Source organism: Mesorhizobium neociceri (assembly GCF_013520985.1).
Lineage (GTDB): Bacteria > Pseudomonadota > Alphaproteobacteria > Rhizobiales > Rhizobiaceae > Mesorhizobium > Mesorhizobium neociceri.
Map to the genome: position 1 here is coordinate 1 of NZ_JACDTY010000009.1, position 115343 is coordinate 115343.

Consider the following 115343-nt stretch of genomic DNA (forward strand, 5'->3'; position numbering starts at 1 on the left):
GAGCAGGCCTTCGCAAAGATCAAACACTGGATGCGCCAAGCCCAGAAGCGAACCGTCGAGGACACTTGGCGCCACATCGGCCACCTCGTCGAAACAATCGAACCCGGCGAATGCAAGAACTACTTCGCAAACGCCGGGTACGCTTCCATCAAAACGTGAAAGACTCTAAGCGCGCGTACGAGGGCCACCTCGGCGCGACGGCATCGGTCCCAGCGCGCCGGTCGGAACTGACTCACTGCCACTTGGTTTGAGCGGCGGCTGTCTGCCGACTGCAGGCGCATTGCCGCTGGCAGCAGGTCCGCCTGCTGATCCGGCCGAACATGCGCCGCTCAGCACGGACCATTACTGCGGCATTGCTGCGCCCCGTCGATGAGCGTGGCAACAAGCCCGGCATCTCGGGCGAGTCGGTGCCCGCCTGCATAGTCTTGTTTCAGCTCGCGCAGCCCCACAGTGCTGGCCATCCGCGTCTGCATCGACCGTCGCAAAGGTGCCGATGTTGTGGTCGAGGAGCTACTTTTCCTGCCTGGTCGGCGGTGGCATTTTCCGGCATCGAAATCGCCAAAGCGTTTAATCGCTGCGCAGGATTCTTGCTTCGAGCGCGGCCGCCACAAAGGCTCTTCGAGCAGCTGGTGGATGAGCGTGACCCCGCAATACCTGCAGGCACGCGTCCATCGCTACCTTCCGTTTCTCGGTTTGACGATGAAGATCACGCAGCAGAATAGCGGCCGCCTCGTTGACGTCGAACACAACACGCTCTGAGCTGTGGCGGCCAACCTGAATAACAACCGGCCTCTCAAATCTGCTCAAGCCGGTCATCTCAGCGCCTCCAAGGCGATCATGCGTCACAACGCCCGTTCTTCCTCTTTGCGGAGCCGAGCCGTTCCGTTGCCAATTGCGAAATGTCGACACAATGCACTCTTGACGTGCCCTGCGCCAGCCTCACACGCGTGGCCGACGCCCAGTCCTCGCATTTTTTCCACTGCCCGCTGCCAGACACTGTTTCAGCGCCGGCCAGGAGATGCCATTCGCCAGCAGACGAGTCGGGAGACAGGGACACGTAAGGCGAGACGGAGAGCGAGCGAAACACCGGTCGCACCTCGATTTGCTGGCAAGCTGCATCGTTGCGTCGCCGCGATTGTTTGCAGAGCGTCATGATCTCGATCAGATGGCGAGAAGAGGCCTGGTCTTTCGGAAAAGCTGCTGGCCGAAATCTTGGGGTCTGACCCTCGATCCTTCAGCCATCAGGCCCCCGTTGCCACATCTCCTCAAATGCGGCGCCAGCGGCTGCTCGTTCGATCCTCTGGCAAGACCCCGGTTTCGGCAAACTCGCTTGCCTCGGCGGGCCGTTTGCCCCAATCCAATCAAAGTCTCGTCAGCCGGTTTTGCAGCGCCTGCCGATCGGCCACGAGGTTGTCGAGGTGCAGCGGCTCGTGGTCTGGCCGCTCCCCGTCGAGCAGTCGTTGAACCAGCGCCCACGTGCCGTCGACCACAAACACACCGCAATCATGATCGTTCGACTGTCGCGGCATGCGGGCCGGCGCCAGGGTGGCGGTCAGCCCTTCTGCCAGCTGCCGTGCAGGCTCGTCGTTGTATCCTGCTTGCTGGAGGGAGTCGTAGTGATAGGCGACCCGGCTTTGCGGGTTGCGGCCATCGACGAACAGCAGCGACCAATGGGTGCCGGGGCGCGTGGCAGTGCCGTTGTTCACCGGCAGGAACAGGAAGTCGGCCGGGGCGTCGCTTTGATGATAGATGGACTGCAGCGTGCCTTCCGCCCCCTGCGGCCCCAAGTGGCGCAGTAGATGCGAGACCGACGGGCTCACCAGCCGGATCCGGGCAGCGAGCGCTGGATCGATCCCCTGCAACTGCTGTTCCAGGAAATCATAATCGCTCTGGATATGGGCGTCGCTCAGCCACTCGGTGGCGCCGAGCACCGAGCCCGCGGCGACACGGGACGAGGCTGTCCGGTCCAACCCTCCGACCCGAGCGTCGGAGGAGGGGCTCGCAGTCAAAGTGTCCTCCTCCGAGGTGCTTGGCCCCGGTGAAGGCATCATGGACTGCGGCCGCGTGCCGGTCACCATCTCGCGCCGCTCCAACTCCTTGGCCAACCATGTCAAAGTGTCCTCCTCCGAGGTGCTTGGCCCCGGAGAAGGCGCTGGTTCCGACGTCGGCCACATGCTCCAGTCAAAGTTGAGCGGCATCTGCGGCGACCAGGGTGAGGTGGACCTGTGTCCGGCTTGCATCATGTCCTGCGCCTCCCCTGGCGATGCACCCGGTTGATGGGTGGGGGCCGGCGTCAGCCGGCGATCGCCTGAATTCGCGATCTCGCTCGGCTGCCGCCCGGCGGCAACGTCTTGCGGATTGTCCAGGGTCCTCTGCCTCTTCGCTGGCCTCACTTCAGCCGTGTCGCGCTCATCGCTGATAAGGAGCTCCTGGCTTGGCAGGAGGTTGCTCCTGGCAAGTGCACCCTGGTGCCAGGACTGCTGGCGCTCGGACGCTCCAGGATCCGGTGCCGGACGCTGGCGCGGGGCTGACTCGACAGACCACGACGGGCCCGGCTCGTCCGTCAGCCCCAAGCGGACGTCCTGATCGCCAGCGTTCGCACGAAGCTCCTTTGGCCAACCACCAGTGTCATGCGAGGCCCAGTTCTCCCCGGCGGCGTCGCCGACGTGCTTCGGCTCCATCGGCGGCGCGTCTTCAGGAATGTGGCGAATATGCTCGCGCTCCATCGCTCTAGCGCCGGCCTGGGACTTTCTAAGATGAGCCAGTGCAGAACCGGTCTTTCGACAACCGTCGGCGTCCTCTCTATAACTCTTGACATCTCGGTCCAATGCCTTGCCGGAAAGCCGACCAGCAATGCCCCGCTTGTTGTTTTGACGGAGGTAGTCACTGAAACCGCTAAGACTGGTCGCATAGGTACTCGCGGTACGTGTTGCCGCTTCGTTTTTGTATTCTTTGATGAGAGCCGCGTCCTCGGGGTACGGATTCGCCTCAGCGCGGCCTGGAATCGGCACGACTCCGCCCGTAGACCGCGAGGTCCGTAGATGGTCTATTGCCGTGAGGAGAAGCTTGGACTTGCCAGTTTTCATGAACTCACGCGCATCATTGGTCAACGACTCGTTGTGGAGCCGCGGACCAATAGGTTTTTTGTTATTTTCGAAGAGCCAGCGGCCAAAGCGGAGAAGAGTGTTTACGTAGTCCTTGGCGGTACGTTCGGCGGCACCGCCGTTAAGGAGGACCTCCTTAAGTCCCAAAATAAGGGGAGCATCTTGGGAAAAAAGAGGTTGCCGGCTGCTGTTCGCTTTCAAACCGCCAATTGAACCCGGCTGCGGCGCCGAGCCGGTCGGCATTGCTCCAACCTCTACATCTGAATTGGCGATCTCGCTCACTTGCCGCTCACTGGCGACCCCTTGCGGATCGTCTAAGGTCCTCTGCCTCTTCGCGCCGGGAAGTCCTCGCTCGTGCGAGGGCTGGGGGGCGGACTCTACCAGATCCGGTGTCTGATGGTGACGCAGAGCTGATTCAACAGATGACCAATAGCCCGGTTCGTCCGTCGGCCCCAAACGCACATCCCGATCGTGGGCGTTCGCAGGAAGCTCGTTCGGCCAACTGCGAGCGTCCGGGGACGCGCTATGCTGCGCAGCGGCATCCCCGACGCTCATCGACTCCTGCGTCAGCTCAGCGCGGCCAATGTTCGGCGCGACGGCGCCCGTCGACCGCCAAGTTCGGAGACGGTCTATTGCCTTAAGGAGTCTCTTGGGATCACCCTTTCCGACGAACTCGAGCACCTCACCGCCATCCGTCAGCGACTTGTTGTCGAGCCGGGCAACAATGCTCGCTTTGTCATTCTTGTAGAGCCAATGGCCAAAGCTACGAACAGTACGTACATAGTCCTTGGCGTATCCTTCTTTGCGCTTACCTTTGATGAGGGCCCTCTCTAGCCCCGAAATGAGTTCAGCGTCCTCGGAAAAAAGGGGCTGCTCGCTCTGCCCTATCACGATTCCCATCAACTGAGCTGACTGCAGCACCGGGGACGACGGGTCGGGTTCGTCCATCAGCCACGAGCTCAAATCCTGGTCGCGACGCTCTGCAGCGGCGTGGCCGACCCGCATCGGCTCCGTCGGCGACGCCTCTTCGGGATCCGGAACGGGGGGAATTCGGCGCTCGCTCTCAATCGCCTTGGCGCCGGCCTGCGAGTTTCGAAGATGGGCCAGTGCAGCACCTATCCTGGCATCGCTACCGGCGTGCTGCTTATAGCTCTTGAGATCTCCTTGTAACGCGTCGCCGAAAAGCCGACCAGCAATACCCTTCTTGTTGCTTAGACGAAGGTGATCACTGAAGCTCCTAAGAGCACTTGCATTCCTTGTGCCATTGCGTGTCGCTGCTTCGTCTCGGTAGTCGTCGATGAGAGCCGCATCCTGGGGATAAGGGTTCAGCTGAGCGCGGCTTGCAATCGGCGCGACTCCGCCCGTCGACAGCCAGGTCCGGAGATGACCAATCGCCGTGAGGAGTCTCCTTGGACTTTCGCTGAATTCGCGCGCATCGTCGGTAAGCGACTTGTTGTCCAGCCGGTCCTTAATGGGATCTTTGTTGTTCGCGAACAGCCAGTGGCCAAAGCTATGAAGGCGGCTTACATTGTTCCTGGCGGTACCCTTGGCGACGTCGGCCTCGATCAGGGCCTCCTTAAGCCCAGCAAGCAGCGGAGCATCCTGGGAATAAAGAGGCAGCTTGCCGCGCTTTATCAAACTCCGAGTTGACTCGGCCGGCGCCCGGGCGGCCGGCATTGATCCACCGCTTCCCCCTGCATTGGCGCTCTCGCTCGGTTGCCACTCGCTAGCCAGGCGGTGCAGATTGTGCTGCTGCTGATCATCGCCTTGCGCGTGTAGCTCGTCTGGCAAACTGCCAGCTTCATGTAACGGGCTGTCCTGCGCAGCGGGCTCGCCAACCCGCCTTGACTCCACCGGTGCGGCTTCTTCGGTATCAGCAATGGAGGGAATATGGCGCTCGCGCTCCATCGCCTTAGCGCCGGCCCGCGATTTTCGAAGCTGAGCCAGAGCGGAACTGATCGTCGCGTTGCCAGCGGCGGCATCCACCCGGTAGCTCTTCACGTCCTGAGCCAACGCCTTGCCGGAAAGCCGAGTAGCAATGCCAATCTTGTTGTTCGCCCGCAAGTAATCGCTGAAACTGCGGAGGGCGGTTGCATACATTCTGCCAGTTTCTGTCGCTGTTTCGTCTTTATAGTCTTTGATGAGACTCGCGTCGCGGGGATATGGATTCAACTCGGTGCGACCTGCGATCGGCACGACTCCGCCCGTCGACTGCCACGTCCGGAGATGACCTAGTGCCGTAAGGAGTCGCGTTGGCTTGCCGCTGAACTCGTGCGCATCCTCTAACAGCGTGTCGCTGTCGAGCCCAGCAAGAGGCTTTCTTTTCTTGGCGAAGAGCCAGTGGCCAAAGCTGAGGAGGCAACTTACATTGTTCTTGGTGGTGCGTTTGGCGGCATTCTCCGCAAGTGCCAGCCTAAGCCCCGAAATCAGCGGGGCATCCTCAGGATAAAGAGACTGCTTGCTGCGCCCTATCAAGACCCCTGTTGACTGAGCTGGCTGCGGCGCCGCGGCGGCAGGCATTGCTCCACCACCTCCATATGAATTGGCGACCTCGCTCATTTGCCGGGCAAAGGCTGCTGCACCTGCGGACCGAGCCGCAGGTGAGCTCTCTAGCGGGCCCGCCCTGTCCGATTGTCCGCGTACCCGCTTGGTCGAGGGCAATTCCATCGGTTCTCACTTTCAGCAACATAGCCCGTTTGGAGTTGGGCCTTGATCTGACATGGGGAAGCTGTCGAGAACCTTACGACGACAACGTGCCGCGCCAAGACACCTATGGTGTATGCGCCGCCCATCGCTCCGCGGCCGCGCCGAACAACAGTAGAAGACCGGGCCACTCGCCGCGTGGGCAACGCGGGTGAACCCTCCGCCGACGCTTCGCGCGCCAGGCAATAGTCAGATTGCGGGTAGAACACAAAGTCCGGCTGCGGCTAATCGATCTAGGATATCCGACCGCCGAAACAGGCGTTCGTGGGAAAAGCACCGCGCGCCTGACTTTTACGCGCAGCCTGATCTCGTCGAGTCCGGCCTGGAATAGTTGCCGCAGACCAGGCTTGAAAGTCGTCAACCGAGAGCGCTCGATGCGAGTTCCTGCAGCGCCTTCGCCAAACTGATTCGTGGTATCAGGTTCCTTGGACGAGATTGAGTTGATCGAAACCAAGCCGCATAGCGCCGCTTGATCAGCTTCGGCACATGAATTGCTGCCAGGTCCGCGACACGTATGCAAGGTCGCGCACTGTCATGCCAATGATCATGGTTATGGCGAAAATCGCCGCTCCAAGCACATTTGCGGTCGCCTTCAATGTTAGCAATTCCAAACGGCGAACGGCTGCGAGCGTAGCGTGCCGCTCCGGCGCTCTGCGACAGCCCGAAATCTATCTCGATCCAAATCCGAATCGGTCGTTGAGTCTTTCCCCTCCGAGCGCGGCAAACCGCGCCTCGATCTCAGGATTCCAGCAAGCCTCCCACGAGGTGCGACCGTCGGACAGGGTGAAGGTCTGCTCTCCGATTAGCTGGTTTACGATTAGCTCCGGTTGCTGCGGCCGCTCAATCCCACAAAACTCTACAATTCTGCGAATGGTCTCCAGCTGAACTTCGCGTCCTTGGTCGCCGATGATCTGCTCATAGTTCAATCCGAGGACGTCCTCCTCGTCTGCCCACGGTGCCATGGGATGACAGCGATCGTTGAAGATGAAAGGCGCGATCTCATCGAAGTACTTCAGCATCTTGTCAGGTCCGTTTGGCTCATTTCGCCACTTAATCTCAGCCCCGTCAGGCAGGCACCAGTCGCTGTCACCCACATATCGCATCTGCGACACAATTGCCGCACGCATTTCACGCGAAAGAAAGATGATCTTGAAATCTTCTAAACAATGGCGAACGCCGACGTCGCACGGGAGATGCCCATACCCAAACTGACCGGGCTGAATAAAGCGCGACGAAATCTCGATCGGTATCCATAAGATATTTTCCGAATGAGTGAAGCGCGCTCGGGCGACATCAACGAAGCGGAAGTCTCCAATATAGTCCTTATTGAAAAATACATCGGACTGTACAAGCCCGAGCAGTCCAAGTAGGCGGGCATATAGGTGGGTGCCCGCCTTCGGAATCGAGCAAATCATAACCCGCGAGCTTGAGGCGCCGGCCATTGGCTTGATTGACCAAGATTCATTCGAGCAGGGATAAAGTGGAAAGGATTGACCCGCGATACCGCGCAGCTCATCTGGAAGCGGGTGAGACATTGTGGTTCCTTGCGCTGCAGCGGCTTCTTCGAACAGCTGGAGCCGATGTAGAGAAACGACAAGTTCCTGACCAGCTTGACCCAGCAGTCGCGCCCTTTGGTTGCCTATCCCCAGAAGTCGACCCCGTCCCATCCGCTAGCCGCGAGAAGAACCGCCACTACGACGGCATCGACCACTTGCTGCCGGTGCTATTTGTTCACGGCATGTGGTAACTTGTCTTACATGCCTTCATTTTTGATTGTACTATGGCCCTTTTTCTAGAAGAAAGCAAGCGCACGTGATTGTGGCCGGAAATATACTGGAAAATATATTTTTCACGCGCGCCGCTTGTGCGTTGGCGCGCAGTCACCCGTGCCCAGACGACGAACGCCAGGTTTGCGAGGCACATGCGCAGCACAAAGGAAGCTTCATCGACAGCACCTGGCCGGAAGACCTCGTCCGGCGAATTCCCGGTTGGAAGATCGAATTCGTCGAGAAGCAGAAAAAGCAGAGCGGCCGACAGCGTACGTCCGTGCAGCCTTTGATCGTTGCCGGGGATCTCGCCGCAAGTCTAATCGTAGAAAGCTCAATGAAGTCTCGCAAGGCGGCCGCGCGATCGGCCGAGTTCATGCCCTCTGCCCCTGCCCCGGCTGCCGAGACATGGGCGCCAACGAAGCGGCAGACGGAACCGGGTATCGACCTTGGTTTATGATCTGCGTCAGTGAGCCGTCGATAAAACTCGAATATGAAGGGCTCTTCCGTTCGCCTTCGCAGGTCGGCTGCTAGTTTGGAACGAACACATAAGACATATGCGAGAGCCCCGACAAACACAGAAATTGCTGCTAGACGTCATCTATAATGCAATTAATACGGCTCCGAATGCGCTCGCACGTATAGCTCTGTACATTGCACAAGACCCGGAGGCTGTTCTAGCGCAGTCTATCGCCGACCTTGCGCACAACACCGCTACCGGTTCTGCTTCAATTGTAAGATTTTGCCGAACCTTGGGACTCTCGGGATTTCGCGAGTTTAAGATTGCGCTCAGCGGCGAAATTGAGCGGCTGAAGTTGAGCGGCGAACTGGCTGAACGCGCGTCATCAGAAGCTATGGACACAGCTCCTCGGGTCGCCAGGCTTAGTACTGCTTTACAAAACTCAATTTCCGCGTCGGCTCGTGGCTTCGACGACCTTCAAATTAATGCGTTTGCCAACCGCATTCGAGCTGCCCGACGCGTCGAACTGTTCGGCACGGGGCCGTCATCTGTTTGCGCCGATATTCTGGCCATGCAACTCATCCGGCTAGGGATTCCCGCGCATTGCTCGGGTTCCGCCACCGTCTCTCACGCTCTCTCGCGAGGTCTTGGCTCGTCGAGCCTTGCCATCGGCATTTCCTTGCGTGGCTACACTGTGGAAACGACGGATTTTCTGGCCGTTGCGCGCGAGAGCGGAGCGTACACGATCGCCATTACGACCCGCGTGGACTGCCCGATCGCCCAGGCTGCGGACGAGGTGGTCTTGTTTACCTCGGCCGGGGCTTGGCCACAGGCCGGGTCGGCGATGCACGTGCCGGCTCTAGTTTTGCTGAGCGAATATCTCTGCCAATGTTTGCAGGTGGCGGAAGTCTGAATCCCAGAAGGCCAATTCGGACAGTTCCGGCGCAACGTTCGATGCGCGCTCGCCCACGGCAGCATCGGCAGGCTATCGGTGGAGCTGGAGCGGCGCGGGACGCAGGAAGGCAATATCCCGGCTTTTTCTTCACCGACAGCAGGTCAGTGGGGCTGCTTTTGCGGTCAGGGCGTCGACCAGGTATTTGGGATACCGGGGAGTTAGGCTCTGACATCTATGGCGTGCCGCCACGAACGCCGGAATGGTCATAATCTGCGAGGTCTAGGACCGATGTGCAGGCAGCCAATTGGTCTGGACTCATTTCGGCCGCGATTGAGGCGGAATGCTTTAGGAGTGCGAGGAGATCATCTCTATGCTTCGAACCATGGTCCTCGAAGTGCATCTTGATCTTTCGCGCTATGACGTCCGCGAAACTCGCCCTTGTGCCAAAAAGCGGATCGCCAATTAAAGCGGTCGGTTGTTCCTGTTCGAGAACCCAATTCATCGCCAAGGTCCCATTCGATCTCAAGAATACGATCTCCAGCTCCGTGTCGGCAAATCGTTGTCTTGCCATAGAGAACCCCGCGTCCGCCAGAGCCCTGGTGTCGCTATCCACAGCCTCCGCGAATGCGGCCAAATTGACATGATGAATGTCTATGTCGTTCGGTGCACGCTGGATGAACTGCGAAAGGACGCTGCTGCCCGCTACCCAGCTATCTTTGCTCCGATTGGGCGAAATCGCGACTAAAGCAGTGCGCATCAGCTCAGGAAGCATATCCTGTGCCCTTCTTGGATATTGAGAACAGCCTATAAGTTACGTTGGCGCCTGGATAGGTCCCAGATCGCAGAAGCACTGATGTAAGATCATTTGAGCCTGTAATCTGTTCAAGAATGTCGTCACGCGCATTGGTGCCGAACCCTAGAACGATATGGCCTGTTTCTGTAAGGAACCTTGGGCCATCTGAGAGAAATCTCTCGAGCAAGTTGTACCCTGGATCGATAGCTCCGGCTTCGAGATCGTCAACATACTCGTAACCCTCTGGAGCGAAGTTCGACGGGTAATTCCAGAGTATAATGTCGAACCTTCTGCTAGGTGGAATATTTGAAAAAATATCGCTTTCAATGACCTCAACGTTGTTAATGCGGTTTCTTGCAGCATTCTCCAGCGTGTTAGCGACGGCCCTCGGATTGATGTCGCAAGCCAGCAACGAGCGCGCACCAGCCTTTGCCAACAGAAGGCCTGGAAGACCGAAACCGCAGCCGATTTCTAATATGGTTTTCGCGGCGAAAGGGGGAAAATTCTCGCTGATCCAACGCCAACTCTGGAAGTGCTCAGGAGGAAAAACCCCTTTCCGTACGACCAGATCCAGCCCGAATTCCTGTATTTGACGCGGGAAAATGGCTTGTTGACTTGCACGAAGTGTTTTCCTGATATTATCGAGTCTGGTCATTGTCCTCCCGCCGATCGGCGCGGTCGCCGTGCTTGGTTGTTTCTCCCTGCTCGAGGGCAACAACGGTTCGCTTCAGTAAGCAATTCCAAAGAGGCATCGAAAATAGACCGGCCTCAAGAATGAGGCGGTCCCAAGAAGACTGGACAGGTGCATACCGGACTAGGCCTTCAAGACCGGCTCGATCCCCCCGAAAATACCGTCGGACGGCTGCTGTTAGGCCCGGCTTTGATGCGATTAGGAGTGCTCTGTCGTAGCAGAATTTTGCGTGGGCAAAGGCGCTACCATCATTCCGGTTATCAAGCGTCCGCGCAGTTTCTCCGTCGCCGAGAGCATTTAGCAGCATCTGGAACGATGAATGGGCGATGAAGCCGGAATCGAGAGAATTCCAAGCAGCCGCTTGGTCGCCCAACGACTGACGCCTAAGAATTCTAAGCTCGGCATCCATTACTTCATGGCTGTCGCTCACATGCAGGAGGTTCGTCACGGGATTGTCGCAAAAAAAGAGGCTGCGTACGGTGCCGCGTAACGCCTGGGCCGGCTGTGTGCTGCCCTTCAGTTTTTGGGACAGGTGCAACGCGTCAGGTCCGCTCCAGATCGTAGCGCAAACTGGACGCATATCGAACAAGTCCAGTACCAATGGCCAGTGCCTTCCCCCCTTTGAAGAAGTAAGCGCATAAAATGCATCGATGGATTTGCGACTGTGAACTGAAAAGAACCGTTCCGAGAGTTCCAGATCGGTTCGTCGCCGGATGTATTCGTCGAGCAGGCAAGTGAGGCCGGAGCGCGCGACTTCTGGGCCATAAACTATCAATGCCAAGGAGGACATCATTCCGCCCCTTCCAAAGCATGGTTTCTGATATGCGCATTCCTGCTCCCGACGGTGATACTAGTCGCTCTAACGCGCCTCCCTTCCAGCCAACCGGCGAGACGAGCGGGATGACGGGCGTTAATTACAACGCCAGGAAGGCCTTTCATCGCCATGAATTGGGCCGCGCAGGCGTCAATCGAGGTGTGGCCGAGAAGGGCAAGATCTCGAGCAGCGATCTGCTCTATAAGTGCAGCGGGATCGTCGGTTGCGCCGCCGCGATGGACGCCATCGACATCTGTCAAAATCACCAGCTGTGATGCCCCAGTTAGCCAAGCGACCCACGCGGCAACGGCGTCGGATGTGACATCCCAACTCCATTCCACCGGGTCAGCTGCAAACAGCAAACGGGAAGGCAGCAGCACTGGTATCTTCCCATGTCTCGCGAGGGTTCGGCATTCGCCTAGGCTGGCCGATGGGGCCAATTTGGAAGAGAAGGCGGCGTCCGCCAGCAGATATCCCGTTTGGTCCTGTGCGAGAGCACACGCGTGATGCGCGGTATATGGAAGTAGTCGCTCGGCTGCATCAATCGCCTCGATTGCCTTGTCCGGAATGCCGCCGCCTGGAACAACTAGGATTCGATGGCCCTTATCGGCGAGACGCTCAAGTTCCGCCAGTGCGAGCTTACACACTGCAAGATCACGCATGATGCTCCCGCCGAATTTGAGGACAATCGAAAAGCCATATGGTGGAAAACCTTTCATCGAGCAGTCCATCGGCTTGCCATCCCGCCTTCAGGCAAAAGATACGATCTCTGGAATCTTCGAAATTATGTTTGGAAGCGCTGCCCAGACTTTTTGAAACGCGGCCGCGTACAATCTCATCACTTCAACGTCGTTTGGCGGAGCGATCTCCGATACGTGAAACATATTGTTCAATATCGTCGTGGCGTTTGGGAAATCTGTCCTTGACCATTGGCTGCAGACATCCGGGAGATATTCAAAAACGGGTTTTGTCAGCCAGACCGCAACGGGAACTCCCTCTGCTTGAAGCAGCTTAAGGATGAAATCCCTGGCTGTAGGGCCAGGTAAAAAGCCGAGCTTTTCCGGCTCCAGACGCAGCGGGAGATTAAGCAACGATTGCTGATTGTCTGATGGATCGAAAAGAGGCAGAAGCCCTGGGAGATGGCAAATCTCCTGCCAAAGTAACCTAGCATTCTTTCGCCTTGTTCTAAGCTGGCGGTTTAGCTGCTTTATCCTGTGGTTAGCAATTGCAGCCGAAAATACATTCGGCCGGTAATTGTATCCTTTTGAACTCGGGGAGAATATCCTATCTCCATATCGCGACGAACTTGTCAGAGAAACGTTATCTACATGGTGGATCAGAGCAGGATCCCTCGTAAGGACAAATCCAAGCTCACCTGCCCCGAGGTGCTTAGCTCCGTTCCCGGAGAGAGCGAGTGCATCGCTCTCCAAGTATGCTCCATTGACAATATCTTTCGCAGCGCCGATTGATTGGCAAACATCATCTACGATCGCGACGCCTCGCGCCCGCGCTGCCATTCTCAAGCCGGGAACCAAGAGGTTATTTCCAAACAGATGGGTTATGAGCGTCGCCGCGTCCCCTGGTTTGATGAGGGAGGCCGCTTTCTTCTCATCAACGCCCGTAAGGCCCGGCTCTACATCCACAAAGACCGGCTCAAGTCCACTGATTGTAATTGGGCCGACGGCTCCCGGCCAGTTCAAAGCCGACGTAACGACCCTGCCACCTCGGTTCCGGTAGTAGTCCAGGGCTACGTGAATAGCCGCTGTGCCGCTTCCAACAGCGCGCACAGACCAGTTGCCCGACCAATCCGCTAGCCGCTTTTCGAGCTCAATCACCATAGGGTGATTGACGCGATGATACTTGCCGCTTTCGACAACATTTGCGAGCGCCTTCAAATGTTTTCGCTTCGCAGCTGGCCAAAGAACAACTCGCCCGGCCGGCACCGTTGGATCTCCTCCAAAGAGCGCAAGAGAAGTGTTGCTTTGGTGGACGCAAACTGTGCTTGCTGCCGAGGCTAAGCCTACATACTTGTTCATATGGTCCCTCCAGACGCTAGCCTGGTTTGTGACATCGGCCGTCGGTCACTCGCGAACTAAAGCCGAACCGACCCGTCTCTCGCATACTTCTGCGTCTTGCAACGAGGCTCGGCGAGCCGCCGAAGCAGAGTCGCCTCTGATAACAGACTAGGTTCCGCAGCAGCCTCGCTGCATTGAGTTTAGGAAAAATCTTCCGAGCTCGAACCGGCACATAAAGTTTCCATCACTTCCGAAATGAACTCGCGAGACGATGCAGTTCCTCCTTCGCAAACCGAGACTTAATGGTCGTCGACTAGAAGGGGAAGTGGTCAGCCGAGATATATTTGCAAATATATTATTTGTCGGCTTGGCTAACTACCTACTATCCGAGGTAATCGGAAGTGAGAGCGCGTGGTTTCTTCCCACCAGTCTTCCTGCGGGCATGGTTCAAGGATAGAATGCGCCGTACGGATGCGCGGGTATTATCCATCCGCCAAAGCCAATTCCGGCGAGATAATCAGCCAAGCTTGGCGAGCTGTGAGCCACCACGAGCTTGCATAATTTGGTTGACGCAGTCGCCGGACCGTAAGCGCCTTCCGCGGGCACTCCCGCTCGTAGTGGGCTGTGCCCGAAGGAACGCCCCGGATAGCATTCTGAGCCGTCAGTAAGAATAGATCGAGTTCTGATTATCCATCCGGCGATCTGACGGAGCACCATGGGTGATCGTGCAAAGGAGGGACGCGAGCGGAATAACGCTTGAATGCTTTGCGTCTTCCGACTTGCCGCTGCAGTGAGCCCTTCACCGCGCGTGAAGCAAATAACGCGGTCAGCGAAGAGGCGAAGGCGAGTTTTCCTTGCCTGGTGCAGAGGTGCCATTTCCGAGCGGTTTTCGATCGGATGGGGCACCACCCTTCAATCCGAAGCTTGACCAGCTCCAGCATTGTATCGCACAGGACCGGCTGCCGTTCCAGCCTGCATACCGAGGGAGTTGCGCAACGCGACTCGCGCCACTTGTGAGCAAAAAACCGAGCCCCGATGGCCGCCCTGATCTCTCTTACGATGAATGCGGATCTTCGTCAGCCCTCATAGGCATAAGCCGAACTGTGGGGGGTAAGCCGTATGGATCGCGTCGGCGAATTCGCTCATAAATACTGCCTTGCAAACGGGGAGTTTGCCAGCAGTTTTCTGCTCATAGTTTGCATGGCGTGTGACACGGCGCGCTCTTCTACATCAAGGTGGTTCGTCAACGCGGATTCCACCGCGCTCGTGTTATTGCAGAGCTGAGGCATTGCCTCCGTTAGCCTTGCTAGACTGGTTCGAAAAGCCGGGGAAAGCTCAGACGCGGCTATTTCCATGCGAAGCGGATGTGAGCAGAAGCAGAACTTGTCGATGATTTGGCAGACTTCGCAATTACATGCGCCCAGAGCTATGTCAGCGAATATCTCTTCCGCGCGGATAGCGAGTTCCATTGGAGAAGACCCACCAGAGGGTGCGGTTAGGTCGAGAGGGTGAGTTCGTGTACGCGTTAGGGCCAAGGTGAGTGTTGCGCGCGCCACCACATACGAGTCTAATAGAACCCACTCGACCAGGGGTCTCGTAAAATAGCCCCTTTGAGGAAGGGATACGATCTTCGCTTCCGCTGCAAGTCGGATAAGTGCTTCGCGCACAGGAGTCCGGCCGATGTTGAGCTTGGACGCTAGCTCTTTGTCACTGAGGTGCTGCCCTGGCATGTGGGCTTTGCTGTAGAGCAATTGACGTACCGCGGCGTAGGCTGCAGCGGCTTTTGCATGCTTCTTGGCGTCGATAGCCAGATTGGCAATTTCGGTTCGACGACATTGGTCCGCGTTTGTACAGAACCACATCTCCACGCTTCCCTCTTTCGATGTCCCTTGAGCGTCCGACCGGACATAACGCGTGCGCCGCGCACCGCCTCAGCTGCATAAACCATGCCAGCGAGGTGTGACCATGCCCGGCGTTCGGGATGGCTGTGCGCTCAAACTGACGCCGCGCGGCGCTCGGATGCCGCATTGTCAGAGGTGGAAAGCTTAGAGTGGCATTGGCCGCTCGACGCACCTGACCTTCGCGCGATCCACTTCCTGCGATCGTCGCTTCGGCCACTGCCGGTCTGCGCAACCCTGACCAGTTCCGCCCGACGAGCGCCTACCGCCGAGGAATTGCCTGGTTTGCTGTCACTTTGAGAAAGGTGACAGTCTCCACGCTCATACCTTCTTAGGGAGACGCCGATAGCAAGACCGAAGCGTCTAGGCCCTGAGCCAGACCGCGAGCGATGTTCACAATCCGGGTTGAATGCATCGGGATGCCAGCCAAATCAGCCGCTCTGGCAGTAGCTCAGCGCAGATTGCGAGACGCCTTACCGCCGGCTTCGACATGCGTAGCACTCTGTAGCCGGTCCGTGAGGCGCTCGATCCGGGTCGAGAAGGGGGCCGAGGCCGCGCCATCATTGTAGGACCGCGCTCAGGTCTCAATTCCCGCCCCCATGCGTGTCTTCAGCAGCGAGGTACTGTGTCAGCCGCTGAGCTTTACCGCACTCAATGTCGCGGGTGAACCCCATCTCGACTCGCAAGCCCGGAGAACCCAGCGGTACGGCAAAAACGCGCATTCGACGCTTCTCCGTTGTTTGTCATCCCAAAAAGCTCGCGATCCTGGAGTGAGCCGGGTCCGCTGGCGATCAGATCATATGCCGCATCCCGCACCAAACTTGATACAGGCCGGCCATTGCAATACCCGTCCGGATAGGAGTTCCGGAAGTAGTCCGATGCGTCACTGGCTATTGTATGGACAGCTCGGTTGTCACCCTGCAGGCGGGCCGAAAATGTGTTCGATGCGACACAAGAGGGAATGGTGAGCCACCAGAGCAGTTCAATCGCGCCAGATGTCGCCGACAGGGTCCCGGAGGCGCTCAGCTAGATCTCGATCCCGGCGGTTCTATAAAATTCCTTGGCATGCTTACACCGAAAGTCTTTCGAGATCCCGTTTTTCATACCGCTCAACACTGGAGGCGTTGCCGACGCTCAGTGGATGGGAAGCTAGCGCAGTTCACCTACGGCACACGCTAACACCCGGGTCACCCTCCTGCCATTTTGTAACTGGGCTGGACTTCGCTCCTCATAAGCAGGCCGCTAAGTTCTTCAGCTGAGCGCGCGACGACCGTAGCGCCGGCTGACAGCAATCGTTGGCCGTGGTCGTCGAGGCAGTGGCCGCCCGCGGTGAAACCGATCACCGTCATTCCCGCTGCCACACCAGCTCGAACTCCTGCGATGCTGTCTTCCACAACGACACAGCATTCGGGCTCGACGTTCATCCGGGCCGCGGCAAACAGGAATAGGTCCGGGGCCGGTTTGCCGGCCTTTACCAGCGCGGAACTGAACACGTGTGGATCGAAGTGCTGCCAGAGCCCTGTGAGCTCAAGGCCAAGCCGCAGCTTGTCGGGGGCGCTGCTCGAGGCGACGCAGCGTTGTAGTGATAGCTGACGCAAGAGCTGGTCAATACCGATTATTGGTTGCAGTTCTGATCGATAGCTTTCCTTGATACGCGATTGCACGACGGTGTCGAAGTCGCTCGGCAGAGGGCGCCCCCAATCTTCTTCAACCATTTTCCGCATCGTCGCCGACGAAAGGCCGGTGAAGCGCAGAACCACGTCAGAATAGGAGGTGGGATACCCGATACGGGTCAGTTCCTCGGCGTCGATGCGGCTTGCCAGCGTTTCGCTATCGATCAAGACACCGTCACAATCGAAGATGACCAGTTCATGAGATTTTCGCTGCTTCATTGGTTACCCCGGGGGAAACGACCTGCCGGCGAGACTTCAACCACATTCCTGTCGCTGACCTCGAAACGGTGCACAAGCACGGCATCGTCGTCGATCAGAGCAACGTCAAAAGCCGGGGCATCCTCGACAAAGTCTGCGTCCCTGCGCGCAAAGTGCGGAATGATTTGATGCGCAACGCCGCGGCTTCCGCTGAAGGGAATGCCGCTCCAGGTACCGCCAACATCTACGTGCACATGCCCGTGAAAAATGTGCCGGATATTGCCGGCGCCTGAGATCGCCGGCATGAGCTCTTGCCAGTTCTGCATGTTCCAAGGCTCGAAATGCGGCAGGCCGATCGGCTGCAGCGGATGATGGGCGAAGAGATAGGCAGGCGTATTCTGTTTTTCTGCCAAGCGCGCCAGCAGCCATTGGAGCCGGCCGCGATCCAAAGCGCCATGACCGAAGCCTTCCACCAATGTGTCGAGAAAAATGAGGCGCCCGGCAGTCCCGTCTTGGGCCGACTGAATGAAGCCATTCGCATCGCGCGGCTCTTCAGGAAACGCGCGCATAAAATTCTCGCGGCTGTCGTGATTGCCCAGCAGAAGGCGAGCGGGCACGCGCAGGTCCCGCAGCACCTCCCGTAGCAGGACGTAGGAAGCGAGATCTCCGTCGTCGGTGAGATCGCCAGTGACGACGCAAAGCTCGGCGTCGGCATGATCGCGATTAATGCGCTTGATGGTCTCCCGAAGCCGTTGGGCAGGATCGAAGCCGCAGAGCGTGGCGCCTGGCGGCACAAGATGAGGGTCGGTCAGGTGAATGAGTTTCATGGATAAGCCCAAAAAAGGGGGGACGCCGCACAGGGCGTGCAGCGTCCCGGATGAAACGATCAGTCGGTTTTCGGCAGAAGTGCGCGAACCTCGGACGCCATGTCTGCGAGAGCAGCTTCCGGTTCCTTGGATCCAAGCGCGATGGCAGTCATCTCGTCGCGGAGGACCTCACCGATTTGCACGCCATTATCACCAGGCCAGGAGAACCACGGGCGGGCGCGCGGCGTCTGTAGGACGCTCGTGTACCAGTTCGGGTGCTTGTCGTAGAAGCCGGCGAGATGATCCTTATCGAGAGCAAGCGTATTGGTCGGCATGTAGCCAGTGTTCGGCACGACAATGCTCTGGCCATCGGGGCTTGTGGCAAACTTGATGTACTCCCAGGCGGCGGCGCGCTTGGCGGGATCGTCGGTGAGGATTACCGCAACCATGCCGCCGGTCGGCATCGTCGCATCTTCAGCGGCGAGCGGCTGCTTGGCCGTCCGGAGCTTGAACCGGTCTCCAATTTCAGCTTCGAAACCGCTCACACTGCCGGCAGAGGCGAAGAAGAAGCCGAGCTTGCCGGAGGTGAAGAGCTGCAGGGCGGCATGGGAGTCGATGGCCGGCTGAGCGCCGTCGGTATGAAACCGCTTGAACAGCTTGACGGCAGCCTGGCCGACAGGACCGTCAAAAGCGATGTCGCTCTCCTTGTCGTTCATCATCTGGCCGCCGAAATTGCGGACCAGGTTCTGCGTGGCCCAGTCGTCCGAGCCAAGCTGGTAATACATGCCCGACGTTCCCTTGCCGAGCGCTCCGATCTTGCCGGCCAGTGCGACAAAGCTGTCCCAGTCGGCCGGGATCTTGTCGGGGTCACCGCCCGCTTGCTTCACCAGGTCGGCATTGTAGTAAACGACCGGTGTCGACATGGCGAAGGGAAGACCGTAACGATGACCGTCGATCGTTGCGAGCGACAGGACCTGTTCCGTGTAGCCCTTGTCGGTCAGGTGATCCGCGGCAACGAGGTCGTCGATGGGCTTTACGAGTCCGCGTGTGACGAGCGGACGCAGCACATTGAAACCAACGTAATGAACGTCCGGCAACTCGCCTGCCATGCTCTGACGGATCAACGTCTGGACGGCTTCATCGTAGCTCGGCGCAGCAGCGCGAAAGCTGATTTTGATGTCCGGATGGTCCGCCATGAAGCGCTCGGCGATCGGCTTGTGGATCACTTCGTGTTCGGGCCAGGCGTAGTAGACGTCGAGTCTCGTCTCGGCTTGTGCTGGCATGACTGCCGCTGCGATACCGGCAGCAAGGATTATTGCAAGTGTCTTCACATTGCTCTCCTAAGGTTCGAGATGTGGTTTTCAGAAACGGAGCTAGTGTCGGCCGAGCACGAGACCCCGGATGAAGTGTTTCTGCATGAGAAGGAAAAGAGCGACCAAGGGCGCAGTCACGAGAACGCCCCCTGCCATCAGCGCACCGACGTTTCCGGTGCCTTCGCCCGCCTGACGGAAATAGGCGATGCCGAGCGAAGGCGTCATCATGTCGGGATTGGTTATCACCACCATTGGCCAGTACAGATCGTTCCAATGAGCGACGATAGAGAAGATAGAGAAGGAGGCGACTGCTGGCCAAGCGGCCGGCAGCATGATCCGCCAGGCAATTGATAACTCGCTGAAACCGTCGAGCCGCGCTGCGTCAAGCACCTCATCGGGAAAGGTCACGAAGAATTGCCGGAACAGGAAGATGGCAAACACCGAAACGATCCAAGGCAGAACCAGCGCGGCATAGCTGTCGAGCAGCCCAGATTTTGCGAGGGCTATGTAGATCGGGATGGTTGGTATCTGCACCGGCACCAAAAGGCCTAGCAGCACGGCGACAAGCAGAATTGGGCGACCGGGGAAGGACAGCTTAGCCAGCGCATAGCCACACGGGATGGCGATCGCGATCTGCAACACAAGAATTGCCACGCATACCACAATCCCATTTGCCATGAACCGAAGCAGTGGAATTGCCGAGAGCGCAGTGCCGTAATTGTCGATTGCGCCATGAAGGGTCGGGGTTGGAAGCAGGTCGCCGTTAAAGATCTCACTCTGTGGTGTCAGCGAGGCAAGGATCATCCACACAAACGGGAAGACCATGATGATCGCGCCGGTCATCAGCACGGCATGCGAGGCGATGCGGGAAGAGGACGATTGCGCCAAGATCATGGCTGGCCTCCACTTGCTTTCCAGCGCGCCCGGCGCTCGGAGACACGCATCTGGACGAGCGACAGGAAAGTCACGAAGACGAAGAAAGAAACGGAGATCGCTGACGCATAGCCGACGCGGAAGAAGCGGAACCCTTCTTGATAAAAGGTGTAAAGAACGACGGAGGTAGATTTCATCGGCCCTCCCTGTGTGAGGACCGCAACCGTTTCGAAAACCGAAAAGGCGCGGATGATTGTCATCACGGTGACGAATACGGTAACCGGCGCCAGCATCGGCCAGGTGACCAGAAGGAAGCGCTTCAGTCCCCTATCGGCCCCATCAATCGCGGCGGCTTCGTAGAGCTCCTCTGGAATGGTCGAAAGGCCGGCCAGGAAAAGGATCATGTTGAAGCCCACCAACTGCCACACGCCGATTGCCGCCAGCGCATATATGGCGGTCGCCGGATCGGATAGAAACCTGACGGGCGATGCGCCAAGAAGCTGCAGCAGTGTGTTGGCAAAACCCAGGCTTGGATGAAGGATCGCTTCCCACGCGGTCGCCAGAGCAACCAAGGTCGCAGCCACGGGCAGAAAATAAGCGGTTCGATAGAGAACTGCGAACCGTGATCTGGCGATCAAAAGGGCAACAAGCAGCCCCCACCCGATGGACGTCGGCACGACCACCGCGACATAGAGCGCGGTATTGCGCAGACTCTGAGCAAAGCCAGGGTCGGTCAGCATGCGCGTATAATTAGCGAGCCCGATGAATCGGATGCCGGCCAAGCCGAGTGACGCATTCGTGAAGGACAAAAACAAGACAAGAATGGCGGGTCCTATGACAAGGGCAACAAGCAGCAGCATCGCCGGCACGGATAAAATCATTCCAGCTTGCGCCTGGGCTCGAGCCGGCCGGTAGCGCGCTGGAGTGCTCAGAGCCAAGCGACTGAGCGGAATGTCGTTGAGCACGGCCATGTCAGGCTGCCCCGCTGTGATCGCCAGGCCGGCGCGAGCCGCTTGAAGGAAAGAACCATGCGTTTTCAGGGTCGATGTTCAGTCCCAGGTTATCGCCATCACGCAGAGGTCTAGCCCGCTCAGCGGAAATGCGGGCGACAAACTCGGCGCCGACCTCGGCATTGACAAAGACATGGGCGTCCATCCCAGCGTGCTCGATGCGCGTGACGCAAACCGCCAGGGCTCCCGGCTGATCCTTGTCAACCAGGGTCGCGTGCTCTGGGCGGAAGGCCAGCGTTCCTGCCTGTCCGGATCCGAGCGCGTCGCGAATGATGATCCTGCTGCCACCGATCATGAGCGCGCCGCCCATTGGTGCTGCCACTGCTACCTCGTTCAGGAAAGGCTGCGCCAGGAACCGGGCTACGTCTAGATCGACGGGTTCCCGATAGAGATCGGCAGGGGCTGCGACCTGACGGAGTTCGCCCCCAAAGATGACTGCGACACGGTCTGAAAGCGCGGCCGCCTCGGCCTGGTCATGGGTAACGAAGATAGTTGTCGTTTGCATTTCCTTGTGAAGCCGCGCGATCTCGCCACGGGTATGGATGCGCAGCGCCGCGTCGAGGTTTGCCAAGGGTTCATCCATCAGGAAGATCTTCGGTTTGCGCACCATGGCACGTCCCAAAGCCACGCGCTGGCGCTGCCCACCCGACAGCGCCGACGGTCGACGCTCTAGCAGCGCGTCAAGCTTGAGCAGCGCTGAGGTCTGCCCGACCCGCTCTCGGATCGAGCGTTTGCGTAGGACAGCCCCGGGCAGCAGCCCGCCAATCACGGGAAGCCGTTCCAAGCTGCTTAGCTCGCGCATGACTAGCGGGGCTGCAATGTTGTCGTACACGCTCAGATGCGGATAAAGGGCGTAGCTCTGGAACACGAAGGCCAGATCGCGGTCCTTTGGCGCAACCGCGTCCAGCTCCCTGCCGCCTGCACGCACATGACCCTGGTCGGCGCGCTCCAGCCCTGCGATGATCCGAAGAAGCGTTGACTTGCCGCAGCCAGACGGGCCCAGCAGCGTCACAAACTCCCCCGCAGCAACGTTGAGACAGATGCCGCGCAGAACATCAATCGCGCCATACCGCTTGCCGATGTCGTCGATGTGGAGGTCCAACGCTGCCATTCCGAGTTCCCTTCGGTTGGCCGACTTCTAGCGGTGTTTTATTTCACTTTCATGACATTATGGAGTTTTATTTCATTTGGCAACTGATTTCTCGGTTGCTTTTCCGATCGCCAGCATGAGGCTTTCGATCACAAAGATCTTGCCAATCGCTGGCGTCAGAGTGCCTCCGATTGGGTGGTCTTGAAGGCCGGAGGCTTGCAAAGTGAGGTCAGCCGCCTTCTCGAGTGGGCTGCGGGCGCGGTTTGTGATGGCGACGGTCAGTGCCCCCGCCGAACGGGCGCCCTTGAGGAACTGGACCGTGTCAACTGTCAGGCCGGAGATCGAGAGACCAATCGCAACGCAGCCGGGACCAAGCCCGCTGGCGACTTCGTGAGCCATGGTGGAGTTTCTGAACGCGAAAGCCGTTAGCCCGACACGTAAAAGCCGGTAGGCAAGCAGTTCTGCCGTCATACCAGACATTCCCGCCCCGTAAAGATCGATCCGTCGGCTTGCCGCAAGCGCAGCGGCTACCTTCGCCAGGGTTTCGGGGTCGGCATTGTTATGTGCGATGCCGAGGTTTTGCGCCATCGTGTCGTGCAACGATTGCAGAGCGCTATCCGCAGTTCCAGCACCCGTGGAGGGGAGTCCCGGGCGGCCAATCTCGGCCGCCAATGCGAGCTTGAAGTCGCGGAAGCCGGAAAAGCCTATCTGCCGGCAAAGCCGCAATATGCTGGCTTCACCACTTGCCGCAAATTCACCTAACTCCGCAACGGATTGGTGCAGCACCTTTTCCGGGTTTTCCAGAATGTATTTGGCAATGCGAGCGAGCGCATTGGGCAAGCGGTCGATGTCGTCCTGCAGGCGAGCCAAGATGCTCTCGTGCGATGCCGCTATCGTTGCAGGTGAGTTGATGTTCATTGCCTTCATGCCTGTTCCTTGGCGCTCAGCGGAAACGGATGTCTCCTAGCAAGCGGGGAAATTCATTGGCACTGAATACAATCGAGATGCAGAAATTTGCAAATACCGGAGAAATTCCACCTTGCACCGCCGTGGTGCTCATCGACCAATGCTGCCCCCCCCTCACAAGCACATGCCTTGCGGTGATCCGCTGAAGACTTCGTTTCGAGCCGCTGCGTGGAGCGAGGGCCAAGGTACCCATCGGCGTCGCAGTAGCTGAGCCTGATCGTCGCTAGCTACATCTACACCTGACCGGGCCTTCAAACCAGACGAATTTCTATGGCAGATCAGCATGGAAAACGCGATGTCGACTGCGCCGAATTTTACCCCTTCAGAGCGCCCGAGCTCATTCCCGAGATCAAGGCCCGCTGAGCAACTACTGTAACGATCGTTATAGGAATTATCGCAAGAGACGAGGCGGCGGCCATCGGTCCCCAGTCAAGGTTCCGAGCGGAGATAAAGCCGGATATGAAGACAGGTAGGGTCTTGGCCGAATTCCCCGCCAACATGACTGGAATCAAGAACTCGTTCCAAGTGAAAAGCGCAACAAAGATCGTGCTTGCTGCGATGCCAGGCAAGAGCAGCGGCAGCACGACATACCAAAAGGTCGCGACTTGCCCCGCCCCATCTATCGCGGCGCTTTGCTCCAGGGCGACTGGCACTTGGCCAACAAACGAACTCATCAACCACGTTGCGAAAGGCATGTTGATAGTGGCGTACATAACAATCAGCGCAACACGGCTATCATAGACCCCCAGCTGCGACGTTATGTGAAAAAGAGGAACCATGAGTACGATTGCTGGAATGGCGCGTACTAAGACCAGCGAAATTTCCAGTGGCGCTCGGCTCACGAAGCGAGGCGTCCGAGAGAGCGCGTAGGCCGCAAGTGTGCTGAGCATCACACACAAAGCGGTCGACCCAAGCGTCACAAGGATGGTGTTGAGGTAAATTTGACCAAAGCCGCGGGTATGGAAAATGGCCGAATAATTCTTGAGGGTCGGATCGAACCAGATAAACTTCGGCGGCAACACGAAGGTGTCTGCACGCTGCTTTATCGATGTTGTGATCGTCCAAAATACCGGGAAAAGCGAGAGGAACGCTGCCAATAGCAGAACAGCATACGACAAGGCCGCCGATATTCGCTTTCTTCTCGCAAAGCTCATCTTGATACCCGATCCGCTTTGCGCCAGAGAACATAAACAGGGGCAATCAGTACGACCATTACGATACCGAGGGCGGCCGCCCGCGACGTTTGGAAGAAGCCGAACCCGGTATTGTAGACCAACATGCCAAGCGTTTGAGTCGCCGTCCCAGGCCCACCCTTTGACGTTACTATGAAGATGAGGTCAAACATCTTCATACCATCGATTATCCTTATTGTTATGATGACCAACAGGACATTGCTGATGGACGGCAGGGTCACGTAAAAGAGAGTTTGCAATTGAGTTGCGCCGTCTATCGCTGCCGCCTCGAGCGGCCCTTTTGATTGATTAGCCAGGGCGGCCAGGACTGTTAGCATAATGAAGGGTACCGATTGCCAGCTGTCGACAATTGAGATAGCGGCAATTGCAGGCCAACGTGCACCAAGCCAATTCGGGCCATCCATGCCAACCAGGCTGAGTGCCCAATTTATAACGCCGAGATCGGCGTCAAACATAAAGCGCCAGATGAGTCCCACGGCGACCGGCGTAAGCAACATCGGCACGACAAGCACCGTTCGAAACAAACGGGTGCCGCGCAGATTTTTTTCCAGGATGATCGCGAGGGCGACGCCTACAGGTAACTGGATCAGCAATCCAATCGCTATCAGCGTGAGCGTTGTCCTCAACGAGTCCCAGAAGCGCGGATCCCAAAGGGCCGCGATGTAGTTCCCGAAGCCGACAAATTGCGGGGCAGAAAAAGCTCCCAGCGTTTCGTTTCGGAACGACAGATACAATGCTGCAAGAATTGGAGCAGCAAAAACTGCGAGCAGCAGCACCCAACTCGGCGCGACCAGAAATTCCGCCGAACGGCGTCTTGTAGACTCACTCACTGGCCGCGCCTCCCATCTGCTTCCACACTAACGGCTGGCGACAGCGGTCGCGGGTCAAAGAGGCCATTACGGCGCCTTTTCCTGGGCAAGTATGGGCTTTAGTTTCTCGTTGAGCGCATCCAGGCCACCTTGGATATCCGTGCTGCCATCCAGCATCGGCGGCAAGGCGTCGAGGATCGCCTTTTCCATTTCCGGCCACACTCGAAGTTGCGGGAAACGCTCGATTCTGGAGCTGGCGGGTATGTTCAGAAGCGGCAAGTATGGGTGAATCGCCAAAAGCTCGGCATCGTTGGTCACTGATTTACGGCCGATCGCAGCAGCACCGGCCAACAGATAAGCCCTGGCATTCGGCTTCCCAAGGACAAACTCAAGGAACTTCCACGCTGCGTCCGGATCCCTGGCGTCGCTGGGAATGCCAATATTCCAGCCGGCAAGGTGGGTCACGTCGACGGAGCCCATGGGCATCTTGGCAGTGCCAATTTTCCCTACGTGTTGGCTGTTCGCTGGATCCAGCGCCATGCCCCAATAGCCCGAATATTGTATCATCGCTCCGACGTTGGTTGACAGGAACTTGTTGGCAACGTCATCGCCGGTGGCGGAGATGCCTCCAGCCGGACCGTAGGCCAACATTTCCTTGAAATAGCGCGTCGCAGTGACAGCTTCAGCAGTGTTGACCGTGGGGCGCAACTGTTCGTCGTACAGGTGACCTCCAAAACTCCACACAAGGGTCATCCACCACCAACTTGCGTTGGGTCCCCAGCCGAACATCGCGCCGTCGCCTTTGCCGGCCTCTTTGACAGCTTTGGCATTAGACTCGAACTCTGCCCAAGTGGTGGCTGGCTTCAGGCCGAGTTCGGCGTAGATGTCTGTGCGGTACCATTGGATCATCGGCTCGGTAGAAAGCGTCAGCCCGAGCGTCTTTCCGTCATATTTTCCGTAATCTTGCTGCCCTACCGCGAAGTCACCGATGTCGTACACGGAGGAAGTCGCCAAGTGGTCGTCCAGCGGAGCCATGACTCCAGCGGCTCCGAATGCAGCAAGAAACGAGTTGTCGAATTGTGCAATGTCGTATTGCCCCTGGTGCAATTGGACGGACAGCAGCAGCTTCTGATGTGCCTCCCCGTATGGTACCTCCGTGACGTTCACCGTTATGCCTGTTTTGCGTTCAAATTCCGGAATAAACGACTGGATTGCGGTAGAGGACGGGCTCGGGATAAGAAACAGGTTTATTTCTTCGGCAGCAACGGAGGTGCTAATTAGGCATGCAAGCACCGATGCGCTCACCAGCGATTTGAAAAGCGTCATGACTTTCCCTTCATATATTGTGTAAATTTCATTTCTTTCAGAATGGCCGGAGATAATCGATCGCTAGTGCCAGCTGCGGCAAGCGAGACATCAAGGGCTTACGAGAAGACGACTGTTCTCACCTGTCTTGTGTTAAACTGTAGCGCCTATGTTTTCGGCACCGAATGACAAGAGCCTCGCTGACCGGGCTCGGAAGAAACTCACATGCGCCGCCCTGTTTCAGGATCGAACAGGTGCAAGCGCTCCGCATTGGCATGCAGCAAGACTGTCGAACCGGGCATATGCCTCACCGTCGGGGCGCAACGTGCTGTGACTCGAGCACCGCCCAACTGGCCTATTATGAATGTGTCTGAACCGAGCGTCTCCGAAATGAGATAATCGACCCTCAGCCCTTTGGATTTGTTGATGGTGCCTATGCGACTTTCGTCGGTAATGTCCTCGGGCCTAATGCCGACTAAAACCCTTCTTTTCGACGATTTAGCGATAGGTTTCTGGGCCAAGCTTAATGTTTGTCCATCGCTCAGGGTCAGAATATCGCCATCCAATTCAGCTTCGATGATATTAATCTGAGGGGATCCGATGAACGATGCAACGAAGAGATTTTTCGGCTCATTGTAAAGCTCTTCTGGCGTTCCGGTTTGCGCGATCTTACCCCCGTGAAGACAGACAATCTTGTCGGCCAAGGTCATCGCTTCAGTCTGGTCATGGGTCACAAAAATCGACGTCATACCAAGTTTTTGGTGCAGGATTTTGATCTGCGTGCGGACCTCGGTTCGAAGTTGGGCGTCCAGGTTTGAAAGTGGTTCGTCAAACAGAAATAGTTGCGCACTGCGGGCCAACGCCCTGCCCATCGCCACTCGCTGACGCTGCCCGCCCGAGAGCGCGCGCGGTTTGCGCTCAAGATAGTCGGACAACTGAAGGAGCTGAGCGATCTCGCGTATGCGCCTCTCCCGAGCTTCAGCCGGGACCTTGTTCATCTTCAGACCGAAGCCAATGTTGGAGGCAACGGTCATGTTCGGATAAAGTGCGTAATCCTGGAAGACCATTGCCAGATTGCGGTCCTTTGGGCTGAGGTCGTTTGCCATGATGCCGCCCAGGATCAGCTCACCAGCTGTAATATCTTCCAGACCTGCGACCATTCTCAGGATCGTACTCTTCCCGCAACCGGACGGACCGACCAAGACGACAAACTCTCCATCTTGAATATCCAAATCGACGCCATGAACAACAGGGTGCGAGCCAAATGACTTACTTAGTCCTCTAAGCGACACATCGACCATGCATGCTCCTCATCAATTGCGGTACGGCCGCAAGGACATTTCAAGTCAGGGTAAATCCATCATTGCTCTCGCGAAGCATTTTTTCCACGTCGTGCTGGACCTGCGCGGCGTTGCGGTATCGTTTTCCGAACCGGTCCATCCGCCATTGCTCCAAGCCCACCCATGGCTGTCCGGCGTGTCCTGTAATGTGCTCTGCCATTGCTCTGCCGAGCCCCGGGCCATGGGTCATGCCAAATTCATTGTCGCCCGAAGCCACATAGAGGCCATCGATACCAGGAACCGCCCCCGCCAGAAGCCGACGGTCCGGCGTATAAAGGGGCGCGCCCTGCTTCACCTTTAGCCCAGACCTGCGCGAGAACGCAGGCAGCATAGGAACGGCGAGGTCGGCTCGACGTTGCACTTCCAGAGCGCCGTCAATGGGAACATCGTCAAAGCGAGTTGGCACTGTGGTTTCAACAAACATGTCGCGTGGGTAGGCCGTGTACATGCCACCAAAAACCAACCCACCTTCGTGCTGGCGCACCCACAACACGTTGCCGCTTTGGCCGTCGGGTGCAATTCCCGTCAGAAAGAGCGCCGGCATAGACACAGGAATTTCCAAGGGCCTCGTCATCAATCGGGTCGCCACATGCGGCACCATAGGCAAATAGATCCCGTGCGGCTCAAGCAGCGCATTGCTCCAAGCCCCGGCTGCGATGACCACCCGTTCTGTCGCGATGTATCCGACCGAAGTCTCTACGCCGACTACCCTTCCCTGCCGCACCACCAGACTGAGCACTGAACAATGGGCATCGACCCGCAGACCTCCGCGGCTCAACTCTTCAGCCATTGCCGGGCCTACTTTCGACGCCGACAGCTGTCCAGCTGTCGGCTGCAGGACGCCCCCAAGTATGCGACCCGCGGGCACCACGCCGCCCGTAATCTCTTGAACCTGAACCGGGTCGAGGCGATGAGTTGATGGCTCCTCAGGATGTGCGACCATCGACTGCATATGAGACCAGGAGACCTCATTCCCGGCCACCCACAAGAGGCCGTTCTGCCGGAAGTCGATCTCGTTCCTGGCGTGTAGTGCCGCGTAGAACTCCAGGCCATATCGCTCGAGGCGCGCTTCCTCGGCGCCTTGAGTTGCGGCAGAAACAGCCCAGATCGAAATGAACCCGGCCGCGGCGGAACTCGTCCCACTGAAGAGGCCGTCTCGTTCGATTAAGCTTATGTCTGTGACACCCCGCTCTTGTAGATGCCACGCGATCGCGCATCCGAAAATGCCGCCGCCGACGATTACAACGTCCCTGGTATCCATCGCGTCACCTGCATTCTCTATCGACGCTAAAACGGCGCATTCGTGCGCATATTGAGTTCCACGCCGGTCTCGGCCAGCGAGCCCATTTCTCGAGCATTTTTTCTCGGGATCAGCATGTTGAGCTTCCCGTCTTAGTCAAAAGGCGAGCCGGCCGTGACCCGGCCGGCTCTGACGCTGGGGAGGATGCGCCATGGAACATGTGGTGGTGGCAAAGCCATTTCGTCTTCTTGGGAACACCTCTGGTAAGGCAACTCATGAAAACGGCTCACCTAAATATTGAAGCCTTTTTTCATCACCTTTGCAATAGGTGATGCTTATTTTTTTCTCTCCCCGAGTCTTGCCGGCATCAGAGCCCGATCCGCCCTACGATGCGGCGGGATCGCAGTGCTGGTTCGCCCCTAACAAACGCCTCTGCGATTGCGCAACGATAGCGGGCAATATCGGCGAACTCGCGCTCGCGGACCAAGTTGCCGTCGCGCCAGATGCCATAGCCTGGTCGGTTGTCTTTGATGCTAAAGGGGCGGCGCCGGCGCCACGTGTCCTCGCGATCCCGGCGGGTCATGCACATCAAGCAAGTGTCCGGGCGAGAAAGCGCGAAGCGGGCACCTTCCGTCCGAGCAGCATGCGCCATCACTATCGCACACGTTGAGGCGACGATGCAGTGTGGGCGCCATCCGATGGCGAAGTGCGAACTAACCGCCCACGTGCCCCTCCCCCGCAACCGGCGGGCGCGGCTTCGACAACACGCGATCAATCTTAACCGAGACGAAACAGGCCAAGGCAACCCTGTCGCTCACAGCTACCGGCCAGGCGTCGAACGTCGTTCCGGTGTTGAGGCGAGGTGCGACGTCGACAGTGCAGCAATTGCGGAGCGGCGGAAAAAATCTTAGCTTGGGGTTGGCGTTCCTGCTGAAAATTTTCAATATGTCAGCCACCTTTGGTGAATTGCCGCTTGATTCGATCTAAGATTAGGGTGGGGTGGTCATTATGCAGGAAAACGTCATTGCCCGGCTTCGCTCATCTCAACCAAGCCTTAGCCCCGCGCTCCTTCGCATCGGAGAGTATGTTCTCAAGGATCCGTCCGTCGTCGTAAACCAGACGATTACGGAGGTCGCGGATGGTGCGGGCGCCAGCGAAGCAAGCGTTTTGCGTTTCTGTCGGGATATCGGCTTCACAAGCTTCCAGCGCTTTAAGTTGGCTCTCGGCATCGAACTGTCGAGCGGGCGGGCAAAGGAGGTTCGCACTCCCTCGGGAGATATTGTCGAAGATGCACTTTCGGAGGTGATAACCGCTCTAACACGCACCGGCGACTTGCTCGACCGGTCGCAGCTTTCCTCCGCAGCAAAACACATAGTCAAGGCAACAAGCATTGATCTATACGGCGTTGCGGGATCGGCAAGCGTTGCGCGCTATGCACATTACTCCTTCACACGCTTGGGTCTCATATCACGCGTTCTTGACGACCCTCACCTGGCAATCATGAGTGCGGTCGGGCTTGGGCCCAAGCAGGTCGCAATTGCCATTTCCGAGTCCGGATCAACTAAAGAGACGATTAACGCGATCGTTGCCGCAAAGGCGACTGGCGCTTTCACGATTGCCATCACCAGCCACATCCGGAGCCCGATAGTAGCGCACGCCAACGCTGTGCTGGCATCAGCTTCATCCGACACGCCAATAATGAGAGGCTTCTTCCTGCGCACGGCTGGGCAATATCTCATTCTTGACTTGCTTACGTCCATGATTGCCAAGACCTCGAAGCAGGCTGGCATCTCCATGCAAGCTACCGCAGAAGCGACAATCGACAAAAGCTATTGACGCATCTTGGTCCCGGTCCGCAGCGCTCCGTCAGGAACGTCCCGAGTGCTGCTTTTGACTTCAGGTCCGTTCGATACCTATGCTCAAAATCCAGCAACACCATTGCTTACCTCGCGCGAGAAAACGAGCGACAGTGCGGAGCCGTCGCAAGTGCCAATCATTCAGCCTCTATCGCGGGGCCAATGTTTGAGACTCGATCGCGGCTCTGCCCCAGTGCGAACGCGCACTTGCATGCTGCCATATCGGGCGCAGCCCTGACGGCATGTCTTCACTGGCGTTTCATCGGACAGCCAGTCCTTGGCGACGAAAATTCATCGACGCGAGCCAGCCTGCCAGCAACGAGTGGAAGGAGCTCCACAAGCGTTCAACGACGGTTCCGCTAGAAAGCCTCAAGTACCTTTGTATCAGACTGCGAATACCGAAATGGCGTGTCTGTCAGGCCCGCCGCATCGGACAGTTCGGCGGCCAGCAATTGCGCCGGCAAAATGTCGACGATTGAGCGCGCCGCCCGATTCTTGAGATCTGGAACTTTGACCACAACAAGGTTGCGCCGATCGTCCACCGCATTATCGGCGGTCACCAACAGTACTGAGCAGCCGATCTCCGCCAGGTCGTGAGCTAATTTGATTTCTCTGGCGTCACCGAAGATGACCACACCGGTTTTTTCGTCCATCGATTCCATAGGGCCGTGCAAATAGTGTAAGGTGTCCTCTCTGCCGGTGGGGATTCTTGCTGCCTCACGCAGCAGCAGGCAGGCTTCTCCCGCAGTGCCAAAACCGGATAAAGCTCCAACACTATCGATTGCGCGGCGGTTCCGAAATATCTCCAGAGCGGCTTGCATTTTTTTGGAAGAGCTATCCAATACGTCTGCGGCGATCGACGGCATGTCTTTCCAATCGAACTCCCCGCCGTCGCATAGCGCGTCGACGAGCAATCCGCCCGCCATGACTGAGCCTGTGTAGCCAGTAGCCGAGGGAAGAGCATCTGGTCCGCATTCAAATCGTAGGCTCGCGGACGCGGTGCGCGAAAGAGGATCATTTCCTTCGCTGGTTATTGCCACGGATGGCAAGTTCGCATGGGATCGGATAGCCGAGATCGGCTCGATGCTTCTACCGCCGGCTGAAAAAGCAATGATGGCGTCGCCCGGGTTGCCGGGCTCCATTAGGTCGACGGCGCGCCACGGAGCGGCCCTCTTGCCACGACGTTGAAGTTCACCAGCTACGACAACCGCCGCCTCGTAGCTGGCACCAATTCCTGTGAGAACCAAGGAGCCTTCCCTGAAGGGAGCGCAGTCAAAATTGCGCAATTGGGCGCTTACCACTTCGCTAATATGCGAGAACTGCTTAGGCTGACGTGAGATGGTTGACCTATAAGACATGCATCATTTCCCTGTGCAAGTGAAAGAGAGTTTTTCGGCGATATGGCAAGCGCCCTCGACCGGGGCACGGTCCAAAAAACGGACGGAAATATTCTCGTCAAATCGAGCCCTCATCTCTCGCAGGAATGCTGTCGCCAGCAGTCTCTGGCCCAAGATGACTGCACCGCCAGCCACAACGTTCTCGACACCGACGCCCGATAAGTTGAGATGCCGGACAAGTTGCGCCAACGCAGCCGCACCCTCGTCAATCACTCGCCTCGCCAATGTTGAGCCGGCCTCCGCGGCTTCAAAGACCCGCGGAGCGTGCCGGCCCAGATCTGCAGCACTACCTTCTTCAGCAAGCGCCGTGCCCAAGTGGGTAGGTCGGTCGAGTTGGAATGCGCTGCACAGAATCGCCACTAGCGGTTCCGCACAGGAGCCGCCCCGATCGATGTGCAATCGAGCAGCTTTCGCCGCTTCTCGCACCAATCCTGGCGCACTTCCCTCATCGCCAATTATCCAGCCCCATCCGCCAGCGACCTGCATGCGGCCAAGGCCGTCGCGAGAAACTGCAATCGACCCTGTCCCGGCTACAACGCCTATGCAATTGTGAAATCCCATGGCTGGTCCGAACAATTCGGCATCGTTGACGACCATTATCGGGCAATCAAAAAACGCCTCGAATTGCGCACGAAATTGACTGCACTCCAAATCATCGTCACAACCATGAGCGCCGATTACGATTGCAGACGGCAGGTCTCCGTCCAGAAAATGGATGAGGAGGTCGGCCAGGCCCTTCACGGAATGAGATGAGCCCGCGGGCCGCCAATCGGCACTGGGCAAGATCAAGTCCCTGGCCTGAGATGACCTAGGGCTGACTCGCATATGCGTCTTGGTACCGCCGACATCGATGCCAATTGGGACCAACATTCACACACCGCACCGTGCACTGGTTCGCATATGATGATTTTTACCATCTTGTGATGAGAATGAGAAGGGAATTTTTATCGCCGGTCGAATTCAACTAAGCCATGATTGAAATTCAGGCATGAGGAGTGCGCAAGCTAGCGGCGCCACTGGGCATCAAGCCAATGCCCCGACCGCACGTGAGTGGCTCTCCGACGCCGGCGCCTGGCTTGGGGCGCTCACTACCTCGAGAAGCTTATTGCCGCTTCGGCTGGACGGCCGCTAAGCCATCCCTCGTCGAGGGCGTCGGGCCGAACTTCTTCGGAACCAGCGTTGCATGATGAGAGCTGAAGGCGAGACGGCCGATGCTGAACGGCGCCCGTGCCAACTGTAATACACCACCTGATCAGGATGCGGCTCGTTTGCAGCTCATGCAGCGTTGCAAGAGGTCAAAATGCTCAAAAGCTCAGCGCCATTGCAGGCCGTACCAAACACCGGCACGCCAGAGAGTTTGGCGATATATTGAGGGGTGCAATGACGTCCGCCGAGAAACTTTACCGCTTGCATCCCTGCGGCACTGGCAGCTTTCAGCCCTGAAAAGCTGTCCTCGACAACCAGACAGCGCTCCGGCCTGGTTCCCATCAGCTCCGCGGCAAACAAAAACAGATGCGGTGCAGGCTTAGGGTAGACGACGTCCTGGGCGGAAACGAACCGTGTGCCGATGAAGGGCAGAAGATTTGCGGCACGCAATTTTACAATCAACCGGTCGCGGGGGCTGTTGGAGGCCACGCAAAATGGCAGCTCCAAATTACCCAGCAGTTCAATGACCCCGGGCACCGGCTTCAATTTTTCGCGCAGTGCTGCTTCCAGACGACCAAGGAACCGAGACCAGAACTCTGATTCAAGGCGGATGCCGAGTTCCCGTGCAATGTTGGATGAAATATCGGCCAGCTGGCGTCCCGCAAACCGGCAAACCGCCTCATCGACAGTGATTTCAATGCCCTCCCCCCTGAGGCTTTCCGTCAACAACTCGCCTTCCAGCCATTCGCTTTCCACGAGCACACCATCGCAATCGAAGATCACAAGATCAAAAGATCGGGTGGGGTGCGTGCCATTGGCCGCTCGTGTCAGTTGCGTCATTTGGGCATATGCGGCCTGACGATGGTGCTCTCATTCAGAAAACTCCATTCGTGCACGCAAACGCTGTCGCCGCCGACAAGAATTACGTTGTACGTGGGCTCGGCATCGACGAACTCGGGGCGACGGAAATTTGCCAGATCGAGAACAATTTGATGCGAAGTACCGCGTGAGACCACTACCGGGTGCCCATTCACCACCGCGTTCACCGGTAGATGATAATGACCGGCGAAGATTTGGAGGACGTGTCCCGCGGCAACAGCATTCCAGAAGCTTTCCGGATCCACAAACGCGATGTCTGAAAATCCGGGAACTCCAAAACCGGTTCCTTCTGGCGCATGGTGCATAAAAATCAGGAGACGCTTATCACCAGCAGCTGACACACAGCTGCGCAACCACTCGAGTCGTGCGCTGCACAGCAATCCATATCCTTCGTCAGGCACGTGGGTATCGAGGAAAATGCAACGAACGCCATCCTTGTCAAAGCTACTTTGCACAAAGCCGTTTTCGTCAACCTCACATCCAGGAAACACGCCGCGAAAATTTTCGCGGTGGTCATGATTGCCAAGAAGCAATCGAATTGGCAGCGAAAAGTGCGCGACGATCTCTTTCAGTGCAAGATAAGCCAAAGGGTCTCCATCGTGCACCAGGTCGCCGGTGAAAACGACTAGCTCGGCATCGCCATGATGTGCCACGATATGCTTGAGACACTTCAACAGCCGACGTGCGGGATGAAGCCCAAATAGCTCTCCGTCGCCTGCGACCAAGTGTGTATCCGACAGCTGAATGATCTTCACGATAAGCTCTAAGATTGAGCGCCGCATCAAAGATGCAACGTTTGTTTGGCAGCGATGAGCTATTTGAGGGTCTTGGCGACGCTGGTCGCCTCTGAATCGGGAAACGGCCCGCCCAGTGACTACCAAGCAGAGCATATCCGGGAGGCGCGAGCGTTAGTAGTCTTGAATTCTCTCTGGCCCCGCGCCGCTTCTAACCATCATCGCGGAAAAGCTGTTTAGCAAGATCTCCGCTTTCAACTCAATATGATCGCTGCTGTCCCAAAGATCATAATGCTCATTGGTATCGGTATTATGATCGAACAACTCTCCTATCCCGGCGTCATGATATACATTCAACTTGTACCGGCCGTCGAAGTACATCGATGCACGTGAGCCTTGGCTTCCCCGAAAACGGAGGGAGTTGTAGTATTCGCTGACGACGAAGGGTTTGTGCTTTTCAAGCGAGCGCTTTCCGAGCAGCATCTGATCGAGAGACAGCCCCTGCATGCTCTTTGGCACTTCAAGGCCAGTTAGCGTAAGCAGCGTAGGCGCTAGATCAACAAGCTCGACCAGTGCATTCGATTTTGCTCCGGCTGGGTTGCCAGGGACATAGATAACAAGTGGCACATGAACGACTCCCTCATAGAAGCGGCAGCCCTTGTAGAGGAGACCATGGTCCCCCATCATGTCACCGTGGTCGCTCGTGAAGACGATTATGGTGCGATCCAGTTGCCTGGTTTCCGTCAGAGCGTCCAATATGCGGCCCACCAGATCATCCACTTGCGCCACCTCGGCGTGGTAAGCTGCTCTCATCTTCCAAATGTTGAAACTGGTGGGCGGCGCCTCATGGGTTGGACCGGCCGATTCATTGTGCCCCCTCTCACCATCCTCTGTCGCCGCCCGCCACGGGTCTACAGCGCATTTCGCTTGCTGATCGACCCTTGCGAATTTCTTGTTGTGTTCAAGATCGACCGGCTTGAACGCGGGATCCGGCATATCGGCAGGGTTGAACCGCTGCAGGTACTCGATTGGGGGATTGAAGGGCGGATGAGGGGCGTCGATGTTTATGGCCAAATACCAGCTACGGGCAGCATGCATCTGGATAAAACGCTCAGCTCGATCGCCGGCCCAGCGGGTCTGCCGATACTCTGCGGCGGGACCTGGCCCGTAGTGCTGGTCCAAATACGGTTTGTAATAGGCCTCGGGATCGACGCCCTTTGACCACATCCAGGCGTGATAATCATGGTTTCCCGACCATTCGGGCAGTGGCTCGGGGCTCCAATAGAACTCGGCATACCCGTCGTCGGGACGCTTCTCTATCATACCGCGCGTGGCAGACAGATGCAGCTTTCCGATATGGCCTGTGTAGTATCCGGCGTCCGCCATAAGCTTCGGCAGCAAAACGAGATGTGGAGGAAATGCACCAGCACCATTTTGATGAACCTGGTGTGCAATCGGATATGAGCCGGTCAGGAAACTGGTTCGGCTTGGCGTGCAGATGGGACTTTGGCAATACGCACGACGAAATACAGTTCCCATCGCAGCCAAGCGGTCAATGCTGGGGGTACTGGTGCCTTTGAACCCCAGGCACTGCAGTGTGTCCCACCGCTGCTGATCACTACATACCCACAAAATATTAAAAGCGCTCAACTCATTCCCCTGACGCAACGGTCGGCTATCCTGGAACGGCGGTGACGCGCGCCGGGCGCGCCACCGATGCGTGGATTGCTATTTAAGGTACCCTGCCCGCTTCATGATGCCCTCCACGTCAGCCTGCGCATCATCCAAGGCAGCTTTCGGACTCTTGCTGCCGACAACCGCCTCTTGCAACGCACGACCGAGCCGATCGCCAATCTCCTTGAATTCAGGAATTCGAGGATAATACCACTCGGGCGCCCCCTTGAGCGTCTCAGCATATGTCGCGGCGAAAGAGCCATGGCCGTAATTGTAGTCGTGTTTGCCAAGCACTTCCTTGTCTTTCCACAACGACTGCCTCGTAATCGCGACGAATGTGCTATCAAGCGAGATGCGCTTCATGACATCTGCGCTCGTCGCCCATTGAATGAAGGCCGCCGCGGCCGCCTTGTTTTCCGAGGCAGCTGGGATCACATAGGCCTGACCTGCAAACGGCGGAAACCTTCCGCTCGGTCCGGCAGGCGGCAAGGCGAAACCAAGCTTACCCACGACCTTTGAAAGCTCCGGGTCGAGGATACGGCCGGCAGTGGGAGCGCCTTCCACCGTCATTGCAATACGGCCCTGCTGCATGGCAATCACGACGTCGTCAAATGTCGCTGAGGCGCTGCCAGGCAGGGTGAAGTTCGTCATCGTGTCGGTGTACCATTTGAGGGCATCAAGCGCGGCCGGCGAATTCACCGTTGGTGTCAGATCCGTCGGCTCCTTGGCGAAATAGCTGCCGCCGAAGCCATACAGAACCTGGCCCCAGAACCAGATATTCTCCCCCGTGTCCGGCTGTCCTCGCAGCGTTGTGCATGCAATGCCAGCCTTGGTCAGCAGAGCACAATCGTTCCGAAATTCCTCCCAGGTCTGCGGCGGACCTTTTATGCCGGCCTTATCCAACAGATCAGGGCGATAATACATTATCTGGGTGGCCGCAAAATGCGGCAAGGCATACTGCTTACCGTCCATGCTATAAAGTCGCAAAACCGGAGCTATGAAGTCCTGAACATCGGCACTCTTCACATCGATGTAACCGTCCAGAGGCTCAAGGATGTTTCCCGAAGCGTACCGCCCGAATTCTTCGCTACCGAGGTACACGACGTCATAGCTGTTTGAGCGGGTCAACAGCTCAACCGAAACCTTTTGGACGGTTGGCGCGTAACCGAAGAGATTAAACTGGACTTCCGCGCCGGTCTTTTCCGTAAACTCGTGAGCAAATTTCTGCAGCTCGAGGTCATAGGCTGAGTTTGTGGAAAGAACCTTTATTTTGACGCCATCAAAGCGTTGCTGAGCAGATGCTCCGCCAGCAAACGCAACACTTATTGCGAGAATAGCTAACCCCAGGCACTTCATGGATATCTCCTGTTCTTTAGAGGCATTACCCTTTGACCGCTCCTATTGTCGTCGGACCGGCCATGTATTTCTTTATGAATGGCACGAAGATCACGATCGGAGCCAACATAAGGACGCATGCGGCGGCGGCCCGGCCCCAATCCGTCCCCTCAAATGGCATAAAGTTCAGAATGGCTACGGCTGCTGTCTTTGCCTCGTCACGCGTCAGCGTGAGCGCGAACAGAAATTCATTCCATGAGCCGATGAAGATGAGTATCCCTGTTGCCGCAATCCCGGACCTGGCTACTGGTATTGAGATAAGCACCATCGTTTGCACCATGGACGCGCCGTCCATGATCGCAGCTTCCTCAACTTCGCGCGGCACCTGATCGAAAAATGACGACAAATACCATATAGCCAACGGCGTGGCGAACATGGTGTTGATGATTATCAGGCCTAGCCTTGTATCGATAAGGTGAATCTCACGAAACAGAAGGAAGTACGGGATTATATAAATCATTCCAGGCGCAGCCCGTAACAACAACACCAGAGTTAATAGCCTGCGCATGGCCTTCTTTTGCAGGTGCGAAATTCCAAAAGCGGCTGGGATCGATAGGGCCATCGTGAGTACGACAGTGCTCATCGAGACGATTATGGAATTGATCAACGCTGAGGAGAATTCCTTGTCCGCAATGATTGCCGCATAGTGCTGGCCGGACGGCTCACCTACGATTACAGGCGGCCATTGGAACATCTCGATCGGGCGCTTCATCGAGGTCGATAGCGTCCACAATATCGGGCTGAACAAAAATACCGCAAAAGCGAAACACACGGCGTAGCCATATACGTAGCGCGCTAGATTGTGACGCATGGGTCTAGCTCCCCACCCGGCCGGCCGATATTCGGCGAATTGACCAGAAGCACGCACATACGAGCGTACACGTGAAGACTACCAGGAGAGCAGCTGAATAGTCGAAGTCCAGATACGTGAACCCAGTCAGGAAAGCGTAATAGTTTAGGGGCTCTGTTGCTCCCGCGGGTCCGCCGCCAGTTAATACGAAAATGACCGGGAATATTCCTAAGACCTCTAGGGCCTGAAAGACCGCGACCGTTCCCATAGCGGGCAGGACGAGGGGTATGGAAATGCACCACTGCGCCTGGAGCCAACTGGCCCCGTCGATGCTTGCCGCTTCATAAACGTCGTCGGGAATCGATTCCAAAGACGACAGGAGCAGCAGAGCGACAATTGGCACTCCGAACCAGACCGATACCAAGATGACGGCGGCTAGGGCCGATGCCCTGCTGCCCAGGAGATCCGCTTGGAGATGTACACCCGACAGACTCGCCAGATAGGACAAGCCCCCCACACCAGGAATCAAGAACAGCTTCCAAAGAATTCCGCCAACAGCCGGCGGCACAACCGACGGAAGCAGAAAGGCTGCCCGCATCCATCGTGTTGCGATGAGCTTTTCTTTAAGAGCTATCGCCAAGCCGAGCCCGCACAGTAATTGCAGTCCGACGGGGATGACGACTAACATCAGCGTCACCCCAACGGAGTTCAAAAAGCGGCTGTCCGAAATCAGCCTTTTAAAATTATCGAGCCCGACAAAGCTTATTTTGTCCGGAAACGCGATATCGTAGTGCAAGGTCGAAAGCACGAGTACAGCTGCGATCGGAATGAAAGTCGCAGCGCATAGCATTGCTATCGCGGGCGCAATGAGGGCCCAACGTTCGTTCAGCCAGCGGGATGCCATTGCCCCGGACTCCTCCTACCTTGTTTCCCGCGCGGGGAGCGAGCGTTTCTAGCCAGCAGCCGATGACGCTAGGCGGGAACGAGAGCCAACGCTAGAATGATGACAAGTTTCATATTACATGTCAATGTTGATGGAAATTTTTTTAGGCGTATCGGCGCTGGTTCTTTCGGACGATCTATTCGAACGCTGCCTTGAGGCCCTCTGCCTTCTCGGGAAAGCGCAATTGTGAGCCATGCCGCGCGGGTCAGTGGCTTGGTACTGGGGACGATGGGACGCAGGCCTCGGGAGAGGACAAACCCACGAACCCTGCACTGTTACTCATCCGGAGCGGCGGGTCGCCCCAGAGACGAGTGAGCATGACGCAGAAGGCTCAGGCGCATAGTTCGGATGAAAATCTTCATCTTCCGCAGCGAATGGAATGATGATATCGGTCATAGATGGAACGCCTTTTAAACCCCGTGGAGGAGATCAGCGTCTTGGCTTCTGAGCAGTTCATACCCGGCGGAGCCGACTTGGGACCAAGCCTCATTTGGCGAAATTGGGTAAGCAACCAGGTGCGGCGGGCAAAGCATTTTGTGATGCCAAGCACCGATTCAGACGTTTGCCAGACAATCAAAGCTGCGGCAGCCGCGAAGCTGACGGTCCGCGTCGTGGGCACCGGGCACTCCTACACGCCGATCGTGCCAACAGACGGCGTGCTTATCTCGGCAGAACGATTGAGCGGAATTGAATCGATAGACCCCTCTACCGGCCTTGTGACAATGCGCGGAGGCACGCGAATTTGTGACATTGGTCCGGAACTGCGAGCAGCAGGATGGGCTCTGCCAAACCAGGGCGACATAGATCTTCAGACCATTAGCGGCGCGGTCTCTACCGGAACGCACGGTAGCGGCAACACCCTGCAGTGCCTTGCGGGACCCATTGTAGGAATGCGGCTAGCGATCGGAGACGGATCGATTGTCGAATTGAATAATGTTTCAAATGCCACGGCGTTGCAGGCTGCTGCTGTTTCAATGGGAATGGCGGGGGTCATCCTTGCAATCACCATGAGGCTCCAGACAGCGTTTGATTTACACGACAAAATTTGGAGAGAAGACTTCGAGGATTGCATGTCCCATCTGGAGGATTTGTGCAGCGCCAATCGTAGCGCCCGAATTTTCTGGTGTCCGACGGAACATTCAGCCTCCCTGTACAGCCTGCCCGATACCTCCACGTTTGGCGTGACGAGCAAAAATTCGGACGTCTGTGAAATCCGAACTCTCAACGTGACAACGGCGCAGCCAGAGTCGGTCGCAGAGAACCCCGGCGAACGAATCGGCCCCAGCTACCGGATTTTTCCAGGCTCCATCCCCATGCCTAATCACAATGAATGCGAGTATGCCGTACCCCACGAGGAAGGACCGAACGTCCTGCGCGAAATTCGTAGACTGATTCAGACGAAATACCCTGACCAGATATTTCCCGTCGAGTACAGAACGGTTGCGGCCGATGAAATTTTGCTGAGCCCTTACCACCTTATGAAGACGGCTATGATCTCTGTATCAGGTGCGGCGGGCGAAGATTATTGGCCCTTCATCCGCGATTGCGAGGCGATATTTTCTGCGGTGAAGGGCCGCCCGCATTGGGGAAAACTCAATTCACTCGACCGCGCTCACATCGAAGCGCTCTATCCAAGATATGGCGACTTTGTAAAACAAAGAGAAGCCTTTGATCCTAAGGGGATATTCCTCAACGAGTACTTGAGAGAACGGTTCGCCTAAATGGCGGCATTCCCCTCGCACAGTCTGCAATGCTCAAGCACCTAATCAGTGCGTGTTGTGCGAACACGGAAACGCGGCGCGGCCGCGCCTATTAAGCGTCCCCGGCCCAGGCGAATGCGCTGTCAGGTTGCTGCCTTGACCAATTGAATGATCGAGCCGCTAGACGTTGATGGACGGGTGGCATAGGAGCCTCCCGTCTTCGGATAGGAGGCCTCCAGCTAAAAGTCAGCCACTCGGGCTAGACTCTTCGAAGCGTCGCAGCCGCAGACGCAGGGTACCGCATCGGATCAGCGGTGATGAGCTCACCATAGTCTGGGTTCAACAGGGGGGTAAGCGATCCTCCCATTTGAGCCGAGGAGGGATTTGGCCGCCCGTTAAGAAGCAGCGCTGGCCGAGCTAGAGACGGCCGAAGTGACCTGAGCTACGGAGCTTCGCCAGCAGCTTGCTGGCCGTTCCGCAGTGGTCAACCGTTGCTTGCTCACTCAGCGGAGACGCATTCCAGGCTGCCAGTTTTGCCACCAAAAGAGCGGTGTCTCCGTTTATTGATTCGGCTCTGAGGTGTCCGTTCTTCTCCATCACGATGATGGCTGTGCCGGTTACGCCATATCCAATCGCGGCCATCCGCTGAACGCAGGGATCGCCGTCGACGCGAACATCGAACAGAAGCGACCCTGCGGTTTTTTCCGCAGCGTCAGCTACGCGATCGTAGAACGGTCGATTGAGCCCCTCAATATTGCCGAGCGACTGCTCAAACAACGCCAATTCAACATGCTCCGCCACCATGGCTGCCAGAGTGCGCGCCGGCCGGCGCAATCGGCAAGCCGCCAGCGCTGATTATCCACACACCAGCCGTTCATGCAGCCAAAAACGCCGCGGTTTTGCTCAGGGCGCACATTTTCCGCGCCGGAGCGAGGCGGCGTGTCGCCGTCGGGCGTCGACACAGATCGCCGGAAGTCCTTCGGCGCTCGAGGAATGATAAAACCACACCGAAGCGTCCGGTCTCGAATTCCATCCGCTTGGCCGCCGGCGACCGCTCATTGTTGTTCTCCGTTAGATCCGGGTCCGGCCTCCAGCCTGCGCCCGTACTTCCACCCTGTCGGGGAACAATCAGCCGCTTTTCAATATGTGACCGCTTCCGGCTTCAGAGCGACTCGTTCCGCAATCACCCATGTTCGAGATTCCGCTCCGATCACAATAGGCGCTTTCGCCCATTTCCGTCTGGAAATAGGCGGAAGCGCAAACCATCTTGAAAGCCTACAAAAGCGCGCCCGAGTGACGCCAATCAACTGGCGCAGTTAATTCGTCGATCTAGTAAAGGATGATACCGCTGCCCCGGCCGATGGTGCCCGTCATGCGTCTGTCCAGCCGCCACGCCGGATCGACGACATGGACCTTGGCCGTGAGCCGCCGCCTGATCGGCCGTGACAATGATCTGCACCCGCCTGTTCGCCGTCGCGGTCTGCTGAGGGGCGCGGACGGAGGTGCTGTGGACCATCTGAATGTCACCCTGCGCGCGGCGGTATGGCGTTTAGCCGAGGCCCTGCCTTTCGCCATCGCACCAAGGGGATAAAAGGTGGTGCGCGCGCCATAACGTTCCGACAGAGCGCGCCACGGCGCACCTGACTCTAGCACCCAGAAAAGACCGTTCAGCACGCGGCGGTCGTCAATGCGAGGCACGCCGCACGGCTTCTCGGGCGGGGGGACGGACACCTCGCAAGAGGCACCAGAGGCAATGCTGACCGTGCCCAGAGTCGTGCGCACCGTCTGCGTAACAATCAGGCGCAGAGCATAGCCGCCGCACAAACTCGCTTCCCTGTTTATCGGTTGACGACCTAGTAGAGGATCGAGAGCTGGCGCCGATCAGAAGCGGAACAGGCCCGTTCTAGAGACTCGTGTTCCTAAGCAATACATCTCCCTCCACTCCGCGAGGATAGCAGGTCACCACTTCGAACGAAGGCAAAAGATCAAGGATGGCCTGCAGGGACAGCTGCCCTTCATAGAGCTCTTGGTCGCTATATTCCGTATAAAGGAACCGTGTGTTGCTCAAGGTCCGTGTGGCCCCAGCGATGACATCTGACTCGGCCCCCTGCACATCCATCCAGATGAAATCGATCTTGTTCAGATTGGCTTCGCTGCACCAGTCGTCAAGCCTTCGCGTTTCAACCGGTATGGGATGATCGAACCTGACCCAATCATGTTCGACAAGGTGATTCTTGGGTCGGCGTATCGAGCCAGATCGGTCCCATTCCTTGGCGCTTCCGTCTCCGTTGCTTGGATGGAAATCGATACTGCCGTTCCGGCTACTGATCGCGATCTCGAACAGCCTCACCTTGTCCAGGTAGAGCTCCATGTACTTCTTAAAGCGGGCAGCCGCTCGAGGGTCGGGCTCAAAGCAGTAGAGCTGAGCTCTTGGGCAAAGCCTGAGAAAACGTCGCGTATCAGTCCCGTCATTGCAGCCGATGTCGAGGATCACCGGATTGGGCTTTTGAAGGAGGGAAACAATCTGCCGATGTAACTTCAACGACGACACCGGTTCGCGCACACGCTCCAGAAGCTCTTGCCAGAGCCGCTGCATGGACATTGGAAAGGTCTCCTTGGAAGGCCGGAATATTTCCATTGAACTCGTCCTCAGCGCCTTGAATGTCGTCAGCCCTAGAGGGTGTAGACCGCGCGGAACCTAGGGCTGGCACCGGGCGACATGGATTGCTTTCGAGTCCTGCGGTGTCGGCCGGGTTCATAAGTCTTCCTAAGGAACGGGGGCAGTCAGGGGAGGCATCTCGCACTCCTTAGGAGACCTGTTTCCCCGGTCGACGTATTCACATCCCCCATTATCCAGAATTGGTAAAATCGATTGTCTTGATGGAACGCATGCGCGCGGTGGATACACATCTGCCAGTCGCCTGTGACTGAGTGAGCGAAGGATGCTTCGGCCGTCAGCGTCCCTTCGAGACTTTTGCAGCATCACGTCGGAGGCTTTCCGCGGTTCACCAGGAATCGCAGGTCCGCAGCGCCCATCGGATTTCGGCGGCGTGCCACAAGGCGCTGGTCTACCTACGCGGCGACTGCTTCGAGGCCCGCCGGACCCAAAGCGTCAACTTGGAGAGCTACATCTCGCGACACGCCGATCTGCTGGGGACCAGCTATAGCTAGGGTATCGGCACTCAGCATGCCGCCGGACGACTATTTTGACGATTCGCTGGCGACCGCGTTCGCGCGGCTGGACAGCGCCGCTCCCTGTTCAACAACGAGCCAGGCCCATATGCCCGGTAAACATGGCATCTGAAGCGCTCCTCGCTCACAGCGCGTGATCGTCTGCGCCGGCAGCCGGATCGACCTCGTCCCGCAGTAATGCGTAGCCAAGCTTGCCCGCATAGCCGGGAGACGAGCCTAGGGTTGCGCTGCCGGATTGGCGACCACAAAGACGGCATAGAGCGACTGTCGCGCCGTGATGAACAGGCGATTGCGCTTGGGGCCGCCGAAGGTGAGGTTGGCCACCGTCTCGGGGATCCGGATCTTGCCGATCAGCGTGCCGTCGGGATCGAAGCAATGGATGCCGTCGCCTGCCGCTGCCCAGACACGGCCAGCCGTGTCCACCCTGAACCCGTCGAACAGGCCGGCCGTGCATGTCGCGAAAACGCCGAGCTCGCGCAGACTGCTGCCCTCGACAGCGAACTTGCGGATGTGCCTTGGCCCGTCCTTCTCATGCGTGGCGCCGGTGTCGCTCACATAGAGCATGGTCTCGTCCGGCGAGAAGGCAAGTCCGTTGGGCTTCGCCATCGTCGCGACGACGCACACCACCTCACCGGTTGCGGGATCAGTGCGGTAGACATGGCAGCCCTCGATCTCCTGCTCGGCGCGGTCGCCCTCATAATCCGTGGCGATGCCGTAGGACGGATCGGAAAACCAGATGGTGCCGTCCGAGCGAACCACAACGTCGTTGGGTGAGTTCAGCCGCTTGCCTTCGAAACGATCGGCGATCACCGTGATCGAGCCGTCGTGCTCGGTGCGCGTGACGCGCCGTGTCCGATGCTCGCAGGTTACCAGCCGCCCCTGCGGGTCGACTGTGTTCCCATTGGCGTTGTCGGACGGCGCGCGGAAGATCGAGACTACGCCATTGGTGTCGTCGTAGCGCATGATTCGATCGTTCGGGATGTCCGAGAACAACAAGTAGCGGCCAGCGGCAAACCAGGCGGGGCCCTCAAGCCAGCGGCCGCCCGTCCACAGCCGCTCGACCGTCGCATGGCCGACGAAACTGCGCTCGAAACGCTCGTCCAGAACTTCGAATCCGGCGCCTTCAATGTCTCCGAACATGGCTGCTTCTCCACGACATCAGCTTATCGACAGCCGTCGCGGTCCCCCGTTTTCGAGACTTGGCCTTGAGGAGGACTCGCGCTGCTAGGCCTTCATCCGCAATTTGCATGCCGGTTTGTGAGCAGAACCTTGCAGCGGTACGATTGTCGCTCGGCGTTGGCGACTGCCCTCCCGGGATGTCGTTCTAATTCGGCGGGCCACGGCCGCCAAGACCGGATTGTAGTTGCCATGCGTCCACCATCGATTGTCCGGGCGTCGCGATCTGCCGGGTCAATGGCAAGCTCCGCCCCGCTTGGCGGGCAATTGCATTTGTGGGTCGCTTAGCTCTTCAGGACTTCCGTCACCACCAAAGTGGTCCGCTGGCCAGACACCTCTCGACAGAGCATCGATCGGTCACGTCCCGACGAAGATCCCGGCACTCATGTCACGAGACGCTCGGTCCACTCCTCTGTCGGCCGATAGTCCATGAAATCCCCTCTCCGCGCATGATGCCGGACACCTCCTTGCCGATGTGCCGATCAAGCACTGGCCGCCATGGCACGAGCGTGAACTCGCGCGACTTCTCGATGACAGCGTATCGGCCGCTGGCAAGCTCGACGGAGCGGCGGAGCGTACCCTCTACTCGTTCTCCAGACCGGGCCTCGGAATACGATAGCCCAAGTTCGTCTGACAGCTGACCGGCAACACGGTTCAGTTCGCGCTGGCGCAGGATGGAAAGCATGTTCGCGCGGAAAACCATCCTGCCCTGCTCTTCATGCGCCAGGCCTTGCACGATCAGCCATTGCCCCCGGCGGATCTGCACCTCACGCACCTCACGGCCGAAGCCCGAGTTGCGCAGGGGCTCCGGCTTGTCGGAAACCAGCTCTTGGTCTGTCCAGGTCACGCCGTCGAAGCCAGCTTGGCGCTGCACCGACAATGAAGAGAGCTTCTCGACGACCACAGGTTCAGCCCTGGCCCGCAGCCGCTCGTATTCGGATGCGCGATCGAGATGATCCGACCCGATGAGCCAGGTGCCGTCCGGCTGGCGCTCGACGGCCCGGGTGGCGCGCCGGATCGCCTCCAGCCGGCGCACATGTGTTGCGGCAAAGCTTTCGGTCGCTGACGGATCATGCCGCAGGTGGATATCGACGTTGTAACGGCCGCCATGCGCGGCGGCGATCTCGGCCGTCGTCAGATCAACCTGCCTGGGCTCGGTGTTCCTCGGTGTGACCCGGACGATGCAGCCGTCGGGCGTCGGTTCGGTGCCCTCACCTTTGCCGATGTCGATGTAATGGGTTTTTCCATCCACCCCGTCGACGATGAGGTAATGACGGTCGTCGATCTCGTCGGCAAGCCCGCGCCCGACAACGCGGCCGACGACACGCTGGGCCGGCTCACCGGATCGATGATGGATCACCCAGCCGGCGGCACTGCGGGCGAGCCCCTTGCCTGTCAGCTCGCGATGCATGGTCTTGATGATGTCACCGCGCTCGCCGATGCCGCGCAACGTGGCTTCGAGCTCGCCATCGAGGCGCCAGCGACCCGACCCGACCTCTTGTGCCAAGCCCATCCGCTCGAGCTTGCGCAGCCGGCCCTGGTGCAGCGTGTGGCGAAAAGCCTCGCGGGTGGCTGGCGAGACAACGCCGTCATCGTCGCGCATGCGCAGCAGCTGCCGGTCGATGCTGGTGAAGCGTTCCTGCTCCACTTCCTGACGCAGGCGCTGTTCGATCTGCCGGTCGGTGCGGGGACCGAGATCGAGACTTACCAATTCGGCCGCGCGCTCGCGCAAACCAGAGGCGATGTAGTCGCGCGCGATCACAAGATTCGCACCCCGATCGTCCTTGCCACGGACGATGATATGCGTGTGCGGATGGCCGGTGTTGAAATGGTCCACGGCAACCCAATCAAGCCTCGTGCCGAGGTCCTCTTCCATCTGCGCCATGAGGCGACGGGTCAGCGGCTTGAGGTCGTCATACTCGATGCCGTCTTCTGGCGCGACGATGAAGCGGAACTGATGTCGGTCGCCATCCGCGCGATCGACAAACGCCTTACCATCAATGCGGTCGCTGTCGGCGCCGTAAAGCTCGCCAGGCGCGCCTTCCCTGGTGACGCCGTCACGCTGGATGTAGCGCAGATGCGCACGCGCTCCGACCGCGCCCCTGCCGGCCAGCTTCACGATGCGGGCCTTGACGACGACGCGACGCTGACGGAAGGCAGCATAGCGATCGCGCGATTTCAGCAGCGCAGCCGCTGCCCCGCCGCGCCCTGTCCGGCTTCCGGTGAACCGCGCACCGCGCCGCGGCCGGCCGCCGGCTCTGTTGATGGCCGCACGGAGCTGGCCAGCGTAGCGTTTGCCGGCCTCGGAGCCGCGGGAGCCTATTTTCCCAAGCTTCGGCCTGAACTCGTCATCCTGCATTCCCAGCCTCCGGGTGTAACGGAGTCGAATCATCCACTTGCGCTCGCCTGCTCTCCTGATGCTGGAGGCAGCCTCCGGCAAAAACGATGTGCAGACAGACACTTGCACGCCTCGTGGAGGCGGTGCCTTTATCTTGCCTTCCGCGCCCTGCCCATTCGGACGCGTCCGGCCCGCACCATCGCTACCCCTCCGGCTCCTGCGCTCGCGCGCCGACCTTGCCAAGCGGCACGAAGAGATCGCCGTCTCGCGCGCTGGCGCGAACACCATCTTGAAGGAAAAACAGCGAGCGCCCGGAGGGGGCACTTTGCGTTTTTGGAGTGACAGGTTTGCCCTTCAATTCCTTCATGTCGGTGGCAGAAACACCCGCCGCCCTGAGCTGCTGGAGATAGTCGACCGTCTCTTTCGGCAGCGGCTTGCCGCGTTTGAGATGCGCTTCGTAGCGCTCGGGGCCGGCATTGTAGGCGGCAAACAGGCCGGGGAATCCGAAGCGGTCATACATGGCGCTGAGATAGGCGGTGCCGGCCAGGATGTTGTCGCGCGGGTCGTGCGGATTTGGCCCCAGGCCATGCGCCGCGCGCATCTGTGCATAAGTGCCGGGCATCACCTGCATGAGGCCCATGGCGCCGGCGCGCGAGGTGATCGGCCGGCCGTCAAGCATCGTCTTGCCGCTGCTTTCGGCATCGATGACGGCGCCAATCCAGGCTTGCGGAACATGGAAGCGCCGGCTTGCTTCGGCTATGAATCCCTGCCATCTTTGCAGATGCGGACTTAGGGAGATGACGACCGGTTGGGCACCGGTCGCGGCGGAGCAGGCGCATGGCGCGACAGCGATCATGCCAAAGAGCAGGAGGGTCACTCGGTCCATAGCGGCACGAGCCTCCCGATGATATTCGCGGCCGGCACCGGCCCGAAATAGCGGCTGTCGAAGGAGCGAGTGGTGTCGCTGCCGAGCAGGAACACCTCGTTCCGGTCAAGTGCTCGGCAGCCGTTCCACCATGGCAAAGGCCGGCCCTGGTCATCGGTCTTGAGGCGGCGCGCGACGATGTTGCCGCCGATGATGATGGCATCATGGAAGGCGCAGACATGCTCGGTCGGGAGCGCTGCGAGCCGCTTGACCAGCGGGATATTGCGCGGCAGGTAGCCGCGTTGGGCGGCCAGATAGGCCACGTAATCAGGCGTGCGGACGAGCACGAGATCGCCTCGCGCCGGCGCGCCGGCTGCGACGCGATAAAGGCCGATCGGCGCGCTGGCCGAGGCATTCCAGACCAGCCATGGCGCTGGTTGAGCGAGGCCGGCGAAGCCGATCAGCGCAAGGCCGATCGCGGCAGCGGCGATCATCTTGCGCGCGCGAAGGCGGCGCAGGCCGGAGCCGATCAGACGGAGGGAAGGAAGCCTCTTCATGAGCGGCCTCCCGCGTCGTCCGGCGCGGAGCCGGCGTTGGCGAAAGGGTCCTGCGGTTGGCCTTTCGACCACTCGTCGAGTTCGTCGATGTGGTAGCGGACATAGCGGCCGTGCTTGCGGAATTTCGGGCCGCCGCCCTTGAGCCGCATCTTTTCCAGGGTGCGCAGGGACAGCCCGACATAGAAGGCGGCCTGCGCGGTGTTGAGAAACGGGCTGCCCTTCTTGGCGCGGGCCGCGCGTTCGTTTTCGTCGTCCATGGTGATCCTCGTCGCTTATGGAGAAGCGATGGAGAGGATCGGCGAACGAGGTCGCCTGCGGGACGGGCGAAGAGTCCGGGGGCGGGTTTTCGCCGCTCTTCGAAGAAGCCCCGCGCCGGTCGCGGCGCGGGGCTCGGTGTGGCCGATCAGTCGACCGGGTTCCAGATGATGGCGTAGGTGTCGTCGTCATCCTGGCCGGCGGCGCGGCCGAGATTGGCGTAGAGCTTGCGCGGTCCGAACTCGGGGGCGGCGATCGACAGGCTCACATAGTCCTTGCCGGAGGCCTCGCCGATGCGGATCCAGCCGGCGCCCACCTCGACGCCTTGCGTCAGCACCCGGAAGTCGGGATGGTTGTCGGCGCTCTTGGCCTGGTTGGGCACGATGTCGATGTCGGCGCGCACGCTGAGCGTCTTGAGCTGGCCCTTGTAGCCGCCGTTGTCCTGCTTGGTGACGTATCCGATCGCGGTCATGTCAGTCTCCTTTTTGCTGTCGCCGGGGACCATTCCCCTGCGATGGCGGACCGTGATGGGCGGTCCGGACCGCCTGAACCCGACAGGGCCGCAGCGGCAGCGGAGGACCCGAGCAGGCAGGTTTTTTGCAGCGAAGCGGGCGCGAGGAGCCGCCGCAGGCGGCGGGGAAAAAACCTGCTGGCGAGGGTTTCGGGCGGGCCGGAACCGCCCATAGGTCGACAAGCCAGCCGCAGGGGAATGGTCCTCGAAGACGGCTGGCAGACTAGCTGCGCGATCGGCTGACACCAAGCAAAGGCGGCGGCGGGGTGCCAGTCTTGCGTCGCTCGCAGGCAAAATCCCATCGGCGTATGTGCCCATGGACCGGTCGCCGCGACAAAGCACGCGGGCGAGTTTGGGGCTGGCGAAGGCGTCGAATTGGCGCCGGGTGTGGTCTGCGGCGCGCGGCTCAAAGGCCGCGAAAGTGCAGCCGGCGCCGTCCCGGGAGATGGTCCCCCAAGCGGCGGCTTTTGAAAGAGCCGCCGCCTGGGCTTGGCTGGATCATTGCGCCGCAAACAGCGGCTGAACGCGGGCCCACTGGTCGGCGGTGCGGAAGCCGCCGCGCGCCGTGTAGCTTTCGACCGGGAATTTCATCCAGCGCGGCAGCCACGTCTCGACCTGCTCGCGGCCGTTCTCGCCGGCAAGGAAGTCGCGGATGATCTTCTTTTGCGTCTTGACCTTCTCGGAGACATTGCCGTCGGCGACATGCTTGCCGCCGATCTCGGCAAGCATGGCATTGGCGATTTCCTTGTCGCGCAGAAGCTCGAAAAACCCATCATCCGCCTGCCAGCAAGCAGCCATGTCGACCTTCGAATGATGCCCAAGCGCCTCGATCACGGCGCTGCCGGCTTCGAGCGTTTCGGCCATGACGATGGTGAGAACGCGCATGACATCGCCGTCGGACAGCGTCAGCAAACGGGCAAAGACATGCGCCGTGTCATAGCCGTCGCCATAGCGACCGACGACGGCGGCGTCCTCGTCCGGTTGCCCGAGCAGGGCGAGAGCCGCGCGACGCTTTTCGGCGAATGCGGCCTCGGCCTTGCAGGCTGCGAGGCTCGCCGCGACCGTCTCATTGGCGGCGCGCTGCGGCTCGCAGCGCACCTGCCACAGGCTTGAGCCGGCAATCGCATGCGCCACCATCAGCCGAAGCGCTGTGCCTGGATGATCAAGCATGGCGGCGCGCACGGCGGCATGACGGTGCAGATCGACATAGTTCTGCATCGGGCCGCTGAGTTCGGGACGCGACGGCTTGGCGGTCGCTTCTTCCTGATCGCTACCCTCGCTTTGGTCGCGGGCGCGGCGGGCTTCCTTGCGCGACAGCCAGCCTTCGTGGCACTCGACTTCGCCACGATGCGACACGGTGATGACGACCTTGCCGCCTTTCTTCTTCGGCGTCTTCTCGTGGTCCCATGAGTGGAAATGCTGGCCGGGTTCGAGCAGTCTCACGTCGCTCCACCCGGCCTCGAGATAGGCGTCGCGCCTGGCGGCAATGGCCTCGTTCTGCTTGAGCCAGAACAGGTCGGCATCGGCGAAATAGCTCTCCTCGCCGAACAGATCGGAGACGATGAGGCCGGGATAGTCCTCGATGGCGAACAGGGCGACCTTGGTGGAGATCGACTGGCCGCCGAACAGCCATTGCTTCAGCTGGTAGCCGCGCGGCGCGTATTGCTCGGGATCGGCATAAAGGGCCAGCCAGTCCTTCTGCTGCGCTTTCGAAGCCATGGTGAGATAGCGCGCCGTCTCGGCGTCGATCTCCTCGCGCCGATAGGCTTCACGGATCTTGGGCAACAAGTCGCCAAGCGCCAGCGAGCGCTTCACCATCAGCTCGGTGATGCCGAAGGTGGCGGCGATGTCGGCAATCGTGCGGCCTTCCCTGATCAGCCGCGAGAACGTCTCCCATTGCGAGACTTCGTCGGGATCGAGGCGGGCGATGTTTTCGATGAGCGAGGCTTCGAGCGCATCGGCGTCATCGCCGTCTTCCATGATGGCGCAGGGCAAGGGCTCGCCCTCGCCGCGCTCCTCGGCGAGCGATTTGGCGGCGAAATAGCGTCGCCGACCGGCGACGATCTCGAAGCTTTCGGGCGTGCCGTTGGGCCGCACCAGAAGCGGCACCAGAACGCCGCGCGCACGCACGGACGGCAGAATGTCGGACAGGTCGGGCGCGCGTTTTGCGTGCCGCATGTTGGCGGCGGAAATGTTGAGCTTATCAATCGGAATGTGGGCAAGCTGCATGGTTAGTCTCCTTCGTTTGGGGTTGAGTTGCCCGCCGCGAGGCCGCAGGCCGAGCGGCGGGCGGGTTTTCCACGCCTACCGGCGCGGTTGTTCCGCCCTGTCCGGCGGAAGCTCGCAATCGGATTTGGCAAGTGCTTGCGCTGCCTGTCGCAAAAGCCGCTCGTCCTCGGTGATGTGGCAGGACAGCCGAGCGGCTTCGGCATAGACGCAGAGCCCAAACGCGGCCTTGAAATAGCGGTCGCGCTCGATGCCGAGGCCAAGCCGTCCCTTGACGCTTTCAAGCTCGGCAAGACTGACGCTGCCCAGTTCCGGGAAGCCGAGGCCGAGGTCGCACAGGCCGAACAGCGTGTCGCCGTCGGCGTCGAGTTCGCTCAAGAGCCAGGTCGCGGGCCCGGTCGGATCGAACAGTTTGACGACCGGGTGATGGTCGGTTTCTGTTTCGGCCGCGCCATTGGCGAGCAGCCGGGCGCGAAGCTCGTCGGGGATGAGGATCATGGCAAAACTCCTTGTCAAAACGGGTCGAGCTGGTTGCGGGCGTTCGGCGGGAGAAAGATTCACTGGATCTTTCTCTGATCCGCCTCACCATCGAAAAGACCGATACCGAGCGGCTTTTGCGCCTTGCGTGGCCGCAAGGGCGCGTCCGTGAGAAAGGCAAAGCCGGTCGCGCGCGGTGACAGGCCGGACACCGGAAATGAGGGTCTGCTCGCCTTCCGGCGTCTTCTCGGTCGGCAGCGCGTGGGGATCGCGCGCCTTCACGCCGCGATCTCCTCACGCTCCGAGGCTTCGGCGGTGCGGTGAGGGCCAAGCAGGAAATCGGCGGCTTTGGAGGCTTGGCTGGCGGCGCGGAAAATGGCGCGGTTGTCCTCGCGCAGCACGGTGAGCGATGAGCCGATATAGTCGGCATGGCGCACGGTCGGCTCGATGGCGAGAGAGCTGCAGACGAAGGCGGCGCAGATTTCGGCGACCAGTTCCTCGCGCGCATAGGTCTTGGTGCCGAATGAGCCGGAGAGGTCGCGCGCAAGCCGCGCCGGGTGGCCGGTCCAGTGGCCAAGCTCGTGAAAGCAGGTGCGGTAATAGTCGATCTGGTGGAAGAATGCCGGCTGCGGCGGCACCTGAATGAAGTCGCTGCCGGGCATGTAGAAAGCGCGATCGCCGCCGATGCGGAAATCAGCGCCGCTTGCGTCGATAAGCGCCTCGGCCTGCGGGACGATCTGACGCTCGGGCAGCGGCTCGGCGGCGGCATGGAGGTGGTCGGGCAGTCCGTCGCACTGCACGACATTGAAGACGGTGAAGCGCTTCAGGAAGGGGACGGCGTGCGGTTCGCCGCCCTCGGTCTTGGCGCGCTCCTTCTCGTCCTTGGGAACAAAGCGGTCGGCATGCACGATGGTGGTGCCGTGTTCGCCCTTGCGGACATTGCCGCCAAGCGCAAGCGCCTGCCGGAAGGTGAGCCAGTTCTGACTGGCATAGCTGCGCTCGAAGACGGCGCCCCACAGGATCAGGATGTTGATGCCGGAATAGAGCCGGCCGGTGGCCGCATTCTTGGGCAGGCCGAGCCCGGCCTTTGCCCGGCCCCATGGCTTGACCCATGGCACGGTGCCGCGCTCGAGCTCGGCGATGATGCGGTCGGTGATCTCCTGATAAAGGCCGGCGCCGGGGCGCCCGCCCTTAGCCGCGCCGGCCTGCCGGCTGGCGGAACGCTTGTTGTTTGCACGCATCGTTTGGTCCTCCGCTCTTCAATCGCGCCCTCCCCCGGAAGCGGGGTGGGCGGCGAGAACGACCGGAAAGGCCCGCTGCCGAAGGCAGACCGCATCCGAAGGACCGGAACGAAGAGGAGGACCCTGAGCGGCAGCGAAGGGTTGCGGGATGCCGCGGCGGGCCTAGAAGGGAGAGCCGCCCACCGCGCGCCACCGGGGGATGGCCAACAGACAGACCACGCCGGCCAGCGGCCGGCGGCCATCAGCAGCCGAAAGGCTGCACGCGCCAGGGGGCGAAGCCGAATGGCCGAGACCGCCTGAGGCTTGCCGAAGAAAAGCGGGCTCGGTTCACGAGCACCCGGCGCGCGCCTTCAGGCGCGCGGGCGCTCCTCAGGTCCGCGACGACCGTAGCTTTGATCTTGGCGGTGATGCGCGTGTAAATGTCGGCACGCGCTCCGGACTGCATCCTGGAAGACATCGTGATAGCTCCTTGGGAGCGACGCGAGCGCACGGGATCGCCACCGGTTGCGGGCGGCGCCAGGCTCAACGTCGGTGGAAAGGGTCAGTGAAAAGCCGGCGAGACAGCTGACTGTTTAGATAATCACATAGTCCGGACCGGTCACCGCCCGCAGCTCGACGCGGCCGTTCTGGATTTCAAGCGTCTTTACCTGCTCGGCGCGTTGCGAGGTCAGCGCGTATTGGAGATTGATGGCGGCAAGCGGGGCCGGGAGTTGGCGCAGACAAGCAGCCGGTGCGCCGACCAGACTGGCCAAGCTGGCCAAAACGCCAATGGGTGGGGCAAGCGGTGCCTCGGCATATCTATGAGTGCTGCCTGTGATGCACGCGTCTAAGGGGCACTGCCGCACCGCAGTCCGCCAACTCGAGCTGTAATTACGGATTGAACCGCCGTTGCGGTATATAGGGAAGCATCCAACGACAGATTCCCAAATGCCGGTTGACAAAGGAGGTAGCTTGCACCTGCCTGTTCCAGTTGATCAAGAAGAGCTTGTCCCGCAGAAGCTGCCGTTCCTACTACGCACAATTCCTTCTCGATTGCTGCATCGAAGGTCAGCGGCAGGTTTGGTGGAGTCGGCATGGCATTGAGATCGTAAAGGAATTTAAAGCTCTTGAGCCACCGTTCGTAAGCAGGTGCGGCGAGTGAACGTGCATCTGTTTCAGAACGCCCGATCACGATCATTCTGAGCAATCCGAGAAATGGCGCTTGGTCATCCGCGTCACCGATGTGCTCTCGACCGGCGCGGAAGGCATCAGTAATTCTGCGAACAGAAGAGGAAGGTCCCACGCACGCGATGTTCACGCCATTCGCAGCGGCCCAGGCTGCCGATTCGGGTCGATTCGTGGCGATCCAAGTCGGCGGATGTGGACGCTGATGAGTTCTTAGCGTCAGCGGAACGCTGTTCAATTCAAAATGGCGTCCTTGATAAGATAGCGTACCGCCTTTCAGCGCATTGATAAGAATCTCGCTGGCTTCCGCATAGTGGTCTGGCGCCGCGTCCGAGCCAATCCCAAAGTAACCCAATTCGATCGGGAGCGAGCCGCTCCCTATTCCAAGTTCGAGCCTGCCACCGCTCAATTGATCCAGCATACAGATCTCTTCGAACGCACGTAGCGGATGGTAGAGGGCAAGCAGCATTACCATTGGGCCTACACGAAGGCGCCGGGTTCGCTGGGCTACGCTCGACAAAAACAGATTCGGTGATGGACCTCTCCCATGTGGGGTGCAATGGTGCTCTGCGAGATGATATGCATAGAACCCAAGGTGATCACAGGCCTCGGCTAACATCAGGCGATCTTCGTATTGTCGGGCGATATCGACGCCGCCATCATCCAGGTGATCGAAGATGCCGACAGCTAGGCCTGAAGGAAAGACTGTATTCATCATATTGTCTCCAATTTTGGCGCAACAAATCCCGTTGCTTCTATGTCAAAGCAATTCAAAGATCTCGCCCTTGTATAGTCGTGATGATTATTGCCGTCGACGCTAACGCAGAGTCTGCTACCTAACGTCTGAATATAGACCTATTAAATATTCGCATTAATATCCTTAGTTGCACTAAGAAATGCATCCATTTGCTCTTTTGTACCGATGCTGACGCGGATGCAATTTTCCAGACCTTTATCGGCAAAAACTGCGACAAGTATTTTTTGCCTTGCCAAGGCTGATTGCCACCATGAGCCATCCTGTCCCGTTGGCACACGGGCTAGCAAAAAGTTTGCGTGGGAAGGCATTACGGAAAATCCGAGTTGCGACAGCGCGAGCCTCACTCGCTGTCGTTGATGCCTGATATGTCTGTGGTTGTCGGCATAGGCGGCGCGATGCGCAAGGACGCTCATACCGACCGCATGCCCGATCACATTCATGTTGAAGACGTTCTGGATGTTGCGTAGCCGGCCGATAATTTCAGGGTGACCGAAACCGAAACCGACGCGAATGCCGGCGACAGCATAGCTTTTCGAAAATGTTCTTAAGACCAGAAGGTTCGGATAGCGATTGATGAGGTGCAGACCATTCTCGGGGGCAAAGTCGACGTAGGCCTCATCCAGCACGATCAAGCGGTCCGATTTCGCTACCAGGCGTTCGATATCCGCCACCGGAACGAACGCTCCGGTCGGATTGTTCGGATTGGCTAACAGAATGAACTTAGCGTCCTTTGCAGGACCCAAGAGCAATTGCTCGATCGGCAAGGAATGATCTTCGCCAAATTCGATTTCGAGAAATTGCGCACCCTGCAACATGGCAAGTTTGCGGTTAAACGAAAACCCCGGCGACATCATCGCTACCCTATCCCCCGCAGCAAGAAAAGCTCTGTAGACAAGTCCGAGCAGTTCAGACGATCCGTTACCGGCGATTACCTGATCAATGGAGACGCCGTAGGCATTGGCGGCGGCTTCCCGCAGGCTGATGTTATCCTCTTCTGGATATAGATACTGCCGTTCGAGGGCCGCAATCGCACTTTTCATTATCATTGTTGGAAGAGGGAAAGGGTTCTCATTCGTGTTTAGTTTCACCCAACTTGCATCCGGCGCTGGTCTATCGGATGGCAGGGCATCTGACTGCCTCGCCATTTGCGAAAGAGACGAAAGCACACTCTGCAATTTTGCATCCGACATGTTTTTCTCCGTTTCAGTCGCAGAGGGAATCCGGTCGACCATGGTCGAGAGCACATGGTCGACCGACGGTGCGTGCCTCGCTACAGTGTCGCTCCCGCTGCTGCCTGATGACTGACATCGGGTCCCGCTCGGGATGACGTGCTCAGGCGATGTGACGGGCGAGATCTGCCACTAAGTGTCGCGGGGCTCGTGATCGGCGTTGGCGACCAGTTCCCTCCCGGCCCCGGCTTCGCCGGAACGGTGCTGTTGGACCTGGCTACTAACGCGACCCTCTCAATCAGCCCGCGGAGCGCCTCTCTGTCGCCAATGCTCTCCCTCACATGAGCCCTTTTTCGCTCCTGCCCACACTGTTCGTCGAATTGCCTTTGCATCTGGATTCCTCGGCCATCAGTCGCTCGCGGTCGGACGCGAACCGGCGAGCAGCTTCACATCTGCCCCCCAGATCGGCGCTTGTGCCAAGAGGCGGAGTTCGGAATCGAGGGAAGCTGATTTATTTCGAGGTCGGTCGCGTGGTCACGGGCAAGCGTGAAAACGCCCTGGCCGTAAGTCGGGGCGCCGCGACGTGGTCGAGTGCACAGCGGGGCGATGGCTGGCGCATGGCTTTCCTTTCATGAATCGCGACCGCCGACTGGCTTCTGCACGCCGCAACCGCACGTTGATGCAGGAGGCCGGAATGGGGCGGGAGAGTCAATCGAGCTTTCTTTCATTTGAGAAAGGAAACTCGGCGATCATGATAGAATTCCATCAGTTTGATGTATCTCCGGCAGATGAGATCGCACGGCTTCATAATCTCGGGTTGCAGCTCCTGACCTACGTCCGTTTGAACCGCGGTGCGATCGTAAACTATGGCAAGCGCTACCGAGCCGGCCTTGGAGGACTCTGGCGTCAGCCGGTGCCGAAGCTGGTCACAGCATTTTGTCGGTGTCCGATTGACGACAATCTGTGTTCAAGTCCAGACATCCTAGGGGTTAGGATCAAGCTGGCCAGGGGCGACTCCGCCGATTTGCGGTCGCTGCTCGCAACCCGTTTGGTGGCATGCAAATTGCATATTATAGCCATGACACGTGTTCCGACGTGGCCCGTCGCGCGGTCTTTAGCCCAGGAGTTCACATGACATTGGCCCGAACGCAATACAGGCTGCGCATCCCGTGGGACGCCCCAGCTCCGTTGGATCTCGCTGCGATCGGCAGACAGGATCGCCATCCCGCAGACCGCCTGCAGCTTTCAGGTCAGCTAGGGCCGCCATAAGGGTTCTCGTAAAACAAACATTCAGGAGAACTTATGACTCGACCACATGAATATCGGCCGATTCGCCGGCTCTCCCAATGGCACATAACACCAGATCCTCTTCAAACCCGTGATGATCCAAAGGAAGCGAAAAATGCCTACCCCAGAGAAGGACGCTGCGGGGCGCTCGAGGCTCCTTATAAAATTGCGGTCTCACTGGCCACGGACGATACTTGCCGCCACGGTGTTGGCCATTGTAATGACCGCTCCAGCTCCAGCCGTCGCCCAAGACGCTGATAAGCACTACTCCGACCAATGCTTGGTTGAGCAAGGCTGGGGGGGTACGTAGGTGGTTGTGCATTGGCGATCCAGAGGTCAAACGAAGACCTGCCGGTCACCTGGTTGGAACGCTTGGTGCGGGTCCTGATTGGACCTGTGCAACCCGATCGGGCCTGAGCAAAACACAGCCCCATGCGCCAACGATTCGACACGCCGCATTGCGACGGCCTCTAATGTCTGGACCGCCGATACTCCCGCCAAGGAGCAGCGCGCGGCCTGGATCGCCAATCTCGACAAGATTGCCGGCCGCAATCCGTCGGTGGTCATTCCGGGCCACATGGACCCCGCAGCTCCAACCGGTCTTGCCGCGATCGAGCACACCAAGGCGTACCTGCTGAATTTTGAGGGGCGGCGATTCCGTCGCGCTCAAGGCCGCGCTGGAAGCGCGCTTTCCGAACCTGGGCATGGGTGTCGCTCTCGACGTCGGCTCCAAGGTCGCCACCGGCGAAATGAAGTGTGGTTGAGATGAGCACGAATCTTGAGCTGATCCGGGGGACCTATGAAGGATCCTCCGAGGAGAACGGCCGCAATCTGCGGGCTTTCCTGTCGCCGGACGTGGAATGGAGCGAAGCGGAAGGCTTCCCCTACGCCGGTACCTGTGTTGGCCAGAGGCACTGACCGACGGCGTATTCCGCCGCCTTGGCACGGAATGGACGGGCTATCGCGCCGAGGTCCACACCTACCTTGCCGACGGCGATCGCGTTGGCGCCTTCGGCGTCTATTCAGGCACGTAGAACGCGACGGGCAAGTCTATGACTGCGCCCTTTGCCCACCTTTACCAGATCAAGGACGGCAAGGTCATTCGCATGACCCAGTATGTCGACACCGTTCTGGTTCCCGCGCGCTCAATTAGGCGCAAACACCAGGAGACGATCCAATGCTCAAGAAGACAATCTTCGCATCTATCTTCCTCGTGACCGCCTCGGTCGCGGGATTAGCGGTACCTGTTTATGCCCAGGACGCCACCCAGACCCAGATCGTGCAGGACTACGAACTGGCTCAAGCCAACAAGGCGCTGGTCACAAAGGCGTTTCAGGAGCTGTTCGGCGACCACGATCTCACCGCTCTCGACCGCTATTGGGCCACCGACTACATCCAGCACAATCCCAGCATAAGCGACGGACGGGAGGCCGTGAAAACGTTCTTCGAAAGCCTCGGCATTTTGACGTGGCCAAAGCAGCAGGTAAAGTTTGAGCGCGTCATTGCCGAAGGCGATCTTGTGATGCTTCAGACCGTGCAGCCAGCATTGGAAAATTCACCTGCAACAGTCATCGTCGACATCTTCCGCGTCGAGAAAGGTAAGATCGTCGAGCATTGGGACGTGATCCAGCCGGTTCCCGCTGAAGCCACCAATCAGCGGCCCATGTACTGACCTCGTATCAGCGGCCATTTTGCCCTGACGGAATATTGTCGAGAGCACCTCCCAGACTGAGACAAGGCAAATCGCGGACAGTTTCCCTGCAAGAGAGGAAACTGGGGCATGGCCGGACGGCAAAGAGTTATTGATGAGGACCAAAAGCTGGAGCTTCTCCAGCGCATGGAGGCAGGCGAAACCGTCAGCAAGTTAGCCGACGAGGTTGGCATCAGTCGCCAACCACTTCACGAGTGGCGTGATCACCTCAGGCTTCGTGGTAATCTGAAGTCACGTCGGCGCGGCCGGCCGGCCAGATCGATAACAGGAGTTGACGCGCGATCGGGCGCGCGCCGTCATCGATGGTATGACGGCACCGAGGGCAAGGAGCTCGAGTCTTTCCGAGTGGGCCTCGGCCCGAGCGGCTTCCAACAGTAGATGGCAGCAGGCGACCCGCTTGCGCCCTAGGCCGCGCTGTTGTTGATCACGCGCAGTTCGTGGTTGCCCAGCCGCCGGGAAGCGGCTGCCCGACCATTGCCGATCGTGTGCTGAGCGAAGTCGGAAATCGGGCAAGGTCGGCCGAGAAGATAACCCTGGATCGCATCACAGGCTTCTCCCCGAAGAAAGGTCAGTTCCGCGTCCGTTTCAACGCCCTCAGCCAGGACCGGGAGCTTGAGACCCCGAGCCAGCCCAAAGACCGCACGCATGACGGCAGCCGCCTCATCGCTGGTATCCACCGTCCGGATAAGAGACTGGTCGACTTTGATCTTGTCGAACGGGAAAGCGCGCAAATTCGACAGCGACGAGTAGCCGGTGCCAAAATCGTCCATGGCGATTTGGACCCCAAGGCTTTTGAGCTGGCGCAGCGCGGTGAGCGCGCGCCCCATGTCCTTGATCATGCAAGATTCGGTGATTTCCAGCTCCAGGCGGCACGGATCGAGACCGGTCTGTTTCAACACTGCCCCGACCAGTTCCGGCAAATTCCCGCCGTGGAGTTGCATGGCCGAAACGTTGACGCTGATTGCCAGCGGTTGTTGCCAGCTTGCCGCTTCGGCGCAGGCGGTGCGCAGCACCCATTCACCGATCTTCAGAATGGCGCCACACTCCTCCGCGATCGGGATGAACACCGCCGGCGGAACGGCTCCGCGGTCCGGATGATCCCACCGCAGCAGCGCTTCGAAACCGAAGATCTCGTTGGACAGGAGTTCCGCCTGCGGTTGATAGACGAGGCGCAGTTGCTTGCGCGAGATGGCGTGGCGGATGTCGTGCTCGAACTTGCGACGATCGCGCAGATGCTCGCCCATGGACGGCTCGAAAACGCGATAAAGGCCGCGCCCCTGCATTTTGGCCTCATAAAGAGCTGCGTCGGCATGGCTCAGGAGCGTCTCCCGATCGGGCGCATCCTTTGGAAACACGGCGATGCCGAGGCTGGTCCCGATGGTGACGCCGGCCGGCAGGTTAGCGCCTGCGTCATTGAATGCGTCCAAGATGGCGTCAGCGGTGCGCGTCGCATAGGCGGCGCTCGGCAGACCGGGAACGATCACAGCGAACTCGTCGCCGCCCAAGCGCGCAACCATCTGCCCTGGCTTGAGGACGCTTCTGATCTTGTCGGCCACACACTGCAGCACGGCGTCTCCGACAAGATGGCCGAAGAGGTCGTTGATCTCCTTGAAACGGTCGAGATCGAGGAAGAGGACGGCAAGACACCGCTCAGTGTCGAGATGTGCCGTAAGCTCGGCGTCCAGCTTTTCGTTGAAGCTCGTGCGGTTCGGAAGCTTGGTCAGGGGATCGTGGTGGGCAAGGAAGTGAATTTCCTCCTCCGCCCGCTTGCGCCCGCGGATATCGCGCACGGCAAACACCTGATGCGGCTTGCCGGCATAAAGGATGGTGTGCCGGATCAGCTCCACCGGCACCAGGGTGCCGTCCGTCGCGCATAGCTCCACCTCCAGCGGCCTTTGCGCGGTGCCCGTGAGTTCGCCTAGGGAAGCCGTGGGAAAGAAGGACGTGAGCGGGCGTCCGACCGGTTGCAAGCCGTCGACGCAGGCAAGCGCGCAGAAACTGCGATTGGCAGCCACGATCTCGGTTTCGTTGCACACGATCAGCCCCTCGACGGCCGCGTCGACCAGCTCCTGCATACGCGCTATCTCGCCGGCGCGACGGAGATCACGCACATCGAGGGCGAGGCCGATGATGGCCAAAAGGACAATGACGATCGAGACGAGGGCTACGCCAGCCGCCATCCAGTCGGCGGGCAACGCCGTTGCGGAAACGACAATGCGCGGGTCTGGCATGATTGCGGCCGCGCCCATCGCGGTGAAATGGTGGCTGCAGATCGCGACCGTCAGCACGAGGGCGCCGAGCGCCTTCCACTTGAGCGTGTTGGCGTGAAGGGCAACCGGCAATGCGGCCGCACCGAACAGGCCACCAAGAATGATTGAGGCGGCGACGAGCGGTACATCCCAGACGACGCGGCCCGCGATCTCGAATGCGGCCATGCCAGTGTAGTGCATCACCGCGATGCCGCCCCCCACGATTGCACCGCCGATCCAGCGTCCGCGGGGAATGCGTGGCGAGATGCCGATGGTGAGACCCGTGCCGGTCAAAGCGATCGCGGCCAGTAATGAGATGATCGTCAAAGCGACGTTGTAGCCGCTCGGTACGGCGGGCTGGAAGGCCAACATGGCTATGAAATGCGTCGCCCAGATGCCGAAGCCAGTGGCGACCGCGGCGACCGCTAGCCAGATCCGTCGCATCTCGCTTTGACTGCGTTCGACATGGTGGAGGAGATTCACCGCCGTGAAGGAGGCCAGGGTGCAGATAAAAGCCGCCAGCGCAACCAGACGCAAATCATGCTGCGTCGCAATGCAGGTGTAGACTTTCAACATGCTCTTCCCCCAAGCAGGATGATCACCCGCTGGGGAGAAGTCTACGGTCAAAACTTGAATAAAGCGCTTAAGCGGGAAATCCGCTTTGAATCATCGCGTCTGTCAAATCCGCTCAAGCCGCTTATCCCTGCGCCCTCAAAGGCATTTATGCGGCAATGGGCAAAGTTCGTCTTGTTCTCAAGCCAATTTCGGCCGCGATCGCGAAATGGCGCGATGCCTCTCGATGTGCCCGCGCCAGCATCGCATGCGTCGCCGACGGCCTAGGCTCGCACTTTTCCGCTGCCCGACTTGCAGGCAGCGAGCCACTGCATGGCGGAGGTTGAATCTTCCAATATGCCGGCCCGTTTTGCAAAACCGAGAAACGCGTTGCGTGCGACGCCTCCAGGCTTTCGCCCATCGCATACATCATAGCATGCCTTGAGGGCGGCTTCGTGGATCAGGTCTCTGTCATCTTCTGGCCATTCGTTGAGGAAATCGATCGCGTCCGCAAGGCCGGCAATCTCCTGCACGATGTAGGTTGCACGCTTCACGAAAACCGGGCTGCTGAACGCCTCAGGGTTCATTTGTTCCTCCCAACCTGCTGAACAGTGGTTTGCGCCAACAGGGCCTTGTCTCAACACCCGCGGACCGTCGCATAATGTGTTGTCAGGGCAATGACGGTTCAAGAGGAAACCAGCGGCGTGATGATGCCCCCCGGTAGGGCAGTAGGCCGAGTACCAGACATTCTGCTGCAAGAGCGGCTGACCAGGTGGCAAAAAAATCGACATCGTTCCGACCATTGCGGACGAAGGGTTTGTTGTATCCTCCGGCGTTGACCCGCGCGAGGCGGCTCCGATCTCTCCGGAAAGCCGGCGCATATGAATGCCGGCCGATCGCGCGATCTCCGAAACACTGATTTCGGCCTCAAATGTCGCTGCGACCAGTTGTTCCTTCTCCTCTCGAGACCAGCTCCGGCTTGACCAAAGCCCTTTGTCAGACTGCAGCTCCCAGTGCTTGCACTCGGATTGCGGCGTTCAGCCCAAACGCGCCGCGCTGAAACGAATTCAGGCGACGCGCTTCAAGCCTTTGTTGATGGATATCGTGGTCCCACAACCGCTGCACAGTTCTGGGCGACATGCATTGGCTGAGCAAGGCGGCCGTCTCGTCGAGAGCAAGACCATCGCCGCCAAGGCGCCGGTCCTGCCAGTCAAGTCCCTAGCTCCCGACCCCAAACTGCCTTGCAGCAATGGCAGGAATGTCGTCAATCCGGCCAGGCTTGCCGATTAGATAGCCTTGAGCTTCATCACATCCGACGCGGCGCAGATAATCGAGCTGGTCGAGAGTTTCCACGCCTTCGGCCGTTACCTCAATTCGAAGCTCATGCGCCAACTCAACCAATGACTTTACAATCGCGGAGCAGTCCGCGTCTGTGAGCATATCCTGGACAAAAGATCGGTCGATCTTGAGCCGCGAAAGAGGCAATTTGCGAAGGTAAGTGAGTGAGGAATAGCCGGTGCCAAAATCATCAAGAGCAACTGTTACCGATAACGAACTCAACGATTGCAACAAACAGATCGTTTCCTCAAAATTCGAAATCAGCACATTTTCTGTAATTTCGACTTCTAGTCTTCGGGGCTCCAAACCGGCTTCAGCCAGCGTTTCTACAATGGCATCCAGCAAGGCCTTGTTCTTGAGCTGCACTACCGAGAAGTTGACGGAGACCCGCAAGTCGCGCGGCCAGCGCGCAGCCGCCAAACAAGCCGTTTTGACAGCCCAGTGACCGATGGCGTGAATCAACCCCGTTTGTTCAGCGATGGGGATGAACTCCGATGGAGGGATAGGGCCAAGGGTCGGATGCTGCCACCGCAGAAGCGCTTCATAACCTCGGATGCGATCGCTCCCGAGGTCGAGAAAGGGTTGAAATGCGAGCCAGAGCTGGTCATTGGCCAGGGCAGACGTCAGATCGCGTTCGAGGAGATGGCGCCTTGTGGCAGCTTCATCGTCGTTCGCGCTGAAAAACTGGATGGAACAACCCATCCCCAGCGTCTTGGCCCTGTGTAGCGCGGTGTCGACGCACCGCAGGAGCTGGTTGGCATCCAAACCGTCGGCGGGCGCCAAAGCGATACCGATAGAGGCCCTGCAATATATTTCACGCCCTTCGATCAGGAAGGGCGCGCGCATGGCATCTACGATCTGTTTGGCCACAAACCTGATTTGATCTGGCCTGACATCGCGCGTAGCAATTATTGCAAATTCGCCGCCCTCCAATCTGGCAATGCCATCGCTTTCCCGCGTCGATCTCCGAAGTCGCGCAGCCACTTCGACCAAAAGGGCATCCGCCATGGCTCGGCCAAGGCGATCATTCACCTGGGCAAAATTGTTAAGATCGAACAAAAGCAACGCACAGTGCTGGTCAAACTGCTTTGCGTCCGCCAACGCGTTCTCCAGCCGCTCGTTGAAGCTGAACCGGTTCGGCAGTCTCGTTAGAACATCCCTGCGAATGGCATTTTCGCTTTCCGCCTGCAGAATAAAGCGTTGGGTAAATTCGAACGCGTGAGCAAGCACAGCACGAAACAGCGTGATGGCGTAGCTCACCATCAGGATGGCCACGGGCAGATTGACGGCGCCTTCAACCCACACGATCGCAACGGCCGAGCCGACGAAGATCGGTAGCGTATATGCGATGGCCGCAATAGGAATCGTGTAAAAGGACGCGGCGCCGCCCGCGATCATCCCCGCGCTCAGGCAGGTAATGACGACCTGGGCGGCACTTGTTGCCCCACCGAAGAACAGAACGGGAAGTGCGCCCCACCAAGTACCGAACAGGAAGGCATTGCGCACCAGGTTTTGCGTTGTCCGGCGAGACACCGATCTTGGCTTGACGGACTGAAATGATGATCTCGCTCTGAGGCCGACGAAACCAGCGGCGATGATGATGACACTCGCCCAGAGGATGGCTTTGGTTTGGTTGGGCGAGCCCCAAACCGCCATGACAAAAGTGGCCGCATTGAGTATGTTCGCAACCATGCCAAGAAGCGTGTTGCGAAGCACGATACTGACCTGCTCCGCCCTGATCCGGCCGGCAAGCGGTTCGATCGTCGAAGGCCCGCCAAAAACACGCAAATCTCCCGCCAGAAGGTCTCCGAACCTTGTGGCCGACAGACGCTGCATCACTCTTTCACTCCCCGCGCTAGAGTAGTAGCTGCGTGGTGGTCTCCTAACACGGAACAATTCGCAAAAAAGTAAATTTCAACCGAAAATTTGACAACCCCAGTTTGGAAAACCAAAGGACTTCGGAATTCGAAGATAGTGAAACACATGATGCTCCCTATCCGGAATGTCGCCACGCAAGCCCACCAATTCTGCCTGAAGTCTGTTGCCGATCGACGCGGAGGACTTGTCCTTGTTGCCTTCTGAGGCCCACGTCGCTCTAATCCGGTCGCTGGCTTCACGGCCGCGATGTCCTATCTATCCGCGTCTGCACAAAAGGAGCGCCGCCTACTGGGCGGTAGCGGTTCCTTCACAAGTCCGAGCGCAGTGGCGGCAATCAATGTTGCGAGGCAGGCAACGCTGTAGCCGTCGAATCTGTTGCCGACATTCGAGCTGCCCTGCTGGAGGCCGGCGATTCCCGAGCCGGAACCAAAATCAGCACGTGTAAACGCAAAGCCGGTCCACCCGAACCGGATATCTCATTTTGCTAATATGCAGAACAGTTGCAGAACCCAAGGGGCTCGCTAAACTTTTGTGTTGGCCCGCCAGACCCCTTGGCCGTCCGCTCTTCTCCATAAGAACGAGAGTCGTTCATGGCGAGATACGGCCGCCCCAGCAAGAGGCATCACCCTCGGCGAAAGTGCCAAAAGCATTTCGCCCGCGACCAGTGCGTCGACACCATTCGGGCCGGGAACTGGAGCGTTCCCGCCGCGACGTTAAGCATCAGCGCGCGCGGCTTGCCGCTTGGACGCGGTGCGAAATGGTTGCAAGCGCGACCACTTTCGCCTTCGCCGTCTCGACTGGGGCTTCCGCCAACCCGCCCGGCCGAGCAGTCGGTTCTCAAAACGGGGCTTTGCGGCTGAAACACGATCACTGCTTGCGGTTGTTCTCGCAACCACGTTTTCTAACCTGACACACTCTTGAGATAGGCGATGACGTTTTTGATGTCGTCGGGATTGGCAAGGCCAGGGAAACCCATTTTGTTCGTCGGCACCTTCGCCTTGGGGTTGGCCAGATATTCCGTCAGGTTCGGCTCGTCCCATACGAGGCCCGCTGCACCCGCATCCCTCATGGCTTTCGAATACAAATAGCCAGGGACCGAACCCGCTGTTCGGGCCACGACACCTTTCAAGGTTGGTCCGACTTTGTTCGAATCGGTGTCAGCGTTGTGGCAGCCGGCGCACTTTTTGAAGAGCGCCTTGCCGGCCTCGATATCCTGTGCCTGGGCGATCCGAGGCAGTAGCGCCAAAGCTACGCCGGCGCCGATCGACAGACGTTTCACCCAGGAACTCCCCGAATGAACATACGGCGGGCGGCCCGTGTTTTTGTAAGCCATGATCCGATCCTCCATATTAAGTTGCGCCAAAGGAGCTCTCATCACTCCCTCGGTTTAGATTTTGCCTTGGCATCCATGCGAAGCACGTATTGTGGAATGTTTGGCCGTCGACGCCTCAGGAATCAGCGTCATGTGAGCAGCTCACCGGGGCAATTGTCGGTTTGCAGTTCGATGGGAATCTTGCTGCGAGCAAATGGTCGAGAACCTGACAATGTAGCCATGCGCTCCCGCGCCGCCTGATACCGTCGTGCTAACTGAAGTCGAGCAGTCCGCTAGGCTTCAGGTCGCCTAAGCTGCCGGCTGTTCGACAGGTATTCTCTTCTTCGAAATTGACGGGGACGGTCGGCCAGCTTGTTGCAGCGATCCACGCATGCCTCCTATTGGAGCGAGATGTTTCACAACGCTTTGCAAAGCTTGTGCCAGCCGAAAAAGCCTCGCCTGATATCGGCACCGCGCGAATGACTACGCCGTCCGGCTCGATCTGCACCGACCCAGATACTGTCGGCGTGACCTCGACAAAGCCGAGCCGAGCCCCGATGCGGCCTGCCCGCACCGCTCTTGACCGCCTTGCGCCGTCAGCCGAACAGCTGCGAGCTCGCCAGTCACGGGCTACGAGCGTGCTTAGGAGTTGGCTGGATTTCTTAAAGAAGCTGACCGCGAATGCCGAGGCTTGCGTTGCGGTTTTATAAGCTCGCAGGGATCGACGCTGAATGCCTGCGCAAGCCTTCCGAGCACGCTGACGCTCGCCGAAACGCGGGCACGCTCGATCGAGCCCACATAGCGCATGCTGAGATCCGCCCGTGCAGCCAGCTCTTCCTGCGTCAGATCCTGTTCATGGCGCAAACGACGCATGTTGACCGCCATGACCTCTTTGAGATCCACGCCCGAAATAGGCGCTGAAAAGGAATCATCGTTCTAGGAATGATCGTTCCTATTCGATATAAGAACCCCCATCGGCGAAGGCTCAGCCAGGCCGATAGCGAACTCGCCAAGGAATCGAGATCCAACAGCCAAAAAAGCACATGAAGCCAGATATTGCTGACGACGTCCCCTGGTCAGACAGCCTCACCAGTTATGACAAGGAGCATTTCACGGTATACCTGCGGATCCTGGACGCCTGTGCCGACAATGCCAGCGAAGAGGAGATGGCCGCTCTCATTCTCGGAATCGACCCGGTTGTTGATCCAGTCCGTGCCCGCAAGGCGCTTCGCAGCCATATCGATCGGGCGAACTGGATTGTGACGACGGGCTACAAGGAACTGTTCGCCGGCTGACGCACAACCCGCAGCCTCGAGGTTCCGGGCAAGGAAGTCCAACATCGCCATTCATGAACGTATGACCGTGGGACGGCGCGACGGATGCGGCGGTCGCGCAGTTGATCGCCGGGGCTGGTCCAGTTGCCATGCATACGGCCCGCGCCGATCAGTGCTTCAGCGATCTTGCAATGTCATGCTCCGCGAGCGAGCCATCAAGCGGACGAAAGTCGACCGGCGCCAAAACAAGCGCTCGGGCCAATCGTCCGCGTGGAAAATGACAATGCGGCACTCCGCGACCAGCGGCGATGCATCAACCCGCTGCTAGGCTTGTTGAACTGAACACATGGGTTTTCCGGATCAGATGCGGGCGCCGACGAAATGGGCCAGTTGGGCGCCCACGGCGTAGTAGCTTTCCTGCAGCGCCCGCAGACGCGGCACTTCAGGCATGCTGACGGGAAGAGGCAAATCCGAATCCGGCACTGTCCCGAGAATGTGATCGGCGAGCACACGTCCGAAGGCGGTGCCCGGTGAAATACCACGGCCATTGTATCCGCAGATGCCGACTACGCGTGGTGCGAAGCGATGGAAACGAGGCAGATGATCGCGCGTCATCCCTATCATGCCATACCACGCGGCTTCAAACCGAACCCGCCCGATCTGCGGAAAGAGCTTACGCGCCGCGCGAATGGCCCACGCACGGTGGATGCTGGCGCCGGTGCCCCGGAGGGCGCCGACACTGCCGAATACAAGCCGCCGTTCGCGGTCCAATCGATAAGAAATCAAGACTTCCCTGGTGTCCCAGCAGCCCTCGCGGCCGGGAAGTATCGACGTCTGCAGTTCGCGAGAAAGTGGCTTGGTCGCGAAATTGAAGTAGGGAACAGATATCTGCTCGCGTCTAATCTCTGGCCATGGCACGTTGGTATAGGCATCCGTCGCCACTATGATCCAGTCTGCCTCGACGGCTCCGAACTCAGTGCGAACCGTCCATCTTTTGCCCTTGGATCGCTCGGCACCCGTGACCGGGCTTGATCTATAGACCTTGGCTCCAGCGGCCATGGCAGCGCGAGCAAGTCCCCGCGCGTAGCCAAGTGGCTGAATGGTCCCGGCACGGGTGTCGAGAAGCGACCCCGAGTAAGCTCTCGTACCGGTTCGTTCCGCGGTCTCCTCCGCATTCAGAAGGTGAACGGGGGCGCCTCTGATTTGCCACTGTTCTTCGCGTTCTTTCAGATCTTTGAGACCGGACGCGCCGACTGCGCAATGAAGTGTGCCGTTCCTCACAGCGTCACAGTCGATGCCGTGCTTGTCGATAAGCGACCAGACTTCGGCAGGTCCGTTGCCGAGAAGCTGAAGCACCCGCTCGCCGAACGGAGCGCCGAGGCTTGATTTGACATCTTCCGGCTTCATCCACAGGCCGGCGTTGACCAGACCGACATTGCGCCCCGAGGCGCCATAGCCAATCTCAAACGCCTCAAGGACACTGACCTTTAGACCAGCTTCGGCGAGATGCAGTGCTGCCGAAAGACCCGTATAACCGCCGCCGACGATGGCGACGTCCTGTCTACATGTGCGCCGGAGAACTTGCGTGGCTGGCGCATTGGGTGCGGTCAATTCCCACAGTCCATGGGAACGAGTGTCGTTGTGCATGCAATCTTCCTGTTCTGGTTGGCATCATAAGCGACCTCATCCCGGAACTTTGAAAAACTTTGTGAAGTTTTGTTTGCGCCAGGCGTTGAGGTTGGCGGATCCTGTCGCGGCTTCGACCCGGTTCGCATGTCGCAGGAAGATCAGAACACCATGTTTGCCGGCTTCAAGCGCCAGGACATTGTCGTCTGTTGGGCAACGCATGGGGATCGGGCACCCTCATCCCGCGATCTTCTCACTGTTCGAGGTCCCGGCAACCGGCCTTTTGGCCGAGCCGGAAATCGGCGGCAAGGGTGTTCCAAGTCCCGAGCCACAGGTGAGCCACTTCGGCGTACGCTCGCGTTCGAAGCAGCAACGCCTCATCCATCTCGGGCCCGAACACCACCGCAACTGCCCGGCAGCGCCGTCGGTTTCGAGCCACCCGTTCAGCCGAAGCTAGGCAGGCACAGTTTCCAGCATAAAGCAGGCGCAGACTAGACGCCTCTCTTGTTACCCCAGAGCAAAACGTGCAGCTGCGGTAGCACGCGGGCTTCGAACCACCTGTCACGGGTCACCTTATCGACCAGCCACTGCATGCGTTTTATTATTCCATCCAGGTCGACAGACGCGTCTTCGTTGCCGGGACGGGGCGGCGTGTGATTGCCGGGTTGCAGAAAGACAGGAAGGCGCGAAAATCGCGCGGCGGCTTCTTTCGCGTAAGCGTAGTCACTCTCGTCGAAAACGACGAGCTTGAGCACGACTTGCGGCTTTTCCTGCGCCGCATCCACGCACGCCTGGATAGCAGCCCAGTCGGTCCTCATTTCGCTTGACGGGGGCTTTGGGCTGAGGACCAGCACGTCAAGATCCACGAACCAATCCCTGACCACTGAACCTTGGGTTTCCAGCGCAAAACGGTAACCTGCACCGTGCCCTCGGTCGATGAGCGCACCCAATGGCTGAATGGCCGGATTGCCGCCGGACAGCGACACCATCACTGGCTGGGTACCGGAAAGCTCAACGACGCTTTGCCAGACCGCATCGACTGGCATCATCTTCCATTCATGGCGGAATTGATTGTCGACCGCATGAAGGGTGTCACACCACGAACAGCGATAGTCACACCCGCCGGTTCTGATGAAGACAGTTGGCAAACCGATGAGCGGGCCCTCGCCCTGGATCGTTGGCCCGAAGATCTCGCTCACACGGATTGCGGGATTGGTCTCGATCATGGCCGGTATTGTGCCCAGGTTTTCGGGGTTTCGCTCACCCGCACGGCCGAGGTTTCGGGTAGGCGTGCCTTGCACCACTCATAGAAATGTCTGGCCAGGTATTCCGCAGTGACTTGCTCATGATCCAGGACGTCGTTGAGGTGGCGATGGTCGAAGCTTTCGTCGATGTAGCGTTTGAGCGGCGTCAGATCGTGATAGTCGCGCACAAAGCCGTGCGCGTTCAATTCATTGGCCGCAAGCTCTATTTCGACGATGTAATTATGCCCGTGCAGGCGCGCACACTGGTGGTCGGGCGGCAAGCAGGTGAGCTGATGCGAGGCTGAGAAGTGGAATTGCTTGGTGATCCGGAACATTACGCGTTCGCCCTCCGCAGCGCGACCAGCCAGAAATCGTCATCCTCGTAGTCGGTGGGGTCCGGGTGCCCAGACAGGTGAAACGCTTCGCGCCGCTCGACGCAGGTCCCGCAGCGTCCGCAGTGACGCTCGCCGCCCTTGTAGCACGACCAGGTCTCCGCAAACGGCGTGCCGTATTTTGCTCCGTCGCAAACGATGTCCGCCTTGCTGAAATGCAGGTACGGCGCATGGAGGTGAACCCGCGCATAGCCGTCCAGCGCGCGGTCTTGCATCGTCTGGAAAGTGTCGATGAAAGCCGGACGGCAATCGGGATAGATGAAGTGATCCCCGCCATGCACCGCCGTCGCCACCGCTTCGGCCTTGTGTGCGGCGGCGAGACCGAAAGCGATTGCCAGCATAATGGCATTCCGGTTCGGCACAACCGTCACCCTCATCGTGTCTTCGGCGTAGTGGCCGTCCGGCACGTCGATACTGTCGGTCAGCGCGGAGCCGGAAAGACCGCGGCCGATTTGGCCGATGTCGATGATTTGGTGCGGCACGTTCAGTCGCTGCGCGCAGAGGGCGGCGAAGCCCAATTCCTTCCTGTGCCGTTGGCCGTAATCGAAGGACAGGAGGCAGTCGAGCTCGTGCTCCCCCGCCAGCCTGTGAGCAAGGGAAACGGAATCCAGTCCGCCGGAGCAGACGACGAGAGTCTTCATCATTGGTGTCCTTGTTTTGACCGGGTAAGGCTGCGACCGGAGATTTCTCTGCCCTCCCCGTACTCCCGCGAATCAAGGTTGTGAACCCGGGGGGAGTTTGATGCGCTGACGTGCCGCGGTGGGCCCTGTTCAGTACAGAACTGCGAACGCCGAGAGCCGCCGATTCCCATCGGGCCGGAGTTGCCCTCGCCTTCGGGGAACACGCGGTAGATCAGCCGCACGGTGTCGGCGTGCAGCGGATCGATCTCCAGCTTCTTCTTGGTCTTCGATCCGCGCTGCTCGGCAGGGACGATGCGATAGCCGATCGGCGGCAGCGCGCCGTTCCAAAACCCTGGCGGGCGTTCTCGTTCATGGCGCGAAGTTGGCGTTCTCCTTCGACTGATACTCGTCGAACAGAGCCATGATCTGGCGCATCATCGCATGCATGGGATCGTCGCGCATCTCCTGCGTGATGGAGACGAGCTTGACGCCGTTCTTTGCGAGTTTCCTGACATAGAACTCAAGCTCGAAGTGGTCGCGGAAGAAACGCGAGAAGCTATGAACCACAGCGACGTCGGCGGGCGCGGGCTTCGACGTGGCCGCCTCGACGACGCGCTGGAACTCAGGCCGGCGATCACTGGTAGCGGAGGCTCCGGCCTCTACGAACGTCTCAACCACCTGATAGCCGCGCGAAATGGCCAATGTGCCGCGATTTGCCGTCCTTTGCGCCTGACCGGAGCGCGGTTCGCGTGTCAGGGGAGCTCCCCCCTTCCAGTTCGGGGAGAGACCGCCATGCCGAGGAACACGGTCATGGCTCGATTGAGCCGCAACATGTCCTCGTCATCAAGCCGCCCGATCTGCATGCCCATCTTCGCCTTCGGAACGGTGGTGATTTTGTCCACCATCAGTCGGCAGGTCGCGCGCAGGCCGTTGCGCTCGCTCGGGTCCACGACCAGGCGGAACAAGGGGGCGTCGGTGGGGTCGGTCGTAAAGACGCAGATCGTGATCGAGTCGGTTGCGTCGAAGCTGTCGTCCTGGACGATGACGGCGGGACGCGGCTTGCCCGCATAGTCCTTAGCGCCTGAGACCGTCCAGACCTCGCCGCGCCTCATTCGTTCCAATCCGACACTGCGTCGATGAAGTCCTGATCCTCGCGGGCCTGAGTACTGGCGGCGACTGCCTGCGACTGGCGATGTGCCTGTGCCCGGAAAGAGGAAGAGCGAACGTCCGGGACCCAAATCTGGATCGGCCGCAGCCCCTGCGCGCGCAGCCGCTCGCGATGCTCGCGCACCTTCACGCGGACCGGCTTCGGTGCAGTTGTCATATCAGCCTCGTATTCAATAGTTACATGTAACCTATCACACAACTCTCCCCGCAGCCAGGATTTTCTCGCAACGGAAGCGCGCCCGCGCCCGATCGAACCCGATCGGCTTCCTGCCTGGGCTTCGGTCGAACGATGTGGCCAAGTCGAATGCAAAAGTCGCGCTCTGCGCTACGATCCTGCGTTCGTCGAGTTCCGATGCGCCATGCAGTCTCCCGCGCCCGGCGACGGCGTGTTGCGGCTGCGTTCGTGCAGCCTTGGAGCCGTATAGTCCTCTTTCGCAGCCGTTCCGGACGGTCGATCCGGCCGGCATGTCACCCAACGCGTCAACACAAGGACGAGAGGCGGCGGATGCCGCCTCTCGTCTCGACTTTAGTCGCGGTCCGGATCCTCAAGCTCCCGGATCACAGCTTTGACCACATAGTCACCGATCTTGGTGCGGCGTTGCGCGACCAGGATGCTGACAGCCGTCTCGTTCGCCTCGATCGCCAGGATCGCGTCCTCCATGTCGGCATATGGCCGGAGGTTTTCGATGGGGATGACGTCGCCGTACTCGTCATAGCCGCCGTGGAGATACATCGGTGCCCGCTCCAGGCGCGAAAGCGCCCACTCCGCCTCGCGGATGAGCCGGAAGCCCAGCTTGCGCTGCCGCCAGTATTCTGCGCTGCCGCCGTCGATGGTGACTGTGTTGCGATGTGTCATGGAAATCTCCTTTCGCTCTTTGACGGAAGGAGGCCGCACCGGCGCATCGAGGGGTCAAGGATCGCTTTAGCGACCGCTACGCGGTGTGCGGGGGAGCCGATTTTGTTGGCGGGCACTTAAGCGTCCGGCGGCAAAATTGGGGGGACCGCACGTCCTTGACGCCGGAGAGGCGGTGCTACAATGGGAGTCAGAGAGAGATAGCCCACGCCCCCCGGGCCGTGTCCGTATCCGGCGACCAGCCGGTCCGGCGCCGTCCCACCGCGTCCCTCCGGTAGGGAAGGGCTATAGCGTAAACGTAGTTCTCATCACCACCCGGTGAGGCGCGCCATCATTTCAACGACCTGGCAGAGCTCCGCAGACTAAAGGCACGAATTAGTCTGCGATATCCAGCGGCGTCTGCTTGCCCCGGCGCCCTAACGTGAAGCCGAGAATGATGCCTTCTTGGCGGGCGCCGATCCGCACCGATTCAATTCGCGGGCGCTGAAGCGGTTTTGAACGGCCGGACTGTTCGTGCCATTTTCGCGGGTAGGAGGTGCAGATATGTTCTACTGCTAACCTGATGCATATCCTAGAGTTCGTCCGCTCAGATGTCGGCTTACAAATGGTGTTGTGCCTGTTCCACCTCGATCGTAACATGCGAGAGCCCGTGGATTTTAGCCAGCCGCGCCTTGTAGTGCGACGGTTGATTCGGGTCCACAGACGCTAGCGCAATGATCGCCGCGTGGTGGCCAGGCCCGACTTGCCAGATGTGCAAATCGGTGATGCGCTCGCCGCTACGCTCGATGGCTTCGCGGATTTCACCGGGAAGATCTTCATCACCCGGTACCCTGTCCAGCAGTACACCGCCGGCGTCGCGGATCAATCCCCATGACCAGCGGGCGATGACCAGTCCCTCAACCGATCGGTCTCTTGATGAGAGCGGATTGGCGGCTTGGTGGTGGCGAAGAGCGACATTGGACATTGGTGCGTGCCCAAGGGTGCTACCTAATCCTTGCGAAGGCATTCGCCGCCGGTTCAACGGGGGAACTTCCCACTGGCGTTCCATTTGGGTTTCCCAAGCCGAATCCGGCGGCGACCGGGTGCCCAATCCCTCCCACGCTTGCTTTTTAGTGCTTACAACATTATTGTTGTAAACATGATTCCTGCCCTCGTCCCATTGCCCGGCTCTCCGTGGACCGTTCTGCCCCCCGGGGTGCACGCGGCGAGTTTGAAAGACGTGGCGGTTGCTTTCGCAACGAATGCCTGGCGGCGTGAGCTTTTCGAGGGCCTCGTTCTCGCCTCTGGCAGGTTGCGATTGGCTGGATGTCCGGCGATCTATCTCGACGGCAGCTATGTGACCGGCAAGCCGAGGCCCGGCGACTTCGATGCATGCTGGGACCCTACCGGGGTCGATCCGGCCAAGCTTGATCCCGTGTTCCTGGAATTTGCGAACGGTCGGGCAGCGCAGAAGGCGGCATTCATGGGCGAGTTCTTTCCGTCCTCAATGATGTGCGTGGATGTCGGGCAGGCATTCGTCGATTTTTTCCAACTGGATCGTTTCACAGGAAAACAGAAAGGGATCGTCTCCATTCCGCTTTCGGCCGATCCACTTCTCTCCGGGAAGGTGCAGCCATGATTTACAGCGACAAACAGTATGGCGTATCGAGTGCGCAACTAGCGAAGTTGCAAGACGCGCTTGCTGCTGCGAAGGCGCGCGCATCGGATCAGGCGTGGCTCAAACAGGCGGAGATCGATGGGCTCGAAAGCCAAATCGCCGATATCGAGGCCGAGCTTGCCGAATTCGATCTGTTGAAATCCGGCCAAGTCTCGTTCTCGAAAACCTATGCGCTGGAAGAATTGCCGCGCGTGCTGGTGCAGGCGCGAATTGCCTCCGGCATGAGTCAGACGGACCTCGCCGAAAAACTTGGCATGAAGCCGCAACAGGTGCAGCGCTACGAGGCGACCGACTACATGGGCGCAAGCCTTGGTCGGCTGATCGAGATTTCGAAGGCGCTCGGTGTGAAGGCGTCAGGAAGTTTTGAGGGACCGAAGCAGGCCGGCGGATCGGTGTTCGCGTGGGGCGATGCCGACGATATCGTCTGGGGTCAGCTTCCCTACAAGGAGATGATCAAACGCAAGTGGTTTGATCTGCCGCGTGGCGCAAACCCGATTAAGCGCGTGAAGGAATATTTCCTGCACGCGGCCGGACCGCAATTTGCGACGGCGTTTCACCGCAAGAAGATGCGCAGCGGGAACGTGCCGAACGAATATGCGCTACTCGCGTGGCAGGCGCGCATTCTGGAGCGGGCGCGTAGCAAGATTGAAGCAGAAGAGATCGGAGCCTTCGAACTCGATGACCGGTGGCTGCCAGAGTTGGTGCGTCTCACGAAACGGAAGGACGGGCCAAAGCGTGCCCGCGATCTGTTGGCCGACAAGGGCATCGTGCTTATCGTCGAACGGCACCTCTCGGGATCGTATCTCGACGGCGCAGCCATGCTTGCTGACGGCGATACGCCGGTTGTGGGCCTTACGCTGCGATACGACCGACTGGATAATTTCTGGTTCGTGCTAATGCACGAGCTCGGTCACGTCTTCCTGCATCTCTTCGACGGTTTGCGCTTCGACTTCTTCGACGAGGAAGGCGGCAATGACGGTGATGCGATCGAGGCGGAGGCCGACAAATTCGCGCTCGACGCGCTGATACCGGAAGCATTGTGGGATCAGTGTCTGTCCCGCTTCGCCCTGTCGGAAGAGGCGGTGAAGATCGACGCGGAGACGATCGGCATCGATCCGAGCATCATCGCGGGGCGCATCAGGAAAGAGCGAGGCAACTACACCATCCTGAACGATTTGGTTGGTCGGGATCAGGTGCGCTCGCAGCTAGAGGAGGCGAGCGATGATCTTGACTGAGGATATGTATGTTCCGGCGCTGCGATGGCGTCAGGGCGAATACCAGGCGCTTGCCCGCCTTGCCGCCGCCGCCAAGGACCGTACCGTTCCCTATGTCACCATTCCGGAAGTCGAATTCGATTTCGAGTTGTGGCAGCCGAAGAAGACGGTTCAGGAGCACGTCCATCCGTTTGCGGCCCGCTTCAATGCCAAGTGGGGGCAGCGGCCCGCGTGGGTTGGCGTGCATCCAACCATTTCCGGCAAACCGATGGGGGACGGCCGCGACATCTTCACATACGTGTTCGAAGCCCTGCGGGAATTCCAGGCGAATGCGATGCCGGCCGTTCACCTCGATGCCTCCCCACCCATGGTCGCATCCGTTGCAGGGATCGTTGCGGCCGATGGCCTTGGAGCGGCCATCGCGGTCCGGCTGGAGGACCTGATGAAGCCGGATGCGCGCACGCGCATCGAGGCTTTGACCGCGTCGCTCGCTTTATCCTTCGACGAAGTTGACCTCGTTATCGATCTCGGTGCACCGAATTTTGAGCCCTACAATGCTTTCGCAGGCGCGCTTATTGCGGCCATGCAAAAGCTTGGTGACCTGCATGCCTTCCGCAATTTCGTCGTCATCGGTACGGCGATTCCGGAGACGTTCAAGGATGTTGCCAAGGGTGCCGACCAGCTCCCGCGCCATGACTGGCTCTTCTATCAAACGCTACTCGGCAAGTTGCCTCCCGGCATGCGGCAGCCCAATTTCGGCGACTACACAATCGTCCATCCGGAATTCGCGCCGGTGGACATGCGCAAGATCAAGTCGGCCGGCAAGCTCGTCTATACGACGTCGACGGCGTGGGAGGTCCGCAAAGGCGGGGCATTCCGAGACCATCCAGAGCAGATGCACGACCACTGTGATTCGATCGTGGCGTCCGGCAAGTTCAGCGGAGCGGGTTTCTCAAGCGGCGATGACTACATCGCCAAATGTGCGGCGCGGACGGCGAAGCCCAGCAATCAGCCCTGGTGGAAGTTCGTTACGATCAACCACCACATCACGCATGTGCTGGACGATCTCTCCACGTCTGGCGCTGCACCATGAAAGCGCGGATGGAGGCGGTGATCTCACGAAGCGTCATGGTCTCGCAAAGTATCTCGTAAAGCTGTCTTCTCGGCCGTCGCAGGTCCTTCGGCGCATATCCGGCCTGGCCCAGGAGTTCGATGACTTCATCCCGCCAGAGAAGATGCGCCATCATGACCGGATCGATGTCGGGGTTGGCGACGGAGTTTCGCAACACATGGAAGCTGACACCGCCCCTTGGTCCCTGCTCGGCCGCGATCACGCCGCACCATTCGGGAGCGTGACTCATGATGCTTGCGACATGCTTCGGCGCGGCCACGAGTGTGAGCTTTTGTAGCGTCTGGCGGTAGATATCTATCTGCGTAGCGAACCGGTCTAGGCTGTCCTTGGCGCTCTTGATTTCATAGCCGTGGATGCAGCCGTTGATGACGGCGACATCGATGCGGCTTCGGGCGTGCGCGAGGCCAAGTTCGTCGATCACGAGCGTATCGGGATGAGATTTGGCGTGTCGCAATCGTTTGGCGTGTAGCGCAGAGCGAATGTCTGCGTCTGTCGTTCCCAACTTTGTCATGGCTGGCATTGTTATCCTCCAGCTTATGTTCTGCCGGAGGTTATGCTCCAAGCCAAGGTGGCATTCTGACTCACCTGACATTTCTCAAGCGTGTCACCGGCAATGTCCGCTTCTGGTCGTCGGAAAGCCAGCTGGAACGACCGAATCCGTCGCGCATACCAGACATTCGGCATCTGCTCCCCCTCGCGTTGCTCGTCTCATGCCTTCCACATCGTCGATCGGAGAACAGCCTGCATATGCTCTGCGAGGTCGAGTTCACCGCGCGCCTCAATCTCTAAAAGATATCGGGCCTTGGCCAGGCGATCCCCTTCCCCAACGGCGGCATAGCTGCAGACGGCGACCAGCGCCCTCTCCTCCGCCCGGCTGGCTCTGTCGCCACCGCCGATGTCATGCAGGGCTTTGCCGAACGCAGCATAAGCTGTCTTGTGCGCCTCAATCAGCGCTCGCAGATTATTGGACGGTCCTTGGTCTCGACCCTGCGGCTCTGTACCATGCGCCGCCACCGCCACCGCCAGCGTCGACGCGACTGCGCTGCCCGCGTGCAAGAGCAGGGCGCGGCGACTGATCTTAGACGTGGCAAACTCTCCCATTTCCTTCGATGGCGATAGGACCCTAACGCGATGGTTTGCGCATTCGTGTCAGGATTGACAGACCCTATGGCAGCGGCCATCCGGTGCGGGCGATGCGCAGCGCCCGCATCTCGGACGGTATGCCGCGCTGCCGGCAACCTTCGATTTAGACTCAGACTGTCGCGACTGGTCGCTTTCATCAGGACCGTCAAGCCGATGCATCCGCAGTGCTGAGGATGGCGCCAGCCGACAAGCCAGCGCTGGCAGCCGTGCCGACCGCCATCGCAAGCCACAAAGCCAGTTCGACGAGATTCTGACGTTTAGGATCCACCAACTCAGCTGCTCGCTGGCCGGATCGTTCAGCGAGTCGTAGCAGGGGTGTGACGAGCCAATCCTTGAAGAGGCGCTCGACGTGGTCGCGATAACGCAGGCGCCTTTTCTGCGCCTCGGGTCGTCCAAGGTGAAGCGGACGCGTCAACCTTGTGATGAAGTCGAGCCTTTGCCAGTGGCGAGCTGGCAGGCGGCATCGATCACCAGCTTGCCTGGCGGCGCTTGGACCCGACTCATCATCACGCTGAGAGCCTGTTATGCTGACCCAACGTTTGATCGCAGTCTTGATCGATACGAGAAGCTTGTGATGGATGCAACTGAACAAGGCGCTGCTCCCACAGTCGTCGCAGCTCCTCCATCAGAGCTTCACACTGAGCCTTATGCAGCTTAAATGCATCCAGGAGATCCTCCACCACGGCTTCGCCCTCAATCCGCATCAGCAGATCGAACAAGTCGTGTGAGATTCGCACACTGTCACTGCTGGAATGGTTCGCACGGATCTCGCAGACAGTCTCCTGACGATCCCGCGCTGTGTAAGCACGAGCCTGATGGAGGGACACATAGGGCGGCAATGAAACCGCAAGCGCAGTCCAATCCTGCAGCGTTGCTGCCCGCTTTTTCACTAGGAAGGGCCCGACCACAAGTCCATCCAGCTCTGTCGTCAAAAATGTGGCAATCGCGTCTGCAACCGAATCCACGATCGGTTCGGCGTTGTTGTTAAAGGACGTGTTCAGCAGAATTGGGGTGCCTGTCCGCTGCTTGAACGCGTTGATGACGTCCCAGTAAGCGGGATTGGCGTTGCGCGATACCGTTTGCAGGCGAGCCGTACCGTCGACGTGGGTAATGGCGCCGAGCAAGGCGCGCTTTGAGTCACGCACGCGAACAACGAAGTTCATGAATGGAAATTCGTGTTTACCGTCCGGGAGGTCGAAGAATTCGCTGGCATGCTCTTCCAGCACAGATGGCGCGAACGGCCGATAGCCTTCGCGCTTCTTGACCATCGCATTGATCCGGTCCTTGTTTGCGGCGGGCCGAGGGTCGGCCAGAATGCTGCGGTTGCCCAGGGCACGCGGCCCAAACTCCGAACGACCCTGCACCCAGCCGATCACGGCGCCCTCGGCGATCCAGTCGGCTGCACTGCTTGCCACGTCATCAGAGCGTTCAAACTCGATATGTCTGGCCCATGTATTCAGTTCCTGTTGCACGGCGAGCTCGCTCCCTAGATCAGGACCCCAATAGACCTGTTGCAGCCGCTCACGCGGCGCGGGGCAGCCCATCTCGTTGGAGACTATGAGCGCAGCGCCCAAGGCGCAGCCAGCGTCGTGAGACGCGGGCTGCACGAAGATGTCCTCGAAAAGCCCTGAATACAGCAGCTTGCCGTTCATCGTGCAGTTGTGGGCAACCCCGCCAGCCAGGCACAGCCGCTTCATACCGGTGGCCTCGCGGTGATGCCGCAGAATGTGGAACACGATCCGCTCAAGAGCTTCCTGCAGTGACGCACTCACATCTCGATGCTGCTGGGAGAAGGGCATTCCCTTTCGCCTGACCTGGATGTAGCGGAGCAACGCCGGACCGATGCGGTCGAGGTGAACACGATAGCCACCGTCGTGGGCGGAGAGCTCGTAGAACTGCTGGAAGAGATCGCGATAGGGAGCGGGATCCCCGTAGGGGGCGAGTCCCATTACCTTGTATTCGTCGAATAAGCCGTAGCCGAGATAGCGAATCGTCTCGAGATAAAACAGCCCAAGAGAGTTGTTCTCAGGGAAAGTCTCGAGTTGCGTAACGTTTGTGCCAGACCCGACCGCCACGAGGCCTGACAGGAAATCGCCGGAGCCATCAATCGCCAGGATAAGGCTTTCCTCGAAGCCCGACATTGCAAACGCGCTGACGGCATGCGCCTGATGATGACTTACGAACGAAATCCGCGAACTGTCGAATTTAGTGCCGAACTCACGCGCCAGCAGATCCTGTAGCAAGGGTTTCGCACCCAGCGGAGTGGGCTGGGAAGCGGAGACACCTTCAAGCATGGCGTTGGCAAACGGCTCGCTGGCGTAGACCGCGACACAATCAATGTCGCTGAGCTGAACCCCCGCCGCTGAGAGACAGTATTGAATCGAACGAATTGGCAGCTTGTTGGAGTGTTTGATCCGGTTGAGGCGTTCCTCTTCTACGGCGGCTATCACCTGTCCGTCTCGGACGAGCACCGCGGCGCCATCGTGCATGAAAGCATTCGCAAGCTCGAATCGGCTTTCATGGACTTGGTCAAGTCCGCCGCTAATTCCCAGACACAGCATTTCTATCTCCACATCGTGACGGGCAAGCCAGATCGGCCTGCCTCGGATCGTTTCCATCTAAATGGGCCATCGGTGCGCGTGAGGTGCCTGTGTCCATGCAAGATTTCGGATGAGTGATGAAATCGTTTGTTTCGATCAAAAGCATTCACGACATGGATAGCTGCCGGGGATGCGCTTCAAATGACCGGCGATTAATCTCTCTCTTTGCATGGCGACTTGGTCTGACAAGTCTGCCAATCTTTACGAAGCGAACGCATGAAGGCGCTAGAAGCGAGAGCGGCGACGAAGGAACTGAGTTCCAAATCGTGCGTATGGAAATGTGATGCGCGATGCCTTTGGGCCATGCGCGAACAGCCCTTCTAACCAGCATTTTGGAAAGTGCGCAGCCTCACCGCTGATGCCATTAACCAGCGCGATTTTTCTCGCTAAAGCTGGAACGCAGGGAAGGAAACGCGGACCAAGTTCCTGCTCGGGTTACGACCTGTAGTGTTTGGCTGTCAGGTGCGACCGTATACGTCCTCAAGCCGCACGATGTCATCTTCGTCGAGGTAGTCGCCGCTCTGCACCTCAATCATCACAAGGCCGATGCTACCCGGGTTCTCGAGCCGGTGTTTGTGGCCGCATGGGATGTAGGTCGACTGGTCGGTGGTCAGGAACAGTTCCTGGTCGCCGTTGATGATCTTCGCGGTGCCGCTCACCACGACCCAGTGCTCGGAGCGGTGGTAGTGCATCTGAAGGCTCAAGCGCCCGCCTGGCTTCACCTCGATGCGCTTGATCTTGAAGCGCTCGCCTTCCTCCAGGACCGTGTAGGTACCCCAGGGCCGGTGCACCGTGTTGTGTAGCAAGTGCGCCTTGTGTCCCGCCGCCTTTAGTCCTTCGAAGAGCTTCTTGACGTCTTGGACGCGATCGCGGGATGCAACAAGCAATGCATCCGGGGAATCCACGATCACCAGGTCGCTGATGCCGACCGTGCCGATGACCCGCTTATCCGCGCTTATGTAACTGCCCACGGTGTCCACCACGTGGACATCGCCGCGAATCCTGTTGCCGCTCCCGTCAGCAGCGACCAGTTCGGCCATCGCATTCCAAGACCCAATGTCGTTCCACCCCATTTCGCAGGGGACCACAGCGAGATTGTGGGTTTTTTCCATTACGGCACGGTCGAGCGAAATACGCGGCGCCCGGACGAAGTGCTCGGACGAGAGTTCGATGGTAGCAAAGCAGTCGCGATCAACGATTGCGGCGTTCTCGTAGCTGCCGAGAACGGCATCGATGACCTCCGGGCAATGCAAGGCCATTTCGTCGAGCATGAGCTGCGCCTTGAAGCAGAAGATGCCGGCGTTCCAGAAGAAGCGTTTGGAGGCGACGTAGGATTTGGCAGTCTCGATGTCCGGTTTCTCGACAAACCGGACGACTTCCTCACCGTCGGCCTCGATATAGCCGAACGCCGTGTCCGGTCTGTCAGGCGTTATGCCCAGGGTTGCGATGCGCCCGCAGTGCGCGTGTTCGATGGCCCGGCTCATGGCGGTTTGAAATGCCGACAGATCGCCAATCATATGGTCGGCAGGAAAAACGCATAGGATCGCATCAGGACCTTGTGTTCCCTCGGCATGAATCGTTGCCGCAGCGACGGCGGCAGCAGTATCACGACCCTCCGGCTCAAGCAGAAAGGTGCGCGGCAAAAGAACGGAATCGAGCTCGTCGAAATCGTCTTTCATGAGGAGAAGGTGTCCAGTCGAGGCCACCGCAACAAACTCGACGACGTCCTGCATCGACTCCGCACGCAGCACGGTATGCTGGATGAGCGAACGCCCATCCGTCACCTTGAGGAAAGGTTTGGGGTGTGATTGCCTTGAGGCAGGCCACAAACGCGAGCCGGCTCCCCCGCCGATGATGACCGGAACCACTTTCATCAGATGACCTCCATTTCGTCGGCAAGCGAGAATGCCTGCGCCCTTTTCAGCGTCAGGGAGACGATCGCCATCGCCCTTCTTTCATTCGCAGCCTCCGAGTAGCAGCGCAGTTCCGGGGCGTTGCCGGAAGGCCGCACATGCACGATCTCGCCGGTAAGCATCTGCGCTCTCAGGCCATCGGTTTCGTCGACTTCAACAACTGTCCCGAGGGGAGCAAGAAAGCGCTGTAGCGTGGCCCGGCTTTCCAGGCGATCCATCAATCTGCGCGAACATTCGGTGGGGAAGTTTTGAAGGCGTTCACTCGCGCATACAGGAAGCTTCCAAAGCCCGCGCAGTCGCGACAGCTTCATGTTTGTGGACGCCATGGTGCTGAGGACGGCCAGGATTGGGAGGAATGAGTCCCGCGTCGGCAGCGCGGTCAATGTCTTTCCGTTCACTATGCAGTCCGACCCTAGCAGAACACCGCCATTGGCCTCAAAACCGACAACGATGCTGCCGGCACGCTGCGCCGCTTGCATGGCTTCAATGACAAACGGAGACCCGACCTTCGTCCTCAGGACCTCGAAACCGAAAGCGTGCGAAATTCCCGAGTTGGAGGTCACCGGCGTCACGATTGTGTCCGCCTTCAAGAACATAGCAGTGGCGAGCCCAACCAGGTCGCCGCGAAACAGATCGCCTCTCTCGTCCGCGATAAGAGGCCGATCGGCGTCCGCATCCGTCGACACGATGGCGTCGAGACCGAATCCGCGGACCCATTTCTTTAATCTTGCAATTGTCGCTGCGTCCACGGCTTCCGTATCGACAGGCAGGAAGCTTTCGGTTTTCCCGAGGGCGACCACGCTGGCACCGAGCGATCGAAGAACCTCTACCAACAGTTCCGCCGCGACCGAACTGTGCTCGTAGACACCAAGTCTCATACCGGAAAGGGATTCCGGCTCCAGCATATCAATGGCGCGCTCTCGATAGGCGGCGATCGCTTCTTCATGGCGCCCAGGCGATGACGTTCCCACAGGGCCCGGTGGCAAGCGATAGGCATTTGATCTTTCGGCTACGAAGCGCGTGATCGCGGCCTCATCGGCCTTGCTGATTTCACCATTCGGGCCATAGAATTTGATGCCGTTGCGATCGGCTGGAATGTGCGATCCGGTGACCATAAGGGCCGCCGCACCGTATCTGCGCGCATATAGTGCTAGGGCAGGCGTGGGTATGGCGCCGCAATCGACCGGCTGGAAGCCGTTTGCCGCCAACCCCGCCACGCAATTGTTGACTATGGCCTGACTGCTGTCACGGAGATCGCGCCCTATGAAGACCGACCTATTCGGCTGAATCCAGCTCGAAACCAGACGCCACGCGAACGCTTCGGCATAAAGTCCACTGGCCTGGCCCACCAATTCCGAAGCCAAACCTCGAACGCCGCTTGACCCGAATTTCATGATTTCGCTTTGCTGGTGAGTGGCACGCTCATCTGATGATCATGGCAGTTGAGTCGATCGGTCACTGCCTGTCGGGGGTTCGCTATGCCGCATCATGACAGGTCGGTAAATTTGATTGTTTGGATGGAATGCATCCATGGCATGGATGGTGTCCAGGAAGCTGTCTCGGTCAGGCGCGGCACAATCCTGCGAGATCGTGTCCTTGGGAGTGGATGCTATGGGGCGAGCGGCGAGAGTGTGGCATCCTTCGCTGTCTCAACCACCATCAGAAGGAGGCGTCCCATGTCGCAATCTTTTGTCGAGAGCCGGACCCTCCGACGCGGTGGACGACGGTGACACAAAGGAGGCGAACCACTGCTCCGGGGAGATTTTCAACTATCTGAGGAGCAACCAGCACGGCCGGAGAGTCGTGGATGAACTGGGCCATTACAAATCTTGGAGCAGTTCTGCCGGACAGCCGCCTTGGCGAAGGATACGCGGGATGAGGCTGGAAAGATGATCGATAGAATCCAAACGGCACGACAGCGCCGCCACGGAGTTTAAGGTGTGCACACTACAGATCCCCTGCGGCGCAAGGAATCTGCCAGGCCTGTATTCCAGGTTGGTGGCGGTTGCTCGCGTAAACTTGAGCTGCTTTCGAAGTGCTCGTCTATCTGATCGAAGCGGGTGCCAATGCCCTCGAAAGGCTGGCCTCACCGCGGCCGTAAGTCGCCGGATTGTAATTGACGAGGGTGTCGGTCCTCGCGGTATCCAGCAACTGATTTCTGACCTGCGTCGGCGTTGCCGATGTGAACTTGCTGCCAACGATGGCAGCATAGCCCGAAACCACAGGGGCCGCTTGAGACGTGCCGTGTAGGCCAGTCTTGTCACTCTCGACACCCACGGTCAGGAACTGGTTCTGCACCTCCGGGTCTGAGCCGGCATAATTCGAATATGTGGCCAGCTCTGCCTTCCTCCCCGGAGTGCCATTGTGGTCGAGCGCACCCACAAATATTGCCGATGGCATCCCGATCAGGCTGACAGCTAGTACATCGATATTCCCTTGGATCGGGGTACCTATTGCGATGCCATCGTTGCCGGCGCTCTTTGTGACGACGGCAGCACCCGACCGGGCCGCATCGACAATCGACCGCTCGAGCGGGTACTGGCTCAGTGGCTCCATAAGTTCGTAGCTCAGATTAATGACATTGAGGTCGTCCTGCAGCCTGATCGAAGAATTGTCCAAATAGTCACGCTTGAACATGTTTGCACCAGGGGCCACCATGCCGGCACTTTCAGCGACCCATTCCCCGTGCCGCTGCATCTGCGTGCCGTGGCCGAGATCTCCCTCAAATCGGTTCTCTATCGTGAAGTCATCTACGACAGTTATCGATACGCCAGAACCGGTATAGCCTGCCGCCCACGCTTCACCAATATCCGGGCTCATCCAGCAAAACGTGCCGTCGGCGTTTTGTGGGCAGCGCGAGCTACTGCTTTCCGCGGCTGGAGTACCGGTCGTTCCTTTGCCGCTGACACCGGCATCGAGATCACCCGCGAAACCGGGTGCTGCCGACAGGCACGCTACAAGACCGAGAACGAAACCCACCGGGAACAATTGTGCTTTGGACATCTAAACCTCCTGTCTAATTGTTCTTCATCAACGAACTTACGGCCTGGCCTTTTACCATCGCTAAAATTCACCCCTGAACCGAAGGTCGAGTTTCCATCGGCTTGGCTCGAGGTTTGTCATGTATTTCAACGTATCCGAGGGCCGCAGTTGCGAGGCCGCCAGACGGCAATTCACTGTATGGACGCCGCCGACGGGGCCATAGTCAGCAATGCAAGGTCGTTCCGTCAGGTCCCCGCCCAAGATCGAACTGACGGTGAGAGAAAGTGTCGTGGACGGTGTCGGCCGTCTTTGCAGAATAAAGCCGAGTTTCACACTTGGGTCGATTCGGACCTTTTCGGCACGCTGGCCGGTGCTGGCGCCCCACAGGAGACCGAAATCGTCCGACAGCTGCGTCAACATTTCAAATCGCATGTCGGTCCAGCTGCTATGGTACCACTCGTCGAAAGACACCGGGGTGCCATCCGACAGCTCGTATCCGCCTTCTCCCAGACGTTTGGCGGCGGCAGTTAGCTCCGAACCCTGGTAAATGCCGACAAGGCTGGTCTCCTGTCCGTTCGCAGCCATCGCGGTGACGAAGAATGCCACGACGAACAGGCCAAAACCCGCCGCCAGCCGTATGCACATCTGCAACTCCCATTGTTGGAGCCGCCAGTAAATTATGTACGATCGACAGTCTCGCCATCTTCAAATCCTTCGGAGGTCCAATCCGCAGACACATGGCCGCCAGCGGACAGCGTGTTCACCTGCAACAAATTAGTGATCTCCAGTCCTTTGAATTTTGTCGATCCATCTCTTTGCTCTTCCTGGCAAGCAACTCCCGCCCCCTCTCAAGGGAATGCAGCAAAATTCATGCCTATGGAGATGATGGCGCCAATGAAGGCAGTGTATATTTGCTTCCAGCGGCTTAGCCAAAACCTGCAAGACGCCAGCCAACCAAGGCTGTGTCGTCAAACCGCCAAAGCCGACACAATTGTCGGATATCGCCGAGCACGCTGAGCCCGAACCCACCAAGAGCTTGCGCACAGGAACGCTCCCATCGCGCTCCGGCAAACGATTGGCTCGACTCGTACTGCCAGGGCTGACTTTCTTTGCTGCAACGCACGACGCCCATGGTCCTCGTACCACCCCAAGGCGAAGTGGCTTGTCGCCGCGCTTTTTCCAGGTCTCAAGCGGTGATTTTGCCGTCGATCTCTTCGCACAGCCGGCTGACCTGGCTCTTGGAGATGCCGCTCATGCCCATGGCCTTGACCAGATCGTCGACCGAGCGGGTCGAGAGACGCTGGACGTAGGCCTCCTGGATGGTGGCGATCAGCGCCTTCTCGGCCCACGCGGCGCGGTTCAAGGAAAGCGGGGAAGTAGGAGCCCTGGGGATGCGCAACTCGACGGTGCTGGCGCGTCCGTCCGAGATTACGGCGCAACTCGGCTCGGCTTCGTTCTGGCAGGGGCATACCTTCCGCCGTATGCAGAGCTTCCAGTTTCTCGGCTGCCTTGCGCAGATTGGGTTTGAAGGTGCGAATGCCGAAACGAGCGAGGATTGCCTTGATGCGGTTGACGATCCGTGTACGTTCGCGGACGAGATTGTCTCGTTCACGGTTCGGACGGCGGGCCTCCTCCTCATCGATGGTTGCGATGGCTGCCATGCTGCAGTGGCGCTTCTCGCCCCGCAGCCAGCCAAGAAAGGCGCGCATCAGCAGTTCGGTATCGAGGCGATCGGTCTTGGCACGCCGATGTTCGAGGGAACCGCGACGCTCGATGGATGTATGACATAAGCTTCGACAGCGCGCGCCTGGAGCCAGCGCGCCAACCAAAAGTCATCGCATCCAGCCTCATAGGTGACCACGAGCGCAGGACTTCACGCCCGGCTTGGATGGCTTCGCTGCGCCAGCGGCGCAATAACCTGAGCACCGAATCCGGGTCGGCATCGAGCTTCTTGAGAGGGTTACGTTCAAAGTCAGGGATCGTCGCAGCAATGAGCCACTTTGTCTGGCTCATCTCAATCAATGCGACCAACGTGCTGTCCTGATCAATGGCAAAGGGATTTGCTTGCATCAAAGGATGGTGACATGGGGGCGCTCCTTAGGTAGCTGCTCAACAGCGCGAGGGTGCCACACGCTCGCCGCCGCCCATAGCATCTGCAGCGCTACTAACGGCGCGCTCGCGAACGGCTTCACTACCGCCGAGCTACACCACGTCCCGGGACGCGACCACGTCCCGGGACGCGACCGCCTGCGATTTCAGGTGTTGGATCAAGGTCGGCTGGAGCGCTGGCCGACCAGGCATCGCCTATGGCGCTAGCTCGGGCAGGAACCGTGCGAGGATGAACTGGGCTATGATCAGCGCCGCCATGGCTTGCCCTGCAAGGCTCCGGTCTCGGAAAGTTGTTTGTGGAGTTTTGAACTCAGAGGATGACAGGTTCTCCGTGGAAGCGCCGGCGCGATGGCGGCGAAACGCCGAAGCCGACTTCCATCATCAGCCGTGGACTTCGCGCCGGCTCCGTAGCCGTATGGAAGCCGAAGGGATCCTCGACGAACCCGAAACCGGCTCCGCCGGTGAGCGTGATGGGGTTCTGCTCGCCGTAAACGCTTAGAACCTCTTTGGCCGGATGGCCGAGGAGACAGCTCAACTGGTGCTTTAGGGGGCGGCGGTTGTGGCTGCCCCGGACAAAGACATGCGGGCCCGTGCTGCCATCGACAGGCGTCACATAGAAGAAGAATTTCAGCATGCGCCAGTCGTCGAGGTTGAAATGATACTTGTCAGGCGAGGCAAAATTCTTGTCGAGATGCGAAACAGCAGCACTCGGAAAATTCCACCAGACGCGCGTTGTGGCCAGTTTCGCCTGTCCGCCGAGATAATGCGCGGCAATATCCAAAAGCAGTGGATCGCCCTGTATGGCGAGTACGGCGCTACAGCCGAGGACGCGCTCGAAATAGTGGCCGCTGAGCAACGCTCGGCCGAACCGAGCCTCAGCTTCCGCACGCTCGGTCGGCATGAATTCGAGACGGCGATCGAAGTTGCCGAAACAAGGCGTGCACCGGGCGAAGGCGGCGATGTCCTCATGGATTACCGTTGGCAGGACGAGCCCGGAAAAAATCCCATCCGACCGCAGCGCGCAGACAATGTCCTGGCGGCTGGCCCCGGCAAACATGGTGTTCCGAGATCTCTGCGACACTCGGACCGGCTTTGCACAACGCCAGTGCATTCTTCGGGCAGGCATGGTGCGGGCGAGCACGAACATCGCTGGCCAGACCGGATTGTCGCGAATATGCGACAGACAGGTCGGAATGCGCCTGGCGATGCGGTACAGCATCGTGCCGTCTCGCATGATTGCATCGAGGGTCGCAGCGCTTGGTTTGCCGGAGCTCGTAGGAATCATCGGGGCCTTAGGTATGAATGCATCATCAACGAAACATGGATTGTCACCCTTCGTCATTTTGTCCAGGCGCAATTTCCGCACCGAACGGACACCGAGGAATTCCCGGCCCACGCGGTGCGGGCGATTGACTGGCATGACCGCAAGCTTCCGCGCCGGCCAGAAGCCTATGCGCTCGCCCGTCAGGCTCATGCGCAGACGAGCGTTCTTCACGGCCTGGATATCCCGTAATCGGCGCTATGCCGATGTTCCGAGTACCGGTTTCCACAATACCGGCCCGTTCAGGCGTCCCCTCCAGCGCACTCGCAAAAGGCTGGCGTGAGAAATCTCGAGAAAGCCGGCCACCGCTTCCGTGTTGCCGACGGTCTTGGGCCGTCCGATGCGCGACAAGGGCCAGGTTGCCAGGCGAAGGATTCGTTCCATGCGGATGTCGGTTACCGTCACGATCCCGGTCAACTTGCTGGCCAAGCCGAACTCGATCATGCCGGCGAACAGCTCGTAGGTTGCTTGAGCCAGCCCACCCGCGGCTTTCGGCGCTGATGGAGGGAAATCAAGCGCGAAACGACTGCTCTCCCATATGTCGGGAGCCGAAGGGACAACCTCACCGTCAAGAAGCGTCGGGAATGTATCGCGCAACATTGTGGGTCCGGTGCTGGGCAAGAGGCGGACGCAACCGTGAATTCGCCAATCGGCTCCCTTGAGCAGCAGATAGACAGGTCCCAAGGCGTCAAATGCGTCTGTTTCCATTTCGTCTTCGGTCTGAACGTCCCAATCGAGCCTTTCCTTGAAAACCCGATATCTGAGCCCGTGCATCTCTTTGAGTTCGCCCGCGAACTCGCCGTGGCGGTCCGGCGTTATCAGCTGCATCATTCGTCCTCTCCGTGCGGGATGTGTTTCCGCAATCGAAGGACAAAGGCGAAAGCGAAGCAGCCTGTAGACGTTTACAGCTATCCTGGCGGAAGCATGCAAGCAGCCATCCGTGCAACAGCCTGGTTGATCGTTCGGACACGAAGCTTTGCCTTGGCATTTTCCAGATGGAAGGTCACCGTGCGCCGTGAGATGCCGAGGATTTGACTGACATCCCAGGCCGACTTGCCGCGCGCCGCCCATTTCAGGCACTCGAATTCTCGCGGGGTGAGCGTCACGCCGTCCACTACCCGATCGGCCGCAAACCTGCTGCGGGCATGGATGTGGAAGTTGATCGCCACCAGCTGCAAGGCTTTTTCGTAGCGTGTCAGTGACCGCAAAAGAGACGGACTGGACTGGTCGGATGCCAGGGTCAGCGCAGCAAACCTGCCACGATGATCGTGCATGGACATCGTCAATCCGCCGCGAATGCCAAACTGAGCTGCTTTTTCCAGAATTTGCTGCTGTGAGGTCGTCAGACGCGGCCGGTCTCGATCCAGCGTCCAATCAAAAGTACCCCATCCTTGCAGCCCGCGCAGGATCACCGGGTCAACGGTGTGGTAGCGCTGTTGCAGATAGTGTGATGTCCAGGATGAAGGGTAGTTCGAGATCAATCGCGGCGTGTCGCCGCGGGCCGATGGGTGAGTGAAATAGGCGAACAGCGGAAAACCGAAACCGGCCGCGGCGGAGGCCATTGCCTCACGCAGGTCGACAGCATCGACACTTGCACAGAGTTGCTCGACGAAATCTTCAAATACGCGATGCATCTGCGCGTTGCGTACCTTTGCTGGTGTTCCATGCCAGGCGTAGGCCTTGGGAGTTCTGTTTGGGGCGCGTGGCCCAGCGCGGCGACCCTCGCTAATTCGTTGAACCAATCGGTGGTGTTGTGACGTTGTCGATGAGCCGTGTGTCGCCGAGCCAAGCAGCAACAAGCAAGCGTGCCGGTCGGTCGATGCTTGTCATCGGTTGTAGATCGGCCTCGCCGCGAAGTTCCAGGTATTCGACCTCGCGATAGCCTGCAGCCAAAATTGCCCGGCGCGCTTCAGCAAGCGTTGGCAAGACCGGCGAGCCGCGCATGAGCCGCTCAGCCGTGTCGAGCAGGACGGAAGCCAGCTTCGGGGCAACAGCTCGCTGGGCTGGAGAAAGCCGGCCATTGCGTGAAGACAGTGCAAGTCCATCGGCTTCGCGGACCGTCGGGCAGGCGACAACGGCGATCGGAATATCCAAATCCCGGACCATGCGCCTGACAAGCTGAAGCTGCTGAAAGTCCTTTTCACCAAAAAACGCGAAGTCAGCCCCGGTCTGCAGGAAGAGCTTGGCAACGACGGTCGCCACGCCATCGAAATGGCCCGGACGGAAGGCACCGCACAGGCCCTCGCTGACATGCGACACCGAAACGGTCGTGGCGAAACCCGCCGGATAGATCTGCTGTGCATCCGGCACATAGAGCAGATGGGCGCCCAGCGGCGAGAGCTTTGCAGCATCTTCATTTTCCGTCCGGGGATAGGCGGCAAGGTCGACGGCACTGTTGAACTGCTTGGGGTTGACGAACAGCGTCACGATTACCCGCTCGGCCTTCTGAAGCGCGGCACGCACGAGGCTCAGATGTCCTTCGTGCAAGGCCCCCATGGTCGGCACGATGGCGACACTGGCACCCGAGCAACGCCATCCCGCAACAACATTGCGGAGCTCGGCAACGGTTCGAACGATCGGCACGCTCAAGCGACGGCTCCGGTCTTCGACGCGTTGGCATAGAGATGCTCTGCCGCGGGAAAGCGTCGTTGTCTCACATCGGCGGCGTATGCGGTGATCGCCGCTTCGGCCTGATCACCGAGTTCGGCGTAGCGCTTGACGAATTTCGGCCGGAAAGAAGTAAACAGGCCGAGCATGTCGTCGCTCACCAGGATCTGGCCATCGCAGGCTGGCGAGGCGCCAATGCCGATGGTGGGGATGGCGATCTCTGCGGTGATGCGGCGTGCGAGCGGCTCGGGTACTTTCTCCAGCACCACCGCGAAGGCGCCGGCCTCTGTGACTGCAAAAGCATCGCGCCTGATCCGCTCGGCATCGTCTCCCCGCCCCTGGACACGGTAGCCACCGGAAATGTTGACCGCCTGCGGGGTCAGGCCGACATGGGCCATGACAGGCACGCCGCGGGTGGCGAGGCAGCGAATCGTCTCGGCCATGGTCTGGCCGCCCTCGAGCTTCACCGCTGCACAACCGGTTTCTGCAATGATGCGAGCCGCACTGCGGAAGGCCTGCTGCGGTGTCTCTTCGTAGGAACCAAACGGCAGGTCGACGACCATCAGCGCCTGTTGCAGGCCGCGGCGCACGGCCTGGCCGTGCATGATCATCATCTCGAGGCTGACCCCCAGCGTCGAGGGCAGGCCATGCAGTATCATGCCGACGCTGTCGCCGACGAGAACAATGTCGCAGTGCCGATCGGCCAGCCTAGCGACCGGGGTTGTATAGGCTGTGAGGCAGACCAGTGGGGCCTGGCCTTTGCGCGAGCGAATAGCCGGTGGCGTAATTGCCTTCGCATCACCTGTTGCGCTCAATTCAGGCCTCCTTCCGCAGCGTTACCACTCGCCCGAGTCGCGTTTGGCATATTTTTGTGCAAGTGCGAAGAGATAAAAAACTGGTCTCCAGCCGCGTGGTGTTGACCTGCGGCTACTCACGCTTACACTAAATCGATTAGAGCCCGCCGAGACGGGGCCAACCACGTTCGCGAATATGGAAGATCGACAAACAGGACCCGGGAAAGACAGAGCCGACGACAAGGCCGACGAAGCCAAAGTGGACCTGATTGCGGTTGTCGTCGCGGTCAATGACGGTGAGCCCTGTCTTCTCACCATCGGTCAGGCGGACACCTTGCCCTCGGGACCATTTGCGCTCGAGCATCGATCGCCGCAATCCGGTTTGAGGGGGTGGGTCGAACAGCAAACCGGCCATCCGCTTGGCTACATCGAACAACTCTACACGTTCGCCGATCGGGACCGTGTCGGCGCCGAGCGCCAGCAGCGCGCCATCTCGATCAGCTATCTCGCGCTCACCCGGAAGGAACAGGCAACGGCCTCATGCGCGTGTGGCTGGCACAGCTGGTACGAATATTTTCCGTGGGAGGACCACCGTTCCGGCACGCCGCCGGTGGGAGTGGATATTCTGAGAGCGCGCTTGATTGAATGGGCAGACGCCGCCGGCGATCCGGCCACGCAGCGCGAACGCCGGCAGAGGGTGGCGATCGCCTTCGGCTTTGACGACCGCCATTGGAACGAGGAGCTCACGCTCCAGCGTTATGAGTTGCTCTACGAAGCAGCATTGGTCGAAGAGGCGAGCGGCGGAAAGGCCACGCCTCCGCCTGCGGCCGTTTCTGGCAAGGCGATGGTCGCAGACCATCGCCGCATTCTGGCGACAGGCGTTACGAGGCTGCGCTCCAAGATCAAATACCGGCCGGTCGTATTCGAGCTCATGAGACCGACTTTCACGCTGCTCCAGCTGCAGCGAACCGTGGAAGCATTGGCTGGCAGGCTCATCGACAAACCCAACTTCCGCAGGCTTGTCGAGCAACAAGAGCTGGTCGAGGAGACTGGCGACACTTCGGTCGATACGGGCGGGCGGCCTGCAAAGCTCTATCGCTTCCGCCGTGCCGTGCTCGATGAAAGGGCTTTCGCAGGGACAAAATTGCCGCTTTCGCGGGCTTGACATACCTTATAGTCAAGATAGAAATATTCCCCTTATTGTCAGATCGAATATAATTGGAGGCGCTGATGACTGGGGCGTTACCTACGGCCGCGTCTCTGTATGAGCGTGTCAGGCGGGTCATCCCGCCAGTCGAATGGTCTGGTTTTGTCGATGACATTGAGGCGATTCTCGCGCTGAAGCGCGAGCGCAATGCGGTCATCCTGGCGCACAATTACCAGACGCCGGAGATCTTCCACTGCGTGGCTGACATTATCGGCGACAGCTTGGCGTTGGCCCGCAAGGCTGTGACGGTCGATGCTGAAGTCATCGTGCTGGCCGGCGTGCATTTCATGGCCGAGACAGCAAAGCTCCTCAACCCGGGCAAGACCGTGCTCATCCCCGATCTCGATGCCGGCTGCTCGCTGGCAGAGGCGATCACCGCGCAGGACGTGCGGTTGATGCGCCAACGTTATCCGGGCGTGCCAATCGTCACCTATGTCAACACTTCCGCCGCCGTAAAAGCGGAGTCCGACATCTGCTGCACTTCGGGCAACGCCAGGACGGTGGTTGAATCGCTCGGCGCGGCGCGTGTGATCATGCTGCCAGACGAGTATCTGGCGCAGAACGTCGCCGCCGAGACACAAGTCGAGATCATCGCCTGGCAGGGCCATTGCGAGGTGCATGAGCGCTTCACCCCTGCCGACATCAGGGAACTGCGCGATGCACATCCAGGGATCATCGTGCTCGCGCATCCCGAATGTCCGCCGGAAGTTGTCCAGGAGGCGGATTTCTCGGGCTCGACCGCCGCCATGTCGGAATACGTCGGCCGAGAAACGCCGGCACGCGTAGTCCTGATGACGGAATGTTCGATGAGCGACAATGTCGCGGTCGCGCATCCCGACGTCGAGTTCGTGCGCCCTTGCAATCTTTGTCCGCATATGAAGCGCATTACGCTCGCCAACATTCGCGCCGCTCTGGAGGAGAACCGGCACGAGGTCCGGATCGAGCCCGGGATCGCCAGCCGCGCGCGCCTGGCGGTCGAGCGCATGCTTTCCGTATGAGCTGCGACATTCACGACATCGGCGGGGCGCCGATCATCATCGGCGCTGGCGTGGCGGGCCTAATGACGGCGCTTCATTTGGCGCCGCATCCGGTCGTGCTTCTGTCCAATGCGCCGCTGGGAACCGAAGCCTGCACCGCGCTGGCCCAGGGCGGTCTAGCGGCAAGTCTCGGCGGCGAGGACGGGCCGGAATTTCATCTTTGCGACACGCTCGCAGCCGGTGACGGGCTCTGCGACGAGGCGACAGTGCGGCGACTTGTCCGAGCCGCCCCCAAAGCGATCAAGGCCCTCGAAGACTTCGGCGTCGCGTTCGACCGCTACTTTGACGGGCGCTTGCGGCTCGGGCTCGAGGCGGCGCATTCGCATCGGCGGATCGTTCATGCTGGCGGCGACGCCACGGGTCGCGAGCTGATCCGGGCGCTCATCGCCGAGGTGCGGTGCACAGCCTCGATCACCGTCCTGGAAAATGTGGAGGCTCGCCGGCTCGTCGTGGAAGACGGCGGAATCATCGCCGTGCTCGCAGTTTCGCGCACCGGCACGATCGTCTTGCCCACCCGCCGCGCGGTGCTGGCAACCGGCGGCATCGGCGGCCTGTTTTGCGATACCACGAACCCCCCTGGCTCATGCGGGCACGGGCTGGCGCTCGCCGCATGGGCCGGGGCGGAGTTCGCGAACCTGGAATTCGTGCAGTTTCATCCGACCGCGCTCGACGGTCCACGCCGGCCGATGCCGCTGGTGAGCGAAGCGGTTCGCGGCGAAGGCGCGGTACTCATCGACGAAGCAGGAGAACGGTTCCTGTCTGAAACGCCTGGCGGCGAGCTTGCACCTCGCGATGTGGTCGCGCGTGCGGTGTGGCAAAAGCTAGCTGATGGACACCGCGTATTCCTGGACGCCCGGCAATGCCTCGGCTCCAGGTTTAGCGATCGCTTTCCCGCCATCGCCAATGTGTGCCGCGAGGCAGACGTCGATCCCTCGGTCGACCCGATCCCGGTACGCCCGGCGGCCCATTATCACATGGGCGGCGTTGCCGTGGACGGAGCCGGGCGCAGCTCTGTCGAGGGCTTGTGGGCATGCGGCGAGGTGGCATGCACCGGTGTGCACGGCGCCAACCGCCTCGCCAGCAATTCGCTCACCGAAGCGGTGGTCACAGCGAGCTGGGTTGCTGAAAGCGTTGCCGGCACATCTCACGCCAGGCGCAGGCGCGTATGTTCCACATTTGTGCCTGCACGGCCAGATCCTTCCTGCATCCGCCCGGTCGTGTCAACCGCACTGGGCATCATTCGGGACGGCGACGCGTTGCGCAATGGAGTAGCGAACTTGCTGCCGATCGCGGCTGGCAACGTGGCTGCATCCGATCCCGCACTGGTCGCGCTGATGATCGCCATGGCGGCGTTGCGGCGCCAAGAGAGCCGCGGCTCGCACTTCCGCACCGATTTCCCCCGGCGCGATGCACAGGCCTTCCCCGCCCGGCTGACACTGCGCGGCGCAATGCAGGGCGCGGTCGCGCTTGGATGGGCAGGCACGGTCACGGAGCACCGGACATGAAATCATTCGCCCCCCTTCCCTCGGCGCTGATTGAGCCGATCGTGCGCAGTGCCTTGCTGGAAGACCTGGGCAGAAGCGGCGACCTTACCAGCGACGCGGTGATCCCGCATGACTGCACAGCCACGTTGATGCTCAAGTCGCGCCAGACGGGAATCGTTGCCGGCCTCGATCTGGTTGCCTTCGCCTTGCTCCTCGTCGAGCCAACGATCGAAATGCAAATCTGGCGCCCAGACGGCAGTGATGTCGCGGGAGGCGAGATCATTGCCAAGCTGTGCGGACCGGCGCGTGGCCTGCTCACGGCCGAGCGCACGGCGCTCAATTTCCTGTGCCGCCTGAGCGGCATTGCCACTGCCACGGCCGCGATGGTCGAGGCTGTGCGGGGCCATAAGGCAAAGATCGTATGCACGCGAAAAACGACGCCCGGCTTGCGCGCCCTGGAGAAATACGCCGTGCGTGTCGGCGGCGGCGCCAATCACCGTTTCGGGCTCGACGACGCCGTGCTGATCAAGGACAACCATATCGCCATCGCCGGCGACGTTCGAACGGCAATAGGGCGAGCGCGCGCCGCCGCGGGCCACATGGTGAAGATCGAGGTCGAGGTCGACACGCTGGATCAGCTCGATATAGCGCTCGCGCTGGGAGTCGACGCAGTGCTGCTCGACAATATGTCGATCGAAGATCTTGCGCGAGCCGTGGCGATGGTCAAGGGCCGCGTCATCACTGAGGCTTCCGGTCGGGTGACACCGATCACAGCGCCGGCAATCGCGGCGACCGGAGTAGATCTCATCTCCGTTGGATGGCTGACACACAGCGCGCCGATTCTCGACATCGGCATGGATATGCCGGCCCACGGGCACGGCTGCAGCCATTTGAACTGATGGGAACGAAAATTGAAGAGCTGCCAGCTTCGGAGCCGCATGTGCAGACAAGGTGCTGCAACGGCCGCACCCCCGTTGCGGTTCGGCTTCGACCCGCTGCGGTTCCAGGCGGGTTGCGCTGATGGATGGCTCATGTCGGACCAGACTCGCCGGCCACAAACTGCGGCACGCGTTCGTGGACCAGAAACAACGACTTTTCACGATGACGATCGGCAAGAGGTGGGGATGAACAAAGCCGTGGAATCAATGGACGGAGCACTGCCGCGATGGAACCGCAAACAGGCCGAGGCAATCCACGCCATGCCGTTCAACGACCTGCTCTTCCTGGCCCAGACCATCCATCGGCAGAACTTCGATCGAAACCGGGTGCAGCTCAGCCGCCTGCTGAGTATCAAGACCGGCGGCTGCCCGGAGGATTGCGGCTATTGCAGCCAGTCTGCGCATCATGGAACTGGCCTGAAAGCGTCGAAGCTGATGGAGGTCGAGCGGGTCATCGCCGAGGCGGCCAAGGCGCGCGAGGCCGGCGCCACGCGTTATTGCATGGGCGCTGCCTGGCGAAATCCCAAGGCCCGCGACATGGAGGCGATCGTGGCGATGGTGGAGGGTGTCAAGGCGCTCGGCATGGAAACCTGCATGACCCTGGGCATGCTGGATCTTGAGCAGGCCACTCGTCTAAAGCAGGCCGGCCTCGACTACTACAACCACAACATCGACACTTCCGAGCGCTATTACGGTGAGATCGTCTCCACCAGGACCTTCGCCGACCGGCTGGAAACGCTTGAGCATGTGCGCGAGGCCGGCATGAAGGTCTGCTGTGGAGGCATTGTCGGGATGGGAGAGGAAAGGGCCGACCGCATCGACATGCTGATCACGCTCGCAAATCTGCCCGAGCCGCCGGAAAGCGTGCCGATCAACATGCTGATCCCGATCGATGGCACGCCGCTCGGCCAGTCCAAACCCATCGATCCGATCGAGTTCGTCCGTACCATTGCGCTCGCCCGCATCTTGATGCCGAAGGCGTATGTAAGGCTCTCCGCGGGCCGCACCGCCATGAGCGAAGAGACGCAGGCGCTGTGCTTTTTTGCCGGCGCCAACTCGATCTTCGTCGGCGACACGCTGCTGACGGCGGATAATCCCGGCGAGGACAAGGACAGGCTTCTATTCCAGCGTCTCGGCATCGAGCCGATGGAATGTGAGGTGAAATGAACGAGCCGCCGCTTGCCCGCTTTGAGGCGACCTTGCAGGGGTTGGCGCGCAAGGACCGGCTGCGGACGCTTTCGCCGCGCACCGGGCTCGATTTCTCCTCGAACGACTATCTCGGACTTGCCGCCTCCAGGAGACTTGGCGATGCGGTCGCAGGCGCGATCGGACGGGGTACTCCGGTCGGCGCCACCGGATCGCGGCTGTTGCGCGGCAATGCACCGGAACACGAGGCACTGGAGGCGGACGCTGCGGCGTTCTTCGGAGCCGAACGCGCGTTGTTCTTCGGCAGCGGCTATATCGCCAACTTCGCTCTGCTGAGCACACTGCCACAAAAGGGCGATCTGTTGATCCTCGACGAGCTCGCCCATGCCAGCATGCATGAAGGGGCGCAGGCCGGGCGCGCCCAGTTCATTCTTTCCAGGCATAACGACGTCGACGCTGTCGACGATACGATCAAGCGCTGGCGCGCGCATGGCGGCATGGGGCGCGTGTGGATCGCGGTCGAAAGCCTCTACAGCATGGATGGCGAGTCTGCGCCGTTGGAGAGCTTCGTCGCACTTGCCGATCGGCACGAGGCCTTCATCGTCGTCGACGAGGCGCATGCGACCGGCGTCTGGGGACCGGACGGCCACGGCCTTGCGGCCGCATTCGAGGGCCGCGGCAATATCATAGCCCTCCACACATGCGGCAAGGCGCTGGGAGCATCCGGCGCGCTGGTTACCGGGCCTGCAGTGCTGTGCGATTATCTCGTCAATCGTTGCCGGCCATTCATCTATGCCACCGCGCCATCGCCGCTGATGGCGGTCGCGGCGCGCGAAGCGCTGGTGATAATATCCGAGGAGCCGATGCGCCGTGTTCAGTTGCGCGAGCGCATTTCCTTGGCGGGCCGGCAATTGGCCGAGCGGTGCGGGGTGACGCCCAGCGGCTCGCAGATCCAGCCGTTTGTCATCGGCGACGTCGCACGCACGATGGCGGTGGCGGCGGCCTTGCAGGCGCGCGGCTTCGACATCCGCGGCATTCGTCCGCCGACCGTGGCCGAGGGAACATCGCGCCTGCGCATTTCACTGACGCTCAATGTCGGCGAGGCCGACATTTCGGCCATGGTCGAGGCCCTTGTCGAGGTACTGGCCTCGGTATGACCAAGCGCCTCGTCGTCACCGGAACAGGCACCGGAATAGGCAAGACAGTATTTTCGGCAGGGCTCGCCGGGCTGCTTGACGGCTTCTATTGGAAGCCGGTGCAATCTGGCCTGGACGCAGAGACCGACAGCGAGGTCATTGCCCGGCTTTCCGGCTTGCCCGCGGGGCGCGTCTTGCCGGAAGCCTATCGCTTGAAAAGCCCGCTCTCGCCGCATCGCTCGGCTGAGATCGATGGCGTTGCCATCGAAGCGGCGGATCTTGCCTTTCCGCTTTTGCCGACACCGCTCGTAATCGAAGGCGCCGGCGGGTTGATGGTGCCGCTCAATCGACAGACAATGTTCATCGATATTTTCGAGCAGTGGCGGCTGCCGGTCATCCTATGCGCCGGCACCGCGCTCGGCACGATCAACCACACCTTACTCTCGATAGAAGCGCTACGGGCCCGTTCCATCCCGCTCCTCGGCATCGCATTCATCGGCGATGAAGTGACCGATACGCAACGGACAATCATTGAGTTGGGCGGCGTGCGGCAGCTCGGCAGGCTACCGCACCTCGATGAGCTGACAGCTGAAGAGCTGAGAGCAGCAATGATTGCTGGCTTCGACCTGGCCTTGATTGCCGGAGGGGAATGATGTCGCAGTCTCGAGTCTGGCATCCGTTCACGCAGCACGCGCTTGAGCCCGCGATCCCTGAAATCGTGCTGACGGAAGGCGCCTATCTCCACAAGGCCGACGGCTCCCGCATCCTGGACGCCATTTCGTCCTGGTGGGTCGTCACCCATGGCCACCGCCATCCCCGCATCATGAAGGCCATCGAGACGACCGCGTCGAGCCTCGACCAGATCATCTTCGCGGGCTTCACCCACGAGCCGGCCGAAAGGCTGGCCGAAGCGCTTGTCGGCCTCGCTCCTCCCGGCCTCGACCGGGTGTTCTATTCCGACAGCGGCTCGACCTGCGTCGAAGTCGCACTGAAGATGGCGCTCGGCTACTTCCGCAACATCGGCGCGCCGCGTTCGCGCATCGTCGTCATGGAGCACAGCTATCATGGCGACACGATCGGCACGATGAGCGTCGGCGCCCGCGGCGTGTTCAACGCCGCCTACGAGCCCTTGCTGTTCGAGGTCGACACCATCCCCTTCCCGGCCGCTGGGCGCGAGCAGGAGACGCTGGATCGCTTCGAGGCCGTCAGCCGCGACCGACACGCTGCCGCCCTGATTGTCGAGCCGCTCGTGCTCGGCGCCGGCGGCATGCTGATGTACCCGGCCTGGGTTCTGGCGGAATTGAAGAAGATCGCCGAGGCTTCCGGCACGCTGCTGATCGCCGACGAGGTGATGACCGGCTGGGGGCGCACCGGAACGATGTTCGCCTGCGAGCAGGCGTCAATCTCTCCCGATATCCTGTGCACCTCGAAGGGCTTGACCGGTGGCGCCATCCCGCTGGCCGCCACGCTTGCCACCGGCGCCATCTTCCAGGCTCATTATTCCGAGGACCGCAGGAAGACCTTCTTTCACTCGAGCTCATACACCGCCAATCCGATTGCCTGCGCGGCCGCACTTGCCAATGTCGAGATCTGGCGTGACGAGCCGGTGGCAGAGCGGATCGCGGCCCTGAGCGCGAGGCAGGCCGCTGGACTGCAACGCTTCCGGCAAAATCCATATTTCACCGATTGCCGAAGCGTCGGCACGATCGCGGCCCTCGATCTGCGCACCGGCTCAGCTGGCTATCTGGCCGAGATCGGGCCGAAGCTGCGCGCATTCTTCCTCGAGCGCGGCCTGCTCGTACGCCCGCTCGGCAATGTCCTTTATCTTCTGCCGCCCTACTGCATCACCGGCAACGAGTTGGACGGGCTCTATGAGGCGATCGAGGAGGCCGGCGAACGCTTCGGTTGGCGGCCATGAACCGATCTTCGCGCATTCTCGGCTTCGGTCATCATGCGCCGTCGCGCAAGGTGGAGAATTCGGAAATCGAAAGCCGTCTTGGGCTCGAGCCCGGCTGGATCGAACGCCGCACTGGAATTCGTTCGCGCTTCTGGGCAAATGAAGAGGATACGCTCTCGGGCCTTGCCGCGCATTCCGGCGACATGGCGCTGGCGAATGCCGGCATCGGCCGCGGCGACATCGGCCTGCTGTTGCTGGCCACCTCGACACCCGACCACCTCCTTCCACCAAGCGCGCCCCTGGTTGCACATAGGCTGGGACTGGGCCGCGCCGGTGCGGTCGATCTGACCGGCGCCTGCGCCGGTTTCGTCTATGCACTGATGTTCGCCGACGGATTCACCCGCCTGCACGGCAAAGCGAGCCTTGTCATTGCCGCCAACATCCTCAGCCGCCGTATCAATCCGGCCGAGCGTGCCAGCGCCGTGCTGTTTGCCGATGCCGCCGGCGCCATGGTGATCGGTCCTTGCGACGACCCGGATCGGGGCATTCTCGGCGCCTCGGTGGATTCGGACGGCTCGCGCTACGGGCTGATCCAGATTCCCGCGGGAGGAAGCAACACGCCGTTCCATGGCGACCTCGACCTGGCGCAGACCCGAATGACGATCACTGACGGCCGTGAAGTGTTCGCCAACGCGGTGGAGATGATGACTGACTGCTCGAGAGGTGCACTCACTGCTGCCCGAATGCGGCCGCAAGACATCGATCGGTTCGTGCCGCACCAGGCCAATGCCCGGATTTTCGATGCCGTCGGCAGGAACCTTGGCATTGCAGATGACGCAATCGTCAAGACCATTGCCGATTACGGCAACTCTTCCGCCGCGACCATCCCCTTGTCACTGTCGCTGGCGCACGGGATCAGACCCATTCTAGCTGGCGAAAAACTGTTGCTGGCGGCAGCGGGGGCTGGGCTTTCCGGCGGAGCCCTGGTCGTTGGGGTCTAGTTCCAGCCTAGCGTGGTCCTCGCCTTGGCCTCCGCCCGTGCCGATTCGCCAGCACATCGCGCGGCAGAACGGAATGTGGAGATAAAGCTACACCGAATTTTGGCCGGCAGGCTGCTCAGCCATTCCTCATAGTCTTCAGTACAGACCGTGGCGGCACCGTCGGATACACGTATACCAAGGCGGCCTCGCGATATTTTGTCGGTTCGAAATCTGCAACAGCTACCATCCCATGCCGCTGACCACGTCTAGTCGCTGCACGCTCCTGTTGTCTTTGAGCTGTGTCAGTACGTTCCAGTTTTGCCGCCGCTCCTTTGGTAAGTAATCATTGCGCACGCGGCGAACGTCACGTAACGGCCGATCGGTCTTGGCTGGTCGGCCTTTGGTATTACTTCGCTTTCCGTCAGTCGGCGCAGGTCCAGGGGATGCCAAGGAAGCGCGGCGTCGCTATGTCCCGCGAGACGAAGGGGTGTCGGGACCACACTTTCGCCGCGATCTGCCCAGCGCCTGCTGACTGCTGAAGGTGCGCCCAACGCGCACGGTACGACAAATCACCGCCCCGTCGGAAAAGCGAGGAATCGGCGTAACAAGCGTTTGTCGCTACTGAACGAAACTGTCGTGTTTCGAACATTGTAAACATGGTCAAAACGCTTGCTTTGATGCGCGGCGTGACGCTCAGGGCACGAAAGAACAAGCCGACGCGGGCTTGCCGGTGAACTTTCCTGTCAGTGCACAACTACGTCTTCAATGTGGCACGTCGCTTGCTCAATGAACGTCGGGAGCCGCTTTGACGGTCTACCCGCAAGGCCGACAACGGGCATGGCGGATTGAGCTAGAAGTGCTGAACACCCGAGATGATTTAGCTGAAGAGCTGCGCCTGTGAGCGGTCGCCACAGCGATGTTGCGCTCAGGTCGGCTCTCCAGCTCTCCAAGGAGTGTATGACCTCGTAATCTTTGTCGTTCACGCAAAAGCATCACTTTGCAGGCCGTAAGCTTGCTGGTGACAAGCTCGGAATTACTGCACGAGTATCATTCGTTATGTCAATTTTGTTCCGGAGCAATTCAGTATGACCGATAGAATTATGCCGCGATGCATTTTCTTCGAGGCATGGGGAATAGGACAATGATTCGCTCTTCGATGTCCTTCTCTTTTTTAGTCTTTGAGTGGAAATCAAGAATGAGTATCAAGAGCGTTCTCGGCTCGGCTGCGGCCCTGATCGCAGTCTCCGATGCTCGCGCCGCCGGCACCGAGCTGGAATCGATCGAATATGTCAACATCTGCGATGTCTACGGTTCGGGCTATTTCTACATTCCCGGCACCGAGACATGTCTGCGCATCGGCGGCTATGTTCGCTCCCAGATCGGCCTCGGCGACGTCGGATCCTATGACGGCGCAAGAACCTTCGACGCCAGGACTGGCAAGGATCAGGGAACATGGTGGAATAGCACACGCCTCGCATTCAAGACCTGGACAGGTCAGGGAACCGAGCTCGGCATACTGAAGACCTACACAGAAACACGCCTGAACTTCGGTACGCGCAACGGCCTGCAAAGTCCTCAGAACTATGCTTTCAACAGCGACATCGCGCTGACTTTCGCTTGGATTCAGCTTGGTGGCCTCCGACTTGGGAAGGACTGGTCGGCCTTCGACAGTTTCATTGGTTACGCTGGCAACGTCCTAAATGACAAGATTGCTCCATATGGCGACTTCGACACGAACGTGATCCAGTACTACTTCGACGCGGACAACGGCTTTTCGGCTGTGGTCTCACTCGAAGAGGGCTCGGGTGTGGTCGGCACTATCGATAGCTATGTTCCGCACTTCGTCGGTGGAGCGAGATACACGCAAGGGTGGGGCGCGATCGCCAGCGTTGTCGCTTATGATACCAACTATGACTCGGTGGCCGGAAAGATCCGCATCGATGTGATTGTCGCGGACCAGCTGTCGCTATTCGGAATGATCGGCTATGGTTCCAATGGCAAGCTCAACGATGACTCCGCCAATGTCGTCGACGCCAATGGCCGTGGGTTCTACAGACAGTGGGGCGGCAACTGGGCCTTGTGGGCCGGCGGCACCTATTTGTTCGACAAGAAAACGTCGGTGAACCTTCGGTTCTCTGGCGATCAGTTCAAGAACTATGGTGTGGCCGCAAACGTCGTCTACACGCTCGTGCCAGGTTTCACGGCGACGGCCGAAATCGATTACGACCACTACGGCAATTTCGGCGTCGGCATGGTCGACCCTTCGAACGTGAATTGGACCAAGGCTGACAAAAAAGACAGCGTCGGCGGCGTCCTCAGTTTCCAACGCTCATTCTGACGGAATGAAAAGCTCTCGGTGGTCGATTGCGCGAGCGGTGCTATAACCTCCTGTAGACGATCGCTGAACCCACGCGAGACTGGAGGCCAAGGCCACCGTTCCCGTCCAGCAGCCCAATTGTTGGTCCGCCCGATTACTCGACGGTCAGCGCTTCTGAGAGAGATGCGATTGCTCGCCGTCTCCCCGTCTCCCGAAATAATGAGGCTGATCAAGCCGAGCTCGCCACTCGCGCGGTAATCTGCTGTACACTCTTACGTCACCAGGCCCGATCAGACCGGCTATACGCCGGGCACGTCCGCCCTGCTGGATCTGAAGACTGCCAAATCGGGTAGCCAATGCGCCAATCGGCTTCCATCTCCACCGATGCCCCCTCACCACGCAAATCCACTCTTAAGGGTTTAACAACCCACCGCCATCTGTAAAATGGCTTGCGCCCCCTGGGTCGACCAAGCAACATTGGTAGCTCAGGGTCCAGAACTCGCCACATCTTTGGTCGCAACGCCGGTTCGCTTTTAGGAATCTCAGCAGGATATATGCGACGGCCTCTCCTGGGCAGCCTACGTGCTCACCATCGTTGAGCCCAGTTTGGCTTTTCCTCCAACGATGACGCGACCGTCCGATGATGAGAGTTCAAGGATTCCGCCGCTCACCGATGCCTGAAGCGCGCGCAAATCCGTTCTACGAAGGAGCCTCGCCCAATAAGGATAAAGCTTGCAATGGGCCGAAACGCAAACTTGATCCTCATCAATGGCGATCCTCGGTGAAAAGAACCTTGATACGAAATCAAATTCACCGATCGCGCCGTCCCGATCCGTCAAACCCGTGATAGCAACACCGCGGCATTCGATCTCAGCTATGCTGCGAAAGTTCGGCAGGTACTCAAGAACGGCACGTTCGTCATCGACTACCACAATATAATCGTCATAGGCTTTTCGAATCTCCTTAACCGGGATGTCGATCGCTTTCTGGACAATTTCGTATTCCATCGGATCCGCAGGAATCGTCTCAATTACCGGAAGCGCGATTTGTACGATATCCCCTTTCCGCCAACCCTCGAGAAGCCCTCCACGGGAGTGGTAGAAGACTCGATTGGAACGACAATAGCCGGCGCAAAATAGCCAATATGTTGCTGCCAATGTTGCATGTCCACAGAGGTCCAGTTCGGAGTTTTGAGTAAACCAGCGAACTTCGAAATGGTCTATTTCCTGTAAGGCGCGAAGAAAAACTGTCACGGGCTGGCGAAAATGTTGCGCCAGCAGCAGGCACTCGGCCGTCGCCGGGAACCTGTCATAAAGCACAACTGCCGCCGGATTGCCCGCGAACCGGTCGTCCGCAAACGCATATACAACCTCTGACGACCGATCGTTACGCGGGCGGCTCACACCAAACGAATCCTTGCTCGAAGCTGGCGGTAGAATAAAGCCTTTTTGGGCTGTCATTTCCAATCTCCTTAGGCCACCCATCCAAACATGCCACGGCTAAGAATTCCGCTCTTCGCTCGGATATGCCCGCCGTGCATCGGCTCTGGCGTTCTGGTGTAGGAATCCGAATGGTTCAGCTCGCATGATGGGAACCAGCCTGGTTTCCATATCTCCTGCGTCTACCAGCCTTGCATAGGTCCCAGCTATTGCGAACTCCCGCACAAGATCTCTCATCTCGCGAATGTCACGCATGGTATCATGTCCAAGAAACCAATATTCGGGTCGCGCTTTGACGTCTCGTGTATAAACGGGCGTCGACACGTCAATCGCGCCGCCTCCGAAATCGGCGCGCCCTTGCAAGTTGATCGTCTTGCTGTAAGGCACATCCGCTATGACTTCGCACCGGTGAACATGAGTAAAGCTTGACGTGCCTAGGCCGACAATTAGACCAGATGAACGGCTTATCTCCCCAAAGATCGAGTCGTCACCAAACGGACTGCATCTCCACCAGTCGACTTCGCACAATTCGCGCATACTCGGGCCGGCCACGACCATAGAATAGGCCGGATGTTTGGTGCGCCCAGCAGGAAGTTCTCGCATCACAAGATCTGCTAACACCCCGGTCTCAGACTTGCTTTCCGACCAGTGAAAACGCCGAGTGGAGCAGTAGCTCAAAGTGAATGCCGGGATCATAATGGTCGCCGACGCCGCTATCCGCTCTAACCCTTCAAGAAGTATGGCCGTCACCTCCTTGGCAGTCACGTTCCGTAAAGCTGCAAGTGACGAGTGCAGCATAATTGTACTTGGTGACCTATTTTCGATGTATTCTATAATCTCCACCAACTCGCGCCTAAACTTGGTACCCTCTCTGCTCTTGCCTGTGGTTCTCCCATGGAATTCACTGCAACACAACGGTTGAATTTGCTTTGCCCATTCCCCGAGCGACAGGTCTTGATTTTGATAGACATCTTCGCCAAACTTAAGGCCAGCTTCCGCCAACTTGAGCTGAATATCTAGGAAACTAAGTGAATCTATGTCGCACTCCCGGGCTGTCAGGCCGGCAAATACCCATCTTCCCATGACGGCGTGGACCGCTTGCAGCAGGTGATCCAATGGGGTCCCATTCGAATTTTCCGTCTGAGGTGTGGCATCGTTCGAGTTCGCCCTGAGCTCCTCCTTGGCAATTCTCTCAAGGGCTCGTTGGTCAAGTTTTCCGTTGGCAGTGAAAGGAAGCCCGACAAGAGGGACAACGAGCCTCGGAACGCGATCATTCGGCAGGACCTCCGCGAGTCGCCGATGAATTTTCACCACATCGGCGTCCCCGGGTGTCACCATGCAGACCAAATCTTGGCCCTTGTCATCGTCTTTATCCACCACGACCACCGCCGTATCTTTGCATAGGCCGGTCCTGTCAATGGCGCTGGTAATCTCCCCTTTTTCCAGTCGAGTTCCTCGATACTTAATTTGATCGTCGTTTCTGCCGAGAAACCGCAACCCATCTTCTTCCGATGCTGCGACATAGTCTCCGGTGCGGTAAAGCACTTGCTCACCGTTAGCCGTCGAGAAAGTCACGAAACGAAGCTTCGACTGAGCTTCGTCAGCTACGTAGCGTTGGGACGTTTGCACTCCCCCAACCCAGAGCTCGCCCTCAACGTTACAACCAACGCTCGCATTACTTTCGTCAAGAATGTAGAAATCGACGTTGTATGCTGGTTTGCCGATGAACATCGGGAGATCAACATCCTCTCGGCGACAATAGTGATAGCTAACGGCAACACAGCACTCGGTTGGTCCGTAGCTGTTCACCAAGGAAGTGTTAGGAAGAATCACGTAAAATCGCCGCCTAAGCGAGTCTGGCAAGGTCTCACCATTGCAGACCACATACTTGAGATCCGTGAACCGTTCCGCCACACCGGGGAGGCGTTCGAGAGTCCCGATAAACCGTCGTAGTAGTGTTGGAACCATCTGAATGACGTTCGCGTGGCTCTCAGTGAGAAATTCGATTGTCTGCATGATCTGAGCTTGCAGTTGCGTGGCAGGCAACACAATTGTGCCCCCGGTCGCAAATGGTAGGAAGAACTCGGGGATTGAGACATCGAATGCTGGCCGCGTAAGCTGCGCAATGCTTGTGCCCTCCGAGAAATCGGTCATCTCGATATACCAGTCGATCAGATTCAGCAGGGCCCCCTGGGAGACGGGTACCCCTTTCGGGATCCCCGTGCTCCCGGAGGTATGCATAATGTATGCTATGTTTGGGAATGCGGCGTTGACACCATCGCGTGTAGGGAGGCGCTCTACGCGCATTGAACCCCTTAGATCCAGGCTAACGATGGCCTTGGCCTTCGTGTTGCGGATGATATGATCCAACCTCTGGTCCAATTCCGATGGGTCAACAGGCACAAATACAAGGCCCAGCATTTGAGTAGCAAAAATGACAACGACCAAATCAACTGATCGGGGGAGCTTGAGAATAACCGCATCACCAGGACGAATGCCGATGGCCTCGAAACTCCCCACAAGAGTCGACGCGGACATGCCCAACTGCCGATAGCTTAGGTCGCCGCCATCTTTCGTGCGCACAGCCGTGTTGGATCCAAACTTATCCAGAGTCTTGGCAATCACATCGGCTATGTTGTCACCGGGAAAACGTAACGGCCGGCGAGGACCGGACATGGTCGGCACTAAAATCTGCATCGTAGGGATCTCCACTTGCAGTTTTCGTGAACTGACCGCATACGGCCAATCTCATTTCGTGGGGGTCTCAATTATCGTGCCAACCCCGCGGAGGAGTAGTTCGGAACCTACCCCGAGATTCTTCAATGGCTTTAGTGATCTGCCGCGGACATCGCATCTAGCGCTATCCTGTCGCGACCTTGACAGGCCACCGGTATTGTCGGGTTAGCGACGTCGTGGGGCGCTGTCGGTTTGCCGATTAGGACTCCCTCGCGATGTACCTGCAGATGCGATCGATTGCAGGGGGGGTCGAGGCCGTGTCCATTCGCCCACCGAGGCCGAGCATGCCCCGGCGCTGGTGAATGGTTCTGCGCAACCGCCCTTTGCCTAGACACGGTGCACTCCACGACAGCAGCGTCCCAATGCGAAGGCTTGGTCCATTTCGGTGATGTCTTGGCTGCCGCAGGTCGCGGGTCAGAACGGGGCTGCCGCCGAGTCCACAGAAAGCTCTGGCACTTTTTCTAGCTCCTTCATTGGCAAGGGCCTGATCGCGGCGTGTGCACAGGCACGCAGTTCCGCAAGCCATTCCTCCGATCCTTGAGCTTCATCCGCGTGACGCGCCATCCGCTGCGCGATTCGGCCATGAGCAGCGCAATGGCGAACAGCCAGACCGTCGGACCGCCTTCGGCATTGCCTCTGGGAGATCCAAAGGGCCTCGCTACCGTCCATTCGAAACATTCGACATGGGTAGGTCGCAACTAGACACGCGCGCCCGAACTCATCGTCGTGTTGGGTCCGTGACAAAACCTGCTGATTGTCTTGTTTAAGTAAACAGCTGAATTTGTTCGCGAAATTCGATCCTAGGCTTGGTCACTGAATTGGCACGGGGTTTGAGGGCTTTCGTTGGGCAGTGCGGGAGTCCCTCCAGCATTTATGTCTCGATAGGTGAGCAAAGTATGTTCACTTGGTCAAGTTGACTCATAACCCTGGAGTAGCGTCGACAATGTCACACGATTTCATTTACGCGGACGATTGGGCGTCAGTCTATGAGGAAATAACTGAGGTCCGAGGCAAAATAACTGAGGCAGACGACACGGCCGCCTTTCTGGAGCGACATTGCAGCGGAGGCAATGCGCTCGAACTCGGCATCGGCGACGGACGCGTAGCTGTTCCGTTGAGCGCGCGGGGAGTCAAAGTGGAAGGGATCGACAATTCCGAGAGCATGCTTAAACTGCTTGCTAGCCGCACGGACGTAGTTAAAGCTCGGCATGGGGACATCGCCAATTTCACTTCACTCGACCGCTATAACGCCGTGTTCTGTATTTACAACACGTTTATGCTGCTATACACGCGCGAAGCGCAAATTGCTTGCCTCCGGTCTGCTGCATCAGCCTTAAAGGATGGAGGTACATTGGCAATAGAAATAGAAGTTCCGGCCTTGGATGGGTTCATCAACGGCCAGAAAACAACGACGTTACTTGTCGATCAAGTGAACACAATTCTCCGTACGGACGTGCACGATGCATTGAGGCAGAACTTGGTTTCATCGTTTCTGTGGTTTTCCGAAACATCGGTCCGGCGTTTGGCACATCGGGTACGATATGTGCATCATCAGGAACTCGATACAATGGCCGACTGCGCGGGGTTAAAGCTGGTAGAGCGTTTGTCCGATTGGACGGGAGGAGCGTTCACCCAAGCCTCCACACGTAATATCTCCCTCTATCGTCGCTCCACCCTGTAGTGCAGCGACTAGCCTGACTTTAACTATGATCGCTTCGACATTGGCATTCGGTTGCGTTTAATCGGTGAGGCACGACAGTCGGCCGTGAACTCGCCGCAAGCGGTTGATCTGGCAAGTTGATTGAGGCGGACGGCAGGTTGGGAATTGCATGATAAGCGGTATTTGGGCGCTGTTTTCCTGCACCTTGTGCTGCGGAGCGTGATTCACTCGGCCGGCGGTGGCGAATCGAAGGGACGGCGAATGTCCAAGCTACGCGAGAAGCGCGAGACGGGAGAGCAGGACCTGTTCCGCTTCAGGCTCGACCAGATCATCAATATCAAGCACGAACTGGTGCGACTGGCAGGCGATCGACTGCCCGGAGCTGAAGGAGCGTTTCCGCGCCGTCTATTCGGACGGCACTGGCATGCCGCCACTACCGCCCTGGCTGGTTGCGGGGTTGGCGATCCTCACGCACACCTTCAAACTGTCAGACGAGGTGCTATGCAGCGCTGGTGGACAACCCCTATTCCAGTATCTCACCCGCGAGGTTTTTTTTCTGTCATGCGCTGCCGTTCGACCGCTCGTTGATGACGCGCTGGCGCAGCCACATGGGCGAGGAGCGGATCATGGCGCTGTTGTAGGAAAGCCTCAGCCTTGCGGTCGAGACCGGGGCGGTGAAACCGGCCGACACGCAAGCTCATCCCCCGGCGCGCGAGCGGCTGGTGCGCATGGCCAAGAGGAAGGGGCTCCATTTGCGCCAGAGCTATGTGCGTCTCCAAGCTGGCGCTGATCCAGCCACGAGCGCTATGCCCACGTGCAACGTGGGATGTTACCGGCCTCAGGTGGAGAACTGTATCAGAGCCAGACTGGACAGGCGATGATCTGCGGCGGTAAACGTTCGTGACCCATCGCTGTGTTATGCGTCGGCTCTGTCTGGCAGATCCTTCAACGGGGACGGTCAGGAATTCTGTGCGCGAGGCCGATTTCGTCATTGGCTGACGAACCTCTCGCCGAAGACGACGGCGAACTGGGTCCTTGCCTCGAACCATTCGCGCGGCGGTCGTTTCCAGTCCTCGGCCGCATGGTTCAAAACAAGATATAGCAGCTTCATGGCCGCATCGTCACTGGGGGAGTGTCCGCTGGTGCGAACGGCGCGACGCAGCTTCGAGTTCAGCGCCTCGGTGGCGTTGGTAGCCGGTATGATCATGACGGTGCCATCCGATCCCCGCTGGAGATGATCGATTTTCGGCGTATGGTGCGACCATCCGGGACAGGGGCACCGGGAGCACGCCAAGTGCGGGCAGTCCGATATATTCGATGAGCTGCGAGCTTGCGTTAGTAGCTGGCCGCCCCGGCGACCTGCCCGGTTGCGCCGAGAGCGCGAATCCGTAGGTGTCGCGTCGCCCGCCAGCTCCCGACTGTTTGAGGAGAGGGAGCCGATGAGACGCGTGATTTTAATGGACATCCACCACATCTTTGCGGAGGTGGTGCTTTCGAAAATGCTGCGCCATTACAGACGGGTCGGCATGACCCGCTCGGGACTGGAAGGGTTTGGCCGCAGTTTGCGACGGACGGATGAGATTGTCGTCGAGGCTACGGGCAACGCAATGGCGGTGGTGCGGGTTCTGTCGCCCTATGTCGACCGGGTGATCGTCGCCAACCCGATGCAGGTGAAGGCGATCGCCCATGCCAGGATCAAGACCGACAAGATCGATGCCGGGGTTCTGGCGCAGCTCCATGCCAGCGGCTTTCTGCCGGAGGTTTGGGTTCCCGATGAGCGGACTGAGCGGCTTCGCCGCCTCGTCGCGCGGCGCAACCAGGTCGTGCGGCATCGCACGCGCGTGAGGGACGAGGTGCATGGCATCCTGCAGGCGCACCTCGTGCCGAAGTGCCCGCATGCCGATCTGTTCAACCGTCGGGGTCGCGTCTGGCTCGAGCGGCAGGTGCTTCCCGACGACGAGCGGGCCGCTATCGCTCACCACATCCGCGAGATCGACCGCCTAGCCGAGGATCTGGCTCACCTCGATCGGGAGATCGCCCCAGTTGATGACGTGCAAGTCCGGCGGCTTCAGACGATCACCGGCGTCAATGCCATCGTCGCGAGTGGTATCATCGCCGCCGTCGGCGACATCCGGCGGTTTCGCGAACCGCAGAAGCTGGTGAGCTACTTCGGCCTCAATCCTCGTGTGCGTCAATCCGGTCTTGGCTTGGCGCAGTATGGCCGGATCAGCAAACATGGGCGTTCCCATGCCCGCGCCATGGCCGCCTGGGCGGCGGCGAAGGCGCCCGGACCGCTCAGGGCCTTCTTACTGCGCATCCGCAACAAGCGCGGCCATCAGGTCGCAGCCGTGGCGCTCGCCCGCAAGCTCGCCGTGTTGATCTGGCATTTGCTGACAAAGGAGCAGGACTACTTCTGGGCTCGCCCGGCGCTGGTGGCGGCTTTGTCGTCGAAGTCGGGAAAGCGGCGCTGGTATTTGGCGATCAGCTTCGGATCGAAGGTCCCAGCCCGGTCGCGCGGGATCGACAGCGTCATCTTCGACGTGCCCGTCAGAACCGACTTCCTCGAATGGCCGTTGCGGCGATTGGCGCTGCCATCGGTGCGGTCGCCCTCGAGATGCTCGTCGAGTTCAGCGTTCAGAATTCGCTCTGAAAGCGCCTTCTTCAGGTCGTCGAGCAATCCGTCCTTGGCAAACACCTCATTCGGATCGCGGCCGGCAAGCAGTTGGTCCAGAAGTTCCTTCTCGATAGCCATGTGATGATTCTCTCCTTTCCATCATCATGGCCTTGCGCACAGAATTCCTGACAGTCCCGAAGCCCGGATAGCGACTCTTGAAATCGACATTCACCCGCAAACCCTTCTGCACCATTTTTTTAGTCAAATGAGCGACCCAGGTAGCTTGCTGCCTGCCTACATCACTGAAATCAGATGCTGGAGGTAGGTCACCATCTTGCCGGTCACCAACGAGTAGCCCGCCTGCCTGGTCAAAACAAATG

The 115343-nt window shown here is 59.3% G+C and carries 94 protein-coding genes and 13 pseudogenes (1 of these 107 running past the window's edge); 28 read left to right on the top strand and 79 right to left on the bottom strand.

Translation table 11 applies throughout. From position 1 onward, the window contains the following. Positions 1-159 (top strand): annotated as a pseudogene (locus H0241_RS18770) (IS630 family transposase); the annotation flags it as partial. Between the two features lie 408 nt (positions 160-567). Here the strand turns inward: H0241_RS18770 and H0241_RS18775 are convergent. From H0241_RS18775 to H0241_RS18785, 3 genes are all read right to left on the bottom strand, one after another. Further along, positions 568-816: a DUF982 domain-containing protein gene (locus tag H0241_RS18775; protein WP_081738988.1), complete on the bottom strand. Its 249-nt coding sequence runs from the start codon at positions 814-816 to the stop codon at positions 568-570. A 545-nt stretch (positions 817-1361) separates the two neighbouring features. Beyond that, on the bottom strand, positions 1362-5771 hold the full coding sequence (locus tag H0241_RS35675) for a Ulp1 family isopeptidase (protein WP_456238132.1): 4410 nt from the start codon (positions 5769-5771) through the stop codon (positions 1362-1364). Between the two features lie 704 nt (positions 5772-6475). Further along, a complete protein-coding gene (locus tag H0241_RS18785; protein WP_181059150.1) occupies positions 6476-7342 on the bottom strand; it encodes a sulfotransferase domain-containing protein in 867 nt (288 codons plus the stop codon). Between the two features lie 277 nt (positions 7343-7619). On the opposite strand from H0241_RS18785, the gene H0241_RS18790 reads away from it, so the two are divergent. Both H0241_RS18790 and H0241_RS18795 read left to right on the top strand, forming a co-directional pair. Next, on the top strand, positions 7620-8033 hold the full coding sequence (locus H0241_RS18790) for a hypothetical protein (RefSeq protein ID WP_181059151.1): 414 nt from the start codon (positions 7620-7622) through the stop codon (positions 8031-8033). Positions 8034-8157: 124 nt separating this feature from the next. Then, entirely contained in the window at positions 8158-8946 is a 789-nt protein-coding gene (locus tag H0241_RS18795) for a MurR/RpiR family transcriptional regulator (RefSeq protein ID WP_181059152.1), read from the top strand. Positions 8947-9160: 214 nt separating this feature from the next. On the opposite strand, the gene H0241_RS18800 is transcribed toward H0241_RS18795, so the two are convergent. The 18 genes from H0241_RS18800 to H0241_RS18885 all read right to left on the bottom strand — a co-directional run bounded on the left by H0241_RS18800 (position 9161) and on the right by H0241_RS18885 (position 28976). Beyond that, positions 9161-9700, bottom strand: a complete 540-nt coding sequence (locus H0241_RS18800; RefSeq protein WP_050596681.1) for a hypothetical protein — start codon at positions 9698-9700, stop codon at positions 9161-9163. Then, positions 9690-10376 (bottom strand): methyltransferase, encoded by a 687-nt coding sequence (locus H0241_RS18805; protein ID WP_181059153.1) that lies wholly within the window; start codon positions 10374-10376, stop codon positions 9690-9692. The genes H0241_RS18800 and H0241_RS18805 overlap by 11 nt, the downstream gene beginning before the upstream one ends. Next, positions 10360-11202 (bottom strand): nucleoside-diphosphate kinase, encoded by an 843-nt coding sequence (locus tag H0241_RS18810; protein ID WP_181059338.1) that lies wholly within the window; start codon positions 11200-11202, stop codon positions 10360-10362. The genes H0241_RS18805 and H0241_RS18810 overlap by 17 nt, the downstream gene beginning before the upstream one ends. Next, complete coding sequence (locus H0241_RS18815) at positions 11202-11945, bottom strand: amino acid kinase family protein (RefSeq protein WP_050596683.1); 744 nt, start codon at positions 11943-11945, stop codon at positions 11202-11204. Before H0241_RS18815 ends, H0241_RS18810 begins: the two co-directional genes overlap by 1 nt. Before the next feature lie 30 nt (positions 11946-11975). Further along, the gene (locus H0241_RS18820) at positions 11976-13262 is read right to left on the bottom strand and encodes a DegT/DnrJ/EryC1/StrS family aminotransferase (RefSeq protein ID WP_181059154.1); all 1287 of its coding nucleotides are present in this window, start codon (positions 13260-13262) and stop codon (positions 11976-11978) included. A 1121-nt stretch (positions 13263-14383) separates the two neighbouring features. Beyond that, positions 14384-15103: a GntR family transcriptional regulator gene (locus H0241_RS18825; protein WP_181059340.1), complete on the bottom strand. Its 720-nt coding sequence runs from the start codon at positions 15101-15103 to the stop codon at positions 14384-14386. Between the two features lie 1223 nt (positions 15104-16326). Continuing rightward, positions 16327-17031 carry an HAD family hydrolase gene (locus H0241_RS18830; RefSeq protein WP_027038917.1) on the bottom strand — a complete coding sequence of 235 codons (705 nt, stop codon included), beginning with the start codon at positions 17029-17031 and terminating at the stop codon, positions 16327-16329. Next, positions 17028-17837 carry a phosphodiesterase gene (locus H0241_RS18835; RefSeq protein ID WP_032901351.1) on the bottom strand — a complete coding sequence of 270 codons (810 nt, stop codon included), beginning with the start codon at positions 17835-17837 and terminating at the stop codon, positions 17028-17030. The genes H0241_RS18830 and H0241_RS18835 overlap by 4 nt, the downstream gene beginning before the upstream one ends. A gap of 59 nt (positions 17838-17896) precedes the next feature. Continuing rightward, positions 17897-19042 (bottom strand): ABC transporter substrate-binding protein, encoded by a 1146-nt coding sequence (locus H0241_RS18840; RefSeq protein WP_328824754.1) that lies wholly within the window; start codon positions 19040-19042, stop codon positions 17897-17899. Between the two features lie 147 nt (positions 19043-19189). Then, positions 19190-20023: a carbohydrate ABC transporter permease gene (locus H0241_RS18845; RefSeq protein WP_181059156.1), complete on the bottom strand. Its 834-nt coding sequence runs from the start codon at positions 20021-20023 to the stop codon at positions 19190-19192. Then, positions 20020-20973: a carbohydrate ABC transporter permease gene (locus H0241_RS18850; RefSeq protein WP_027038914.1), complete on the bottom strand. Its 954-nt coding sequence runs from the start codon at positions 20971-20973 to the stop codon at positions 20020-20022. The genes H0241_RS18845 and H0241_RS18850 overlap by 4 nt, the downstream gene beginning before the upstream one ends. Position 20974: 1 nt before the next feature. Next, positions 20975-22123: an ABC transporter ATP-binding protein gene (locus H0241_RS18855; protein WP_027038913.1), complete on the bottom strand. Its 1149-nt coding sequence runs from the start codon at positions 22121-22123 to the stop codon at positions 20975-20977. 72 nt (positions 22124-22195) lie between these two features. Next, positions 22196-23029, bottom strand: coding sequence for a MurR/RpiR family transcriptional regulator (locus tag H0241_RS18860; protein WP_235984354.1), 834 nt, complete (start codon positions 23027-23029; stop codon positions 22196-22198). 353 nt (positions 23030-23382) lie between these two features. Next, the gene (locus H0241_RS18865; protein WP_050596680.1) at positions 23383-24222 is read right to left on the bottom strand and encodes a carbohydrate ABC transporter permease; all 840 of its coding nucleotides are present in this window, start codon (positions 24220-24222) and stop codon (positions 23383-23385) included. Further along, a complete protein-coding gene (locus H0241_RS35680; RefSeq protein ID WP_181059157.1) occupies positions 24219-25091 on the bottom strand; it encodes a carbohydrate ABC transporter permease in 873 nt (290 codons plus the stop codon). Before H0241_RS35680 ends, H0241_RS18865 begins: the two co-directional genes overlap by 4 nt. A 66-nt stretch (positions 25092-25157) precedes the next feature. Further along, positions 25158-26396, bottom strand: a complete 1239-nt coding sequence (locus H0241_RS18875; RefSeq protein ID WP_181059158.1) for an ABC transporter substrate-binding protein — start codon at positions 26394-26396, stop codon at positions 25158-25160. Positions 26397-26596: 200 nt separating this feature from the next. Continuing rightward, complete coding sequence (locus H0241_RS18880; RefSeq protein ID WP_181059159.1) at positions 26597-27676, bottom strand: ABC transporter ATP-binding protein; 1080 nt, start codon at positions 27674-27676, stop codon at positions 26597-26599. Between the two features lie 40 nt (positions 27677-27716). Next, complete coding sequence (locus H0241_RS18885) at positions 27717-28976, bottom strand: NAD(P)/FAD-dependent oxidoreductase (protein WP_181059160.1); 1260 nt, start codon at positions 28974-28976, stop codon at positions 27717-27719. A 987-nt stretch (positions 28977-29963) separates the two neighbouring features. On the opposite strand from H0241_RS18885, the gene H0241_RS18890 reads away from it, so the two are divergent. Continuing rightward, the gene (locus H0241_RS18890) at positions 29964-30791 is read left to right on the top strand and encodes a MurR/RpiR family transcriptional regulator (RefSeq protein ID WP_155936649.1); all 828 of its coding nucleotides are present in this window, start codon (positions 29964-29966) and stop codon (positions 30789-30791) included. A gap of 379 nt (positions 30792-31170) precedes the next feature. Here the strand turns inward: H0241_RS18890 and H0241_RS18895 are convergent, their stop codons facing one another. The 8 genes from H0241_RS18895 to H0241_RS18930 form a co-directional block, all read right to left on the bottom strand. Next, a complete protein-coding gene (locus H0241_RS18895) occupies positions 31171-32169 on the bottom strand; it encodes an SIS domain-containing protein (protein WP_181059161.1) in 999 nt (332 codons plus the stop codon). 3 nt (positions 32170-32172) lie between these two features. Beyond that, positions 32173-33078, bottom strand: coding sequence for an N-acetylglucosamine kinase (locus H0241_RS18900; protein WP_181059162.1), 906 nt, complete (start codon positions 33076-33078; stop codon positions 32173-32175). A 405-nt stretch (positions 33079-33483) separates the two neighbouring features. Continuing rightward, complete coding sequence (locus H0241_RS18905; protein WP_181059163.1) at positions 33484-34194, bottom strand: HAD family hydrolase; 711 nt, start codon at positions 34192-34194, stop codon at positions 33484-33486. Further along, positions 34191-34988, bottom strand: a complete 798-nt coding sequence (locus H0241_RS18910) for a phosphodiesterase (RefSeq protein ID WP_181059164.1) — start codon at positions 34986-34988, stop codon at positions 34191-34193. Before H0241_RS18910 ends, H0241_RS18905 begins: the two co-directional genes overlap by 4 nt. Before the next feature lie 153 nt (positions 34989-35141). Further along, entirely contained in the window at positions 35142-36617 is a 1476-nt protein-coding gene (locus H0241_RS18915) for a sulfatase family protein (protein ID WP_181059165.1), read from the bottom strand. A 78-nt stretch (positions 36618-36695) separates the two neighbouring features. Then, the gene (locus H0241_RS18920) at positions 36696-37997 is read right to left on the bottom strand and encodes an ABC transporter substrate-binding protein (RefSeq protein WP_181059166.1); all 1302 of its coding nucleotides are present in this window, start codon (positions 37995-37997) and stop codon (positions 36696-36698) included. Positions 37998-38022: 25 nt separating this feature from the next. After that, entirely contained in the window at positions 38023-38847 is an 825-nt protein-coding gene (locus tag H0241_RS18925; protein WP_181059167.1) for a carbohydrate ABC transporter permease, read from the bottom strand. Between the two features lie 4 nt (positions 38848-38851). After that, positions 38852-39730, bottom strand: coding sequence for a carbohydrate ABC transporter permease (locus H0241_RS18930; protein WP_181059168.1), 879 nt, complete (start codon positions 39728-39730; stop codon positions 38852-38854). Positions 39731-40167: 437 nt separating this feature from the next. On the opposite strand from H0241_RS18930, the gene H0241_RS18935 reads away from it, so the two are divergent. After that, the gene (locus H0241_RS18935) at positions 40168-41490 is read left to right on the top strand and encodes a D-arabinono-1,4-lactone oxidase (RefSeq protein WP_181059169.1); all 1323 of its coding nucleotides are present in this window, start codon (positions 40168-40170) and stop codon (positions 41488-41490) included. Between the two features lie 396 nt (positions 41491-41886). Here H0241_RS18935 and H0241_RS18940 read toward each other — a convergent pair whose 3' ends face one another. The 17 genes and pseudogenes from H0241_RS18940 to hisC all read right to left on the bottom strand — a co-directional run bounded on the left by H0241_RS18940 (position 41887) and on the right by hisC (position 57418). Further along, positions 41887-42273 (bottom strand): hypothetical protein, encoded by a 387-nt coding sequence (locus H0241_RS18940; RefSeq protein WP_181059170.1) that lies wholly within the window; start codon positions 42271-42273, stop codon positions 41887-41889. A 129-nt stretch (positions 42274-42402) separates the two neighbouring features. Beyond that, positions 42403-42517 (bottom strand): annotated as a pseudogene (locus H0241_RS35685) (IS110 family transposase); the annotation flags it as partial. A 511-nt stretch (positions 42518-43028) separates the two neighbouring features. Then, positions 43029-43224 (bottom strand): annotated as a pseudogene (locus tag H0241_RS35690) (transposase); the annotation flags it as partial. 148 nt (positions 43225-43372) lie between these two features. Further along, positions 43373-44071 carry a 2-O-methyltransferase NoeI gene (gene noeI, locus H0241_RS18950; RefSeq protein ID WP_407941751.1) on the bottom strand — a complete coding sequence of 233 codons (699 nt, stop codon included), beginning with the start codon at positions 44069-44071 and terminating at the stop codon, positions 43373-43375. A gap of 806 nt (positions 44072-44877) precedes the next feature. Next, on the bottom strand, positions 44878-45801 hold the full coding sequence (locus tag H0241_RS18955) for an SMP-30/gluconolactonase/LRE family protein (protein WP_027038488.1): 924 nt from the start codon (positions 45799-45801) through the stop codon (positions 44878-44880). A 424-nt stretch (positions 45802-46225) separates the two neighbouring features. After that, the gene (gene rlxS, locus H0241_RS18960; RefSeq protein WP_181059342.1) at positions 46226-48196 is read right to left on the bottom strand and encodes a relaxase/mobilization nuclease RlxS; all 1971 of its coding nucleotides are present in this window, start codon (positions 48194-48196) and stop codon (positions 46226-46228) included. A gap of 181 nt (positions 48197-48377) precedes the next feature. Next, positions 48378-49061, bottom strand: a complete 684-nt coding sequence (locus H0241_RS18965) for a lytic transglycosylase domain-containing protein (RefSeq protein WP_181059172.1) — start codon at positions 49059-49061, stop codon at positions 48378-48380. Next, on the bottom strand, positions 49049-49597 hold the full coding sequence (locus tag H0241_RS18970) for a S26 family signal peptidase (RefSeq protein WP_181059173.1): 549 nt from the start codon (positions 49595-49597) through the stop codon (positions 49049-49051). Before H0241_RS18970 ends, H0241_RS18965 begins: the two co-directional genes overlap by 13 nt. After that, entirely contained in the window at positions 49594-49854 is a 261-nt protein-coding gene (locus tag H0241_RS18975; RefSeq protein ID WP_181059174.1) for a helix-turn-helix transcriptional regulator, read from the bottom strand. The genes H0241_RS18970 and H0241_RS18975 overlap by 4 nt, the downstream gene beginning before the upstream one ends. 146 nt (positions 49855-50000) lie before the next feature. Beyond that, positions 50001-50324, bottom strand: coding sequence for a DUF736 domain-containing protein (locus H0241_RS18980; protein WP_027038493.1), 324 nt, complete (start codon positions 50322-50324; stop codon positions 50001-50003). A 537-nt stretch (positions 50325-50861) separates the two neighbouring features. Continuing rightward, positions 50862-52592: a ParB/RepB/Spo0J family partition protein gene (locus H0241_RS18985; RefSeq protein WP_181059175.1), complete on the bottom strand. Its 1731-nt coding sequence runs from the start codon at positions 52590-52592 to the stop codon at positions 50862-50864. 75 nt (positions 52593-52667) lie between these two features. Then, the gene (locus H0241_RS18990; protein WP_181059176.1) at positions 52668-53087 is read right to left on the bottom strand and encodes a DUF2958 domain-containing protein; all 420 of its coding nucleotides are present in this window, start codon (positions 53085-53087) and stop codon (positions 52668-52670) included. A gap of 84 nt (positions 53088-53171) precedes the next feature. After that, complete coding sequence (locus tag H0241_RS18995; RefSeq protein ID WP_181059177.1) at positions 53172-53348, bottom strand: hypothetical protein; 177 nt, start codon at positions 53346-53348, stop codon at positions 53172-53174. After that, the gene (locus H0241_RS19000) at positions 53345-54307 is read right to left on the bottom strand and encodes an ArdC family protein (protein ID WP_181059178.1); all 963 of its coding nucleotides are present in this window, start codon (positions 54305-54307) and stop codon (positions 53345-53347) included. Before H0241_RS19000 ends, H0241_RS18995 begins: the two co-directional genes overlap by 4 nt. A 584-nt stretch (positions 54308-54891) precedes the next feature. Continuing rightward, a pseudogene (locus H0241_RS19005) lies at positions 54892-55084 on the bottom strand (DUF932 domain-containing protein); the annotation flags it as partial. A gap of 49 nt (positions 55085-55133) precedes the next feature. Beyond that, a complete protein-coding gene (locus tag H0241_RS19010) occupies positions 55134-56186 on the bottom strand; it encodes an LLM class flavin-dependent oxidoreductase (RefSeq protein WP_081738850.1) in 1053 nt (350 codons plus the stop codon). A 143-nt stretch (positions 56187-56329) separates the two neighbouring features. Further along, positions 56330-57418, bottom strand: a complete 1089-nt coding sequence (gene hisC / locus H0241_RS19015; RefSeq protein ID WP_027038501.1) for a histidinol-phosphate transaminase — start codon at positions 57416-57418, stop codon at positions 56330-56332. A 610-nt stretch (positions 57419-58028) separates the two neighbouring features. Here hisC and H0241_RS19020 point away from each other — a divergent pair. The 5 genes and pseudogenes from H0241_RS19020 (at position 58029) to H0241_RS19035 (ending at position 60773) form a co-directional block, all read left to right on the top strand. Further along, positions 58029-58532, top strand: coding sequence for a hypothetical protein (locus H0241_RS19020; protein WP_181059179.1), 504 nt, complete (start codon positions 58029-58031; stop codon positions 58530-58532). A gap of 624 nt (positions 58533-59156) precedes the next feature. Then, positions 59157-59448 (top strand): annotated as a pseudogene (locus H0241_RS35695) (MBL fold metallo-hydrolase); the annotation flags it as partial. A 1-nt stretch (position 59449) separates the two neighbouring features. Continuing rightward, positions 59450-59602 (top strand): nuclear transport factor 2-like protein, encoded by a 153-nt coding sequence (locus H0241_RS35415; protein ID WP_210284996.1) that lies wholly within the window; start codon positions 59450-59452, stop codon positions 59600-59602. 259 nt (positions 59603-59861) lie between these two features. Next, positions 59862-60356, top strand: coding sequence for a nuclear transport factor 2 family protein (locus H0241_RS19030; protein ID WP_027038503.1), 495 nt, complete (start codon positions 59862-59864; stop codon positions 60354-60356). Between the two features lie 108 nt (positions 60357-60464). Continuing rightward, positions 60465-60773: a helix-turn-helix domain-containing protein gene (locus H0241_RS19035; protein ID WP_050596631.1), complete on the top strand. Its 309-nt coding sequence runs from the start codon at positions 60465-60467 to the stop codon at positions 60771-60773. A gap of 26 nt (positions 60774-60799) precedes the next feature. On the opposite strand, the gene H0241_RS19040 is transcribed toward H0241_RS19035, so the two are convergent. From H0241_RS19040 to H0241_RS19065, 6 genes and pseudogenes are all read right to left on the bottom strand, one after another. Continuing rightward, a complete protein-coding gene (locus H0241_RS19040) occupies positions 60800-63220 on the bottom strand; it encodes a bifunctional diguanylate cyclase/phosphodiesterase (protein WP_181059180.1) in 2421 nt (806 codons plus the stop codon). Positions 63221-63480: 260 nt separating this feature from the next. Continuing rightward, complete coding sequence (locus tag H0241_RS19045) at positions 63481-63783, bottom strand: DUF982 domain-containing protein (protein WP_027038505.1); 303 nt, start codon at positions 63781-63783, stop codon at positions 63481-63483. Between the two features lie 294 nt (positions 63784-64077). Beyond that, positions 64078-64203 (bottom strand): annotated as a pseudogene (locus H0241_RS36385) (transposase); the annotation flags it as partial. A gap of 211 nt (positions 64204-64414) precedes the next feature. Next, complete coding sequence (locus tag H0241_RS19055) at positions 64415-66370, bottom strand: putative bifunctional diguanylate cyclase/phosphodiesterase (RefSeq protein WP_027038506.1); 1956 nt, start codon at positions 66368-66370, stop codon at positions 64415-64417. Positions 66371-67313: 943 nt separating this feature from the next. Continuing rightward, complete coding sequence (locus tag H0241_RS19060; RefSeq protein ID WP_081738851.1) at positions 67314-67745, bottom strand: c-type cytochrome; 432 nt, start codon at positions 67743-67745, stop codon at positions 67314-67316. A 621-nt stretch (positions 67746-68366) separates the two neighbouring features. Then, positions 68367-68627 (bottom strand): helix-turn-helix domain-containing protein, encoded by a 261-nt coding sequence (locus tag H0241_RS19065; protein WP_081738846.1) that lies wholly within the window; start codon positions 68625-68627, stop codon positions 68367-68369. Positions 68628-68767: 140 nt separating this feature from the next. Between H0241_RS19065 and H0241_RS19070 the strand changes: the two genes are divergently transcribed. After that, a complete protein-coding gene (locus H0241_RS19070; protein WP_032901188.1) occupies positions 68768-69019 on the top strand; it encodes a DNA -binding domain-containing protein in 252 nt (83 codons plus the stop codon). A gap of 339 nt (positions 69020-69358) precedes the next feature. On the opposite strand, the gene H0241_RS19075 is transcribed toward H0241_RS19070, so the two are convergent. The 9 genes and pseudogenes from H0241_RS19075 to H0241_RS19115 form a co-directional block, all read right to left on the bottom strand. Continuing rightward, positions 69359-70645, bottom strand: a complete 1287-nt coding sequence (locus H0241_RS19075) for an NAD(P)/FAD-dependent oxidoreductase (protein ID WP_181059181.1) — start codon at positions 70643-70645, stop codon at positions 69359-69361. 470 nt (positions 70646-71115) lie between these two features. Next, positions 71116-71850, bottom strand: coding sequence for a 7-carboxy-7-deazaguanine synthase QueE (gene queE, locus H0241_RS19080; protein WP_027038510.1), 735 nt, complete (start codon positions 71848-71850; stop codon positions 71116-71118). After that, the gene (queD, locus tag H0241_RS19085; RefSeq protein WP_027038511.1) at positions 71847-72203 is read right to left on the bottom strand and encodes a 6-carboxytetrahydropterin synthase QueD; all 357 of its coding nucleotides are present in this window, start codon (positions 72201-72203) and stop codon (positions 71847-71849) included. Before queD ends, queE begins: the two co-directional genes overlap by 4 nt. Continuing rightward, complete coding sequence (gene queC / locus H0241_RS19090; protein ID WP_027038512.1) at positions 72203-72901, bottom strand: 7-cyano-7-deazaguanine synthase QueC; 699 nt, start codon at positions 72899-72901, stop codon at positions 72203-72205. Before queC ends, queD begins: the two co-directional genes overlap by 1 nt. Before the next feature lie 161 nt (positions 72902-73062). Next, positions 73063-73573 (bottom strand): annotated as a pseudogene (locus H0241_RS19095) (recombinase family protein); the annotation flags it as partial. A 59-nt stretch (positions 73574-73632) separates the two neighbouring features. Beyond that, on the bottom strand, positions 73633-73992 hold the full coding sequence (locus H0241_RS19100) for a type II toxin-antitoxin system PemK/MazF family toxin (protein WP_027038514.1): 360 nt from the start codon (positions 73990-73992) through the stop codon (positions 73633-73635). Continuing rightward, a complete protein-coding gene (locus H0241_RS19105) occupies positions 73989-74204 on the bottom strand; it encodes an antitoxin MazE family protein (protein ID WP_027038515.1) in 216 nt (71 codons plus the stop codon). Before H0241_RS19105 ends, H0241_RS19100 begins: the two co-directional genes overlap by 4 nt. A 369-nt stretch (positions 74205-74573) precedes the next feature. Continuing rightward, entirely contained in the window at positions 74574-74903 is a 330-nt protein-coding gene (locus tag H0241_RS19110) for a hypothetical protein (protein WP_032901189.1), read from the bottom strand. A gap of 595 nt (positions 74904-75498) precedes the next feature. Continuing rightward, positions 75499-75801: pseudogene (locus H0241_RS19115) on the bottom strand (cation transporter); the annotation flags it as partial. A gap of 237 nt (positions 75802-76038) precedes the next feature. On the opposite strand from H0241_RS19115, the gene H0241_RS19120 reads away from it, so the two are divergent. The 3 genes from H0241_RS19120 to H0241_RS19130 are packed head-to-tail and all read left to right on the top strand — an operon-like array spanning position 76039 to position 78864. Continuing rightward, complete coding sequence (locus H0241_RS19120; RefSeq protein ID WP_050596633.1) at positions 76039-76518, top strand: DUF6932 family protein; 480 nt, start codon at positions 76039-76041, stop codon at positions 76516-76518. Then, the gene (locus tag H0241_RS19125; protein WP_027038518.1) at positions 76515-77792 is read left to right on the top strand and encodes an XRE family transcriptional regulator; all 1278 of its coding nucleotides are present in this window, start codon (positions 76515-76517) and stop codon (positions 77790-77792) included. Before H0241_RS19120 ends, H0241_RS19125 begins: the two co-directional genes overlap by 4 nt. Positions 77793-77796: 4 nt before the next feature. Further along, positions 77797-78864, top strand: a complete 1068-nt coding sequence (locus H0241_RS19130; protein WP_032901192.1) for a beta family protein — start codon at positions 77797-77799, stop codon at positions 78862-78864. On the opposite strand, the gene H0241_RS19135 is transcribed toward H0241_RS19130, so the two are convergent. The 8 genes and pseudogenes from H0241_RS19135 to H0241_RS19170 all read right to left on the bottom strand — a co-directional run. Beyond that, positions 78818-79423 (bottom strand): sce7726 family protein, encoded by a 606-nt coding sequence (locus H0241_RS19135; protein ID WP_027038520.1) that lies wholly within the window; start codon positions 79421-79423, stop codon positions 78818-78820. The genes H0241_RS19130 and H0241_RS19135 overlap by 47 nt on opposite strands. A 188-nt stretch (positions 79424-79611) precedes the next feature. Beyond that, positions 79612-80004, bottom strand: coding sequence for a hypothetical protein (locus H0241_RS19140; protein WP_027038521.1), 393 nt, complete (start codon positions 80002-80004; stop codon positions 79612-79614). 548 nt (positions 80005-80552) lie between these two features. After that, positions 80553-82607 (bottom strand): carbamoyltransferase family protein, encoded by a 2055-nt coding sequence (locus tag H0241_RS19145; protein ID WP_027038522.1) that lies wholly within the window; start codon positions 82605-82607, stop codon positions 80553-80555. Between the two features lie 497 nt (positions 82608-83104). Beyond that, positions 83105-84520, bottom strand: a complete 1416-nt coding sequence (locus H0241_RS19150; RefSeq protein WP_027038523.1) for a mannose-1-phosphate guanylyltransferase/mannose-6-phosphate isomerase — start codon at positions 84518-84520, stop codon at positions 83105-83107. Beyond that, positions 84520-85953, bottom strand: a complete 1434-nt coding sequence (locus H0241_RS19155) for a phosphomannomutase (RefSeq protein ID WP_181059182.1) — start codon at positions 85951-85953, stop codon at positions 84520-84522. Before H0241_RS19155 ends, H0241_RS19150 begins: the two co-directional genes overlap by 1 nt. A 649-nt stretch (positions 85954-86602) precedes the next feature. Then, on the bottom strand, positions 86603-87562 hold the full coding sequence (locus tag H0241_RS19160; protein WP_027038525.1) for a S8/S53 family peptidase: 960 nt from the start codon (positions 87560-87562) through the stop codon (positions 86603-86605). A 60-nt stretch (positions 87563-87622) separates the two neighbouring features. Further along, a complete protein-coding gene (locus H0241_RS19165) occupies positions 87623-88186 on the bottom strand; it encodes a hypothetical protein (RefSeq protein WP_181059183.1) in 564 nt (187 codons plus the stop codon). A gap of 550 nt (positions 88187-88736) precedes the next feature. Further along, positions 88737-88958, bottom strand: a pseudogene (locus H0241_RS19170) (transposase); the annotation flags it as partial. Between H0241_RS19170 and H0241_RS19175 the strand changes: the two are divergent. Beyond that, positions 88933-89331, top strand: a complete 399-nt coding sequence (locus H0241_RS19175; RefSeq protein ID WP_181059184.1) for a hypothetical protein — start codon at positions 88933-88935, stop codon at positions 89329-89331. The pseudogene H0241_RS19170 and the gene H0241_RS19175 overlap by 26 nt on opposite strands. A 629-nt stretch (positions 89332-89960) precedes the next feature. Here the strand turns inward: H0241_RS19175 and H0241_RS19180 are convergent. The 5 genes from H0241_RS19180 to panB all read right to left on the bottom strand — a co-directional run bounded on the left by H0241_RS19180 (position 89961) and on the right by panB (position 94393). Continuing rightward, positions 89961-90935, bottom strand: coding sequence for a hypothetical protein (locus tag H0241_RS19180; protein WP_181059344.1), 975 nt, complete (start codon positions 90933-90935; stop codon positions 89961-89963). 234 nt (positions 90936-91169) lie between these two features. Continuing rightward, positions 91170-91802 carry an acyl-homoserine-lactone synthase gene (locus tag H0241_RS19185; protein WP_181059185.1) on the bottom strand — a complete coding sequence of 211 codons (633 nt, stop codon included), beginning with the start codon at positions 91800-91802 and terminating at the stop codon, positions 91170-91172. A gap of 77 nt (positions 91803-91879) precedes the next feature. Next, positions 91880-92605 carry a helix-turn-helix transcriptional regulator gene (locus tag H0241_RS19190; RefSeq protein WP_181059186.1) on the bottom strand — a complete coding sequence of 242 codons (726 nt, stop codon included), beginning with the start codon at positions 92603-92605 and terminating at the stop codon, positions 91880-91882. 91 nt (positions 92606-92696) lie between these two features. Beyond that, the gene (panC, locus tag H0241_RS19195; RefSeq protein WP_181059187.1) at positions 92697-93560 is read right to left on the bottom strand and encodes a pantoate--beta-alanine ligase; all 864 of its coding nucleotides are present in this window, start codon (positions 93558-93560) and stop codon (positions 92697-92699) included. After that, positions 93557-94393, bottom strand: coding sequence for a 3-methyl-2-oxobutanoate hydroxymethyltransferase (panB, locus tag H0241_RS19200; protein WP_181059188.1), 837 nt, complete (start codon positions 94391-94393; stop codon positions 93557-93559). Before panB ends, panC begins: the two co-directional genes overlap by 4 nt. Before the next feature lie 175 nt (positions 94394-94568). On the opposite strand from panB, the gene H0241_RS19205 reads away from it, so the two are divergent. From H0241_RS19205 to H0241_RS19250, 10 genes are all read left to right on the top strand, one after another. Next, positions 94569-95537 carry an NUDIX hydrolase gene (locus H0241_RS19205; RefSeq protein WP_181059189.1) on the top strand — a complete coding sequence of 323 codons (969 nt, stop codon included), beginning with the start codon at positions 94569-94571 and terminating at the stop codon, positions 95535-95537. Between the two features lie 65 nt (positions 95538-95602). Continuing rightward, positions 95603-96577, top strand: a complete 975-nt coding sequence (gene nadA, locus H0241_RS19210) for a quinolinate synthase NadA (RefSeq protein WP_181059190.1) — start codon at positions 95603-95605, stop codon at positions 96575-96577. After that, positions 96574-98121: an L-aspartate oxidase gene (locus tag H0241_RS19215; protein WP_181059191.1), complete on the top strand. Its 1548-nt coding sequence runs from the start codon at positions 96574-96576 to the stop codon at positions 98119-98121. Before nadA ends, H0241_RS19215 begins: the two co-directional genes overlap by 4 nt. Next, positions 98118-98999: a carboxylating nicotinate-nucleotide diphosphorylase gene (gene nadC / locus H0241_RS19220; RefSeq protein WP_181059192.1), complete on the top strand. Its 882-nt coding sequence runs from the start codon at positions 98118-98120 to the stop codon at positions 98997-98999. The genes H0241_RS19215 and nadC overlap by 4 nt, the downstream gene beginning before the upstream one ends. Positions 99000-99245: 246 nt before the next feature. Further along, the gene (bioB, locus tag H0241_RS19225; RefSeq protein ID WP_407941760.1) at positions 99246-100205 is read left to right on the top strand and encodes a biotin synthase BioB; all 960 of its coding nucleotides are present in this window, start codon (positions 99246-99248) and stop codon (positions 100203-100205) included. Beyond that, positions 100202-101341 (top strand): 8-amino-7-oxononanoate synthase, encoded by a 1140-nt coding sequence (locus H0241_RS19230; RefSeq protein WP_181059193.1) that lies wholly within the window; start codon positions 100202-100204, stop codon positions 101339-101341. Before bioB ends, H0241_RS19230 begins: the two co-directional genes overlap by 4 nt. Beyond that, positions 101338-101973, top strand: coding sequence for a dethiobiotin synthase (bioD, locus tag H0241_RS19235; protein WP_181059194.1), 636 nt, complete (start codon positions 101338-101340; stop codon positions 101971-101973). The genes H0241_RS19230 and bioD overlap by 4 nt, the downstream gene beginning before the upstream one ends. Then, positions 101973-103238: an adenosylmethionine--8-amino-7-oxononanoate transaminase gene (locus H0241_RS19240; protein ID WP_181059195.1), complete on the top strand. Its 1266-nt coding sequence runs from the start codon at positions 101973-101975 to the stop codon at positions 103236-103238. Before bioD ends, H0241_RS19240 begins: the two co-directional genes overlap by 1 nt. Continuing rightward, the gene (locus H0241_RS19245) at positions 103235-104218 is read left to right on the top strand and encodes a beta-ketoacyl-ACP synthase III (protein ID WP_181059196.1); all 984 of its coding nucleotides are present in this window, start codon (positions 103235-103237) and stop codon (positions 104216-104218) included. Before H0241_RS19240 ends, H0241_RS19245 begins: the two co-directional genes overlap by 4 nt. Positions 104219-105392: 1174 nt before the next feature. Further along, entirely contained in the window at positions 105393-106535 is a 1143-nt protein-coding gene (locus tag H0241_RS19250; protein ID WP_181059197.1) for a porin, read from the top strand. A 557-nt stretch (positions 106536-107092) separates the two neighbouring features. Here H0241_RS19250 and H0241_RS19255 read toward each other — a convergent pair. Both H0241_RS19255 and H0241_RS19260 read right to left on the bottom strand, forming a co-directional pair. Next, positions 107093-107974: a PhzF family phenazine biosynthesis protein gene (locus H0241_RS19255; RefSeq protein ID WP_181059198.1), complete on the bottom strand. Its 882-nt coding sequence runs from the start codon at positions 107972-107974 to the stop codon at positions 107093-107095. 39 nt (positions 107975-108013) lie between these two features. Then, positions 108014-110650, bottom strand: a complete 2637-nt coding sequence (locus H0241_RS19260; protein ID WP_181059199.1) for an AMP-binding protein — start codon at positions 110648-110650, stop codon at positions 108014-108016. A gap of 982 nt (positions 110651-111632) precedes the next feature. Between H0241_RS19260 and H0241_RS19265 the strand changes: the two genes are divergently transcribed. Continuing rightward, positions 111633-112370, top strand: coding sequence for a class I SAM-dependent DNA methyltransferase (locus tag H0241_RS19265; protein WP_181059200.1), 738 nt, complete (start codon positions 111633-111635; stop codon positions 112368-112370). Between the two features lie 240 nt (positions 112371-112610). Then, positions 112611-113172 (top strand): annotated as a pseudogene (locus tag H0241_RS35700) (transposase); the annotation flags it as partial. 165 nt (positions 113173-113337) lie between these two features. On the opposite strand, the pseudogene H0241_RS19270 reads toward H0241_RS35700, so the two are convergent. After that, positions 113338-113553: pseudogene (locus H0241_RS19270) on the bottom strand (transposase); the annotation flags it as partial. A gap of 235 nt (positions 113554-113788) precedes the next feature. On the opposite strand from H0241_RS19270, the pseudogene H0241_RS19275 reads away from it, so the two are divergent. Beyond that, a pseudogene (locus H0241_RS19275) lies at positions 113789-114817 on the top strand (IS110 family RNA-guided transposase); the annotation flags it as partial. Here the strand turns inward: H0241_RS19275 and H0241_RS19280 are convergent. After that, a pseudogene (locus H0241_RS19280) lies at positions 114769-115101 on the bottom strand (transposase); the annotation flags it as partial. The pseudogenes H0241_RS19275 and H0241_RS19280 overlap by 49 nt on opposite strands. Before the next feature lie 156 nt (positions 115102-115257). Continuing rightward, positions 115258-115343, bottom strand: the 3' end of a protein-coding gene (locus tag H0241_RS19285) for a LysR family transcriptional regulator (protein ID WP_181059201.1). The gene runs 817 nt beyond the window's last position; 86 of the gene's 903 nt are visible here — the last part of the coding sequence; the start codon falls outside the window, past its right edge; it ends in the stop codon at positions 115258-115260.

What these genes read in the sequence shown, in the direction of transcription:
- H0241_RS18775 (WP_081738988.1), bottom strand. Translation starts at nt 816, where the DNA reads ATGACCGGCTTGAGCAGATTTGAGAGGCCGGTTGTTATTCAGGTTGGC.
- H0241_RS35675 (WP_456238132.1), bottom strand. Translation starts at nt 5,771, where the DNA reads ATGGAATTGCCCTCGACCAAGCGGGTACGCGGACAATCGGACAGGGCG.
- H0241_RS18785 (WP_181059150.1), bottom strand. Translation starts at nt 7,342, where the DNA reads ATGTCTCACCCGCTTCCAGATGAGCTGCGCGGTATCGCGGGTCAATCC.
- H0241_RS18800 (WP_050596681.1), bottom strand. Translation starts at nt 9,700, where the DNA reads ATGCTTCCTGAGCTGATGCGCACTGCTTTAGTCGCGATTTCGCCCAAT.
- H0241_RS18805 (WP_181059153.1), bottom strand. Translation starts at nt 10,376, where the DNA reads ATGACCAGACTCGATAATATCAGGAAAACACTTCGTGCAAGTCAACAA.
- H0241_RS18810 (WP_181059338.1), bottom strand. Translation starts at nt 11,202, where the DNA reads ATGTCCTCCTTGGCATTGATAGTTTATGGCCCAGAAGTCGCGCGCTCC.
- H0241_RS18815 (WP_050596683.1), bottom strand. Translation starts at nt 11,945, where the DNA reads ATGAAAGGTTTTCCACCATATGGCTTTTCGATTGTCCTCAAATTCGGC.
- H0241_RS18820 (WP_181059154.1), bottom strand. Translation starts at nt 13,262, where the DNA reads ATGAACAAGTATGTAGGCTTAGCCTCGGCAGCAAGCACAGTTTGCGTC.
- H0241_RS18825 (WP_181059340.1), bottom strand. Translation starts at nt 15,103, where the DNA reads ATGTGGTTCTGTACAAACGCGGACCAATGTCGTCGAACCGAAATTGCC.
- H0241_RS18830 (WP_027038917.1), bottom strand. Translation starts at nt 17,031, where the DNA reads ATGAAGCAGCGAAAATCTCATGAACTGGTCATCTTCGATTGTGACGGT.
- H0241_RS18835 (WP_032901351.1), bottom strand. Translation starts at nt 17,837, where the DNA reads ATGAAACTCATTCACCTGACCGACCCTCATCTTGTGCCGCCAGGCGCC.
- H0241_RS18845 (WP_181059156.1), bottom strand. Translation starts at nt 20,023, where the DNA reads ATGATCTTGGCGCAATCGTCCTCTTCCCGCATCGCCTCGCATGCCGTG.
- H0241_RS18850 (WP_027038914.1), bottom strand. Translation starts at nt 20,973, where the DNA reads ATGGCCGTGCTCAACGACATTCCGCTCAGTCGCTTGGCTCTGAGCACT.
- H0241_RS18855 (WP_027038913.1), bottom strand. Translation starts at nt 22,123, where the DNA reads ATGGCAGCGTTGGACCTCCACATCGACGACATCGGCAAGCGGTATGGC.
- H0241_RS18860 (WP_235984354.1), bottom strand. Translation starts at nt 23,029, where the DNA reads ATGAAGGCAATGAACATCAACTCACCTGCAACGATAGCGGCATCGCAC.
- H0241_RS18865 (WP_050596680.1), bottom strand. Translation starts at nt 24,222, where the DNA reads ATGAGCTTTGCGAGAAGAAAGCGAATATCGGCGGCCTTGTCGTATGCT.
- H0241_RS18875 (WP_181059158.1), bottom strand. Translation starts at nt 26,396, where the DNA reads ATGACGCTTTTCAAATCGCTGGTGAGCGCATCGGTGCTTGCATGCCTA.
- H0241_RS18880 (WP_181059159.1), bottom strand. Translation starts at nt 27,676, where the DNA reads ATGGTCGATGTGTCGCTTAGAGGACTAAGTAAGTCATTTGGCTCGCAC.
- H0241_RS18885 (WP_181059160.1), bottom strand. Translation starts at nt 28,976, where the DNA reads ATGGATACCAGGGACGTTGTAATCGTCGGCGGCGGCATTTTCGGATGC.
- H0241_RS18890 (WP_155936649.1), top strand. Translation starts at nt 29,964, where the DNA reads ATGCAGGAAAACGTCATTGCCCGGCTTCGCTCATCTCAACCAAGCCTT.
- H0241_RS18895 (WP_181059161.1), bottom strand. Translation starts at nt 32,169, where the DNA reads ATGTCTTATAGGTCAACCATCTCACGTCAGCCTAAGCAGTTCTCGCAT.
- H0241_RS18900 (WP_181059162.1), bottom strand. Translation starts at nt 33,078, where the DNA reads ATGTTGGTCCCAATTGGCATCGATGTCGGCGGTACCAAGACGCATATG.
- H0241_RS18905 (WP_181059163.1), bottom strand. Translation starts at nt 34,194, where the DNA reads ATGACGCAACTGACACGAGCGGCCAATGGCACGCACCCCACCCGATCT.
- H0241_RS18920 (WP_181059166.1), bottom strand. Translation starts at nt 37,997, where the DNA reads ATGAAGTGCCTGGGGTTAGCTATTCTCGCAATAAGTGTTGCGTTTGCT.
- H0241_RS18925 (WP_181059167.1), bottom strand. Translation starts at nt 38,847, where the DNA reads ATGCGTCACAATCTAGCGCGCTACGTATATGGCTACGCCGTGTGTTTC.
- H0241_RS18930 (WP_181059168.1), bottom strand. Translation starts at nt 39,730, where the DNA reads ATGGCATCCCGCTGGCTGAACGAACGTTGGGCCCTCATTGCGCCCGCG.
- H0241_RS18935 (WP_181059169.1), top strand. Translation starts at nt 40,168, where the DNA reads ATGGAACGCCTTTTAAACCCCGTGGAGGAGATCAGCGTCTTGGCTTCT.
- H0241_RS18940 (WP_181059170.1), bottom strand. Translation starts at nt 42,273, where the DNA reads ATGGTGGCGGAGCATGTTGAATTGGCGTTGTTTGAGCAGTCGCTCGGC.
- noeI (WP_407941751.1), bottom strand. Translation starts at nt 44,071, where the DNA reads ATGTCCATGCAGCGGCTCTGGCAAGAGCTTCTGGAGCGTGTGCGCGAA.
- H0241_RS18955 (WP_027038488.1), bottom strand. Translation starts at nt 45,801, where the DNA reads ATGTTCGGAGACATTGAAGGCGCCGGATTCGAAGTTCTGGACGAGCGT.
- rlxS (WP_181059342.1), bottom strand. Translation starts at nt 48,196, where the DNA reads ATGCAGGATGACGAGTTCAGGCCGAAGCTTGGGAAAATAGGCTCCCGC.
- H0241_RS18965 (WP_181059172.1), bottom strand. Translation starts at nt 49,061, where the DNA reads ATGGACCGAGTGACCCTCCTGCTCTTTGGCATGATCGCTGTCGCGCCA.
- H0241_RS18970 (WP_181059173.1), bottom strand. Translation starts at nt 49,597, where the DNA reads ATGAAGAGGCTTCCTTCCCTCCGTCTGATCGGCTCCGGCCTGCGCCGC.
- H0241_RS18975 (WP_181059174.1), bottom strand. Translation starts at nt 49,854, where the DNA reads ATGGACGACGAAAACGAACGCGCGGCCCGCGCCAAGAAGGGCAGCCCG.
- H0241_RS18980 (WP_027038493.1), bottom strand. Translation starts at nt 50,324, where the DNA reads ATGACCGCGATCGGATACGTCACCAAGCAGGACAACGGCGGCTACAAG.
- H0241_RS18985 (WP_181059175.1), bottom strand. Translation starts at nt 52,592, where the DNA reads ATGCAGCTTGCCCACATTCCGATTGATAAGCTCAACATTTCCGCCGCC.
- H0241_RS18990 (WP_181059176.1), bottom strand. Translation starts at nt 53,087, where the DNA reads ATGATCCTCATCCCCGACGAGCTTCGCGCCCGGCTGCTCGCCAATGGC.
- H0241_RS19000 (WP_181059178.1), bottom strand. Translation starts at nt 54,307, where the DNA reads ATGCGTGCAAACAACAAGCGTTCCGCCAGCCGGCAGGCCGGCGCGGCT.
- H0241_RS19010 (WP_081738850.1), bottom strand. Translation starts at nt 56,186, where the DNA reads ATGAATACAGTCTTTCCTTCAGGCCTAGCTGTCGGCATCTTCGATCAC.
- hisC (WP_027038501.1), bottom strand. Translation starts at nt 57,418, where the DNA reads ATGTCGGATGCAAAATTGCAGAGTGTGCTTTCGTCTCTTTCGCAAATG.
- H0241_RS19020 (WP_181059179.1), top strand. Translation starts at nt 58,029, where the DNA reads ATGAATCGCGACCGCCGACTGGCTTCTGCACGCCGCAACCGCACGTTG.
- H0241_RS35415 (WP_210284996.1), top strand. Translation starts at nt 59,450, where the DNA reads ATGAGCACGAATCTTGAGCTGATCCGGGGGACCTATGAAGGATCCTCC.
- H0241_RS19030 (WP_027038503.1), top strand. Translation starts at nt 59,862, where the DNA reads ATGCTCAAGAAGACAATCTTCGCATCTATCTTCCTCGTGACCGCCTCG.
- H0241_RS19035 (WP_050596631.1), top strand. Translation starts at nt 60,465, where the DNA reads ATGGCCGGACGGCAAAGAGTTATTGATGAGGACCAAAAGCTGGAGCTT.
- H0241_RS19040 (WP_181059180.1), bottom strand. Translation starts at nt 63,220, where the DNA reads ATGTTGAAAGTCTACACCTGCATTGCGACGCAGCATGATTTGCGTCTG.
- H0241_RS19045 (WP_027038505.1), bottom strand. Translation starts at nt 63,783, where the DNA reads ATGAACCCTGAGGCGTTCAGCAGCCCGGTTTTCGTGAAGCGTGCAACC.
- H0241_RS19055 (WP_027038506.1), bottom strand. Translation starts at nt 66,370, where the DNA reads ATGCAGCGTCTGTCGGCCACAAGGTTCGGAGACCTTCTGGCGGGAGAT.
- H0241_RS19060 (WP_081738851.1), bottom strand. Translation starts at nt 67,745, where the DNA reads ATGGCTTACAAAAACACGGGCCGCCCGCCGTATGTTCATTCGGGGAGT.
- H0241_RS19070 (WP_032901188.1), top strand. Translation starts at nt 68,768, where the DNA reads ATGAAGCCAGATATTGCTGACGACGTCCCCTGGTCAGACAGCCTCACC.
- H0241_RS19075 (WP_181059181.1), bottom strand. Translation starts at nt 70,645, where the DNA reads ATGCACAACGACACTCGTTCCCATGGACTGTGGGAATTGACCGCACCC.
- queE (WP_027038510.1), bottom strand. Translation starts at nt 71,850, where the DNA reads ATGATCGAGACCAATCCCGCAATCCGTGTGAGCGAGATCTTCGGGCCA.
- queD (WP_027038511.1), bottom strand. Translation starts at nt 72,203, where the DNA reads ATGTTCCGGATCACCAAGCAATTCCACTTCTCAGCCTCGCATCAGCTC.
- queC (WP_027038512.1), bottom strand. Translation starts at nt 72,901, where the DNA reads ATGAAGACTCTCGTCGTCTGCTCCGGCGGACTGGATTCCGTTTCCCTT.
- H0241_RS19100 (WP_027038514.1), bottom strand. Translation starts at nt 73,992, where the DNA reads ATGAGGCGCGGCGAGGTCTGGACGGTCTCAGGCGCTAAGGACTATGCG.
- H0241_RS19105 (WP_027038515.1), bottom strand. Translation starts at nt 74,204, where the DNA reads ATGACAACTGCACCGAAGCCGGTCCGCGTGAAGGTGCGCGAGCATCGC.
- H0241_RS19110 (WP_032901189.1), bottom strand. Translation starts at nt 74,903, where the DNA reads ATGACACATCGCAACACAGTCACCATCGACGGCGGCAGCGCAGAATAC.
- H0241_RS19120 (WP_050596633.1), top strand. Translation starts at nt 76,039, where the DNA reads ATGATTCCTGCCCTCGTCCCATTGCCCGGCTCTCCGTGGACCGTTCTG.
- H0241_RS19125 (WP_027038518.1), top strand. Translation starts at nt 76,515, where the DNA reads ATGATTTACAGCGACAAACAGTATGGCGTATCGAGTGCGCAACTAGCG.
- H0241_RS19130 (WP_032901192.1), top strand. Translation starts at nt 77,797, where the DNA reads ATGTATGTTCCGGCGCTGCGATGGCGTCAGGGCGAATACCAGGCGCTT.
- H0241_RS19135 (WP_027038520.1), bottom strand. Translation starts at nt 79,423, where the DNA reads ATGCCAGCCATGACAAAGTTGGGAACGACAGACGCAGACATTCGCTCT.
- H0241_RS19140 (WP_027038521.1), bottom strand. Translation starts at nt 80,004, where the DNA reads ATGGGAGAGTTTGCCACGTCTAAGATCAGTCGCCGCGCCCTGCTCTTG.
- H0241_RS19145 (WP_027038522.1), bottom strand. Translation starts at nt 82,607, where the DNA reads ATGCTGTGTCTGGGAATTAGCGGCGGACTTGACCAAGTCCATGAAAGC.
- H0241_RS19150 (WP_027038523.1), bottom strand. Translation starts at nt 84,520, where the DNA reads ATGAAAGTGGTTCCGGTCATCATCGGCGGGGGAGCCGGCTCGCGTTTG.
- H0241_RS19155 (WP_181059182.1), bottom strand. Translation starts at nt 85,953, where the DNA reads ATGAAATTCGGGTCAAGCGGCGTTCGAGGTTTGGCTTCGGAATTGGTG.
- H0241_RS19160 (WP_027038525.1), bottom strand. Translation starts at nt 87,562, where the DNA reads ATGTCCAAAGCACAATTGTTCCCGGTGGGTTTCGTTCTCGGTCTTGTA.
- H0241_RS19165 (WP_181059183.1), bottom strand. Translation starts at nt 88,186, where the DNA reads ATGTGCATACGGCTGGCGGCGGGTTTTGGCCTGTTCGTCGTGGCATTC.
- H0241_RS19175 (WP_181059184.1), top strand. Translation starts at nt 88,933, where the DNA reads ATGCGCAACTCGACGGTGCTGGCGCGTCCGTCCGAGATTACGGCGCAA.
- H0241_RS19180 (WP_181059344.1), bottom strand. Translation starts at nt 90,935, where the DNA reads ATGATTCCTACGAGCTCCGGCAAACCAAGCGCTGCGACCCTCGATGCA.
- H0241_RS19185 (WP_181059185.1), bottom strand. Translation starts at nt 91,802, where the DNA reads ATGATGCAGCTGATAACGCCGGACCGCCACGGCGAGTTCGCGGGCGAA.
- H0241_RS19190 (WP_181059186.1), bottom strand. Translation starts at nt 92,605, where the DNA reads ATGCATCGCGTATTTGAAGATTTCGTCGAGCAACTCTGTGCAAGTGTC.
- H0241_RS19205 (WP_181059189.1), top strand. Translation starts at nt 94,569, where the DNA reads ATGGAAGATCGACAAACAGGACCCGGGAAAGACAGAGCCGACGACAAG.
- nadA (WP_181059190.1), top strand. Translation starts at nt 95,603, where the DNA reads ATGACTGGGGCGTTACCTACGGCCGCGTCTCTGTATGAGCGTGTCAGG.
- H0241_RS19215 (WP_181059191.1), top strand. Translation starts at nt 96,574, where the DNA reads ATGAGCTGCGACATTCACGACATCGGCGGGGCGCCGATCATCATCGGC.
- nadC (WP_181059192.1), top strand. Translation starts at nt 98,118, where the DNA reads ATGAAATCATTCGCCCCCCTTCCCTCGGCGCTGATTGAGCCGATCGTG.
- bioB (WP_407941760.1), top strand. Translation starts at nt 99,246, where the DNA reads ATGGACGGAGCACTGCCGCGATGGAACCGCAAACAGGCCGAGGCAATC.
- H0241_RS19230 (WP_181059193.1), top strand. Translation starts at nt 100,202, where the DNA reads ATGAACGAGCCGCCGCTTGCCCGCTTTGAGGCGACCTTGCAGGGGTTG.
- bioD (WP_181059194.1), top strand. Translation starts at nt 101,338, where the DNA reads ATGACCAAGCGCCTCGTCGTCACCGGAACAGGCACCGGAATAGGCAAG.
- H0241_RS19240 (WP_181059195.1), top strand. Translation starts at nt 101,973, where the DNA reads ATGTCGCAGTCTCGAGTCTGGCATCCGTTCACGCAGCACGCGCTTGAG.
- H0241_RS19245 (WP_181059196.1), top strand. Translation starts at nt 103,235, where the DNA reads ATGAACCGATCTTCGCGCATTCTCGGCTTCGGTCATCATGCGCCGTCG.
- H0241_RS19250 (WP_181059197.1), top strand. Translation starts at nt 105,393, where the DNA reads ATGAGTATCAAGAGCGTTCTCGGCTCGGCTGCGGCCCTGATCGCAGTC.
- H0241_RS19255 (WP_181059198.1), bottom strand. Translation starts at nt 107,974, where the DNA reads ATGACAGCCCAAAAAGGCTTTATTCTACCGCCAGCTTCGAGCAAGGAT.
- H0241_RS19260 (WP_181059199.1), bottom strand. Translation starts at nt 110,650, where the DNA reads ATGCAGATTTTAGTGCCGACCATGTCCGGTCCTCGCCGGCCGTTACGT.
- H0241_RS19265 (WP_181059200.1), top strand. Translation starts at nt 111,633, where the DNA reads ATGTCACACGATTTCATTTACGCGGACGATTGGGCGTCAGTCTATGAG.